104 protein-coding genes, 7 tRNA genes, 1 other RNA gene, 2 pseudogenes and 1 riboswitch (1 of these 115 running past the window's edge) are annotated in these 113,457 nt (G+C 65.2%); of the genes and pseudogenes, 33 read left to right on the top strand and 81 right to left on the bottom strand.

The annotated features are described in order from the left end of the window. Window positions 1-285: 285 nt before the first annotated feature. The 3 genes from M1D32_RS08930 to M1D32_RS08920 are packed head-to-tail and all read right to left on the bottom strand — an operon-like array spanning window position 286 to window position 3,799. Window positions 286-1,674 (bottom strand): class I SAM-dependent methyltransferase, encoded by a 1,389-nt coding sequence (locus M1D32_RS08930; RefSeq protein ID WP_458781862.1) that lies wholly within the window; start codon window positions 1,672-1,674, stop codon window positions 286-288. After that, a complete protein-coding gene (locus M1D32_RS08925; RefSeq protein ID WP_458781861.1) occupies window positions 1,671-2,402 on the bottom strand; it encodes a DUF1365 domain-containing protein in 732 nt (243 codons plus the stop codon). Before M1D32_RS08925 ends, M1D32_RS08930 begins: the two co-directional genes overlap by 4 nt. Next, complete coding sequence (locus M1D32_RS08920; RefSeq protein ID WP_458781860.1) at window positions 2,399-3,799, bottom strand: NAD(P)/FAD-dependent oxidoreductase; 1,401 nt, start codon at window positions 3,797-3,799, stop codon at window positions 2,399-2,401. The genes M1D32_RS08925 and M1D32_RS08920 overlap by 4 nt, the downstream gene beginning before the upstream one ends. Before the next feature lie 128 nt (window positions 3,800-3,927). Between M1D32_RS08920 and M1D32_RS08915 the strand changes: the two genes are divergently transcribed. Together M1D32_RS08915 and M1D32_RS08910 are read left to right on the top strand one after the other, a co-directional pair. Then, on the top strand, window positions 3,928-4,845 hold the full coding sequence (locus tag M1D32_RS08915) for a LysR family transcriptional regulator (protein WP_458781859.1): 918 nt from the start codon (window positions 3,928-3,930) through the stop codon (window positions 4,843-4,845). A 45-nt stretch (window positions 4,846-4,890) separates the two neighbouring features. Further along, window positions 4,891-5,394, top strand: coding sequence for a DUF2004 domain-containing protein (locus M1D32_RS08910; protein ID WP_458781858.1), 504 nt, complete (start codon window positions 4,891-4,893; stop codon window positions 5,392-5,394). 72 nt (window positions 5,395-5,466) lie between these two features. On the opposite strand, the gene metE is transcribed toward M1D32_RS08910, so the two are convergent. The 3 genes from metE to M1D32_RS08895 form a co-directional block, all read right to left on the bottom strand. Next, the gene (gene metE, locus M1D32_RS08905; RefSeq protein ID WP_458781857.1) at window positions 5,467-7,800 is read right to left on the bottom strand and encodes a 5-methyltetrahydropteroyltriglutamate--homocysteine S-methyltransferase; all 2,334 of its coding nucleotides are present in this window, start codon (window positions 7,798-7,800) and stop codon (window positions 5,467-5,469) included. An 83-nt stretch (window positions 7,801-7,883) separates the two neighbouring features. Further along, window positions 7,884-8,849: a methylenetetrahydrofolate reductase gene (locus M1D32_RS08900; RefSeq protein WP_458781856.1), complete on the bottom strand. Its 966-nt coding sequence runs from the start codon at window positions 8,847-8,849 to the stop codon at window positions 7,884-7,886. A gap of 371 nt (window positions 8,850-9,220) precedes the next feature. Next, complete coding sequence (locus tag M1D32_RS08895; RefSeq protein ID WP_458781855.1) at window positions 9,221-9,952, bottom strand: alpha/beta fold hydrolase; 732 nt, start codon at window positions 9,950-9,952, stop codon at window positions 9,221-9,223. A 106-nt stretch (window positions 9,953-10,058) separates the two neighbouring features. On the opposite strand from M1D32_RS08895, the gene M1D32_RS08890 reads away from it, so the two are divergent. Beyond that, window positions 10,059-10,721 (top strand): helix-turn-helix transcriptional regulator, encoded by a 663-nt coding sequence (locus tag M1D32_RS08890; protein ID WP_458781854.1) that lies wholly within the window; start codon window positions 10,059-10,061, stop codon window positions 10,719-10,721. Between the two features lie 176 nt (window positions 10,722-10,897). Next, entirely contained in the window at window positions 10,898-11,101 is a 204-nt protein-coding gene (locus M1D32_RS08885) for a hypothetical protein (RefSeq protein WP_163164062.1), read from the top strand. 33 nt (window positions 11,102-11,134) lie between these two features. On the opposite strand, the gene M1D32_RS08880 is transcribed toward M1D32_RS08885, so the two are convergent. The 6 genes and pseudogenes from M1D32_RS08880 to M1D32_RS08855 all read right to left on the bottom strand — a co-directional run bounded on the left by M1D32_RS08880 (window position 11,135) and on the right by M1D32_RS08855 (window position 18,066). Next, a complete protein-coding gene (locus M1D32_RS08880; protein WP_458781853.1) occupies window positions 11,135-12,016 on the bottom strand; it encodes a carbohydrate ABC transporter permease in 882 nt (293 codons plus the stop codon). Then, complete coding sequence (locus tag M1D32_RS08875) at window positions 12,013-12,894, bottom strand: carbohydrate ABC transporter permease (protein ID WP_458781852.1); 882 nt, start codon at window positions 12,892-12,894, stop codon at window positions 12,013-12,015. The genes M1D32_RS08880 and M1D32_RS08875 overlap by 4 nt, the downstream gene beginning before the upstream one ends. Before the next feature lie 3 nt (window positions 12,895-12,897). Continuing rightward, on the bottom strand, window positions 12,898-14,250 hold the full coding sequence (locus M1D32_RS08870; RefSeq protein ID WP_458781851.1) for an extracellular solute-binding protein: 1,353 nt from the start codon (window positions 14,248-14,250) through the stop codon (window positions 12,898-12,900). A gap of 110 nt (window positions 14,251-14,360) precedes the next feature. Further along, window positions 14,361-15,563, bottom strand: coding sequence for an ROK family transcriptional regulator (locus tag M1D32_RS08865; RefSeq protein WP_458782145.1), 1,203 nt, complete (start codon window positions 15,561-15,563; stop codon window positions 14,361-14,363). 194 nt (window positions 15,564-15,757) lie between these two features. Then, window positions 15,758-16,912 (bottom strand): class I SAM-dependent methyltransferase, encoded by a 1,155-nt coding sequence (locus M1D32_RS08860; protein ID WP_458781850.1) that lies wholly within the window; start codon window positions 16,910-16,912, stop codon window positions 15,758-15,760. Window positions 16,913-16,985: 73 nt separating this feature from the next. Next, window positions 16,986-18,066: pseudogene (locus M1D32_RS08855) on the bottom strand (FAD-dependent oxidoreductase). A gap of 65 nt (window positions 18,067-18,131) precedes the next feature. Here M1D32_RS08855 and M1D32_RS08850 point away from each other — a divergent pair. Further along, window positions 18,132-19,448 (top strand): class I SAM-dependent methyltransferase, encoded by a 1,317-nt coding sequence (locus M1D32_RS08850; RefSeq protein ID WP_458781849.1) that lies wholly within the window; start codon window positions 18,132-18,134, stop codon window positions 19,446-19,448. A 90-nt stretch (window positions 19,449-19,538) separates the two neighbouring features. Here M1D32_RS08850 and M1D32_RS08845 read toward each other — a convergent pair. The 13 genes from M1D32_RS08845 to M1D32_RS08785 all read right to left on the bottom strand — a co-directional run bounded on the left by M1D32_RS08845 (window position 19,539) and on the right by M1D32_RS08785 (window position 33,074). Beyond that, window positions 19,539-19,611 (bottom strand) — tRNA-Ala (locus M1D32_RS08845). Window positions 19,612-19,796: 185 nt separating this feature from the next. Next, window positions 19,797-19,869 (bottom strand) — tRNA-Ala (locus tag M1D32_RS08840). Window positions 19,870-19,984: 115 nt separating this feature from the next. Beyond that, the gene (gene rsfS / locus M1D32_RS08835) at window positions 19,985-20,386 is read right to left on the bottom strand and encodes a ribosome silencing factor (protein WP_458781848.1); all 402 of its coding nucleotides are present in this window, start codon (window positions 20,384-20,386) and stop codon (window positions 19,985-19,987) included. A 45-nt stretch (window positions 20,387-20,431) separates the two neighbouring features. Further along, on the bottom strand, window positions 20,432-21,691 hold the full coding sequence (locus M1D32_RS08830) for a hypothetical protein (RefSeq protein WP_458781847.1): 1,260 nt from the start codon (window positions 21,689-21,691) through the stop codon (window positions 20,432-20,434). A gap of 7 nt (window positions 21,692-21,698) precedes the next feature. Then, window positions 21,699-22,313, bottom strand: coding sequence for a nicotinate-nucleotide adenylyltransferase (gene nadD / locus M1D32_RS08825; RefSeq protein WP_458782144.1), 615 nt, complete (start codon window positions 22,311-22,313; stop codon window positions 21,699-21,701). Window positions 22,314-22,368: 55 nt separating this feature from the next. Next, entirely contained in the window at window positions 22,369-22,599 is a 231-nt protein-coding gene (locus tag M1D32_RS08820; RefSeq protein ID WP_163164071.1) for a hypothetical protein, read from the bottom strand. Window positions 22,600-22,677: 78 nt separating this feature from the next. Continuing rightward, window positions 22,678-24,057, bottom strand: coding sequence for a glutamate-5-semialdehyde dehydrogenase (locus M1D32_RS08815; protein WP_458781846.1), 1,380 nt, complete (start codon window positions 24,055-24,057; stop codon window positions 22,678-22,680). Window positions 24,058-24,083: 26 nt separating this feature from the next. Beyond that, a complete protein-coding gene (gene proB, locus M1D32_RS08810) occupies window positions 24,084-25,235 on the bottom strand; it encodes a glutamate 5-kinase (RefSeq protein ID WP_458781845.1) in 1,152 nt (383 codons plus the stop codon). Next, the gene (gene obgE, locus M1D32_RS08805) at window positions 25,225-26,814 is read right to left on the bottom strand and encodes a GTPase ObgE (protein ID WP_458781844.1); all 1,590 of its coding nucleotides are present in this window, start codon (window positions 26,812-26,814) and stop codon (window positions 25,225-25,227) included. Before obgE ends, proB begins: the two co-directional genes overlap by 11 nt. A gap of 116 nt (window positions 26,815-26,930) precedes the next feature. After that, window positions 26,931-27,194 (bottom strand): 50S ribosomal protein L27, encoded by a 264-nt coding sequence (gene rpmA / locus M1D32_RS08800; protein ID WP_009372867.1) that lies wholly within the window; start codon window positions 27,192-27,194, stop codon window positions 26,931-26,933. 59 nt (window positions 27,195-27,253) lie between these two features. Next, complete coding sequence (rplU, locus tag M1D32_RS08795; protein WP_142045052.1) at window positions 27,254-27,562, bottom strand: 50S ribosomal protein L21; 309 nt, start codon at window positions 27,560-27,562, stop codon at window positions 27,254-27,256. 263 nt (window positions 27,563-27,825) lie between these two features. Next, window positions 27,826-29,349 (bottom strand): bifunctional hydroxymethylpyrimidine kinase/phosphomethylpyrimidine kinase, encoded by a 1,524-nt coding sequence (gene thiD, locus M1D32_RS08790; protein ID WP_458781843.1) that lies wholly within the window; start codon window positions 29,347-29,349, stop codon window positions 27,826-27,828. A gap of 7 nt (window positions 29,350-29,356) precedes the next feature. Then, window positions 29,357-29,454: riboswitch (TPP riboswitch) on the bottom strand. Window positions 29,455-29,633: 179 nt separating this feature from the next. Beyond that, complete coding sequence (locus tag M1D32_RS08785; RefSeq protein WP_458781842.1) at window positions 29,634-33,074, bottom strand: Rne/Rng family ribonuclease; 3,441 nt, start codon at window positions 33,072-33,074, stop codon at window positions 29,634-29,636. A 453-nt stretch (window positions 33,075-33,527) separates the two neighbouring features. Here M1D32_RS08785 and M1D32_RS08780 point away from each other — a divergent pair, with 453 nt between their 5' ends. Continuing rightward, window positions 33,528-34,211: a vitamin K epoxide reductase family protein gene (locus tag M1D32_RS08780; protein ID WP_458781841.1), complete on the top strand. Its 684-nt coding sequence runs from the start codon at window positions 33,528-33,530 to the stop codon at window positions 34,209-34,211. Between the two features lie 81 nt (window positions 34,212-34,292). Here the strand turns inward: M1D32_RS08780 and ndk are convergent, their stop codons facing one another. From ndk to M1D32_RS08755, 5 genes are all read right to left on the bottom strand, one after another. Next, the gene (gene ndk, locus M1D32_RS08775; protein WP_104998214.1) at window positions 34,293-34,712 is read right to left on the bottom strand and encodes a nucleoside-diphosphate kinase; all 420 of its coding nucleotides are present in this window, start codon (window positions 34,710-34,712) and stop codon (window positions 34,293-34,295) included. A gap of 39 nt (window positions 34,713-34,751) precedes the next feature. Beyond that, window positions 34,752-35,219 carry a DUF4233 domain-containing protein gene (locus M1D32_RS08770; protein ID WP_458781840.1) on the bottom strand — a complete coding sequence of 156 codons (468 nt, stop codon included), beginning with the start codon at window positions 35,217-35,219 and terminating at the stop codon, window positions 34,752-34,754. A gap of 3 nt (window positions 35,220-35,222) precedes the next feature. Next, complete coding sequence (locus M1D32_RS08765; RefSeq protein WP_458781839.1) at window positions 35,223-36,581, bottom strand: bifunctional folylpolyglutamate synthase/dihydrofolate synthase; 1,359 nt, start codon at window positions 36,579-36,581, stop codon at window positions 35,223-35,225. A gap of 4 nt (window positions 36,582-36,585) precedes the next feature. Further along, window positions 36,586-39,909 (bottom strand): isoleucine--tRNA ligase, encoded by a 3,324-nt coding sequence (ileS, locus tag M1D32_RS08760; RefSeq protein WP_458781838.1) that lies wholly within the window; start codon window positions 39,907-39,909, stop codon window positions 36,586-36,588. Between the two features lie 365 nt (window positions 39,910-40,274). Then, window positions 40,275-41,033, bottom strand: coding sequence for an SDR family oxidoreductase (locus tag M1D32_RS08755; RefSeq protein WP_458781837.1), 759 nt, complete (start codon window positions 41,031-41,033; stop codon window positions 40,275-40,277). A 116-nt stretch (window positions 41,034-41,149) separates the two neighbouring features. Here M1D32_RS08755 and valS point away from each other — a divergent pair, with 116 nt between their 5' ends. Beyond that, complete coding sequence (gene valS / locus M1D32_RS08750) at window positions 41,150-43,771, top strand: valine--tRNA ligase (RefSeq protein ID WP_458781836.1); 2,622 nt, start codon at window positions 41,150-41,152, stop codon at window positions 43,769-43,771. Window positions 43,772-44,145: 374 nt separating this feature from the next. Here valS and M1D32_RS08745 read toward each other — a convergent pair whose 3' ends face one another. The 6 genes from M1D32_RS08745 to M1D32_RS08720 form a co-directional block, all read right to left on the bottom strand. Continuing rightward, window positions 44,146-44,775, bottom strand: coding sequence for a mycothiol-dependent nitroreductase Rv2466c family protein (locus M1D32_RS08745; RefSeq protein WP_458781835.1), 630 nt, complete (start codon window positions 44,773-44,775; stop codon window positions 44,146-44,148). Between the two features lie 104 nt (window positions 44,776-44,879). After that, the gene (gene clpX, locus M1D32_RS08740) at window positions 44,880-46,160 is read right to left on the bottom strand and encodes an ATP-dependent Clp protease ATP-binding subunit ClpX (protein WP_458781834.1); all 1,281 of its coding nucleotides are present in this window, start codon (window positions 46,158-46,160) and stop codon (window positions 44,880-44,882) included. A 175-nt stretch (window positions 46,161-46,335) separates the two neighbouring features. Continuing rightward, complete coding sequence (locus M1D32_RS08735) at window positions 46,336-46,995, bottom strand: ATP-dependent Clp protease proteolytic subunit (RefSeq protein WP_139029457.1); 660 nt, start codon at window positions 46,993-46,995, stop codon at window positions 46,336-46,338. Between the two features lie 36 nt (window positions 46,996-47,031). Beyond that, window positions 47,032-47,655, bottom strand: a complete 624-nt coding sequence (locus M1D32_RS08730) for an ATP-dependent Clp protease proteolytic subunit (protein ID WP_458782143.1) — start codon at window positions 47,653-47,655, stop codon at window positions 47,032-47,034. Between the two features lie 275 nt (window positions 47,656-47,930). Beyond that, window positions 47,931-49,319, bottom strand: coding sequence for a trigger factor (tig, locus tag M1D32_RS08725; RefSeq protein ID WP_458781833.1), 1,389 nt, complete (start codon window positions 49,317-49,319; stop codon window positions 47,931-47,933). Between the two features lie 81 nt (window positions 49,320-49,400). Then, a tRNA-Pro gene (locus tag M1D32_RS08720) sits at window positions 49,401-49,475 on the bottom strand. A 151-nt stretch (window positions 49,476-49,626) separates the two neighbouring features. Here M1D32_RS08720 and M1D32_RS08715 point away from each other — a divergent pair. Next, a tRNA-Gly gene (locus tag M1D32_RS08715) sits at window positions 49,627-49,700 on the top strand. Between the two features lie 75 nt (window positions 49,701-49,775). Here the strand turns inward: M1D32_RS08715 and M1D32_RS08710 are convergent. The 3 genes and pseudogenes from M1D32_RS08710 to M1D32_RS08700 all read right to left on the bottom strand — a co-directional run bounded on the left by M1D32_RS08710 (window position 49,776) and on the right by M1D32_RS08700 (window position 52,305). Further along, window positions 49,776-50,716, bottom strand: a pseudogene (locus M1D32_RS08710) (Fpg/Nei family DNA glycosylase). Next, the gene (locus M1D32_RS08705; protein WP_458781832.1) at window positions 50,716-51,210 is read right to left on the bottom strand and encodes a ribose-5-phosphate isomerase; all 495 of its coding nucleotides are present in this window, start codon (window positions 51,208-51,210) and stop codon (window positions 50,716-50,718) included. The pseudogene M1D32_RS08710 and the gene M1D32_RS08705 overlap by 1 nt, the downstream one beginning before the upstream one ends. A 78-nt stretch (window positions 51,211-51,288) precedes the next feature. Beyond that, window positions 51,289-52,305: a hypothetical protein gene (locus M1D32_RS08700; protein ID WP_458781831.1), complete on the bottom strand. Its 1,017-nt coding sequence runs from the start codon at window positions 52,303-52,305 to the stop codon at window positions 51,289-51,291. A gap of 169 nt (window positions 52,306-52,474) precedes the next feature. On the opposite strand from M1D32_RS08700, the gene pepN reads away from it, so the two are divergent. Next, window positions 52,475-55,054 (top strand): aminopeptidase N, encoded by a 2,580-nt coding sequence (gene pepN / locus M1D32_RS08695; RefSeq protein ID WP_458781830.1) that lies wholly within the window; start codon window positions 52,475-52,477, stop codon window positions 55,052-55,054. Beyond that, entirely contained in the window at window positions 55,051-55,524 is a 474-nt protein-coding gene (locus tag M1D32_RS08690; protein WP_458781829.1) for an OsmC family protein, read from the top strand. The genes pepN and M1D32_RS08690 overlap by 4 nt, the downstream gene beginning before the upstream one ends. A 39-nt stretch (window positions 55,525-55,563) precedes the next feature. On the opposite strand, the gene M1D32_RS08685 is transcribed toward M1D32_RS08690, so the two are convergent. Further along, a complete protein-coding gene (locus M1D32_RS08685; protein WP_458781828.1) occupies window positions 55,564-56,556 on the bottom strand; it encodes an NAD-dependent epimerase/dehydratase family protein in 993 nt (330 codons plus the stop codon). A gap of 118 nt (window positions 56,557-56,674) precedes the next feature. On the opposite strand from M1D32_RS08685, the gene M1D32_RS08680 reads away from it, so the two are divergent. Together M1D32_RS08680 and M1D32_RS08675 are read left to right on the top strand one after the other, a co-directional pair. Continuing rightward, on the top strand, window positions 56,675-57,358 hold the full coding sequence (locus M1D32_RS08680; RefSeq protein ID WP_458781827.1) for a mechanosensitive ion channel family protein: 684 nt from the start codon (window positions 56,675-56,677) through the stop codon (window positions 57,356-57,358). 3 nt (window positions 57,359-57,361) lie between these two features. Then, entirely contained in the window at window positions 57,362-57,814 is a 453-nt protein-coding gene (locus M1D32_RS08675) for a globin (RefSeq protein ID WP_458781826.1), read from the top strand. Between the two features lie 61 nt (window positions 57,815-57,875). Here M1D32_RS08675 and M1D32_RS08670 read toward each other — a convergent pair whose 3' ends face one another. After that, complete coding sequence (locus M1D32_RS08670) at window positions 57,876-58,535, bottom strand: hypothetical protein (RefSeq protein WP_458781825.1); 660 nt, start codon at window positions 58,533-58,535, stop codon at window positions 57,876-57,878. A gap of 63 nt (window positions 58,536-58,598) precedes the next feature. Here M1D32_RS08670 and M1D32_RS08665 point away from each other — a divergent pair, with 63 nt between their 5' ends. Continuing rightward, window positions 58,599-59,579, top strand: coding sequence for an acyl-CoA thioesterase (locus M1D32_RS08665; protein WP_458781824.1), 981 nt, complete (start codon window positions 58,599-58,601; stop codon window positions 59,577-59,579). Between the two features lie 120 nt (window positions 59,580-59,699). On the opposite strand, the gene ettA is transcribed toward M1D32_RS08665, so the two are convergent. From ettA to M1D32_RS08650, 3 genes are all read right to left on the bottom strand, one after another. Beyond that, window positions 59,700-61,382 carry an energy-dependent translational throttle protein EttA gene (ettA, locus tag M1D32_RS08660; protein WP_163164096.1) on the bottom strand — a complete coding sequence of 561 codons (1,683 nt, stop codon included), beginning with the start codon at window positions 61,380-61,382 and terminating at the stop codon, window positions 59,700-59,702. Between the two features lie 52 nt (window positions 61,383-61,434). Beyond that, window positions 61,435-62,019, bottom strand: coding sequence for a DUF6993 domain-containing protein (locus M1D32_RS08655; RefSeq protein WP_458781823.1), 585 nt, complete (start codon window positions 62,017-62,019; stop codon window positions 61,435-61,437). Window positions 62,020-62,140: 121 nt separating this feature from the next. Next, entirely contained in the window at window positions 62,141-62,704 is a 564-nt protein-coding gene (locus tag M1D32_RS08650; protein WP_458781822.1) for a single-stranded DNA-binding protein, read from the bottom strand. A gap of 216 nt (window positions 62,705-62,920) precedes the next feature. On the opposite strand from M1D32_RS08650, the gene M1D32_RS08645 reads away from it, so the two are divergent. After that, window positions 62,921-62,993, top strand: a tRNA-Arg gene (locus tag M1D32_RS08645). A gap of 85 nt (window positions 62,994-63,078) precedes the next feature. On the opposite strand, the gene M1D32_RS08640 is transcribed toward M1D32_RS08645, so the two are convergent. The 3 genes from M1D32_RS08640 to M1D32_RS08630 all read right to left on the bottom strand — a co-directional run bounded on the left by M1D32_RS08640 (window position 63,079) and on the right by M1D32_RS08630 (window position 66,200). After that, on the bottom strand, window positions 63,079-64,014 hold the full coding sequence (locus M1D32_RS08640; protein WP_458781821.1) for a lysostaphin resistance A-like protein: 936 nt from the start codon (window positions 64,012-64,014) through the stop codon (window positions 63,079-63,081). 60 nt (window positions 64,015-64,074) lie between these two features. Then, the gene (locus M1D32_RS08635; protein ID WP_458781820.1) at window positions 64,075-64,896 is read right to left on the bottom strand and encodes a CPBP family intramembrane glutamic endopeptidase; all 822 of its coding nucleotides are present in this window, start codon (window positions 64,894-64,896) and stop codon (window positions 64,075-64,077) included. A gap of 77 nt (window positions 64,897-64,973) precedes the next feature. After that, window positions 64,974-66,200, bottom strand: coding sequence for an ROK family protein (locus M1D32_RS08630; protein WP_458781819.1), 1,227 nt, complete (start codon window positions 66,198-66,200; stop codon window positions 64,974-64,976). 139 nt (window positions 66,201-66,339) lie between these two features. Here M1D32_RS08630 and xylA point away from each other — a divergent pair, with 139 nt between their 5' ends. Both xylA and xylB read left to right on the top strand, forming a co-directional pair. Next, window positions 66,340-67,527 carry a xylose isomerase gene (gene xylA, locus M1D32_RS08625; RefSeq protein WP_458781818.1) on the top strand — a complete coding sequence of 396 codons (1,188 nt, stop codon included), beginning with the start codon at window positions 66,340-66,342 and terminating at the stop codon, window positions 67,525-67,527. Window positions 67,528-67,529: 2 nt separating this feature from the next. Next, entirely contained in the window at window positions 67,530-68,948 is a 1,419-nt protein-coding gene (gene xylB / locus M1D32_RS08620) for a xylulokinase (RefSeq protein WP_458781817.1), read from the top strand. A gap of 122 nt (window positions 68,949-69,070) precedes the next feature. Here the strand turns inward: xylB and M1D32_RS08615 are convergent, their stop codons facing one another. The 3 genes from M1D32_RS08615 to M1D32_RS08605 are packed head-to-tail and all read right to left on the bottom strand — an operon-like array spanning window position 69,071 to window position 72,290. Then, a complete protein-coding gene (locus tag M1D32_RS08615; protein ID WP_458781816.1) occupies window positions 69,071-69,910 on the bottom strand; it encodes a sugar phosphate isomerase/epimerase family protein in 840 nt (279 codons plus the stop codon). Continuing rightward, window positions 69,907-71,121, bottom strand: coding sequence for a dihydrodipicolinate synthase family protein (locus tag M1D32_RS08610; protein WP_458781815.1), 1,215 nt, complete (start codon window positions 71,119-71,121; stop codon window positions 69,907-69,909). The genes M1D32_RS08615 and M1D32_RS08610 overlap by 4 nt, the downstream gene beginning before the upstream one ends. Further along, entirely contained in the window at window positions 71,121-72,290 is a 1,170-nt protein-coding gene (locus M1D32_RS08605) for a Gfo/Idh/MocA family protein (protein ID WP_458781814.1), read from the bottom strand. Before M1D32_RS08605 ends, M1D32_RS08610 begins: the two co-directional genes overlap by 1 nt. Window positions 72,291-72,461: 171 nt before the next feature. Between M1D32_RS08605 and M1D32_RS08600 the strand changes: the two genes are divergently transcribed. Genes M1D32_RS08600 through M1D32_RS08590 form a run of 3 tightly spaced genes read left to right on the top strand, consistent with a single transcriptional unit; the run spans window position 72,462 to window position 75,050 of the window. Continuing rightward, entirely contained in the window at window positions 72,462-73,607 is a 1,146-nt protein-coding gene (locus M1D32_RS08600; RefSeq protein ID WP_458781813.1) for a LacI family DNA-binding transcriptional regulator, read from the top strand. A gap of 2 nt (window positions 73,608-73,609) precedes the next feature. Next, complete coding sequence (locus tag M1D32_RS08595) at window positions 73,610-74,359, top strand: alpha/beta hydrolase (protein WP_458781812.1); 750 nt, start codon at window positions 73,610-73,612, stop codon at window positions 74,357-74,359. A 7-nt stretch (window positions 74,360-74,366) separates the two neighbouring features. Next, the gene (locus tag M1D32_RS08590; protein ID WP_458781811.1) at window positions 74,367-75,050 is read left to right on the top strand and encodes a DNA alkylation repair protein; all 684 of its coding nucleotides are present in this window, start codon (window positions 74,367-74,369) and stop codon (window positions 75,048-75,050) included. Here M1D32_RS08590 and mptB read toward each other — a convergent pair. Continuing rightward, complete coding sequence (gene mptB / locus M1D32_RS08585) at window positions 75,043-76,605, bottom strand: polyprenol phosphomannose-dependent alpha 1,6 mannosyltransferase MptB (RefSeq protein WP_458781810.1); 1,563 nt, start codon at window positions 76,603-76,605, stop codon at window positions 75,043-75,045. The two genes, M1D32_RS08590 and mptB, sit on opposite strands and share 8 nt — an antisense overlap. A 210-nt stretch (window positions 76,606-76,815) precedes the next feature. Between mptB and orn the strand changes: the two genes are divergently transcribed. The 3 genes from orn (at window position 76,816) to def (ending at window position 78,277) form a co-directional block, all read left to right on the top strand. Continuing rightward, on the top strand, window positions 76,816-77,403 hold the full coding sequence (gene orn, locus M1D32_RS08580) for an oligoribonuclease (RefSeq protein ID WP_458782142.1): 588 nt from the start codon (window positions 76,816-76,818) through the stop codon (window positions 77,401-77,403). Between the two features lie 129 nt (window positions 77,404-77,532). Then, window positions 77,533-77,605 (top strand) — tRNA-His (locus M1D32_RS08575). Between the two features lie 99 nt (window positions 77,606-77,704). After that, window positions 77,705-78,277, top strand: coding sequence for a peptide deformylase (gene def, locus M1D32_RS08570; RefSeq protein ID WP_458781809.1), 573 nt, complete (start codon window positions 77,705-77,707; stop codon window positions 78,275-78,277). A 71-nt stretch (window positions 78,278-78,348) separates the two neighbouring features. Here the strand turns inward: def and M1D32_RS08565 are convergent, their stop codons facing one another. The 5 genes from M1D32_RS08565 to rnpB all read right to left on the bottom strand — a co-directional run bounded on the left by M1D32_RS08565 (window position 78,349) and on the right by rnpB (window position 82,263). Continuing rightward, window positions 78,349-79,146 carry an HNH endonuclease family protein gene (locus M1D32_RS08565; RefSeq protein ID WP_458781808.1) on the bottom strand — a complete coding sequence of 266 codons (798 nt, stop codon included), beginning with the start codon at window positions 79,144-79,146 and terminating at the stop codon, window positions 78,349-78,351. A gap of 113 nt (window positions 79,147-79,259) precedes the next feature. Further along, window positions 79,260-79,469 (bottom strand): hypothetical protein, encoded by a 210-nt coding sequence (locus M1D32_RS08560; protein WP_458781807.1) that lies wholly within the window; start codon window positions 79,467-79,469, stop codon window positions 79,260-79,262. Window positions 79,470-79,544: 75 nt separating this feature from the next. After that, window positions 79,545-80,987, bottom strand: coding sequence for a glyceraldehyde-3-phosphate dehydrogenase (locus M1D32_RS08555; protein WP_458782141.1), 1,443 nt, complete (start codon window positions 80,985-80,987; stop codon window positions 79,545-79,547). 297 nt (window positions 80,988-81,284) lie between these two features. After that, the gene (locus M1D32_RS08550; protein WP_458781806.1) at window positions 81,285-81,827 is read right to left on the bottom strand and encodes a TspO/MBR family protein; all 543 of its coding nucleotides are present in this window, start codon (window positions 81,825-81,827) and stop codon (window positions 81,285-81,287) included. A 44-nt stretch (window positions 81,828-81,871) separates the two neighbouring features. Continuing rightward, an RNA gene (gene rnpB / locus M1D32_RS08545) (RNase P RNA component class A) lies at window positions 81,872-82,263 on the bottom strand. 56 nt (window positions 82,264-82,319) lie between these two features. Between rnpB and M1D32_RS08540 the strand changes: the two genes are divergently transcribed. Further along, complete coding sequence (locus tag M1D32_RS08540) at window positions 82,320-83,126, top strand: YaaA family protein (protein WP_458781805.1); 807 nt, start codon at window positions 82,320-82,322, stop codon at window positions 83,124-83,126. Window positions 83,127-83,164: 38 nt separating this feature from the next. Here the strand turns inward: M1D32_RS08540 and M1D32_RS08535 are convergent, their stop codons facing one another. Then, window positions 83,165-83,902, bottom strand: a complete 738-nt coding sequence (locus M1D32_RS08535; RefSeq protein WP_458781804.1) for a zinc ribbon domain-containing protein — start codon at window positions 83,900-83,902, stop codon at window positions 83,165-83,167. Between the two features lie 99 nt (window positions 83,903-84,001). Next, window positions 84,002-84,925, bottom strand: a complete 924-nt coding sequence (locus M1D32_RS08530; RefSeq protein ID WP_458781803.1) for a Nif3-like dinuclear metal center hexameric protein — start codon at window positions 84,923-84,925, stop codon at window positions 84,002-84,004. A 101-nt stretch (window positions 84,926-85,026) separates the two neighbouring features. Here M1D32_RS08530 and msrA point away from each other — a divergent pair, with 101 nt between their 5' ends. The 3 genes from msrA (at window position 85,027) to epsC (ending at window position 87,178) form a co-directional block, all read left to right on the top strand. Continuing rightward, entirely contained in the window at window positions 85,027-85,551 is a 525-nt protein-coding gene (gene msrA, locus M1D32_RS08525) for a peptide-methionine (S)-S-oxide reductase MsrA (protein ID WP_458781802.1), read from the top strand. 65 nt (window positions 85,552-85,616) lie between these two features. Continuing rightward, complete coding sequence (cysK, locus tag M1D32_RS08520) at window positions 85,617-86,552, top strand: cysteine synthase A (protein ID WP_458781801.1); 936 nt, start codon at window positions 85,617-85,619, stop codon at window positions 86,550-86,552. A 41-nt stretch (window positions 86,553-86,593) separates the two neighbouring features. Continuing rightward, window positions 86,594-87,178, top strand: coding sequence for a serine O-acetyltransferase EpsC (epsC, locus tag M1D32_RS08515; protein WP_458781800.1), 585 nt, complete (start codon window positions 86,594-86,596; stop codon window positions 87,176-87,178). A gap of 3 nt (window positions 87,179-87,181) precedes the next feature. Here the strand turns inward: epsC and M1D32_RS08510 are convergent, their stop codons facing one another. Continuing rightward, window positions 87,182-88,015: an oxidoreductase gene (locus tag M1D32_RS08510; protein WP_458781799.1), complete on the bottom strand. Its 834-nt coding sequence runs from the start codon at window positions 88,013-88,015 to the stop codon at window positions 87,182-87,184. Between the two features lie 107 nt (window positions 88,016-88,122). After that, a complete protein-coding gene (gndA, locus tag M1D32_RS08505; RefSeq protein ID WP_458781798.1) occupies window positions 88,123-89,559 on the bottom strand; it encodes an NADP-dependent phosphogluconate dehydrogenase in 1,437 nt (478 codons plus the stop codon). 204 nt (window positions 89,560-89,763) lie between these two features. On the opposite strand from gndA, the gene M1D32_RS08500 reads away from it, so the two are divergent. Continuing rightward, a complete protein-coding gene (locus M1D32_RS08500) occupies window positions 89,764-90,489 on the top strand; it encodes a FadR/GntR family transcriptional regulator (protein ID WP_458781797.1) in 726 nt (241 codons plus the stop codon). 165 nt (window positions 90,490-90,654) lie between these two features. On the opposite strand, the gene M1D32_RS08495 is transcribed toward M1D32_RS08500, so the two are convergent. From M1D32_RS08495 to M1D32_RS08475, 5 genes are all read right to left on the bottom strand, one after another. Beyond that, window positions 90,655-90,933, bottom strand: coding sequence for a hypothetical protein (locus M1D32_RS08495; protein ID WP_458781796.1), 279 nt, complete (start codon window positions 90,931-90,933; stop codon window positions 90,655-90,657). Window positions 90,934-91,037: 104 nt separating this feature from the next. Further along, window positions 91,038-91,110 (bottom strand) — tRNA-Val (locus tag M1D32_RS08490). Window positions 91,111-91,219: 109 nt separating this feature from the next. After that, complete coding sequence (locus M1D32_RS08485) at window positions 91,220-92,140, bottom strand: Sir2 family NAD-dependent protein deacetylase (protein ID WP_458781795.1); 921 nt, start codon at window positions 92,138-92,140, stop codon at window positions 91,220-91,222. A gap of 6 nt (window positions 92,141-92,146) precedes the next feature. Beyond that, window positions 92,147-92,641, bottom strand: coding sequence for a peroxiredoxin (locus M1D32_RS08480; protein ID WP_458781794.1), 495 nt, complete (start codon window positions 92,639-92,641; stop codon window positions 92,147-92,149). Then, on the bottom strand, window positions 92,638-93,057 hold the full coding sequence (locus M1D32_RS08475) for a DUF3052 domain-containing protein (protein WP_458781793.1): 420 nt from the start codon (window positions 93,055-93,057) through the stop codon (window positions 92,638-92,640). The genes M1D32_RS08480 and M1D32_RS08475 overlap by 4 nt, the downstream gene beginning before the upstream one ends. Before the next feature lie 425 nt (window positions 93,058-93,482). Between M1D32_RS08475 and aceE the strand changes: the two genes are divergently transcribed. From aceE to M1D32_RS08445, 6 genes are all read left to right on the top strand, one after another. Next, window positions 93,483-96,224, top strand: coding sequence for a pyruvate dehydrogenase (acetyl-transferring), homodimeric type (gene aceE, locus M1D32_RS08470; RefSeq protein WP_458781792.1), 2,742 nt, complete (start codon window positions 93,483-93,485; stop codon window positions 96,222-96,224). Between the two features lie 174 nt (window positions 96,225-96,398). Next, on the top strand, window positions 96,399-97,643 hold the full coding sequence (locus M1D32_RS08465) for a PucR family transcriptional regulator (protein WP_458781791.1): 1,245 nt from the start codon (window positions 96,399-96,401) through the stop codon (window positions 97,641-97,643). A gap of 88 nt (window positions 97,644-97,731) precedes the next feature. Continuing rightward, window positions 97,732-98,661 (top strand): ACP S-malonyltransferase, encoded by a 930-nt coding sequence (locus M1D32_RS08460; RefSeq protein ID WP_458781790.1) that lies wholly within the window; start codon window positions 97,732-97,734, stop codon window positions 98,659-98,661. Further along, window positions 98,658-99,719 carry a beta-ketoacyl-ACP synthase III gene (locus M1D32_RS08455; protein ID WP_458781789.1) on the top strand — a complete coding sequence of 354 codons (1,062 nt, stop codon included), beginning with the start codon at window positions 98,658-98,660 and terminating at the stop codon, window positions 99,717-99,719. The genes M1D32_RS08460 and M1D32_RS08455 overlap by 4 nt, the downstream gene beginning before the upstream one ends. 80 nt (window positions 99,720-99,799) lie before the next feature. Continuing rightward, on the top strand, window positions 99,800-100,045 hold the full coding sequence (locus tag M1D32_RS08450) for an acyl carrier protein (RefSeq protein WP_009359314.1): 246 nt from the start codon (window positions 99,800-99,802) through the stop codon (window positions 100,043-100,045). 172 nt (window positions 100,046-100,217) lie between these two features. Then, entirely contained in the window at window positions 100,218-101,453 is a 1,236-nt protein-coding gene (locus M1D32_RS08445) for a beta-ketoacyl-[acyl-carrier-protein] synthase family protein (protein ID WP_458781788.1), read from the top strand. Window positions 101,454-101,587: 134 nt separating this feature from the next. On the opposite strand, the gene M1D32_RS08440 is transcribed toward M1D32_RS08445, so the two are convergent. The 16 genes from M1D32_RS08440 to M1D32_RS08365 form a co-directional block, all read right to left on the bottom strand. Then, on the bottom strand, window positions 101,588-102,091 hold the full coding sequence (locus M1D32_RS08440; RefSeq protein ID WP_163162703.1) for a DUF3145 domain-containing protein: 504 nt from the start codon (window positions 102,089-102,091) through the stop codon (window positions 101,588-101,590). Window positions 102,092-102,353: 262 nt separating this feature from the next. Further along, window positions 102,354-103,280 carry a tyrosine recombinase XerC gene (locus M1D32_RS08435; RefSeq protein WP_458781787.1) on the bottom strand — a complete coding sequence of 309 codons (927 nt, stop codon included), beginning with the start codon at window positions 103,278-103,280 and terminating at the stop codon, window positions 102,354-102,356. Window positions 103,281-103,375: 95 nt separating this feature from the next. After that, entirely contained in the window at window positions 103,376-104,575 is a 1,200-nt protein-coding gene (gene dprA / locus M1D32_RS08430) for a DNA-processing protein DprA (RefSeq protein ID WP_458781786.1), read from the bottom strand. Further along, window positions 104,572-106,116: a YifB family Mg chelatase-like AAA ATPase gene (locus tag M1D32_RS08425; RefSeq protein ID WP_458781785.1), complete on the bottom strand. Its 1,545-nt coding sequence runs from the start codon at window positions 106,114-106,116 to the stop codon at window positions 104,572-104,574. The genes dprA and M1D32_RS08425 overlap by 4 nt, the downstream gene beginning before the upstream one ends. Then, a complete protein-coding gene (locus M1D32_RS08420) occupies window positions 106,117-106,470 on the bottom strand; it encodes a YraN family protein (protein ID WP_458781784.1) in 354 nt (117 codons plus the stop codon). It abuts the gene before it with no gap. Window positions 106,471-106,602: 132 nt separating this feature from the next. Further along, the gene (locus M1D32_RS08415) at window positions 106,603-106,929 is read right to left on the bottom strand and encodes a DUF2469 domain-containing protein (protein WP_256248678.1); all 327 of its coding nucleotides are present in this window, start codon (window positions 106,927-106,929) and stop codon (window positions 106,603-106,605) included. A gap of 52 nt (window positions 106,930-106,981) precedes the next feature. Further along, window positions 106,982-107,830 (bottom strand): ribonuclease HII, encoded by an 849-nt coding sequence (locus M1D32_RS08410; RefSeq protein WP_458781783.1) that lies wholly within the window; start codon window positions 107,828-107,830, stop codon window positions 106,982-106,984. A 2-nt stretch (window positions 107,831-107,832) separates the two neighbouring features. Next, window positions 107,833-108,660 (bottom strand): signal peptidase I, encoded by an 828-nt coding sequence (gene lepB, locus M1D32_RS08405; protein ID WP_458781782.1) that lies wholly within the window; start codon window positions 108,658-108,660, stop codon window positions 107,833-107,835. Then, a complete protein-coding gene (gene lepB, locus M1D32_RS08400) occupies window positions 108,661-109,338 on the bottom strand; it encodes a signal peptidase I (protein ID WP_458781781.1) in 678 nt (225 codons plus the stop codon). It lies immediately after the preceding gene. Between the two features lie 84 nt (window positions 109,339-109,422). Further along, the gene (rplS, locus tag M1D32_RS08395) at window positions 109,423-109,782 is read right to left on the bottom strand and encodes a 50S ribosomal protein L19 (RefSeq protein ID WP_458781780.1); all 360 of its coding nucleotides are present in this window, start codon (window positions 109,780-109,782) and stop codon (window positions 109,423-109,425) included. Window positions 109,783-110,043: 261 nt separating this feature from the next. Next, window positions 110,044-110,856 carry a tRNA (guanosine(37)-N1)-methyltransferase TrmD gene (gene trmD, locus M1D32_RS08390; RefSeq protein ID WP_458781779.1) on the bottom strand — a complete coding sequence of 271 codons (813 nt, stop codon included), beginning with the start codon at window positions 110,854-110,856 and terminating at the stop codon, window positions 110,044-110,046. Further along, window positions 110,857-111,402, bottom strand: a complete 546-nt coding sequence (rimM, locus tag M1D32_RS08385) for a ribosome maturation factor RimM (RefSeq protein WP_458781778.1) — start codon at window positions 111,400-111,402, stop codon at window positions 110,857-110,859. 104 nt (window positions 111,403-111,506) lie between these two features. Next, the gene (locus M1D32_RS08380) at window positions 111,507-111,749 is read right to left on the bottom strand and encodes an RNA-binding protein (protein WP_458781777.1); all 243 of its coding nucleotides are present in this window, start codon (window positions 111,747-111,749) and stop codon (window positions 111,507-111,509) included. 1 nt (window position 111,750) lies between these two features. Continuing rightward, window positions 111,751-112,167, bottom strand: coding sequence for a 30S ribosomal protein S16 (gene rpsP, locus M1D32_RS08375; protein WP_163162679.1), 417 nt, complete (start codon window positions 112,165-112,167; stop codon window positions 111,751-111,753). Between the two features lie 205 nt (window positions 112,168-112,372). Further along, the gene (locus tag M1D32_RS08370) at window positions 112,373-112,813 is read right to left on the bottom strand and encodes a hypothetical protein (protein ID WP_458781776.1); all 441 of its coding nucleotides are present in this window, start codon (window positions 112,811-112,813) and stop codon (window positions 112,373-112,375) included. Window positions 112,814-112,930: 117 nt separating this feature from the next. Then, window positions 112,931-113,457, bottom strand: partial view of a VOC family protein gene (locus M1D32_RS08365; RefSeq protein WP_458781775.1) — the 3' portion only. It continues 349 nt past the right edge of the window; the window shows 527 of its 876 coding nt (coding positions 350-876); its start codon lies off the right edge, out of view; the stop codon is at window positions 112,931-112,933.

The following is a 113,457-nucleotide window of genomic DNA, read 5'->3' as shown; positions in this document are numbered from 1 at the left end:
TTAATGCACCTTTAATCCACAGGGAGGGGCCTTCAAAATGTCCGTGATTCCGCTGTTTTCGCGGACGCAATCCACATCCTGTGGACTACTTAGCCACATTTAACGCCCAGCGTGTCGGGGAAAAGACGGCGTGTCGCCCGCAGTCCAAGCGCAGGTTCGGCGCCGCCCGGGACAGCCAAAAGGGGCCCCGAAGTGACCTTCGAAACCCCTTGTGGTGACCAATCCCACGGACCCGCACGACGGCGGCTGCCGGCCCCTCCGTCACGGCGCCGGCAGCTGCGGCTGCTAGAGCTGGACCTCCCGGCGGTCCAGCGCAATTTGCTGCACATCCAGGTAGCCGGACTGGAACCCCGCCCGGGAGTAGCAAAGGTAGAACAGCCACATCCGCTGGAACACCGCATCAAACCCCTGCTCGCCCACCTCGCGCGAGCACTCCAGGAACCGTTCCTCCCAGAGCCGCAGGGTGGCCGCGTAATGGTCGCCCATGCCCATCCGCTCCCGCACCCGCAACGTGGTGTGCTGCTGGGTCACGCCTTCGATGGCGCGGACGGACGGCAGGAACCCGCCCGGGAAGATGTACTTGTGGACCCAGGTATAGGCGTTCCGGGTGGCGAGCATGCGCCCGTGCGGCATGGTGATCGCCTGGATGGCCACTTTCCCGCCGGGCGCGAGCACCCGGTCGATGGTCTGGAAGTAGATGGGCCAGTACTCGTAGCCCACGGCTTCGATCATCTCGACGGAGACGATGGCGTCGTACTCGCCCTCCACGGCCCGGTAATCCTGCAGCGCCACGGTCACCTGGTCTGCATAGCCGGCGGCCGCAATACGCTCCTGCGCAAGTGCCTGCTGCTCGCTGGAGAGGGTGACGCTGTAGACGATGGCGCCGCGGGCCGCAGCCCGGAGTGCCAGCTCGCCCCAGCCCGTGCCGATTTCCAGGAGCCTGGTCCCGGCGCCAACGCCTGCCTTGTCCAGCAGCCTTTCAATCTTCGCCTGCTGCGCTTCCGCCAGAACCTCCCAGGCAACAGCAGAAAGCGGTCCGGTTTCAAGCGGAAACAGCGCCGACGAATAGCTCATCGTGGAGTCGAGGAAGGTGGAGAACAGCTCGTTGGACAGATCGTAGTGCCGCGAGATGTTGCTGCGCGTGTTCTGCTCGGCGTTGCGTTCCTGCCGCGGCGTGCGCGGCAGGTAGAGGGCCCGCAGCTTCTGGAGCGGGGCGGGAATCAGCGTCTCCACCGAGGCGGCAAAGACTTCCAGGACGCCCGCCAGGTCGCTGGCCTCCCAATCCCCGGCCATAAACGACTCGCCCAGCCCGATCAGCCCGTTGTCGCCGATCCTGGCTTCAAACGCTTCCGGCCGGACCATCACCATCACCGGGCCGCCGGCGCCGCCGGTACCCAGGACCGTGCCGTCCGGGTACTCAACACGCAGGGGCAGCCGCTTCACGGCCCCTTTGAAGAGAAGGCCTGCGGCCTTGCCTGCCACTGCCGCTTTGGCGCCCGACGGCGGCTGCGCAACTTCCGGCCATACCTCAGCGTCGATGATGGCAGGCGACGCAGGAACTCCGGTCCAGGCCGCGGCATAGTGCGTGGCGGCCACGTCCGAAAGTCCAGCGTTGTCCCTGGCTTTATCGAGGACAGGAGCTGCAGTTGTTTCGTTGTCGTCTATCAGTGTCACTGGACTGCCTCCTGTGAGGGATGGTGTGGCCGGGCAACGACAGGCAGGCGCCTGGCCCAGAGTTTGATGCCCTGTACCCGGATGAGCGCGGAGACCAGCAGCGGTGCGGCCGGAACCGCAAGGGCCGCCGCCAGGATGTTCGGAACCGTGGCCGGCCGGCGCGTGCCGTCCATGGCAGCCACGAACGGGCTGTGGCCTTCACGGTCCAGCACGATGGAAACCCCGAGCCGCTCCCCCGGCGCGGGCAGCTTCATGCGGTACTGCCCGTCCAGGCTGTTGAAGGGTGAAACATAAAAGGCCTTGGGGACAGCAGCCCGGCCGGCAGTATCGGTCCGGAGAAGGTAGCAGTGGCGCTCCCCGTACGTGTTGTGGACTTCGGCCACCACACACTCAAGCTCCCCGGTGGACCGGTAGCACCAGAACAGCGACAGCGGATTGAAGACGTAACCAAAAACCCTGGCGCTGGCCAGCATGTGGATGGGGCCGCCGTCGGGCTCTATCCCTTGCGTGCGCAGGTATCGTTCCACGTTGCTGCGGATGGTGCCGTCCGGATCGCCCAGGTGGTCCCCTGCAGAGAAGACGGCCAGCGGCCGCAGCAGGAACGGAAGCCGTGGAAGCCTGTCAACATCCACGAACCAGCTATAGCTGCGGTACGTAAACGCGTTCTTCAACGGGGTGCGCCGCACGTGCGAAATGGAGGTGCGGTAGATGGCTGCCCCGGTAGTCATGCGGGTTCCGCCACGGGAGCAAGCTCCCGTTCGCCGTCATCCGACGCCCCGGACTCGTCAGCCGGCAGGACCGGAGCCCAGGAGCGGCCCAGCGATTCCGCCGCCCGGACGCCGGCACTTGCACCGTCCTCATGGAAGCCCCAGCCCAAATACGCGCCGGCGTAGGCAATCCGGTGGTCGCTGAGGGCGGCTATTGCCTGCTGCGCCTGCAGCGATTCCGGGGTGTACTGCGGGTGTTCGTACACCATGCGCTCGAGCACCGCGTCCCCGGCGATCAGCTCCGATTCCCCCAGGCTCACCAGGTATGGCCTGCCGTCAACCGGGTCCAGCCGCTGCAGCCGGGTGAGGTCGTAGGTAACCAGGACCTTGTCCGGCCGGGCATCACAGGACGGCAGGCGGTAGTTCCAGGACGCCTTCGCATTGTCCGCGGCAGGCAGGACAGCAGGATCCCGGTGGAACACGGTGTGGTTCACGGAGTAGGGCATCCCGCCCAGCGCTTCCTTCTCCGCCGGGGTCGCATCAGCGAGGAACCCGAGCGCCTGGGCCGGGTGCGTGGCAACCACGACGGCGTCGAAGTCTTCCAGCCCGTGCTCCGTTGCGAGCTCCACACCATCCGGCAGGCGCCGGATGGCAGTAACAGGAGTGCTGAGCCGGACATCCGTCAGCGTGGCTGCGAGCCTCTCCACGTACCGGGCTGAACCGCCGGTGACGGTCCGCCACTGCGGCGAACCCTTCACGCCCAGCATCCCGTGATGGTCCAGGAAGGTGAAGAGGTAGCGGGCCGGGTAGGCGAGCGCGGTGGTGGGGTCGCAGGACCAGACCGCGCTGACCACCGGGGTCATGAAGTGGGAAATGAAGTACGGACTGAAGTCTTCCCGTTCCAGGAACTCCCCGAGGGTCAGCTCCGAATGCGCGGCATGCGGACTGGCCGCCGGGATGGGCTCTGTCTTCAGGAGTGCCCGCGCCTTCCGGTAAAAGCGCGTCACCTCCAGCAGCATCAGCAGGTACCGTCCCCGCAGCAGGCTGGAGGGCCTGGCAATGATTCCCCGGCCGCCGTCGCGGGCTCCGGCGTACTCCAGCCCGCAGCCGTCACAGCGGACGGACATGCTCATCTCGGAGTCCTGCGTCTCAACCCCCAGCTCAGCGAACAGCCGCAGCAGGGTAGGGTACGTCCGCTCGTTGTGGACGATGAAGCCAGTGTCGACGCCGACAACAGGCCCGTCCGGTTGCGGAAGATCATGTGTGTGGGCGTGCCCGCCCAGCCGCGGGTCCGCCTCAAAAAGGGTGACGTCGTCCTCCCGGTTGAGGACGTAGGCGGCGGTCAAACCGGCCACGCCGCTGCCGATGACGGCAACCCGGCGTCTGCCGCCTCCGGGTACTGCTGGGTCAGGTGACAACTTATGCTCCTCTGCTGAACATTTGCCAAGGGTGGGTATACAGAGGGCAATTCGACGCCGGTGCGGCCGCGGATGGGTGCCGCACCTGTCAGCTTCAACACCGTTGTGCGGCGGAGTATTGTGGGCAGGTGGTAAATCCGGTACACCTGAAGACCCTTTTGGAGGTCACGCGGCTCGGCTCGTTCGCGGCCGCCGCATCAACGCTGGGCTACACCGCCTCAGCTGTCTCCCAACAGATGTCCGCGCTGGAGCGGGACACCGGCGTCGTCCTCTTCCAGCGCTCCGCGCGCAGCGTGGTACCCACGGAAGCCGCCGTCGTGATAACCCGCCACGCCGCCAAGGTGCTCACGGACATGGAGGCACTGATGGCTGCAGCCTCCAGGACGCAGGACACAGCCAACCAGGAACTAAGGCTCGGCATCTTCCCCAGCCTGGCAACCTACGTCCTGCCCCGCATCCTGAAGAACCCCGCATGGAAGAACCTGGGCATCGACCTGAAAGTCTCCGTGGCGGAACCGGGCCAGACCATCCAGGGGCTGCGCACCGGCGGTGACCTGGACCTGGCCGTGGTCTTCCAGGTGGGCCAGACCGGGTTCGCGTGGCCGAACACTATTAACCGGCAGTGGATCGGCGACGACAACTTCCGTGTGGTGCTGCCCGCCGGCTGGGGTTTCCGGACTGACGCGAAGGTGGCAGCAGACCATCTCTCCGAAATGCCGTGGATCATGCACCACCCGGGCACCAGCGATGCGATGGTCATCGAACGCCTTTTCGCGGGCTGCAACCTGCACCCGCGCGTGGTGGCCCACAGTGACGACTTCCATGCAAGCCTCGAAATGGCTGCTGCAGGGCTGGGGGCGGCGCTGGTGCCAGAGCTCGCACTGCGCCACCGGCCTGAGGGCGTGGTGGTGCTCGACGTTCCCGAGATCCGGCTGGCGCGCAACGTATTCGCGCTGCTGATCAATGACAGGAAAACCGCCCGGGTGCAGCTGTTTGTTGACCTGCTGGCCGAGACCCTCGCCGGGATGCGCACCGCAGTGAATTAGGCCTGAACGCTGGAATGCACCGCAGTTCGGGTCTATGTTGAAACTATGAACAAGGTAGCGAGCCAGCACTTTGGAGAGATCGAGCTCAACCACGGCAGGGATCACTTCATCGCCGCCAAGCATGAACTGCGCGGCCATCCGCTGGAAATCGACCTGAACGTGACCGCCCATGACCACTTCGACGAGGCCGCCCTGCGCAAGGTCGATTACCGTTTGCGCTTCCTTCCCGAGCTTGTTGACGAGGTGCGGGACATGATCGCCGAGGAGCTGGACCAGGAAGGCACCAGCCCCCAGGAGTACCTCCATTTCCACTGCAACGCACTCAAGGATGAGCACTTGCAAAAGGTTTTCGGTGTGAGCGAGCGCAGCCAGCTCACCAACGAAGTGTTCCTCAAGGCACTGAAGCTTGGCCATGTCCGGATCTACCCCGGCCAGCCCGAGCGCTACTTTGTTCTGGACTTCACCCTTGGCGAGCACTTCACCGATGAGGTCCTGGTGGCGTCGGCCGATGAGGACGGTGTGGTGGACGACGAGATCGTCTGGTCCTGACGTAGATTAACGACGCGGGCCGGCCACCTTTCGAGGTGGCCGGCCGCTTCGTTTGCCTGCTTTACTTGGCCGCTACTGCTTAGCTGCTTCGAGCAGTTCGGCGCGGACGGTCCTGGTAGCCTCCACCAGGTTCCGCAGGGATTCTTCGGTCTCGGTGTAGCCGCGGGTCTTCAGGCCGCAGTCCGGGTTGACCCAGAGCTGGCGGGACGGCACGTGCTTGACGGCCGTGCTGAGCAGCTCGGTGACTTCCTCGGTGCCGGGAACGCGCGGCGAGTGGATGTCGTACACGCCCGGGCCAACGCCGCGGCCGAAGCCATGGGACTCAAGGTCGTGCACAACCTCCATGCGGGACCGGGCGGCCTCGATGGAGGTAACGTCCGCGTCCAGGCCGTCAATGGCGTCGATGATCACGCCGAACTCGGAGTAGCAGAGGTGGGTGTGGATCTGCGTGGCGTCGGCAGCACCGGCAGTCGCCAGGCGGAAGGAGTCCACGGACCACTTCAGGTAGTCAGCGTGGTCGGCCTTGCGCAGCGGAAGGAGCTCGCGCAGTGCCGGCTCGTCCACCTGGATCACCTTGATGCCGGCTGCTTCCAGATCCGCGATCTCATCGCGCAGCGCGAGGCCAACCTGGTTGGCCGTCTCCCCCAGCGGCTGGTCGTCGCGGACGAAGGACCACGCCAGGATCGTGACCGGACCGGTGAGCATCCCCTTCATCGGTTTGCTGGTGAGGGACTGTGCGTAACTGGCCCATTCCACCGTGATGGGGGCGCTGCGCGTGACGTCGCCCCACAGGATGGACGGACGCGTGCAACGTGACCCATAGGACTGGACCCAGCCGTGGACGGTGACGTCGAAGCCTTCGAGGTTCTCGGCGAAGTACTGCACCATGTCGTTCCGCTCCGGCTCGCCATGCACCAGCACGTCATAGCCGAGCTCTTCCTGCAGGTCCACGACGCGCTTGATCTCGTCCTTCATGAGCTTCCCGTACTGCTCGTCCGTGAGGTCGCCCTTGTTGTTGCGGGCGCGGGCCGAACGGATCTCCGAAGTCTGCGGGAATGAACCGATGGTGGTGGTGGGCAGCGGCGGCAGCTGCAGCGCTTCGTTTTGGGCAGCTTCACGGACTGAGTAATCGGAACGGGTGAAGTCAGCGGCAGTCAGGGCCTCGGTGCGGGCGCGGACATCAGCACGGCGGACCCCTTCGGCGGCGGCACGGGAAGCGATCACTGCGGTTGCTTCATCAATGGCTGCCTCGGCGGAGGCGGGGTCGGCGAGGTAGGACGCCAGGGTCTTGACCTCTACGGCCTTCTGGTCAGAGAACGCCAGCCAGCTGCGGAGCTGCTCGGAAAGCTGCGTTTCCTCGGCCACATCATGCGGGACGTGCTGCGTGGAGGTTGAGGTGGAGACGGCGAGCGTTCCGGCGGCGGCCTTCAGCTCCTCCAGCTTTGCGGCGGAAGCGGCGAGATCATTGCGCCAGATGTTGTGCCCGTCAACGACGCCGGCAACCAGGGTCTTGTTGCCCAGGCCCGCCAGGGCGGCAGCAGAGGGAACGGCGCCCTTGAAGACGTCGATGTGCAGTGCCTCGATGTTGGTGGCCGCGAGCGTGCCGAGCTGGCTGCCAAGCGAGCCGTACGGGGTGGACACGAGGATCTGCGGGCGGTTGGCAGCAGCGGTGAGGACCTCGTAGGCGCGGGCAACCGCTGCTTCGATGTCAGTGGCCGGCGTGTCCTGGTCAACCACCAGCGCAGGCTCGTCGAGCTGGACCCAGCCGGCGCCGGCGGCTGCGAGCTTCTCAAGCAGCTGCACGTAGACGGGCAGGATGTCCTCAAGGCGGGACAGCGGCGCGAAGCCGGCCGGGGCGTCGTCGGAAGCCTTGGAAAGCAGCAGGTAGGTGACCGGGCCGACGATGTAGGGCCGCGTCTCGATGCCGTTGGCCAGGGCGAAGGCGAACTCGTCAACCTTGGCGGTGGAGGCGAGGGTGAACTTCGTCTCCGGGCCGATCTCCGGCACCAGGTAGTGGTAGTTGGTGTCGAACCACTTGGTCATCTCCAGCGGCTGCTGTTCCTTGGTGCCGCGGGCCAGCGTGAAGTAGCCGTCGACGTCGAGCTGTCCCTCTGCATTGAGGAGCTCGCCGAAGCGGGCCGGGACCGCACCCAGGTGGGCCGTGGTGTCCAGGACCTGGTCGTAATAGGAGAAGGTGCCGGGCACCGCTGCTGCTTCGGTCAGGCCGAGTTCCTGCAGGCGCGTGGCGACGGTCAGCTGGATGTCCTTGGCGGCGGCGTCCAGGGCGGCGGCGTCGATCTTGCCGGCCCAGTAGGCCTCCACGGCCTTCTTCAGCTCACGGCGGCGGCCGATACGCGGGTAGCCGAGGAGTGAGGCGGACGGGAAAGGGGTGTTGTTTTTAGGCATGGCAAATCCTCAGGTAGGGACGGGGTCTGAAAGTTTGGGCTTTGTGGCCGGGGGCTATCGCCGTGCGGCCGGGGGCGGGATGCTCAGCTGGCCAGCTGCGGCCGGGCCATGGCGTCGCGCCGGCTGCCGGCACGGGAGCGCCGCGGAAGAGCCAGCTTGTCCAGTACGTCCAGGGCGCTTTGGTGCTCGTTGAAGGTGTACAGGTGGATGCCCGGTGCTCCTGCATCAAGGGCAGCGTTGGCCAGGTCCACCGTGGCGCTGACGCCGATCCGGAGCCGTTCGAGGTCGCTGTCCGCTGCGGCCATGCGGGCCAGCAGTTCGGGAGCGGGCTCCACTCCGGTCAGCTCCCCCAGCCGTTTGAGCCGGCGGAGGCTGGTGAGCGGCATAACACCCGGGATGATGGGGATGGTGACTCCGGCACGCCGTGCCCTGGTGAGGAGGTCCGCGTACTGCTCGGTATGGAAGAACACCTGCGTGATGGCGAAGTCGGCGCCGGAGCGCTGCTTGGCGAGCAGCACCTCGACGTCGTGGGCCTCACTGGGTGATTCCGGATGCCTGGTGGGATAGGCCGCCACACCCACCGCGATCTTTCCGGCGCACAGCAGTGCTGACCGCCGCTGCTCAACCCGGCGGATAAGTTCGATCAGGTCCTGGGCGTAGCGCAGGGAGCCCGCAGCGGGTTCCGCGCCGTCCTTGGGAAGGTCACCGCGCAGCGCAAGGATCCCCCGAACGCCGGTGTCCAGCAGTTCGCCGATGATCCCTGCAAGTTCCTGCGGCGTGTTACCCACGCAGGTCAGGTGGGCCAGCGGCCGGAGGTTGGTTTCGAGCAGGAGCCGGTTGATGAGTTCGACGGCGGTGTCCCGGTTGGAGCCGCTGGCACCATAGGTGACAGAGACGTAGTCCGGTTCTGTGGTTTCGAGTTCGCGGATGGTGGTCCACAGCGTCTCGGCGGCGGCCGCCGACCGCGGCGGGAACAACTCGTAGGAGAGCGCCACCGGGGCGGCGTCGGAGAGATTTGGATGTGTGTCAATAAGGCTTGGTGGTGACATTTGCGTCCTTGGCTTTGGGCCATTGAGGGTTCCCCGCCAGAAGTTGTGACGGGATACCGGCAATGAATTGAGTTTGGGGAACACGGAAGAACTCCACAAGGACGCAGCCGCGACTGTTACGCCTGGAAAGAAGTTGTCCGTGAGCAAATGTCAGGCCCACATGGGGGCACCCACACCCTCCGCAAGGGAGGATCGCTGACACGTTACCGCGGTAACTTGTATAGAACTCTAGGAGCGGCCGGAAGAGCATTCAAGTTGGGAGCCGAATTAAGACGCAGTCTTACGCCTTGTTTCGTCTTCCTGCTGAACATTCTTCGCCTGGACTGCCTCTCCGACGGGGTATGTCCTCAACGGAAAGCCAACCGTGCAGTTCAGTTGGTTCGGGAAGCCTCTGACTGAATGGCCTTGGCGAGGCCGCGGGGATTGCTCCACATAGGCCAATGGCCCGTCAGGAGGTCGATGACGTCGAGGTGTTCAAGGTTCGCGACCTCGGTGAACATGGGATGACCGGTTTGGGCCAGCTCCAGCAGCTGCGCGCTGGGGATTGAGCAACAGATCAGGGTCGTCCGGACCTTGCGGCGGGCGTCGTTAGTGAGCTCGATGGGCTGACGAAGCACGGGGCCTGGCTCAGGGACGGCTCGGGCCCGAAACTGCTGGAGGACCTCTGCGCTCAGGCCTTCGAGGCTCGCCTGCTGTGCGAGGATGTCGAAGGGCGGCAGCGGAAGCTCCTCCAACTCCTTCGGGAGGTCTGGGGCGAAGACACTTCCCGTCGCTACAGGGCCGGAGTCGACCCACACTACCCGGTGAACAAGCTCAGGGTATCGGTCCATGACGAGGCTGACGGGAGCGTTAGCCCCACTGTGGGCGACGAGAATTGCAGGCTGATGACCGTGTTGAGTCATAACGTCCAGGATTGCTTCAGCCTGGGCGTCGAGGGTTTTAGTCGCACGCTCAGGGTCGTGCGCGTCGAGACCCGGCAGTGTCATCGCAATGGCACGAGGGTGGTCGGTTTGCAGGTGTTCAAGAACTTCATCCCACGCCCAGGCGCCCAGCCAGTGGCCGGCGATGAGAATGATGGTCGGACTGCTCATAGCGGTTGTCATGTCACAACTCTCGCAGGCACTCTGGACAGTGGTATGTCACTATTTATGTCATGAATTGGCGGTGTGAGCAGTGAAGCGAGCAGAACGGCTCCATGCTCTATCAGAGATGTTGCGCCGCAGCGGCGCGCGGGGGGTCTCCGCCGAACGGTTGGCGAGAGAGTTCGAGGTGTCCGTGCGCACCATCAAGAGAGACCTCGATGCGCTGGAGAACAGCGGTGCGCCTCTCTGGTCGCGCCCGGGTCCGGGAGGTGGCTACGGATTGGCTGTCGGCGCGTCCCTGCCACCCGTCAGCCTGTCCCCAGCGCAGGCCGTGGCACTCATGGCAGCCGTGTCTGCTGCACCCGATGCCCCCTACGCCGATCTGGCAGCAGCAGGTATCCAGAAGATCCTGGACGTCCTCGATCCCAAAACCCGCGCACGAGCCGACGAGCTGGCTCACCGCGTCTGGGTCAACGCGCTTCCCTCGTCCTCGCGCGCCATCAAGTCGGCACTGGAGGAGGCGATGGCCGAGCAGCGGGTAATCCGTATGCGCTACACATCGAGGGACGCGACCACGACCACCCGCGACGTCGAGCCCGTGCTGTTCGCCTCCACGAACGGCCAGTGGTACCTGATTGGATGGTGCCGAATGCGCAACGCAATGCGATGGTTTACCGTGTCGCGCATCCAGCGGGCCACCGTAACTAAGGCGGCCTGCAGCGGCCACACCATCCACGAGGTCGGAGAACCCCCAGCGGACGCCAGACCGGTACGCGGTCGTGGCGAGTGAGCCACTCAGCCAACGTCTCAAGGCCCCGGCTGCGAACAGCTAGTAGAGCTGGTCCGGCCGGTGTTTTCTTTCATCCGTCCGCCGCCGGGCGTGCCCCAGCCCAGGACCGCTCCCCCGGCAACAAGCCCGTCGACGCCCCCTCCCCACCGTGCCTCCCCGGGTCTATCCTTTTGAACATGAGCGAGCTTCCAGCCAGTTACAAGGAGTATCTCGCCGATAAAAGCGAGATGTTCATCAGCACCGTCAAGCCTGTCCTGCAGCAATCAGCCGCGGACAAGCTGCACGGCGTCCGGGTTGTCTACAACCCCGGCTCTACCGGCCACCAGGCCCACCTCGACGACAGCCTCCCCTTCGGGGTGGTCCTCGAGGATATCGACTAGGAATGCCGATACCGCGCGCGCAGCTGCGCGGTCTCAGCCCCGCACCGCACCGGAGAGGGCGAACGAACTGCCGGCTCCCTTGGCCACAATGACGTACAGGGCCAGGACCGGCAGTGAGTACAGGATGGAGAACGCGGCCAGCTGGCCGTAGGCAACTGCCCCGTGCTGTCCAAAGAAGCTGAAGATGGACACGGCGGCGGGCTGGTTCGCCTCCGACAGCAGCAGCACGAAGGGGACGAAGAAGTTACCCCAGGCCTGGATGAACACAAAGATGAACACCACGCCCAGGCCCTGCCGCATGAGCGGCAGGACGATGGTGCGCAGTGCGGTCATCCTCGATGCCCCGTCCACCCACGCCGCTTCCTCCAGGGAAGCCGGCACCGCATCCATGAAGTTCCGGGTCATCCAGATGGCCATGGGCAGGGCCGTGGTGGCCATAAAAAGGATCGTGGCCGGCATCGAGTCGAGCAGTTCCAGCTGGACGAACAGTCCATAGACCGGCACCATGATGGCCGTAATGGGCAGGCAGGTGCCGAACAGGACGGCGTACATAAACGGAGTGTTGAACCTGGACCGGTAGCGGGACAGCGGATAGGCGGCCAGCACGGCTGCCACGAGCGTGACGGCGGCGGTGCCGGCGGAGAGCACCAGGCTGTTCCACAGCGGCTGGAGCAGCAGCGCGGGCGTCATGATGGCGGCAAAGTTCTCCAGGCCGGCCTGGGCTGGAAGCCTTGTTTCATGGCTGGCGTCGGCGTCCAGTGACGCCAGGACCAGCCACAGCAGCGGCAGCAGGAAGCAGGCTCCGAGCAGCAGCAGGGCCACATCCGCGGGGGTACTGCTGCGGTACGGCCCAGGGGCCCGGGCGGGTGCTTCGCCGGGAGGAACAGCCCTTGAGGCTTTGGCGGGCGCGGTCATCGCTTTGATTCCCGGAGCAGCCTGATGTAGACGGCGCCAAAGACCGCGCCAATGAGGATCAGCACCGTAGCCACGGCAGTACCGTAACCGATGTCACCAAACCGAAAGGCCTCCTGGTAGGCAAGGATGGGCAGGGTGCTGCTCGCATTGGCCGGGCCGCCTGCGGTCATCACCCAGATGAGGGTGAAGACCGCCAACGTCTGCAGCGTAATCAGCATCAGGTTGGTGGCGATGCTGCCCCGGATCATCGGCAGGGTGATGTAGGCAAGCCGTTGCCAGCCCCCGGCGCCGTCCATCTGCGCGGCTTCGGCCACTTCGGAAGGAATATCGTTCAGGGCCGCACGGTACACCAGCATGGAGAAGGCAGTGCCTCGCCAGGTGTTGGCCAGCACTACCGCCACCATGGGCCAGGAGTAGAGCCAGTCCGGCTGGCCCAGCCCCAGGCCGCCCAGCAACTGGTTAAGCGTCCCGTCCCGGCTGAAGTAGGCGTAGGCGGCGAAGGCAGCAACGATCTCGGGAAGCACCCACGCGGCCACCACCGCTGTTCCAACCAGGGAGGAGACAGCCCGGCGTGCGCGGCGCATCAGCACGGCAAGTGCCAGCCCCAGCAGGTTCTGTCCCAGGACCGCAGAACCAAGGACAAACAACACGGTCAGGCCCAGGGAAAGAGGAAACACTGGGTCCACCAGCAGCCGCTGGTAGTTCTCCAGCCCGATCCAGTCCGGATTGCGCGCATTCCGGCCCGTCAGGCCGGCATTGGTGAAGGAGGCATGGAAAGCCCACAGCACGGGACCGGCGAGAAAAACCGCCAGGAGTACGACGGCAGGCAGGACGGGCAGGTAGCGCAGCAGCCCGCGTCCCCCGGTTTGGGCCGCCACCGGTTACTTCCGGACGGTGTTGTCGCCACCCACGATGTCAGCCACCGCGGCGTCGTAGTCCGACGCCGCCTGCTCCGGGGTCCGGGCACCGGTGATCACGGCCTCCGTTGCCTCCTGGACTGCCGCAGAGATCCGAGGGTAGTCGGATGTTGCAGGGCGGTAGCGCGTGACGGAAACGAGTTCGGAGACGTCCTTCACGAACGGGTTTGCGGACTGGTAGCCGGTATCGCCAGCAACGTCGCTGCGGACGGCAATCTGCGAACTTTCGAGCGTAAAGGCCAGCGAATTATCGCGGTTCATTGCCGTGCTGAGGAAGCTGAACGCCAGGTCCGGTTCCTTCGTCCCGGCGCCGATCGCCAGCGTCCACCCGCCCGACATACTTACCGCTCCGGGAGCGCCGCCGTCCTGGGTGGGGAACGGGGCGACACCCATGTCCTGCTCGTAGCCGGGCCATTCGTAGCTGCCGCCGTCCTGCCAGAACGACGGCGCATAGGAGCCTTCCACGGTGGCGCCCAGCTTTGCGTTCGGGAACCATTCCCCGAACACCTTCTTCCAGACGTTCGCATCCAGCGCCTCTGCCGGGGTAACGGCGAGTCCCTCGTCATATAGGGTCTTGAGGAAAGCCAGGGAGTCGGTAAAGCCGGCGGAACCCACCACCCACTTCTTCGTTTCCTCGTCGTACAGCATGGACCCGGTTCCGTAGAGCAGTTCGTAGAATCCCTGCATGACGGTTCCTTCGCCGGTGCCCTTGCCGGCATACATGTTGAACGGGACCACGGAGGGATCGTTGGCCTTGATCTTCCGGGCTGTGTCCAGGATGTCCTGCCAGTTGCGCGGCTCCCAGGGCAGGGTGATCCCGGCGGCTTCGAAGACCTTCCGGTTGTACCAGATGGCCCGGGTGTCGGTTCCCAGCGGCACGGCGTACGTCCCGCCGTCGTCGGCCCGCCCTGCTGCCTTGGCGCCGTCGTCGAATGTATCCCAGTCCTCCCAGCCTTCAAGGTGGCTGTCGAGCTTGAGGAGGTAGCCGGCGTCGACGTCGGAGCGGACCTTGAAGGTGTCTTCGTAGAAGACGTCCGGCGCGGTGGAGGGTGATCTCAGGGCCAGGGCCAGCTTGGTGCCGTAGTCGTCGTCGTTCCCCTGGATGGGCTGCAGCTCAACCGTCACCCCCTGGTTTGCCGCCTCGAACTCCTTTTTCGCGGCCTGGAACATCGTCTCCAGGGCGGTAAAGGAGTCGGTCTTCTGATAGACCACCTTGAGCGTTTTCGACCCATCCTCGGGAGCAGCGGGCGTGCAGGCCGCCAGGACGATCAATGCGGCAGCGATCAGGGACATGGTCTTCAGGGCCGGGCCACGCATGGTGCTCCATTCGATCAATGGCTGGAGGGCCCTTGCCAGCGGGCCCCCCAGCCGCGCAATACGGAAATGCTAGATGCGTGCCCCGCCCCAGGCAAGGGCAACGCGCCCCCTTAGCTCTCCAGCAGGAGCCTCTGGGCGCGGGGAGCCAGGGTGTGTTCCAGAACCAGGGATGCGGCCCCGATTGCGCCCACGTCCTCGCCCACGCCGGTACCTACCACCTCGATGGGATGGATCAGCCGGGCGGCACTGTGTACATCGAGCAAGGCCGGGATCTTCTCGAGGTAGCGTTCAGCCATGCCGCTCCAGAACGGTCCGCCGAAGACCACCCGCTCCACGTCCAGGGCATTGGTCACCACCGACACTGCCCGGGCCACCAGCACCGCGGACTTATCGATGATGGCCAGCGCCTGTTCGTTGCCCTGGTCGGCCAGGTCGCACAACGCGGCGAAGCCCTGCTGGACTTCGGCCCCACTGCTCCGCGAGCGGGAGCCGTCCAGGATGCCGGCGGCCTCCGCCTCGGCCACGAGTACCTGGGGGATGCAGGAAGACTTGACGCAGCCGCGGAGGCCGCAGTCGCACATGGGCCCGTCCGGATCCACCATGATGTGGCCGATTTCACCCGCGTTGCCGGACGTGCCCCTGACCACCTCGTCGTTCAGCACGATTCCGCAACCAATTCCGGTACCCATGTACATAAAGATGAAGCTGCCGGCTCCGCTCGGGCCGCCGGCCCAGGTTTCCGCAACGGCGGCACTGGTAACGTCCTTGTCCATCAGCACGGAGTAGCCCGTCGCTTCCGAGAGCGCGTTGCGCAGTTCCACACGGTCCCAGCCCGGGAGGAGCGGCGGGTCAACCACGGTGCCGTTATCCACGTCGATGGGACCGGGAGCGGCTATGCCAAGGCCGGCGATCCGGTCCCTGTCCACTCCGGAATCCGCCACCAGCTGGGAGATCTCGGCCGTGATGGTGGCAATAACGGCGGACGGATCATTTCCGCCGGGGGTTTTGATCCGGGAGTGCTGTACCACCGCGCCCACGAGGTCCAGAACCACGAAAGTGGTCACCGCGGGGTCGAGGTGGACGCCGACGGCGAACATGCCGCCCGGGTTGAGGCGGAGGATGGTGCGGGGCTTGCCGGGGCCGCTGCCTTCCTTGCCTGCTTCAACAATGAGGTTCTGGTCCAGCAGGCGGCGGGAGATGTTGGAGATGGTCTGCGGCGACAGGCCCACGATTTGGGCGAGCTCCACCCTGCTCAGCCCGCCGGATGAGCGGCGGATGGCCTCGAGGATCACGGTCAGGTTGAAATCACCCATCCGGGGCAGGTTGGTGCCGCGCCTTGGTGAGGGTTGGCGGATCTCAGTCACGGCGTCCCCTTCGTTTCCGGCGCATAGTTACTGATGTCTGAATCGTACGTTACGCACAGTCGCAGACCCATAGGAACGGCTGACGGCGCGGCGCGGCTTTAGCCTGCTTTCCCTCCGGCCTGGACCTGCTTCCTCCAGCATGGTCATTGCGTGCTGCGGCGGGTGCTGAGGGTCACCGTGAATTTGGCGTTCCGGCCTTTCACCACCGTGGGGCCAACGTTACGCTCAAGCGCGGGGAGGTAGGCCAGGTGTCGGTTGAAGACCGTCCACAGCTCACCCCCGGGGGCCAGGACGCGGCCGGCTGCTGCGATCAGTTTCAGGCCTGCTCCCGCGTGGACGCCGGCGCCTACGTGGAACGGTGGATTCAGCAGTATCAGGTCCGAGCTCCCGTCCGGCAGGGTGGCCATGGCGTCGTCCTGGAGCGCCCGGACCTGCCCTGCCAGGCCGTTCGCCCGGGCAGTTGCGAGTGCAGATGCCACTGCGGCGGCGGACTGGTCCGTGGCGGTGACTGTCGAGCCTGGATGCTGCCGGGCGTACATCGCGGCCAGGATTCCTGTGCCGCATCCGAGGTCGACCGCGTGCTGCACGGGCCGCATGGACGGCAGGAACGTCAGCAGGAACCTGGTACCGATATCCAGGCGGGCCCCGGCAAACACCGCGCCGTGGGCGGCAACGTCAAGATCGATCTCGGCCAGGTGCTCAATGACGGGAAAGCGCTCCGGATCCCCGCTGCCCTGGGGACCGGCCGCCACGATCACCCTGGACTTCTGCCTGGCAAGCTGCGGGGTGACGGACCTAAAGTGGCATTCGAGGACAGCGTTCATGCCCAGGGACATGTGCTTCACGCGGCCGCCGGCCAGGAGCACCACGTCCGGCGGCGCGTACCGGACTACTGCCGCAGCAATTTCGTCCAACTCGGCGAGGGTCTTCGGCAGCTGCAGAAGGACACTTCCAGCATCCTTGAGGAGGTCGTGTCCGAGCGGAAGCTGGCTAAAGGACGGGCCGTCCCCTGCCCCGTTTCCAAGCACCGCGGCGGCATTGAGCCGCAGCGCCTGCTCGCTGGTAATGAGGTCCTGGTGCACCCGAACAGCCCCGGGATTGAGGACGGCAAGGGCGCCCAGGGTCAGTGCCCCGTAGCGGTCCCCGATGACGGCCACGGTGCTTCCGGCGGACACGTGCGCGGCGGCTGAATCAAGCAGCAGCCGGTCGGTGGCATCCCATGCCTGCAGGTTGGGCGCCTCCACATCCGGCCGCCGGCGAAGGACCGGAAGGACGTCCTCAAGACTCTCTAGTGCCACCTGGTTCCTGCCGCTTGTAGTTTTTTCTGGGACCCTTTGACCGGCCCTGCTTGCCCCTGCCCCGATCCCGCCGTCAGCCCCAATTTACCGTCCTGGCGGCCGGCCGGATCCCCGGGAGTTTCAGAATGGCAGTTACCGCAGCGCGGCCTGCGCGGTTGGCACCGATGGTTGACGACGACGGCCCGTAACCCACCAGGTGGACGCGGCTCGGCTGCCACCTCGGTGCCGTCCATCACGATCCCGCCTCCCGGTCCCCGAAGGTGCAGCGGCGCAAGGTGGTCAAGTTCCGCCCGGAACCCGGTGGCCCACAGGATGACATCTGCCGCCACGAAGCGCCCGTCGGCCAGCCGGACGCCGCCGGGTTCGATGGACGTGAACATAGGTTGCCGCTCGAGGGCACCGAGGGCTGCCGCCGCACGGAGTGCTGGTGTCCAGATGAGGCCGGTCACCGATACCACGCTTTGCGGCGGCAGGCCTTGGCGCACCCGCTCCTCCACCAGTGCCACGGCATCGTGGCCCGCCTTGGCGTCGAATTCGGCGTCCCGCCACACCGGCTCGCGCCGGGTGAACCAGCTGGTGGACGTGACACGGGAGATTTCGTCCAGGAGCCCGACGGCGGAAATCCCGCCGCCGACCACAATGACGTGCTGGCCCGCGAACTCCTCGGCAGAGACGTAGTCGGCAACGTGGAGCTGCCTGCCACGGAACGTTGACTGCCCCGGATAGATGGGCCAGAACGGGCGGGTCCAGGTGCCCGTGGCATTGATCACCGCTGCTGCGCTCCACACGCCGCGCGACGTGCTGACCAGCAGCCTCCCGGCAGGGTTTGTGTCTTCGCGGCTGACAGACCTTACTTTCACGGGCCGCTGGACGGTCAGGCCCAGTTCCTCCTCATAGTCACGGAAATAGCGCGACAGGAACTCCGAACTCGGCTCCTTGGGGTCCACGGCAGGCTTGGCGATACCGGGGAGATCGCTGATGCCGTTCACGGTTGCCATCCGAAGGCTCTTCCACCGGTGCCGCCACGCGCCGCCCGGACCTTCCTCGGCGTCGAGCACTGCAAAGTCAAGCCCCCGGCGCTGGAGGTGGTAGGCGGCGGAAAGCCCGGCCTGGCCCGCACCGATGACAACAACGTCGGCACGGGCAGGATTCACCCACCCATGATAGTCGGACGGAGCGTCCCGGCCTTAGTCTTGGCCCATGGAGACAGGAGGACCACATGACCACTAGAACCGGAAACGCAGCACGGCTCGCCAAGGCCCTGGCCATCGTGCTCGGTACTGAGGAAATACCACTGAGGTTGCGGGCCTGGGACGGCTCCGAAGCCGGGCCGGAGGGAGCGCCGGTCCTGGAGTTCCGTTCCCGACGTGCCCTGAGGCGGATGCTTTGGTCACCGGGACAGCTGGGCCTGAGCCGTGCCTACGTCTCCGGTGACATTGATGCGCCCGGGGACGTGTTTGCCGCCTTTACCGCTTTGAGCTCGGCCGGTAAGTTCGCCGAGCCCGGTCCGTTCCGGCCGCTCACCGCGGGGGAACTCTGGACCCTGCTCCGCACCGCCGTGCGGCTTGGGGCGTTGGGCCCCAACCCTGCTCCTCCCCCGGAGGAAGCGCGGATTGCCCGAAAAGGCAGGCTACACTCCCGCCGCAGGGATTCCGCCGCCATCGCCCACCATTACGACGTCGGCAATGACTTCTACGCCATGGTCCTGGGCCCGTCCATGGTCTATTCCTGTGCCGTGTGGCCAGAAGAAGAGGACGGCCGGACTCCAGCCGGCCGCCGGCTTGCCGAGGGTTTGGATGCCGCGCAGGAGGCAAAGCTGGACCTCGTCTGCCGCAAGCTGGGTCTGGAGCCGGGGATGCGCGTGCTGGATGTGGGCTGCGGTTGGGGAAGCTTCGCCCTGCACGCTGCTGAACAGTATGGCGTCACGGTGGTGGGCGTTACCCTGTCCCAGGAGCAGGCCATTTTCGCACGCAAACGGGCCGCAGATTCCGGCCTTACCGAAAGAATCGATATCCGGGTGCAGGACTACCGCGATATACAGGACGGGCCCTTCGATGCCATCAGCTCCATTGGCATGTCGGAGCATGTGGGACGGGCGGAGATGCCGCACTACACAGCCGGGCTGTACGGCCTGCTGCGGCCGGGCGGCAGGCTGTTGAACCACGCTATTTCCTGGAACGCCGGCCCTACCGCCCCGGACCCGGACTCCTTTATCCCCCGGTACGTCTTTCCCGATGGCGAGATGATCAGCCTGGGCGGGATGGCCTCTGCCCTGGAGTCTGCGGGCTTCGAGATCCTGGACGTGGAGGCTTTGCGCCGCCATTACGCGCTCACCCTGCGTGCCTGGGTCAGCCGGCTGGAGGAGCATTGGGACCAGGCGGTGAAGCTGACCAGCCCCGGACGGGCCCGGGTGTGGCGGCTCTATATGGCTTCCAGCGCCCTCGGCTTCGAGAACGGGCTGACGGGCGTCAACCAGGTCCTGGTCCAGCGGCCCGGCGGCGACCCCCCGCCGTTGCGCCGGAGGCAGTGGCTGTAAGGAAGGGCACCGCTCTGCCGGGGAAGCAAAAAAGGAACCATCCCGAAGGACGGTTCCCTTTTTGCTTCCCCCTGGCAGGAGGACGACCGGTGGAGCTGAGGGGACTCGAACCCCTGACCCCCTGCATGCCATGCAGGTGCGCTACCAGCTGCGCCACAGCCCCGGCCTTGCTTCAGTGGGAGAACGTCCCGCCGAAGCAACCTGATCAGCTTAATGCACTTTTGTCCCATGCGCCAATCGGCACCTTCCGGCCTGTCCGGGGGGGACAGCAGCGCCTATACCGGATCCCAGCGGATGGACAGTCAAACAAAAATCCGCCGGAATCTAATGATTCCGGCGGATCGTCGGTGGAGCTGAGGGGACTCGAACCCCTGACCCCCTGCATGCCATGCAGGTGCGCTACCAGCTGCGCCACAGCCCCGAATTATTGCCGCTCAAAGAGCTTTTCTTTCGGGTTTCCCCGAAGCAACTCAAATATCTTAGAACAGCAATTCCGAAAATTCCAAATCGGGCATATTCGGCTGGTTTCCGCCTCGTTACTCCGTCTCGGTGGTGGCCGCAGCTTTCGCCGACGTGTCATCGCCAAGCTGGAGGTCCACCACGGGGCAGTCCTTCCACAGGCGCTCCAGCGCGTAGAAGACGCGGTCTTCTTCATGCTGGACGTGGATGACGATGTCCGAGTAGTCAAGCAGTACCCAGCGTCCGCCGGACCGCCCCTCGCGGCGGACCGGGCGCAAATCCTGTTTGGCGAGTACTTCTTCGATTCCGTCAACGATGGCGTTGACCTGCCGCTCGCTGGGTGCCGAGGCAATGAGGAAAACGTCGGCCAGGGCGAGGCGCTCGCTCACGTCGAGGGCCACAATGTCCTGGGCAATCTTGTCCGCAGCTGCCTTGGCGGCAACGCGGGCTGTGATGATGGATGAATCTGATGCAGTCACGGGACTCCTTGTTGGTTAAAAAGCTGGTGGGGCCGGCAGTGCCGGTTAGCGGGACATTCCGCTGATGATCAGGAAGATGCCCGAGACGAGGGCCAAAAACCCGAAGGCCAGGACACAGAACTGGAGGAGGCGGTTGCGCGATGCGCGGGCCAGGCCTGCCGTTGCCGCGTCCAGTGGATCCAGTCCGTGGGCCGACCGGGCCGGGACGGGAGGCACGTCCTTGAACGCGTCCTCGCCGTGGCTCTCCGCCGCTACAGCCGGTGGCAGGACAGCGGTCCCGGGACGGGCAGCAGCCCTGGCGGCAGCCTCCGCGCGGGCAATGACCTGTGAACGGCCGGGTCCGGCGTCGGGCGCTGCCGGCCGGGCTCCCCCGGCCGGACGCCGCTTCCTGGTACCGGACGGCGGAACCTTTGTACCAGGCCGGGTAGTGACGGGAACGTGGCTCGTCGCAGGCGGCTTCATGACCGGCCGGTCAACGCCTGGCACCTGAACAAACTCCAATGGGGTGACCATGGCCAGGTTGCTGGCGGTCGAGGGTGCCGGCCGCTGCACCGGAACGGGTGGCGCCTTCGATCCCTGCTGCTGGGGGGCAGGTTCTGCGGACGACGAGTCATTGCCAGGGGCAGGGACCCCGGTCTGCTCGGCAAGCTTCTGCTTGGCCATGGCACGCCGGTTCAGCACTGCCGCGCGTTCCGCCAGGGCGATCTGTTCCGCCAGGATCCCGGGGTCCACGGCCTCGGGATCGAGGGAGGCGATGTGCCCCATCTTCGCGATCTGGTTTTTGGCCTGCTCGGCAATGAGCGCCCTTGCTGCCAGCGCCTGTTCGACGGTCATGCCGTGAGGGGCATCGGAAATCGGCGAGGGCGCGCTGCTTGCGCCGCGGGAATCCTGCTCCCCCGCGGCATTCTCCCCCGGGGCAGGGGATGCGGGGACCCTGGCACCGGCATCAACCGGGCCGGCGGGGGCAACGATGGGCGTGGCTGCGGTAAGCGCCTGTTCCTTGAGCTGCTGCAGGCGGAGTTGGCGCCGTGTGGGCGGACCTCCAGCTGCCAGCTGGCCCTCTTTTTCTTCCAGCTCCTTGATGGTGCGCAGCGCAGCACGGTCCCGCGCCCGGATCTGGGAGGAACGCTGGGTGTGTGTTTGCTCAGGAGCCGGTGCCGGCGTGCCCGGCGCAGGACGGCTTGCCCCGGGCTTTTTGGTGGCAGGCGAAAGCTGATCCGTGGCTGTGGACACGGATGGCTGTTGCGCATCCCTGGCCTTCCGGAGTTCCCGGCGGCTGCGGATGGGGGGCTGTTCCTGACTCATAGAGAACTCATTCAGTGCTGGCTGGTTCGCTTGCTTCGGAGGTTGGAGCATTGGCAGCCGCCGGGGCGTCCAGGTAAAGGCCGTACTTGGCGATGTACTGGACCACCCCGTCCGGCACGAGATACCACACCGGGTTGTTCGCAGCCACCCGGGAACGGCAGTCCGTCGATGAGATGGCCATCGCGGGCACCTCCAGGAGGCTGACGTCCTTCCGGCCCATCCCGTCCAGCACATGCCCCGGCCGGGTCACCCCTACGAAGTGGGCCAGTGACCACAACTCTTCGATGTCCTTCCACGACAGGATCTGCGCCAGCGCGTCTGCGCCGGTGATAAAGAAAAGATCCGCGTCCGGGCGCTGGGCCCGAAGGTCACGCAAGGTGTCGATGGTGTAGGTGGGCCCGGGACGGTCAACGTCTACCCTGCTGACCGTGAACCGCGGGTTGGAAGCCGTGGCGATGACGGTCATGAGGTAGCGGTGCTCGGGTTCGCTGACCTGTTTGTGGGACTTCTGCCAGGGCTGGCCGGTGGGGACAAAAACCACTTCGTCCAGGTCGAACTCGGCAGCCACTTCGCTGGCGGCCACCAGGTGGCCGTGGTGGATGGGGTCAAAAGTCCCGCCCATGACGCCCAGGCGCAGCCGGCCGTTGGCTCCGTTGTGGTGAAGAACGCGGGAAATGTTAGTGGCCCTGCCCGTGATCGTGCTTGTTGGGGTGCTGGCGGTGCGGATCAGCATGCTCCTCGGTGGCAGCGTGGCGCTTCCCAAGGTTGGAGTAGGACAGGGTGATGAACATCATCACCAGCAGGATGGCGAAGATGACCACTCCGAAGACCCACGGCTCGGCCCACAGCGGGGCGAGTTCGTGTTCTTCGCCTTCGGCGATGGTCGTGGCAATCTGCTGGAACAGCATTTTCTCCCCTTGGGTTCAAACGATTGTGGCAGCGGAAAGCTCCGCCGTTTCTGACTTCTGGTCTATGTTACCGCGTTGCTACCCGCGGACCTGGCCCTCGCCCTGCACGATCCACTTGGTGGTAGTGAGTTCGGTCAGGCCCATCGGACCGCGCGCATGCAGCTTCTGGGTGGAGATTCCCACCTCCGCGCCAAGGCCAAGTTCCCCGCCGTCGGTGAACCTGGTGGATGCGTTGACGATGACAGCCGCGGAATCCACTTCGGCGATGAACCGCTCGGCGTTGGCGAGATCGTTGGTGAGGATCGCCTCCGTGTGCCCGGTAGTCCAGGTGCGGATGTGCTTTACGGCCTCGTCCAGGCTGTCCACCATGGCAACGGCAAGGTCAAGATCCATGTACTCGCGGGCCCAGTCCTCGTCGGTGGCCGGTTCGGCGTCAATGGATGCGGGAAGGGAAGCCCGGATGCGCTCATCGGCGTGCAGCCGGACGCCCGCCTTGCTCAGGGCGGCGGCGACGGCGGGCAGCACCGTTGAGCCGGAGTGGACCAGCAGGGTTTCGACCGTATTGCAGACACTGGGCCGCTGCGTCTTGGCATTCAGGAGGATCTCCACGGCCATGTCCTCATTGGCGGATTCGTCGATGAAGATATGCACGTTCCCCTCCCCCGTCTCGATGACGGGAACGGCGGAGTTGGTGACCACAGTCTGGATCAGTTCACGGCCGCCGCGGGGAATCAGTACGTCCACTCTGCCGCGGGCGCGCATGAGGACGTTGGCTCCGGCACGGCCGTACTGGTCAACGGTCTGGACGGCGTCGGCGGGCAGGTCGACGGATTCGAGTGCCTCCCGCAAGAGGCGCACCAGGACTTGGTTGGTGGCCTCCGCAGCACTTCCTCCACGCAGGATCACGGCGTTGCCGCTCTTGAGGGCCAGCCCGGCGATGTCCACGGTGACATTCGGCCGAGCCTCGTAAATAGCAGCCACAACGCCCATGGGTACGTTGACCTGCCGAAGGCGCAGCCCGTTGGGGAGGGTCTGTCCGCGGACCACATTGCCCACCGGATCCGGCAGGCCGGCGAGGTTTTCAAGGGCCGCCACGAGCCCTGCAATCCGGGCTTCGGTCAGGGTGAGCCGGTCCAGCATGGCGGCGGACGTGCCGTTGGCCTTTCCAGCTGCCACGTCCTTCGCGTTCGCGGCCAGGATGGCAGCAGTGCTCTCCAGTAGGGCAGCACCGACGGCGCGGAGCGCCCGGTCCTTCCAGGCGCGGTTCGCCATGGCCATCCGGCGGGCCGCCTGGCGCGAACGGTCAGCGATGGCGTGGACTGCTGCTTCGACGTCACCGGCGGACAGCGGAACCTCAGCCGGGACCGGCGCTGCGGGCGACTCGACGGGAGGAACACTGGCAGGCGCAGCAGTGTCTCCGGAGTTTTCAGCGGTCTTGTGGATCAGGGCCTCAGTCATATTCCAAGTTTAGGCGAGCCCGGACCTCAAACCAGCACGAGGTCATCTACATGAACAACTTCACGGTCATAGCCGCTGCCCAACGCCTCGCCAAGGTCCCTGGTGGACCTGCCCAGCATCTGTGGCAGCTCGGCAGACGAGTAGTTCACCAGTCCTCGGGCCACCACGGTGCCGTCGGCACTGGCGATCTCGACGGCGTCGCCGGCTTCGAAGTCTCCGTGCACCGCGGAGATCCCCGCCGGCAGCAGCGAAGTGCGGTGGTGCCGCACCGCCTTCACGGCACCGTCGTCCAGCACAAGCCGCCCCTGGACGGAGGCGACGTGCGCCAGCCACAGCAGGCGGACAGGTTTGCGGGCCCCGTTGACGGTGAACCAGGTCCCCACGTCTTCGCCGTTCAGTGCAGCCGCGGCGTTGGGGGTAGACGTGACCAGGGCGTGGATGCCCGAGCCGGCAGCCATGGTTGCCGCCTCCACCTTGGTCAGCATGCCGCCGGTTCCGACGCCGGCTTTGCCGGCCTTGCCGATGGAGACGCCTTCCAGGTCGTGGGGGCCTTCAACGAGGGGAATCCTCTTGGCACCGAGCGACGGGGGGCCGTCGTACAGGGAGTCGACGTCGGACAGCAGCACCAGCGCATCGGCCCGAACCAGGTGTGCCACCAGGGCGGCGAGGCGGTCGTTGTCGCCGAACCGGATCTCGTGCGTGGCGACGGTATCGTTTTCATTGACCACGGGAACCACTCCGAGGTTGAGCAGCCGGTCCAGGGCACGGAATGCGTTGGTGTGCTGGCTGCGCCGCATCAGGTCCTCGGCGGTGAGCAGGACTTGGCTGACGGTGACGCCATGGGCCCCAAACGCCTGCGTGTAGCGGGCCATCAGCAGGCCCTGGCCTACGCTTGCCGCCGCCTGCTGGGTGGCCAGGTCACGCGGACGCTTGGCCAGCCCCAGCGGAGCCAGGCCCGCGGCGATGGCGCCCGAGGACACCAGGATGATCTCGGTTCCCGTATTCCGCTTGGCAGCCAGAGCATCCGCCAGGGCCGTCAAGGACTCCTCGGAAATACCGCCCTTGATGCTGGTCAGCGACGACGACCCCACCTTGACCACCACGCGCCCGGCGTTGGCGAGCACACTCCGGTCCACCGACCGGGCAAGCGGTTCCGCGGCTGCAGCCCTAGAACTCATCGCCTGCGTCCAGTCCACTCTCCTTGACGGGCCTGGCGGCCCTGCGGCTGCTGACTGACTCGGTCCAGATGCCGGCCTTACGTTCCGCTTCCAGTTCGGCGCGGGCGGCGGCCTTGGCGTCTTTGCGTTCCTGCTGCTCTTCACGCTTCTGGCCACGGGTGGGGCGGTCCCCGAGATCAGCGAACCGGACGTCGGTGCCGCGCGGTGATGCGAGGAGCTCCGCGCCTGCCATCATGGTGGGCTCCCAGTCGAAGACGACGCCGTCGTCCTCGCCGATGACCACGGTATCGCCGGGCTTGGCACCCTGCTTGAACAGTTCCGTCTCCACGCCAAGCTTTGCGAGGCGGTCAGCAAGGTAGCCGATGGCTTCCTCGTTGGTGAAGTCCGTTTGCTTGACCCAGCGCTCCGGCTTCTCGCCGATGACGCGGAACAGGGGCTCGAGGCCCTTTTCCTCACGGCGGATCTTGAAGCCGGACTCGTTGACAGCACGCGGGCGCAGTACGGCAGGCTGCACCTTGGGCGGCGCAGCGGCCACAGCATCACGGGCGGCCTTGACGATTCCGGCCATGGCGAACCCGAGCTGCCGCAGGCCCTCATGGCTGGTGGCGGACACTTCAAACACCTGGTAGCCGCGGGATTCCAGTTCCGGGCGCACAAAGTCTGCCATGTCCTTGCCGTCGGGCAGGTCCACCTTGTTCAGCGCCACCAGGCGGGGGCGGTGGTTCAGCGGAACAACTTCGCCATCCTGCCCGGCGTAGCTCATGTCAACGGCGTACTTTTCCAGTTCGGCCTCAATGACGGCGAGGTCGGAGAGGGGGTCGCGGTCCGATTCGAGGGTGCCGCAGTCCAGGACGTGGACCAGCGCCGCGCAACGCTCCACGTGGCGCAGGAAGTGGTGGCCCAGTCCCCTGCCCTCGCTGGCGCCTTCGATGAGGCCCGGGACGTCGGCGATGGTGAAGCGGACATCCCCGGCCTGGACGACGCCGAGGTTGGGAACAAGAGTGGTGAAGGGGTAGTCGGCGATCTTCGGCCGGGCCGCAGACATGGCGGCGATAAGGCTGGACTTGCCGGCGGACGGGAAACCCACCAGGGCGATGTCGGCGATCGACTTGAGTTCCAGGACAATATCGCTGGATTCGCCTTCGATGCCGAGCAGGGCGAAGCCAGGGGCGCGGCGTTTCTGCGACGAAAGCGCAGCGTTGCCCAGGCCGCCGATGCCGCCTGCCGCGGCTACGTACTCGGCGCCTTCTCCGACAAGGTCCGCGAGGACGGTGCCGTCCTTGGACTTGACCACGGTGCCGTCCGGGACGGGAAGAATGAGCGTCTCGCCATTCTTGCCGCCGCGCCAGTCGCCCATGCCGGGGCCGCCGTTGCTGGCGTGGCGGTGGGGTGCGTGGTGGTAGTCCAGGAGGGTGGTGGTCTGGTGGTCCACGCGAAGGATCACGTCCCCGCCGTTGCCGCCGTTGCCGCCGTCGGGACCGCCCAGCGGCTTGAACTTCTCGCGATGGACGGAGACGCACCCGTGGCCGCCGCTACCGCCGGATACGTGCAGTACTACCCGGTCTACAAAGCTGGCCACGTGGATCTCCTCAGTGCTGTTTCCTGGACGCCGCGAGACGCCAAGACGATTGTAATGCGGTTAAAAGAACAGTGGAGCGGACCATCTGGCCCGCTCCACCGCTTCAGAACTATTTGTTACTCTGCAGCTGCAGCAGCAACGATGTTGACGACGCGACGACCGCGGCGGGTGCCGAACTCAACGGCTCCCGGGGTCAGTGCGAACAGGGTGTCGTCGCCGCCACGGCCAACGCCGGCGCCCGGGTGGAAGTGGGTGCCACGCTGGCGGACGATGATCTCGCCGGCGGAAACAACCTGGCCGCCGAAGCGCTTTACGCCGAGGTACTGAGCGTTGGAATCACGACCGTTGCGAGTGGAGCTCGCGCCCTTTTTATGTGCCATTTGAAATGCCTGCCTCTAAATTCTGGGGATCTGCTGAAAAACCTGAACAGTAACGAAGGTTACTGGATACCAGTGATCTTGACCTTGGTCAGTTCCTGGCGGTGACCCTGGCGCTTCTTGTAACCGGTCTTGTTCTTGAACTTCTGGATCACAATCTTCGGACCACGGAGGTCGTTCAGGATCTCAGCCGTAACAGTTACCTTGGCCAGGTCAGCAGCGGCAGAGGTGACCTTGTCACCGTCAACCAGGAGCAGTGCGGGCAGCTGAATGGTGCTGCCAGCTCCACCGGCGACGCGGTTCAGGGTAACGAAGTCTCCAACGGAAACCTTCTCTTGGCGGCCGCCTGCGCGGACAATCGCGTACACCACTTGGGAACTCACTTCTCTCGACGTTTATTACTAAATTTGCGTGCGGAACCGACGTGTAAAAGTCTGGTTTCTCGCTGTGCCTCAACGCCGTGGGGTCATAACCCAAGTGTTGGCGTAAGCACCGAAGATCCAGAATACGCTAATTTTGCCTTCGGCCGCAAATGAGGCTGGTTCCGGCGGGTGGACTGTGATAGGTACCACAGCTCAACTCCGGCATCCGCACCGTGCCCCACCATAGTACCGGCAAGGCAACCGACAGTGCCTCAGGAGTACAGGCGCGGCGCGTCGAAGAAGTCTACTTCCAGGCGGCAGGACTGCTTGAACGCCGTGACCATGGCTGCCCGGTCCGCCGCCGAGGCGAGGCGCGCTGCTTCGTCCACGATCCCAATGGCCGTGCGGGTGGCAGCAGCGAAGTCTTCGTCGGCGTAGGTGCGCAGCCAGTCCGCGTACGGGTGGGCCGGCGGTTCGCCGGCGGCAACGAACCGGGAGTGAAGCGCTGCGCCCACCTCCGCGTAGAGCCAGAAGCAGGGCAGGACGGCAGCCGCCAGGACCGCGTAACTGCCCGACGCCGATGCTGCGGTCAGGTGGTCCACGTAGGACTTAGTCACCGGCCCGAGCCGGGGCTGGACGGTTCGGGTGCTCAGCCAGGAGCGGTGCAGCTCGGACTCAACGTCCAGGCACTGCCGGGCAGAGGCAGCCCAGAAGAGCTGTTCTGACTCGGTAGGTGCCAGCGCACTTGCCCTGGCCAGCACGCGCGAATAGCCGTTGAGGTAGATGGCGTCCTGGGCGAGGTAGTACGCGAACTCCTTCTCCCGCAGGCTGCCCGAGGCCAGGTGGCGGATGAAGTCCAGGGCATAAATGTCGTCCAGGTCCTGCTGCGCCTCATGCCACAGCTGCGCGGCGAAAATCCCTTCGGAAAGCAACGGCTGCTGGTGGTGGAAGTGGTGCACAGGCCCGTTGCCTGTTCCCACCTCCAGTGTTCCGGATGCCTCCAGCGCGCCGGCCAGCCAGGGCTTGACTTCCCGGAGGGACGCCTCCCAGTCCCCCAGCCGCGCGTGGGCGGTTGCCATGGCGGAGGACAGTGAACAGCCAGTGCCGTGGCTGTTCCGCGTCGGCACCCGCGGCCCCGGTACCACTACCACTTCGTCGGACAGAAGGCCGGTGGTGTTTACCAGCGCATCCGGGCACGCGTTGCCGTCCAGGTGGCCGCCCTTGACCAGCACTGTTGCACCGGTGGCAGCGGCGAGGGCACGGCCCTGTTCCAGCGCGCCGGTCCAGGTGTCCTGCAATTCCCCGCCCACGAGCATGGCCAGCTCCGCCAGGTTGGGGGTGACCAGGTGGGCCAGCGGCAGGAGCCCGCGCAGTGCCGCTTCGGCGGATTCCTGCAGGAGCCGGTCGCCGCTGGTGGCCACCATCACCGGGTCCAGGACCACGACGGCGGGGCGCACCTTCCGGAGCCATGCCTCCACCGCCTGGATCACCTCGGCACTGCCCAGCATTCCGATCTTCACCGCGTCGATGCCGATGTCATCGCTGATGGCGTCGAGCTGCTCCCCCAAAAACGATGCAGGCGGCACATGGACGGACCGTACTCCGCGGGTGTTCTGGGCGGTCAGGGCAGTGATGGCAGCCATGCCGTAGCCTCCGAGCGCGGCGATGCTCTTCAGGTCGGCCTGGATACCGGCGCCGCCGGAAGGATCGGAGCCGGCAATGGAAAGGACCCGGGGGACGGGCCTGCCCGCGGGTGTTGGTGCCGCAGTGAAGAGTGCCGGGGTGGCAGTGGGCATTACAAGAGTCGTAGACAAGAGACATCCCTTCGCCGGTGCTAGCCGGACAGGTTCAACGGGTGTGGATCTCAGCCGGCTTTTTGCGCGGCACCCCGTGTCGGTTCCCCAGCCTAGCTTTTTCCCCTGGCGCAGGCCGAAGGTGACACATTGCGACCCGGCGGCGTGTCCTGGAAGGCAGCCCTGGAAGGCCGCACTGCCCTTGCATCCTTGGCCTTAAACACGGAATGCCCGGCCGGCCACTGCTGTGGCTGGCCGGGCATTTACGTATTCAACGCCGCTGGCGCTTAGAGCTCCGAGGCCGGAACCCCGACGCCCAGGATGATGGGCGCCTCGGCCGTTTTTGTGGCCGGGGCGCCGGCATTGCCGTCACTGGAGGCGCCGGAACCGGCCGGTTCCGGGGCCTTGGCCTGGTGGATATGTCCCGTGCCGGCTGCCGCCACGTTCTCGTGATGCTGCACAGCGGTTTCGTTGGCAGCGCCCTGAGCGCGGCTGGCGCTGCGGTTGCGCCGCGGCCGGCGCTGCCGGGACTGCTCCAGGGCGTGGTCGCTGTAATCCTTGGCGAGGTCTGTGGCAGCGGGCGCCCGTGCAGGCTCCGCTGATTCGACGGCCGCCGCTGGCTTCTGCTCCCGTTTGCCCTGCTCCGGTTCCGCCTGCCCGGCTTCGTCCACCGCCGGCTGGCCCAGGTGGGCGAAAGCCTCAGCGAGCCGGTCCAGGGTCAGGGCCGGTTTCTGCTGCTGCTCTTCGGCGTGCTCCACGAACGGCAACACCACCTTCTCGCCGCCGAAGGTCAGCACGGCAGCCTGGCGGGCTTCGTCGTCGCGCTTTGCAACCTCAGCTGCAGTGGCAGGGGCAGGGGCCGGCTGGTCCGCGGCCGCCTGCTTGGCAGCCGCCACTTCGTCGTCGTGCAGGTGCGCTGCATGCGCGGCGGCCGCGATGTTCGCAAGGGCCAGCCTGGTGGCCTCCGCCTTCGCATGCCGTTCAGCGTCCGAGGGGTCCGGGTGGACCGTGTGGACGTGCACCGCCGCTGCCGGAGCAGCCTCCGGCTGCTGGCCACCACGGCCCCGCCGCCGTTTGCGGTCCGGGCGTGCGCCGGGCTGGTTGTTGTCAATGCGCTGGGCCTCGTTGCGGTAACCTTCGCTGCGGGCTTCCGGCCGGCTGTCAGTCCGCTGGACGTGGTGCTCTGCAGCCACAATGTTCGCACGCCGGTGCTCCACGGGATCATCGTGCGTGACCACGCCGCGGCCGGCACACGCTTCGCACTGTTCGCCGAAGACTTCGAGGAGCCCGGTGCCCATCCGCTTGCGGGTCATCTGCACCAGGCCGAGTGACGTAACTTCGGCCACCTGGTGCTTGGTGCGGTCGCGTCCCAGGCATTCCACCATGCGGCGGAGAACGAGGTCGCGGTTGGATTCGAGGACCATGTCGATGAAGTCGATGACGATGATGCCGCCGATATCGCGGAGGCGGAGCTGGCGGACAACCTCTTCGGCAGCCTCAAGGTTGTTTTTGGTCACCGTCTCTTCGAGGTTGCCGCCGCTGCCGGTGAACTTGCCGGTGTTGACGTCCACCACGGTCATCGCTTCGGTGCGGTCAATCACCAGCGAACCGCCGGAGGGCAGGAAGACCTTCCGCTCCAGCGCCTTGTGGATCTGCTCATCAATGCGCCAGGCAGCGAAGATGTCCTGGTCCTTGGTCCACTTCTCGAGGCGGCCCACCAGGTCCGGCGCTACGTAGGTAACATACGCCTCGATGGTGTCCCAGGCTTCCTCGCCGGAGACGATCAACTTGGAGAAGTCCTCGTTGAAGACGTCACGGACCACCTTGATAGTGAGGTCCGGTTCGCCATAGAGCAGCTCAGGGGCAAGGATCTTGGTGGACTTCGACTGGCTCTCGATGCCCTCCCACTGCGCGCGCAGCCGGTTGATGTCGTGCGTCAGCTCTTCCTCGGAAGCACCCTCGGCGGCGGTGCGGACGATGACGCCGGCCTGCTCCGGGAGGCGGTCCTTGAGAATGCGCTTGAGGCGGTTGCGTTCGACGTCGGGCAGCTTGCGGGAGATGCCGGTCATGGAACCGCCGGGTACGTACACCAGGTAGCGGCCGGGCAGCGAGATCTGGCTGGTCAGGCGGGCGCCCTTGTGTCCCACGGGGTCCTTGGTCACCTGGACCAGGACGGTATCGCCGGACTTGAGGGCGTTTTCGATGCGCCGCTGCTTACCCTCGAGGTTTACGGCTTCCCAGTTCACCTCACCGGCGTACAGGACTGCGTTGCGGCCACGTCCGATGTCCACGAAGGCAGCTTCCATGGAGGGCAGCACGTTCTGGACCTTGCCCAGGTACACGTTCCCGATCAGGGAATCCTGCTGGGTCTTTGACACGAAGTGTTCGGCCAGGACACCGTCTTCGAGGACTGCGATCTGGATTCTGTCATCGCGCTGGCGCACGATCATCTGCCGGTCAACGGACTCGCGGCGGGCCAGGAACTCGGCTTCAGTGATGACGGTGCGGCGGCGGCCGGTGTCGCGGGACTCGCGCCGGCGCTGCTTCTTTGCCTCCAGGCGGGTGGATCCCTTGACGCTGGTAACCCGGTTGCTGACGGCCGGCTCGGTGACGGCCCGGGGCGCGCGGACGCGGGTCACGGTGTTGGGCGGATCGTCATCCCCGCCACCGGTCAGCTCAAGGTCCTGGTCACCGCGGCGGCGGCGGCGGCGACGGCGGGACGTCACGCCTTCTTCGACCTGCCCGGCAGGGTCCTCGTCGGCGTCGTCGGAGGCATCGGCGTCGGCACCTTCGCCGCCCTCAAGGTCGGCGTCAGCTTCACGTTCGCCGAGGCGGCTGCGTCCACGCCGTCCGCGGCCCCGGCGCCTGCGGCGGCCGGCGTCCTCCGAATCCACCTCGTCGGTGTCGTCCTCCTCCGCTTCTTCCACAGCGGCGGGCACCGGGCGCACCACGGTGCTCAGGTCCGGTGCCTGGAACAGGACGGACGTGGGGGACGCAGGTTCCATGAAAAGGGTGCCGAAGGGGCTGGACGGAGCCGCGGGCGCCTGCCCGGCCGGCGCTGCTTCCTCGGAAGCCTCTTCTTCGGTGGTGTCCGCCGGTGCGGCCGCATCGGCGGTAGGTACCGCCGCGGTATCCGCTGCTGCCGGGACGGGAGCGGCCTCAACCGCTTCGGGCTTCCCGGCCGCAACCGTGCCGGCCTCTTCAGCAGGCGGGACTTCGGCTGCCTGCATCTCCGCCGGTTCCGCTGCGGCGGCAGGTGCGGACGTCTTCCGGGTGGCGACCCGACGGCGGCGAACGGGCTTCGTTTCGGCGGGTTCTCCGGCCTGTTCACCAGTCTGGACCTCAGGAGTGCCGGCGCCAGTGGCCTCGACGCCGGGTACTGCTTCCGGTCCTGCCGCTGCGGGTTCTGCCTCTGGGGATTCTGCCTCTGCGGCGAAAGCCGGGAGCGGTTCGGCAGTGTCCGCCTTCTTCCGGGCGCGGGTCCGCCGGACGGGAGCCTTGGCCTCCGCGGCGCCGGAATCCGCAGCACCGGCAGCGCCGACTTCTGAAGCATCGACGCCGGCAGGGGCGCCTTCCGGGGTGCCGGCTCCGGTGACGTCGGCTTCCGGGATCAGGGCCTCGGCCTTGGGTGCGGCCTTCCGGCGCGTCCTTGTGGCCTTTTTGGGCGCATCGTCTGCCTCCGTGGCCGCTGCTGCGTCGTTAACGGCTAAAACTTGTTCATTATCCATATGTGGCAACACTCCTGCCCCTGACGTACCGCCACATCCGGCACCCATTGGGGCACATATTGTCAAAACCCGCAGGCGTTGACAGAAGTCAAATGGATACCCCCAGGTTCGCACCGGCAGTGGGGTGCGGCAGCCCGTGGGGGCCGGCGGGATGTTCTGAAACCCGTTGTTCTACGTGCTACAACCAGGTGCCGCTCAATGGAGTCGCGGGAGACTGCGTCGGTGGAACCGATGCCTGCCCTGCTCGTCATTGGCGGTCTTGGGAACAAGCCACCGGACCGGAGTCCGAATGTGGATCGGCTTCCAGCCACGTTCATTCTCTCATACCCGGGCTAAATCCCGGCGGAGGCAGCACCAAACGCGCTGGGCCCCATTCCCCTCGTCTGGACGGCCCTTCCAGCCTTCGGCGTTACAATCAGGCAAGGAGCACCGGATGAAAAGGACGCCACACCAATGCCCAGCATCTCCCCCCTCAGCGGCACCCCTGCCCAGGAACGGAGCCTGAACCAGGACAGCGACCCGGCGGAGAGGACCGCAGGAAGTGTCCCGGCGATGACCCGCAACCGGCCTTTCGGCTGGCTGCTGGTGATCACGGGTGTCATCGGCTGGCTCGCCTCCGGAACCCTGGTGCTGGAAAAGCTCGCGGTGCTGCAGGATCCCAACCACACCACGGTGTGTGACGTGAATCCCTGGATTTCCTGTGGCGACGTAATGAAAACCTGGCAGAGTTCCCTGTTCGGCTTCCCGAACATGTTCATCGGCATCGTGGCCTTCGCCGTCATCATAACCGTGGGTATGTCGCTGCTCGCCGGCGCAACCTTTGCCCGCTGGTACTGGGTAGGCCTGCAGGCCGGGGTCACGCTTGGTTTCGCCTTCGTGGTGTGGCTGTGGTCCCAGGCGCTCTACGATATCCACATCCTCTGCCCGTTCTGCATGATCGTCTGGGCGGCGATGATTCCCCTGTTCGTCTGGGTGACCGTCCGGAACGTCACCGCCGGGGTAATTCCGATGCCGGAAAACGCCGCCCGCATCCTGGGCGACTCCGGGTGGATTATCACCGCGTTGCTGTATGTGGCGGTCATCGCCACGATCTTCTTCGCCTTCATCCAGGTTTTCGCCGGAACCTCGGGCTTCTAAAGCCGCCTCCCAACCGTTTGAAGTGACAGATAAGGCCGATGTTCCTGGAGAACATCGGCCTTATCTGTCATACCGGTGAGGCTACGCCTGGAACCAGATCTTGATCTCACGTTCGGCGGAATCGGTGGAGTCGGAGCCGTGGACCAGGTTCTGCTGGACCTTCAGGCCCCAGTCGCGGCCGAAGTCGCCGCGGATGGTGCCGGGGGCCGCCGTGGTGGGGTCGGTGGTGCCGGCCAGGGAGCGGAAGCCTTCGATGACGCGGTGGCCTTCGAAGATGGCTGCCACCACTGGGCCGGAGAGCATGAATTCCACCAGGGGCTCGTAGAAGGGCTTGCCTACGTGCTCCTCGTAGTGCTGCTCCAGCAGCTCGCGGGACGCGTCCACCTTCTTCAGCTCGGCCAGGGTGTAGCCCTTGGCTTCGATCCGGGCCAGAATGGCCCCGGTGAGGTTGCGGGCGACGCCGTCGGGCTTGATCAGGACGAGGGTGCGCTCAGTAGTCACAACTGCTCCAATGCGTTGGTAAGGGATTTCGGGTCAAGTCTACGGGGACTGCGGCTGCTGGCCGGGCCCCGCGGCCTCGTCCGGGTGGGCCGCTTCCCATTCGGCCTGCTCGCGGGCCCGCTCCCCGGCTTCCCGGTCCAGCCGGATTCCGGTGCGGATGCCGTACCACCAGGCCACTGCGAACAGCCCGCCCACCAGGAACATGGCGGGCTCGAAGATGCCGGTGAGGATCAGGACGAGCTGCAGGATCCACCCGAGGCCGATGCCCCAGGGCTTGGTGAGGAAGGCGCAGGCCACGATCATCAGCACGCTCAGAGCGATGCCCACACCGAGGATCAGGGCCGGCGGGAACTCCCCGCGGCGCAGCCCGAACACCGCGAGGGTGGCGAAAAACATCACAAAGGCTTCCAGCAGCAGCACCGTGGAAGCGAACATCACCTTGGTGGAACGGCGCTTTTTGGGCATGCCCGGCCGCCATTCGCGCTGGGCTTTGGTCAGCTTGGCCATTGCCTACGCCTCCGTCTTCCCGAGCAGGATCCGCGCCTCGGCCACCAGGGTGATGGAACCGGTCACCAGCACGCCGCCGGAAAGGTCGTCGTTTGCCTCGGCGCGTTCCACGGCCCATTCCAGGGCGTCGTCGAGTTTCTCCGCGACGTGCACGTTGTCCTCGCCGAAACCGAGGTCGATGGCGAGCTCGGCGAGTTCGGTCGCAGGGACGGCGCGCGGGGAGTTCGACTGGGTGAAGCAGTACTCCTCGGCCATATGGCCGAGGGACTCCTTGAGCTGGCGGAGGATCTCCTCGGCGTCCTTCTCCTTGAGGATTCCCACCACCGGTACCAGCCTGGTGAAGGTGAAGGCCTCCTGGAGGGCGGCTGCGGACACTCTGACGCCGTCTGGGTTGTGGGCAGCGTCAACCACAATGGTGGGTGCCGTGCGAACCACCTCAAGCCGGCCCGGGGAGGTGACCTCGGCGAAGCCTTCCTGCAGCACGTCGAAGCCGAGTTCCTTTTCGCCGCCGAAGAACGCTTCGAGCGCAGCCACAGCCACAGCCGCATTCTGCGCCTGGTGCGCGCCATGAAGCGGCACGAGCAGATCCGGGTAGCGACCCGCGATGCCCTGGAGGGTGACCATCTGGCCACCAACCGCCACGGTCCGTGACTCGACGCCGAATTCCACTCCCTCGAACTTGAAGGGCACGCCCACGTCCTTGGCCTTCTCCAAAAGTACCTGGGCTGCGTCGAGCGGCTGGGCGGCACTGATGAGGTAGCCGCCGGGCTTGATGATCCCGGCCTTTTCGTAGGCGATGTCCTCGGTGGTGTCGCCGAGGAGGTCAGTATGGTCCAGGGAGATGGGGGTGACCACCGAAACCAGCCCGTCCCCCACGTTGGTGGCGTCCGTGATGCCGCCCAGTCCCACTTCGATGACCGCCACGTTGACGGGCTGGTCCGCGAAGATGGCGAAGCCCAGGATGGTGAGGCACTCGAAGTAGGTGAGCCGGGGCTCACCCGCGGCCTCCAGCTCGGAGTCCACGATCTGCAGGTAGGGGCGGATTTCGTCCCAGATGCGGACAAAGGTTTCATCCGGGACCGGGTGCCCGTCGATGCTGATCCGTTCGGTGACCTTGGACAGGTGCGGGCTGGTGTACCGGCCGGTGCTCAGGCCGTGGGCCCGCAGGACGGATTCGATCATGCGGGCGGTGGACGTCTTGCCGTTGGTCCCGGTGACGTGGATGATCGGGAAGGCTTTGTTCGGCTCCCCCAGCACGTCCATCGCCCGGAACAGCGGGGCAAGCCGCGGTTCCATCTTGTTTTCCGGCGCCCGGCCCAGCAGTTCGGCGTAAACGCTCTCTACGGAAAATTCGTCAGTCATGGATTTATGCCTCTACTTTTTCAACGGCGATCTGCTGTTCCGTGCCATCGCCACCCGGGTGCAGGCCAAGCTCCACGGTCAGGGTTTCGCTGACAATGAGGCTTTCATGGGCTTTCAAGGCATCCACAATATTCTGGTCAGCCGTGATGCTGGTCCGGATCCGGTCGCTGACATTAAGTCCGGCATCCTTGCGGGCCTGCTGGATGGAGCGGACCATGTCACGGGCCAGGCCTTCGGCCTCCAGCTCCGGGGTGACCTCAGTGTTGAGGACGACGAACCCGCCGCCGGGCAGGACTGCAACCGAGGCGCTGCCGCTTTCAGACTCCGCCACCACTGTCTCCAGGGTGTATTCCTGCGGTTCCAGCTGGAGCCCGCCGGCAGTGACCACACCGTCGTCGACTGACCAGTCACCTGACTTTGAGCCCTTGATGGCGGCCTGGACGTTTTTGCCCAGGCGCGGCCCGGCCGCACGGGCGTTGACCACCAGCTTCTGCTGGATCCCGAACTCCTCCGGGGAAGCCGTTGCTGCGTCCAGCAGGCGGACCGAGCGGAGGTTGAGCTCATCGGCCACGACGCCGGCAAAACCGCCCAGGGCATCTGCACCGGGTGCCACTACCGTGAGTTCCTGCAGTGGCAGGCGGACGCGGAGGTTCGCCGCCTTGCGGAGCGAGGAACCGGTGGAGCAGATCTGCTGGACCTTGTCCATGGCCTGCACCAGGTCCGGGTTGGCCGGGAACAGGTCCGCATCCGGCCAGTCGGCCAGGTGCACGGAACGGCCGCCGGTGAGCCCGCGCCAGATCTCCTCGGAGACCAGCGGCAGGAGGGACGCTGCTACGCGGGAGACAGTTTCCAGCGCGGTGAACAGGGCATCGAAGGCGTCCTGGTCCTCGTCGAAGAACCGCTGGCGGCTCCGGCGAACATACCAGTTGGTGAGCATGTCCAGGTAGCTGCGCAGTTCATCGCAGGCGCCCGAAATGTCATAGGTGTCCAGCTGCACCGTCATGTTTCGGACCAGCTCGCCGGTGTTGGCCAGCAAGTACTGGTCCAGGGTGTCGGCGTAGCCGTCATAGCGGAACTTCGCGTCATAGCCTGCCCCGCCGTTGGAGGCGTTGGTGTAGAGCGTGAAGAAGCTGTACACGTTCCACAGCGGCAGGATGACCTGGCGGACGCCGTCGCGGATTCCCTGCTCGGTAACCACCAGGTTGCCGCCCCGGAGGATGGGGCTGGACATCAGGAACCAGCGCATGGCGTCCGAGCCGTCGCGGTCCAGCACCTCGGAGACGTCCGGGTAGTTGCGCAGGCTCTTGGACATCTTCTGCCCGTCCGAACCCAGCACGATGCCGTGGCTGATGACGTTGCGGAAGGCCGGGCGGTCGAACAGGGCCGTGGAGAGGATGTGCAGCATGTAGAACCAGCCGCGAGTCTGTCCGATGTACTCCACGATGAAGTCGGCAGGGTTGTGCGTATCGAACCAGGCTTCGTTCTGGAAGGGGTAGTGGACCTGGCCGTACGGCATGGAGCCGGAGTCGAACCAGACGTCCAGCACGTCCTCCACGCGGCGCATCACCGACTGGCCTTCTTCGGGCGTGCGGGGATCGTCCGGGTTGGGCCGGGTCAATTCGTCGATGAACGGGCGGTGCAGGTCCACCTGGCCGTCCTTGTTCAGCGGGAGCCGGCCGAAGTCCGCCTCGATCTCGGCGAGTGAGCCGTACACGTCCGTGCGGGGATATTCGGGGTCGCTGGACTGCCACACGGGGATGGGGCTGCCCCAGTAGCGGTTGCGGCTGATGGACCAGTCGCGGGCGTTTTCCAGCCACTTGCCGAACTGGCCGTCCTTGACGTTGCCGGGAATCCAGTTGATCTCCTGGTTCAGCTCGGACATCCGGTCCTTGAACTTGGTGACCTCCACGTACCAGGAGGATACCGCCCGGTAGATCAGCGGGTTCCGGCAGCGCCAGCAGTGCGGGTAGCTGTGCTCGTAGCTGGCCTGGCGGACCAGGCGGCCCTGGGCGCGCAGCACCTGGGTGATCGGTTTGTTGGCTTCGAAGACCTGCAGGCCCACGATGTCGTGCAGGTCGCCGTGCTTGAAGAGCGGGAGGAACTTGGCGCCCTCGTCGACGGAAAGGATCACCGGGATGCCGGCCTCTTCGCAGACCTTCTGGTCGTCCTCGCCGTAGGCGGGTGCCTGGTGGACGATGCCGGTGCCGTCCGTGGTGGTGACGTAATCTGCCACGAGGATGCGCCAGGCATTCTCCATGCCGTACTTTTCGTTGTCGGCGAAGTCCTGCCACAGCGGCTGGTACGCCAGGCCTTCCAGTTCCGCGCCCGTGTGGGTGGACACGACGGCGGCCCGTGCTGCTTCGAAATCGTCGTAGCCCAGGTCCTTGGCGTAGCTGGCCAGCAGGTCGGCGGCGAGCAGGAAGCTGCCGCTGACGGGCGCGTCGGCTGCGGCGGCCTTGATGCCGTTGGGGCCGGCGGGCAGCACGGCGTAGGTGATGGAAGGGCCGACGGCGAGCGCGGCGTTGGTGGGCAGGGTCCAGGGCGTGGTGGTCCAGGCGAGCGCCTGCACGCCAGCGAGCTGCCGTGACAGTTCGGACTCCCCTGCGCTGATGGGGAAGGTCACCGTGACGGTCTGGTCCTGGCGGTTCTTGTAGACGTCGTCGTCCATGCGCAGTTCATGGTTGGAAAGGGGGGTTTCGTCTTTCCAGCAGTACGGCAGGACGCGGTAGCCGTTGTAGGTCAGGCCTTTTTCGTGGAGCTGCTTGAACGCCCAGAGGACGGACTCCATGTACTCCACGTTGAGGGTCTTGTAGTCGTTGTCGAAGTCCACCCAGCGTGCCTGCCGGGTGACGTAGCTGCGCCATTCGTCGGCGTACTTCATTACGGAGGCGCGGCAGGCATCGTTGAACTTGTCGATGCCCATGGCTTCGATCTGGGTCTTGTCCGTCATGCCCAGCTGCTTCATCGCTTCCAGCTCTGCCGGCAACCCATGGGTGTCCCAGCCGAAGCGGCGCTCCACGCGCTTGCCGCGCTGGGTCTGGTAGCGGCCCACGAGGTCCTTCGCGTACCCCGTGAGCAGGTGGCCGTAGTGCGGCAGGCCGTTGGCAAACGGGGGGCCGTCGTAGAACACGAACTCATTGCTGCCGGGTTCACCGCCGGGGACGTCCGCGCTGCGCTGGTCGATGCTGGCCTGGAAGGTGCCGTCCTGGTCCCAGTATTTGAGGATGCGCTCTTCGACTTCCGGGAACTTCACGGAGGCGGATACACCCGCGTTGCGGCTGGAAGAGGTGCCACTGGTGGAGGCTGAGGCCTTGGGGTAATACGTCATTCTCGACATCCTGGGTTGAGCTTGGCGAACTGCCGGCTTGCGCCTGACAGTTCCGTTCAGGATGCGAGGACGGCTGCCGTGTTGTCCTCCAGACCCCACGCCCACCGCGGTACCACCTCACTTACCGGCGCTGCCCGTTCCTTGGGAACGTGCCAGCTCCGGCCTCTCATTACTGCTGTGACGGGCTTACCCGTCCGGTTCTACTGACGCTCCCCGCCTGGTCAGGTGGTTTGCGCGTTCTTCCGGAAGCTCACCGGTGATAGCCGGGTCATAGCCGCTTTCGAGTCTACTATTTCCCTGGCCGTGCCACCAATAAGGGAGCGTACGCTGAACGGGGACGCGGACCACCGGGAGTTCCTTAGGTGCTAGCCCTTACGGATCAGTTTGTGGTTTGCGGCCTGCGCGACCGGACGGATGACGATCTGGTCCAGGTTGACGTGGTGCGGGGCTGTCACGGCGTACCGGACCACTTCCGCCACATCTTCCGCCGTCAGCGGCTTCTCCACCCCCTGGTAGACCTTTTCCGCGGCCTGCCGGTCGCCCAGCCGGTTCAGCGCGAATTCCTCGGTGTACACCAGCCCGGGAGCGACTTCGATGACCCGAAGGTTGTTTTCCGCTTCCTCCAGCCGCAGCGCCCCGGTCATCGCATGCTGGGCGAACTTCGCGGCGTTGTAGCCGCCTCCGCCCTCGTACGCGGCCAGGCCGGCCGTGGACGTCAGGTTCAGCACGGTACCTTCGCCGCTGGCACGCAGCATCGGCAGGAATGCCCGGGTGAGCTTCATGGTGCCCAGCACGTTGACCCGGTACATCCACTCCCAGTCCTCGGTATTCGCGGCGCCGATGGCATCCGCCCCCCGGGCGCCGCCGGCGATGTTCACCAAGGTGTCGATTCCCCCAGCTTCCGATACCAGGGCAAGCAGCCGGGACACGTCGTCGTCCTCGGAAATATCAGCAGGAATTCCAACGGCGCCCGTCCGGGCTTCGAGGGCGGCGAGACGTTCCGCACGGCGGGCCACAGCGAACACTGTCCACCCCTGCGCCGCCAGGGCGCGGACCGTTGCCTCCCCGATTCCGCTGCTCGCGCCCGTCACCAAAGCTGCCTTTTTCTGGAAGTCCTGAGTCATGGCACCACCCTAGCGGCAGGCGCCCGGAGCACGCTGCCGCATGACGCACGGCAACAGAGGCTGCAGCGCCGCTGCAGCGGACCGGCGGAAGGGCCCGTCCATGAAACAATTGGCGAATGGCTGAAGACAATCAGGGTACAGACACGCCCAACACCGCCCCCATCAACGTTCCGGACAAGCCGGCCCTCGAGGGCCTGGAAGCTTCCCTCACGCAGCGCTGGCTTGCCGAGGGGACCTACAAGTTCAACAGGGACACCACCCGGGAGCAGGTCTACTCGATCGACACTCCCCCGCCCACGGCCTCAGGATCGCTGCACGTGGGGCACATGTTCTCCTACACGCAGACAGACGTGCTGGCGCGCTACCAGCGCATGACCGGCAAGAACGTCTTCTATCCGATGGGCTGGGACGACAACGGCCTGCCCACCGAACGACGTGTGCAGAACTACTACGGCGTCCGCTGCGACCCATCCATCCCGTACAACGCTGACTACCAGCCGCCGGCACAGCCCGCGAAGAACCAGCGGGATTTCGACGTCGTCTCCCGCCGCAACTTCATCGAGCTGTGCGAGGAGCTTGCGGTCGAGGATGAGAAGGTCTTCGAAAACCTCTTCCAGACCCTTGGCCTGTCCGTGGACTGGGAACTCACCTACCGCACCATCGATGACAACTCGCGTGCGGTTTCGCAGCGCGCCTTCCTGGCCAACCTCGCCGCGGGCGACGCTTACATGGCCGAAGCACCCACGCTCTGGGACGTGACGTTCCGGACGGCGGTGGCCCAGGCCGAACTGGAGGACCGCGAGGTGCCCGGGGCGTACTACCGCTACCCGTTCTTCACCGAGGACGGGGAGAGGATCTACATCGAGACCACCCGCCCCGAACTGCTCGCGGCGTGCGCCGCGCTGGTGGCGAATCCCGACGACGAACGGTACCAGCCGCTGTTCGGCAAGAAGGTTACGTCCCCTGTGTTCGGCGTTGAGGTTGAGGTCAAGGCGCACCCTCTTGCCAAAGCGGACAAGGGCTCCGGCATTGCGATGGTGTGTACCTTCGGTGACCTGACCGACGTCACCTGGTGGCGTGAACTGCAGCTTCCGACCCGCGCCATCGTGGGCCGGGACGGCCGGATCGTCAGCGAGGCCCCCGAATGGATCACCACCGACATCGGCCGTGAAGCCTTCGCCGCGATTGCGGGCAAGACGGTTTTCAGCGCCAAGGAAGAAGTGGTGAAGCTCCTCACCGCTGCCGACCTGCTCGAGGGCGAGCCCAAGAAGATCATGCACCCCGTGAACTTCTACGAAAAGGGCGACAAGCCCCTTGAAGTTGTCACCTCCCGCCAGTGGTACATCCGCAACGGCGGCCGGGACGAGGACCGCCGGGAGCGGCTCATTGCCCGCGGGCATGAGATCGACTTCCACCCCGCCTTTATGCGCTCACGGTACGAGAACTGGATCGCAGGGCTCAACGGCGACTGGCTGGTGTCGCGCCAGCGCTTCTTCGGTGTGCCCATCCCTGTCTGGTACCCCCTGGACTCCGACGGCAACCCGGACTACGACTCCCCCATCGTTCCGTCCGATGAGCAGCTGCCGGTGGACCCCGCAGCAGACGCTGCTCCCGGGTTCGACGAAGCCCAGCGCGATTTTCCCGGCGGCTTTACCGGCGACGCCGACATCCTGGACACCTGGGCCACGTCGTCGCTGACGCCCAAAATCGTGGGCGGCTGGAAGCGCGACGAGGACCTGTTCGCCAAGGTGTTCCCCTTTGACGTCCGGCCCCAGGGCCATGACATCATCCGGACCTGGCTGTTCTCGTCCGTGGTGCGTGCCGATGCCCTGGAGAACACCGCGCCGTGGAAGCACGCTGCCATCTCCGGCTGGATCCTGGACCCCGACCGCAAGAAGATGTCCAAGTCCAAGGGCAACGTGGTGGTTCCCACCGACGTGCTGGAGGAATACGGCTCCGACGCTGTCCGCTACTGGGCGGCCTCCGCCAAGCTCGGGGCCGACACCGCCTACGAGATTGCGCAGATGAAGATCGGCCGCCGCCTTGCAATCAAACTGTTGAATGCCTCGAAGTTTGTGCTGAACCTCGGCGCCACGGAGGCGTCAGTGCTGTCCGGTGACCTTTCGGTGCTGACCAACCCGCTGGACCGGGCAGTCCTTGCCCAGCTGGCGGAGGTCGTGGCACAGTCCACGAAGGCGTTCGAGAACTACGATTACGCCCGTGCACTGCAGATCACGGAAACCTTCTTCTGGCAGTTCACGGACGACTACGTGGAGCTCATCAAGGACCGGGCGTACGGTGCCGCGGGCGACGCCGAACAGGCTTCCGTCCTCGCGGCACTGGCCACCACCCTGGATACCCTGCTGCGCCTGTTCGCGCCCTTCCTGCCTTTTGCCACCGAAGAGGTCTGGGGATGGTGGCGTGCCGGTTCCGTCCACCGCGCCCACTGGCCCGCACCGTTGGACGTCCCGGGTGGCGACACCACCATGCTTGCCACCGTGGGCGTTGCCTTGAGTGGTGTCCGCAAGGCGAAGTCCGAAGCGAAGGTCAAGCAGCGCACTGAGGTCCTCTCGGCGATCATCACGGCGTCGGAGGCACTCACCACGCAGCTGAAGGCAGGGCTGGCCGACCTCAAGGCGGCGTCGAATGCCAGGGACATCACCCTGCTGGTCGGCGACGGCGAGCTGACGGTCAGCGACGTTGCCTTGGCGGCAACGGAGGAACCTGCCCAAGCCTGAATGTCGGCAGCCCGACCGTAGTGCCGCCCGTTTTAGGGCAAAGGGGAAGCCCCATCAGCGTTTTGCCGTTGGTGGGGCTTCGACTTTCGGCCATCCTGGTGACGTCTTTGATGGTCTGGCAGAATCCTGGGATCTTCAGGTCTTCCTACCTCGTCACTGGTAGCTTGCTTCTGACTTTGCCGATGGCTGCGTCGAAGACATATCACTGAATCTTTGGTTTCTGCGTCCCACTTCTTTCGAAGTGGGTAAAGACCATTATTGTCCTGCCCATCAGCAAGCGCAAGAGCCCCGGTAGAACTACAACCGAGTAGTTCTACCGGGGCTCTCTCTGTGCTGGTGCGGACCGCCCTTGTGACGGAGCGGCCGGCGCAATGTCAGTCGAACTCGGGCCGTTCGGTGCGGCTGCGCTTGAGTTCGAAGAAGTGCGGGAAGGAAGCAAGCGCCGTGGTGGCGTCCCACAACCTGCCGGCCTCTTCGCCGCGCGGGATGCGCGTGAGGACCGGGCCGAAGAAAGCAGTTCCATTAAAGGCCACCACAGGCGTGCCGACGTCCTGGCCAACCAACGAGATGCCTTCCTCGTGGCTTGCGCGCAGCTGGCCGTCGAAAGCGTCGGTGGTGGCGGCTGCTGCCAGTTCGGCGGGGAGACCGCATTCCGCCAGCGCCTTGGTGATGACAACGGAGCGGTCCTTCTCGCCGCGCTCGTGGATCAGGGAGCCCATGGCGTCATACAACGCCTTGACCACTTCCTGTCCGTGTTCCTGCTGGGCGGCGATGATGACGCGGACCGGACCCCAAGCGTTGTCCATGGATTCACGGTACGCGGGCTCCAGGTCGCGGCCCTCGTTCAGGACGGCGAGGCTCATGACATGCCAGACGGTTTCGATATCGCGGACGCCCTCCACTTCGCCGATCCAGCGCGAGGTGATCCAGGCGAAGGGGCAGAGCGGATCGAACCAGAAGTCCGCCTTGTTCTGAGCAGATCCGGTGGTGGCAGATTCAGTCATGGGAGATCCTTCCTGGGGCTGACTGCGCAGAACGCAGCCACTTACAGCGTGGTGGGTACAGCGCCTTGGTCAGGCAGATGCCTGGGCCGGCGTGGGTCCCGGAATCAGGCAGACTTCCGGCGCTTGGTGACGTGCGGGATCATGGCTGGTTCCGCGCCCTTCAGGACGACGTCCTCTGTGATGACGACACTGGCTACGTCTTCCCGGCTGGGCAAGTCGAACATCACGGGAAGCAGAACTTCCTCCATGATGGCGCGCAGGCCGCGGGCACCGGTGCCGCGTTCCAGCGCCTGCTCGGCAATGGCATCCAGGGCGGTGTCATCAAACACCAGTTCCACGCCATCAATCTGGAACATCTTCTGGTACTGCTTCACCAGGGCGTTCTTGGGCGTGGAAAGGATCTGGATCAAGGCGTCGCGGTCCAGGTTGGACACCGTGGTGATCACCGGGAGGCGGCCGATGAATTCGGGGATAAGGCCGAACTTCAGCAGGTCCTCCGGCATCACTTCACCATAGGAATCGATCTTCTTGCTGGCCTCATTGAGCGGTGCGCCGAAGCCGATCCCCTTCCGTCCGGACCGTGAACCGATGATCTCCTCAAGGCCGGCAAAGGCACCGGCCACGATGAACAGCACGTTGGTGGTGTCAATCTGGATGAACTCCTGGTGCGGGTGCTTCCGGCCGCCCTGCGGAGGAACGGAGGCAACAGTGCCTTCCAGGATCTTCAGCAGCGCCTGCTGAACGCCCTCGCCCGAGACGTCGCGGGTAATGGAGGGGTTCTCGCTCTTGCGGGAAATCTTGTCGATCTCGTCGATGTAGATAATGCCCTGTTCGGCCTTTTTGACGTCGTAATCCGCGGCCTGGATGAGCTTGAGGAGGATGTTCTCCACGTCTTCGCCGACGTAGCCGGCTTCGGTTAGGGCCGTGGCATCAGCTACCGCGAAAGGCACGTTCAGGCGCCGGGCAAGGGTCTGGGCCAGGTAGGTCTTGCCGCAGCCGGTGGGACCGATGAGGAGGATGTTCGACTTGGCGATTTCGACGTCGTCGTGGTGGCCGCCCTCAGCCAGGCTTCCGGACTTCGGCGCATGGCCGGCCTGGATGCGCTTGTAGTGGTTGTATACGGCGACAGCGAGGGAGCGCTTGGCAGGCTCCTGGCCGATGACGTATTCCTGCAGGAAGTCGAAGATTTCTCGGGGCTTGGGAAGCTCGAAGCTGCCAAGGTCGGCAACCTCCGCCAGTTCCTCTTCGATAATTTCGTTGCAAAGCTCAATGCATTCATCACAGATGTAGACACCGGGCCCGGCAATGAGCTTGCGCACCTGCTTCTGGCTCTTTCCACAGAAAGAGCACTTCAGCAGATCCGTGCTCTCGCCAATCCGAGCCATATGTGAACCCCTTAGTATCTTGCTGCCAGGCAGCCTTGCACCGTTGCTGGAATCTTCACCAGCCTGCATGGACCGGTTGTGACAACATCCACTCTAGGTCACATTCGCTCCCGAGGGTGGAAGGAAAAGGCCGGTGGAGCCAAATGATTGGCGCCACCGGCGCTTTACTTTACCGCTACCTGGTGATGGCCTGCGGTTTGATCTTGCGTGAATCCAGGACCTGGTCGATCAGACCGTACGCCTGGGCTTCTTCCGCGGTCAGGATCTTGTCGCGCTCGATATCGTTGTTGACCTGCTCGGACGTCCGGCCCGAGTGATGGGCCAGCGTGTCCTCGAGCCAGGAACGCATGCGCATGACCTCGGCGGCCTGGATCTCCAGGTCGGAAGCCTGGCCGCCCTGGCCGCCGGACAGTGCCGGCTGGTGGATCAGGACGCGCGCGTTGGGCAGGGCGAGCCGCTTGCCGGGCGTGCCGGCCGCCAGCAGGACGGCAGCGGCACTGGCTGCCTGGCCCAGGCACACGGTCTGGATCTCAGGGCGGATGTACTGCATGGTGTCGTAAATCGCCGTCATGGCGGTGAAGGATCCGCCCGGGGAGTTGATGTAGAGCGTGATGTCGCGGTCCGGGTCGGTGGATTCCAGGACCAGCAGCTGCGCCATGACGTCGTCCGCGGAGGCGTCGTCCACCTGTACGCCGAGGAAGATGATGCGGTCCTCGAAGAGCTTGGTGTACGGGTCCTGGCGCTTGAAGCCGTAGGGCGTGCGCTCCTCGAACTGGGGCAGGACGTAGCGGCTGGACGGAAGATTACCGGCGGACCACCCGAAGTTGTAGTTCATTTTCTTTGCTCCTGATCTGAGTGTTCTTGTGCCGGTTTAGTTCTCGGAGGCTGGTTCGCCAGAGGTACCGTTCGACGTGCCGCCACCGCCGGCAACAGAGCCCGCGTGGGCAGCAATCTTGTCGAAGAAGCCGTATTCGAGTGCTTCGGTGGCGGTGAACCACTTGTCGCGGTCGTTGTCCTTGAGGATGGTGTCAACGGTCTGGCCGGTCTGCTCTGCCGTCAGTTCCGCCATGACCTTCTTCATGTGAAGGATGAGTTCGGCCTGGATCTTGATGTCCGAAGCCGTGCCGCCGATGCCACCGGAGGGCTGGTGCATGAGGACGCGTGCGTTCGGGGTGGCGTACCGCTTGCCCTTCGTACCGGAGGAAAGCAGGAACTGCCCCATGGAAGCGGCAAGGCCGGTGGCTACCGTGACGACGTCGTTCGGGATGAACTGCATGGTGTCGTAGATGGCCATGCCGGCCGTGACGGATCCGCCCGGGGAGTTGATGTAAAGGTAGATGTCCTTGTCCGGGTTCTCAGCGGACAGAAGGAGCAGCTGCGAGCAGATGGCGTTGGCGTTCTCGTCACGCACCTCCGAGCCCAGCCAGATGATCCGTTCCTTGAGGAGGCGGTTGTAGATGTAGTTGTCCTGTGCTGCAGGATCGACAGTAGCCATCCGGGGGGACTCTGCGTGCTGTGACATGTGTACTTACCTCTCGCTGGTGACGGTGACATCACTGAAAATCACTACTTGGACACTAACCGGTTTCACCGACGTTTTGTTCGCGCACCGTGGGCTGTTCGCTGACGGCGCACGATCGGCGGGCCCTTGCCGGGACACGCCCTGGGCCAAGGCAAAAGGCCCCCGGATCACCTGATCCGGGGGCCTTTCACATTGCCTTACAGCAGAGCACTGCGCCTGCAGTGAGGTACTGCGCTTGCCGAGGGGTACTAGGCCTTGGCCTCTGCCTTGTCTTCGTCAGCAGCAGCCTCAGGCGCTTTGGTTACGGCAGCTTCTTCGGTCTCCACGGCAGGAGCTTCTTCTTCGCCGCCGGGACGGACGAAGTCGCTGAGGTCAACAGCCTTGCCTTCGGTGTCGGTCACCGTGGCCTGGCCGAGGACGACTGCCAGTGCCTTGCGGCGGCGGACCTCGGAAACCATCATGGGGACCTGGCCGCTCTGATCAATGATCTGCGCGAACTGGTTGGGGTCCATGCCGTACTGGCTGGCCGTAGTAACGATGTAGTCGATCAGCTCGTTCTGGCTGACGTTGACTTCTTCCTTTTCGGCGATGGCGTCCAGGATGATCTCGTTCTGGAAGGCGCGGGCGGTGTTGGCCCGGACCTCTTCGCGGTGCTCCTCGGTGTCGTGCTCGCCTTCACCGTGGCCGTTGCCCTCCTTGAAGTGGGCTTCGAGCTGCTCTTCCACCACTGAATCCGGAACGGGAACCTCTACCAGCTCAACGAGCTTGTCCAGGACCTTGTCGCGGGCTTCGACGCCCTGCTCTACGACCTTGGAGTCTGCGGCCTGCTTGGCCAGGTCTTCGCGGAGCTCGGCCAGGGTGTCGAATTCGGAAGCCAACTGGGCAAAGTCGTCATTGGCCTCGGGGAGTTCGCGCTCCTTGACGGCCTTCACAACCACCTTGACCTGCGCTTCTTCACCGGCGTGGTCGCCGCCCACCAGGGTGGTGTTGAAGATGGCGTCCTCGTCGATGCTGAGCCCGGTCACGGCTTCATCGAGGCCTTCGAGCATGGTGCCCGAGCCAACCTGGTAGGACAGTCCGGCAGCGGAGTCCACCTCTTCGCCATCAATGGTGGCGGTGATGTCGATGGTGAGGAAGTCGCCGTCGGCAGCCGGACGGTCCACGGACTTCAGCGTGCCGAAGCGGCCGCGCAGTTCATCAAGAGCCTTGTCAACGTCCTCGTCCGAGGACTGGGCTGCAGCAACCTCAACCTGGATGCCGGCGTAGTCGGGCAGCTCGATCTCGGGGCGGACATCAACCTCGGCAGCGAACTTCAGGCCGCCATCCGTGGCGGAGGGATCCGGAACCTCGGTGATCTCCACCTCGGGACGGCTCAGGGGCCGGATGCCGGATTCCTGGACAGCAGCCTGGTACCAGCCGTTGAGGCCTTCGTTGATGGCCGTCTCCAGGACGTAGCCGCGGCCGACGCGCTGGTCGATCAGCTTTGCGGGGACCTTGCCCTTACGGAAGCCAGGGACCTGGATCTGCGAAGCAACGGTCTTGTAGGCCGAGTCGATGCTGGGCTTCAATTCCTCAAAGGGGACCTCAACATTGAGCTTGACCCGCGTGGGGGTGAGGTTCTCGACAGCGCTCTTCACGGTCTAAGTACTCCTGGGATTGTGGGATGGGTTTCTGCAAACGCAATGTTGTGTCCAGGCCGAGAGGTCCGGGCCGCAGAGTCGGGGTGACAGGATTTGAACCTGCGACTTCCTGCTCCCAAAGCAGGCGCTCTAGCCAAGCTGAGCTACACCCCGTAAGTGCACAGGCAAGTCTACGGTCATACGCGCCAAGTTTGCACATTTGACACGTACCCCATGAATTAGGTTTAGTTATATCCGGCTTGAACAGCCAGCCCGAAGTTGCCAGACTGCGAGCGCCTCACGGCCTTACAGCTGGACCTTCTTTGGGGACGTAGCTTAATGGTAAAGCCTCAGTCTTCCAAACTGATTACGCGGGTTCGATTCCCGTCGTCCCCTCCAAGAACACCAAAAAGGCCCCTCAGTGAGGGGCCTTTTTGTATTTCAGTACTTTCCAGGAAGCCGCGCCTGGTGCGGCTAGGACTGCTGGCAGTAAGGGCACCAGTACAGCTTGCGTGCCACCAGTTCGGCCATCAGCACCGTGGTGCCGCACACCCGGCACGGCAGCCCGTTGCGTTTGTACACAAAATGGGCATTCTCCCTGGCCGGGAAGGTGTCGCTCTTGAGCGCAGCTACGGCGGCCGCAGCCTTGGCCGGCTTGCCGTTTCCGGACCAAAATCTCGGCGTGGTGGTGATAATCCTGCCGTCCACCACGCCGTCGCCCATCACGGAGACGACGTCGCGCCACAGCTTGCGTGCCTCCGCGTCCGGAACATCGGAGCCGGGCAGCCACGGATTGAGCCGACGCCGGAAAAGAACTTCAGCGCGGTACACGTTTCCCACTCCGGCAATGACCTTCTGGTCCATCAGCAGCGCGGCCACGGGGGTTTTACGGCTTTGAAGATTCGCGGCGAAACGGCCGGCGTCCCCCGGCGGTTGACCAGTGGATCCGGGCCAAGCCGTGCCAGCACGGCGTCGGCCTCTGCAACGCTGATGGTTTCGCAGGTTGTGGCCCCGCGCAGGTCCGCCCAGCCATTGCTGCCCACGATCCGGACACGCACTGCCCCTACCGGATCCGGCGGGCCGGCATACCCACCGGAGTCATCGTCGTCGCCACCAAAGGTTTCCTGCTCCCCCACCCGGCGCGGGGCACCAATGCTGGAGGACCCTGCAAAAGTGCTGTCTCCGCCAAAGGTCCACGCCCCATAGAGGCCCAGATGGACGTGCAGTACCAGCGAGTGGTCGAAGTGCAGGAACAGGTGTTTCCCGTGGGCCTCTGCGGCAACAAGGGTGTGCCCGTCCAGCAGCGCGGCTCCCCCGGTGAACCGGCCCTGCGGACTGGACACAGCGAGCCGCTGGCCGTTGAAAACGTCCCCGAACTGCCGCGCCAGGCGCCGGAGGGTATGCCCTTCCGGCACTACTCGATGACCTCGCCGGTAGTTTCATAGGCAGCGATTTTGCCGATCCTGCGCACGTGGCGCTCATCGTTGCTGAAGGGCTCCGCCAGGAATGCTTCGATCAGCTCCGTTGCTTCCTCCACACTGTGCTGGCGGCCGCCCACGGCCACCACATTCGCGTCGTTGTGCTCGCGGGCGAGGGTGGCGGTGGAGTGGTTCCATGCCAGGGCTGCCCTGACACCCTTTACTTTGTTGGCTGCAATCTGTTCCCCATTTCCTGATCCCCCCAGCACAATGCCCAAAGCGTGGACACCGGCCTGCTGGTCCGCGACCACGGCCAGGGCGGCGTTGATGCAGAACGAGGGGTAGTCGTCCTGGGCGTCGTAGACCTTCGGACCGTGGTCCACCACCTCGTAGCCCTTGGCCGTCAGGTGGGTGACCAGGTGGGCGCTGAGTTCCATGCCGGCGTGGTCGGTGGCGATGTGTACCCGCGGGAAGGCAGGGGAAGAAGTCACAAGCAGAATCCGTTCGGTGTGGGCGCTGGGGGCCGGCACGAAGGGTGCAGGCCGGGGTGAACAACACGGACAAGAATACTAGGACTCCGGCTGGCCGGCCGCGGAGGGACCGCTGCCGCCACGGGCCCGTGCCGCCACGCGCGTGAGGACTTCGGCCAGCCGTGCCGCCGAGGCCTGGCTTCCGCCGCTCACCGCAAGGCTTTGCCCATCGGTCTTTTTCACCACGACGGCGGGGCCGCTGCTGACCAGCATGGCGGCCGTTCCGCTGTGGTGCCGGTAGCCCCAGCCGCCGTAGTCTGCGGCGCGGACATCGGCTGCTTTCGCCACGGAAATGGCGCCTGCGGGGACATCCATAACAGGCACGACGCCGGCCAGCAGGACTTTTAGCCCGCGCCGGTCCGCCTTGATCCGGGCACAGAGGAAAGCCGCACCGACGACAGCCAGGACCACCAGCAACACTCCGAGCCAGGGCACGGCGATGGCAATCAGCGCGGCCGGGAACAGCGACGCTATGCCGATCATGACGAAGACAGAGCTGCGGGCGTGAACCCAAAGCCGGATGGTATCCCGGGACAGATCAGGGTCCAGCTCCCTGGCGATGGCAAGCTGGAGGGCCTTGTCGTCGTCCGCGGACCATTGCTGGTCCGCCTTGTAGACGAAGGCGATGATAACGCCGAGGGACACAGCGGCCCCGCTTCCGAGCGCAAGGACAGTGAGGTCCACCCTGGACTCGCGGGCGTCCGCCAGGCCAGCCTGGCCAACGAGGCCGGCAGCCAGGGCGGTGGCAACGAAGAGGCACAGGAACATTCCGGCGCCCATCATGATCCGGCGCATGGGCACCGGCCTGCTGACCGGCAGCGCCTGGGAGAGGACCAGCCAGCCGGCGGCCACAATCATCAGGGCGCCCCCAGTGACATAGGCGGCAAAGGGCGCGAAGGCGGCGCCGCCGTCGTCATTCCATCGAATGGCCAGCGGCTCAGGAAGGTCCGGCCGAAGCAGAAAAGCACAGACCACGAAAGCGGCTCCAACCACCACCGGGAACCCCGCCACGAAGCGCAGGGCCTTAGTGTCCACCGACTCCATGAACTTCCCCATGTTTTTAACGCTACTCCCGCCGCAGGCCAATGGCTTCCCACCAGTCTCCATACCCACTGTGAGCGGCGCTACTTGTTCGGGGGTGAAGGAATGCAAGAATGATCAGTGCCGCCGCTGGGCACCGCCAGCCGGCTGACGCACTTATTCTGGAGGCCCCACTTTGCCAGGTATGAATCTGACACGCGCTGAAGCCAGCGGGCGTGCCGAACTGATCACCGTCCAGTCCTACGAGGTCAGCCTGGACCTGACCCTCGGCGGGAAGGTCTTTGGCAGCACCACCACGGTGAAGTTCAGCGCGAAGCCGGGATCCTCCACGTTCATTGACGCCGTCACCGCCGCCGTTCACAGCGTGACGCTCAACGGCCGCAGCCTTGATCCGGGCGCCGTCTCGGACGGAATAAGGATCCAGCTGCCGGACCTCGCGGAGGCTAACGAGCTCACCATCGTGGCGGATGCTCCATACATGAATACCGGCGAAGGCCTCCACCGGTTCGTGGACCCCGTGGACAACGAGGTCTACCTCTACACTCAGTTCGAGGTTCCCGATTCGCGCAGGATGTTTGCGGTGTTCGAGCAGCCGGACCTGAAGGCTGCCTTCACCTTCACGGTCACCGCACCCTCGCACTGGGATGTCATCTCCAACTCCCCCACCCCGGTGCCTGTGGAGACCACCCCGGGGGACGACGGCGGTGCCCGCTCCGTGTGGTCCTTCTCCCCCACTCCGCGCCTGTCCTCCTATGTCACCGCCCTGATCGCCGGGCCGTACCAGTCCGTGCGCAGCGAGGTAACGAGCTCTGACGGCAGGATCATCCCGCTGGGAGTCTTCGCCCGGAAGTCGCTGATGCAGTACCTCGACGCGGAGAACATTTTCGAGCTGACCCGGCAGGGCTTTAAATTCTTCGAGGCGCAGTTCGGCTGCCCCTACCCCTTCGAGAAATACGACCAGCTCTTCGTTCCGGAGTTCAACGCCGGCGCCATGGAGAACGCCGGGGCCGTGACCATCCTTGAGGGCTACGTCTTCCGCAGCAAGGTCACGGAAGCCCAGATCGAACGCCGGGCCATCACCGTCCTCCACGAGCTCGCACATATGTGGTTCGGCGACCTGGTGACCATGCGCTGGTGGAACGATTTGTGGCTCAACGAGTCCTTCGCCGAGTACATGTCGCACCTCGCGGCCGTCGAAGCGACCTCATTCACGAGCGCGTGGACCACCTTCGCGTCGGTGGAAAAGTCATGGGCGTACCGCCAGGACCAGCTGCCCACCACCCATCCAATCTTCGCCGAGATCAACGACCTCCAGGACGTTGAGGTGAACTTCGACGGCATCACGTACGCGAAAGGCGCCTCTGTCCTGCGCCAGCTGGTGGCCTGGGTGGGGCCGGAGCAGTTTATGGCCGGCGTACGGGAGTATTTCGCCAAGTACGCCTGGCAGAACACGGAGCTGAGCGACCTCCTGGTAGAGCTGGAGAAAGCCAGCGGCCGCGACCTGGACGAATGGGGCCGGCAATGGCTGGAGACCTCAGGCGTGAACACCCTCAGGCCTGAGCTGGCCGTGGACAGCGACGGCCGGCTGACTTCCTTTGCGATTCTGCAGACCGCAGTTGAGGAGTGGCCTACCATCCGTCCTCACCGGCTGGCGGTGGGCTTCTACAACCTGGACGACGCCGGAAAGCTCGAGCGGGTGCACCGCGAAGAACTGGACGTTGACGGCAGGCGCACCGAGGTCCCGGAGCTGGTCGGTTTGGCGCAGCCGGACCTGATCCTGGTAAACGACGACGACCTCGCCTACGCCAAGGTCCGGCTCGATGAGAAGTCGCTGGCCACCGCTACCGCCCACCTGAAGGACTTCAGCCAAAGCCTGCCGCGGACCCTGGTGTGGAACTCCGCCTGGGATGCTGCCCGGGATGGCGAAACGCCCGCCCGGCGCTACGTTGAACTGATCCTTGCCAACGTGGCCGCGGAGTCCGATTCGTCGGTGATCCTGGTCCAGCTCCGCCAACTGGCCACCACCCTGAGCTTCTATGTGGCCGAGGAGCACCGCGAGGCCACGGCCGTGGCTGCAGCGGACCGGCTGTGGGAGCTGGCGTCCGAGGTGCCCGGCGGCTCGGACGCGCAGCTGCAGTTCGTGAAATCCTTTGCCCTGCTGGCGCGCAGTGGAAGCCAGCTGGACACAGTGGCCGGCCTTCTCGACGGCTCGCTGGTTTTGGACGGGCTGACTGTTGACCAGGACCTGCGCTGGGAGCTGGTGACTTCGCTGGTGGTGGGCGGCCGGCTGGCGCAGGATGGCATCGATGCCGAACTGGCGCGGGACAACACCTCCAGCGGGCAGAACGCGGCTGCCCAGGCAAAAGCGGCGATCCCCACTCCCGAAGCAAAGGCCGCAGCCTGGGATTCGATCGTGGTTCAAGGCGAACTCTCCAACGCCCTTCAAGGGTCGGCGGTGACCGGCTTCATGCGGGTCCTGGACAGATCCCTGCTGGAGCCGTATGCGGAGAAGTATTTCGAGGCAGTGCCGGGAATAGTGGAAACCAGGACCCACGCGCTTGCCCAGCAGATCGTCGTCGGGCTCTACCCCGCGTTGCTGACCACCCAGGCCACCATTGACCGTACCGACGGCTTCCTGGCCGCGCTCCCGCCACAGGGCGCCGCCCTTCGGCGGATGATGCTGGAAAACCGCGACGGCGTTGCACGGGCTTTGCGCGCACGCGCCGCTGACGTCCTTCCGGGCGAGGCAGGGCCGGCGTTGTGACGCTGAGCGAGCACCGCTATGCACTGACCGTCCAGTGGACCGGCAACCTGGGCGGGGGAACGTCGTCGTACCGGGGCTACTCCCGGGACCACGACATCCTGATTCCCGGGCTGCCTGCGCTCCACGGCTCAGCCGACCCCACATTTCACGGCGACAAGGAGCGCTATAACCCGGAGCAACTGCTCCTGGCTGCCCTTGCCCAGTGCCACATGCTGTCCTTCCTGCATGTTGCGGTGAAGCACGGCGTCGTGGTGACGGACTACCGCGACGAGGCAACCGGGCTGATGAAGCTCAACCGGGACGGCAGCGGCCAGTTCGAGAGTGTGACGCTGCGCCCGCAGGTGACGGTGGCGGACGAGCGTCACCTGGAGCTGGCCGGGCAGCTCCACCATGAGGCCAACCAGCTGTGCTTTATCGCCCGTAGCGTGAACTTCCCGGTGGAGCATGCCCCCGTCACGGTGGCCGGATAGCGCTCACCAGGGTTGTTCTTGGCTGCCGGGGCCCGCAGTTCACACCCCGGCCCGCAGGATGCCGACCAGCCGTGCTTCCGTTTCCGGCGCCAGGCCGGCTTTCCGGGGCCTGTCCAGCCTGCGCCGGCGTTCGTCGGCCAGCGTGTCTGCCAGTGTCTCCTGCCACGGCCGGATCCGCAGCCCGGCGCCCACCGCGGCTTTGTTGCTCCTGGCCATAAACCCCTCGTGCCCGGGCGGGAGCCACAGCGGCAGCGAATCGGGCCCGGCCCAGTAGCTGACGCCCTGGTCCGCCAGCCAGTCCTCAGGCGCGGGAACCACTTCGCCGTCATGGCCCGCTGCCGCCCGGGACGCGCTGATGTACTCGCCGAAGGGGACCTTGGCGCCTAGCGCGTTCAGCGCCCCGGTGATCCGCTGTTCTGCGGCGAGCAGGATCCAGGCGGCCAGGTCGCGTACGTCGATGACCTGGGTTGCGTGGCTGCCGATACCGGGAACGATGGCAGGGCTGCTGTCCCTGGCAAACCGGGCGGGCCAGTAACCGTAGCGGTCCGAGCCGTCGCCTGGCCCCCCAATCAGGCCTGCACGGCACAGGTGGGCCTTCCCGCCTGCCGCTGCGAGGGTTTCCGCCTCGATGGCGGCTTTTGACTCACCGTAATTTTCCGGCGTGGAAGGAATGCCCGGAGTCAGGGCCGGGAGCAGGGCGGCGTTTTCGGCGGCACCGGGAACTGAAGCATCGGCGTAGACGGAGCAGCTGGAGACGAAAGTCCAGTGGGCCGCCCGGCCTGCGAGGGCGTCCAGCGCCAGGGACGCGGGCACCGGATCGCGGGCGACGTCGATGACCTCATCCCACTCCCCGTCAACCCCGTTGTAGGCTTCTGCACCCAGCAAGCGGTCTGCTTTCAGCCAAGCCGCTCCCTCTGGCGGATCAGCAGCCGAGCCGCGGGCAAGGCAGGTTACGTCATGCCCCACAGCGACGGCCTGGCGGACGATTTCTGCGGACAGGAAGGCGGTTCCGCCGAGGACAAGAATGCGCATGCGGTTACGCTACGGCGCTAGGGTTGAAGGAGAACAGAGCCTTCCGCGCCGGGCGTAACCGGTGCTCCGGCCCCCGCATCCCGGCGCCGCCGGGGAACCCCAGGAGTATTTCCCCCCTATGGTCAGTATGTTGTCCATCATTCCTTCCGCCGCCACCGAACCGGACGGCATCAGCATCACGGGCATCGTGATCAGCGTCGGCGTGGGCGTTACCGTTTGGCTGGTTGCCACCTTTGTCATCTCCCGCATCACCAGCCGGGTGGCAGCGGGCAGCAATTTTTTCAAGAGGCCGACCTTCAAGTGGGCGGCACCGGCACTGCGGGCACTGGACCACGAACGGCGGGTGCAACGCGCTGAAACCATCGGGTCGCTGCTGAACAGCATCGTCGGTGTGCTGGTGGTGGTGATCACCAGCATGTACGTCCTGCAGAACCTGGACATCAATATCGCGCCCCTCCTCACCAGCGTGGGCATCCTGGGTGTGGCCATCGGTTTTGGTGCCCAGCAGCTGATCCGTGACTTCCTGGCCGGGATTTTTATTACCATTGAAGACCAGTACGGAATCGGCGATGTGATCGAAACCAGCGAGGTTGTTGGCGTTGTGGAGTCCATGGGCCTGCGCATTACGCGCGTTCGGTCCGACGACGGCGCCATCTGGTACCTCCGCAACGGCGAAATACTCCGCGTCGGCAACCGTTCGCAGGGCAATTACGTGCCGCTGCACGAGTCGCCGGACGGAACCACCGACCAGGGAACCGATCACGCCGAACCCAAAAAGACGGACCAGAAGGCCGGAGACTAGCAAATGACAATACCCATCGAACCGCAGCGGCCCCGTCAGCTGATGCAGAACGATCCGTTCAGCCAGCCCGGATACACCGACAACTTTTTTGACGCTGTGGGCGGCCACGAAACCTTCGTCAAGCTGATCGATGTCTTTTACGACGGCGTGGCGACGGATCCGCTGCTGCGGCCGATGTACCCCGAAGAGGACCTCGTGCCGGCCAAGCGCAGGTTCCTGATGTTCCTGGAGCAGTACTGGGGCGGGCCCACTACCTATGGGGAAGAGCGCGGCCATCCCCGGCTGCGCATGCGCCACATGCCCTTCCAAGTGACGCCCGAGGCCAAGGAACGCTGGCTCTTCCATATGCGGACAGCTGTGGACGCACTGGAACTTCCGCCCCTGTACGAGGGAACCCTCTGGGACTACATGGAGCGCGCAGCCTTGTCGATGGTGAACAGCCCGGCCGGGCAGTGACCCAATTGCCTGCGGCAGCAGCAGTGGCTGCCGCAGGCAACCAGGCCGCAGCGACCTGCCGTTAGAGCAGTGCGCTTCCCGTGCGGGCGAGGACGTGTCCGCGCGGCCCGGTGAGGCGGAACCAGCGGCCGGCGCGGTAAAGCTTCTGGTCGCCGTCGGCGAGGAAGCCCAGGACCAGGGCTGCGAACGCGGCCCCTGCCGGAAGTCCGGAGTCATCAAGTTCCCTGCCCCAGACGGCGGCCCGGGCGTTGTTGACGATCAGCGCGCCGGGCTTGTCCGGCACGATTCCGGCCACTTCAGTGATGCCCGCCTCCGCGGCGCGGCGCAGCTCTGCATCGCTGCGTGAGCCCAGCAGTTCCCATCCGCTCCTGGGGGCGCCAACGCCGGTCCATGACTCGGTGACGGTGGACGGCGGAACCGGCAGTTCGACGTCGTCCTCCCCCGCCCGCGCGAGCCGGTCCAGCACAGCCGCGAGGGGGACGGTGGCGTCCGTCGCGGACGGCTGAGCCAGTGCCATGGTGCGCAGTCCAAGGATGGTGGGAGTGGATTCACCCAGCACCCGTGGCCGCAGCACGCACACGTACGCGGCGAGGACGGAACCCGCGGCCTGAAGGCGGATGGCGCCGTCGTCAACGGATTTGGCGCGGGTGGCGAAGGTCTTCAGGTCTGCGAGATCCCGGGGATCGGCGAAACGGAAGGACGAGGTGAGTAGATCAGACACACCAAGAACACTACCGGCTGCACCTTTGTTGAGCAGTGCCGGGGCGCCGTCTAGAGTCGAACCATGACTGAAGCCGACGCCGAACTCCTGGCGCTCCCCAGCGGAGACCCCACCTCATCGCTCATCTCCCTTCTTGACCTTGGTGAGCTGGAAGGCGCCCGGACGGACGAGGACATCTTCCTGGGCCCGTCACAGCAGCAGCCCCATCACCGGGTCTTCGGCGGCCAAGTACTGGCACAGTCACTCATTGCCTCCATCAGGACTGTGGACCCGAACCGTTTTGTCCATTCCATGCACGGTTATTTCCTGCGCCCCGGCGATGCGAACAAGCCCATCACCTTCGGCGTGCAGCGCCTGCGTGATGGCAGGTCCTTTTCCGCCCGCCGCGTCCATGCGTACCAGGAAGGCGTGCCGATCCTGTCGATGATCGCTTCCTTCCAGGGCGAGGACGAAGGACTTGAGCACGAGTCGGTGATGCCCAGCGGGATTCCTGACCCCGAGTCGCTGCCCAGCACGGCGGACCTGCTGGGAAAGTTCGACCATCCGGTGGCCCGGCACTGGGCGTATGAGCGGCCCTTCGACATCCGGCACGTTGATCCCCCGCTGTACGTGTCAGCAAAGGGTGAGCGCGAAGCACGCAATGCCGTGTGGATGAAAACCTTCGGCCCCATGCCCGACAATCCCAACCTGCACCGCGCGGCCCTGGCCTACGCCAGCGACTACACGCTGTTGGAATCGATCCTTCGACGCCACGGGCTGAGCTGGATCACTCCCGGGATGAACGTTGCCAGCCTGGACCACGCCATGTGGTGGCACCGCCCGGCCCGGGTGGACGAGTGGCTGCTGTACGTCCAGGAGTCGCCGAGTGCCCAGGGCGCACGCGGACTGGCGACGGGCAAGATCTTCAACCAGGCAGGCCAGCACGTTGCCTCGGTGGCGCAGGAAGGGATGGTCCGCGTGCCCACCGACCTGAAGAACAAGGTGGTGGGCGCTTTCCAGTCCAAGGTCATGGAGCACCAGATCCGCAAGGCTGTCCGGGACTAGCCCCGCTGAATTATCCCCGTTAACGCGCAAACAGGCCGGCACCCTTGGGTGCCGGCCTGTTTGTCACTGCTGCGTCCGCGCCTGCTGCCAGGCGGGTTGGCTTGGCCGGGGTTGCCTCAGTCAGTCGCGGGTGAGGCGGCGGTGCGTGACCCGGTGCGGCTTTGCCGCGTCCGGACCCAGCCGCTCCACCTTGTTCTCCTCATAGGATTCGAAGTTGCCCTCGAACCAGTACCACTTGGACGGGTTTTCCTCGTCGCCTTCGTAGGCCAAGATGTGCGTGGCCACCCGGTCCAGGAACCAGCGGTCGTGCGAAACCACCACGGCGCAGCCCGGGAATTCCAGCAGTGCGTTTTCCAGGCTGCTGAGGGTTTCGACGTCGAGGTCGTTAGTGGGTTCGTCGAGGAGCAGCAGGTTTCCGCCCTGCTTGAGGGTCAAGGCAAGGTTCAGGCGGTTGCGCTCACCACCGGAGAGCACGCCGGCCTTCTTCTGCTGGTCCGGGCCCTTGAATCCGAAAGCGGCAACGTAGGCACGCGAAGGCATTTCCACGTGGCCGACCTGGATGAAGTCCAGGCCGTCCGAGACGACCTCCCACAGGGTCTTGTTGGGGTCGATGCCGCCGCGGCTCTGGTCCGCGTAGGAGATCTTGACGGAGTCACCGATCTTCAGGTCGCCGCCGTCGAGCGGCTCCAATCCGACGATGGTCTTGAAGAGCGTGGTCTTGCCGACGCCGTTGGGGCCGATGACACCAACAATGCCGTTGCGGGGCAGGCTGAAGGACAGGCCGTCGATCAGGGTCCGGTCCTCGAAGCCCTTCTGCAGGTTCTTGGCCTCCAGCACCAGGCCGCCCAGGCGGGGTCCTGGCGGGATCTGGATTTCTTCGAAGTCAAGCTTGCGGGTCCGGTCTGCCTCTGCCGCCATTTCCTCGTAGCGGGCGAGACGGGCCTTGGACTTGGTCTGGCGGCCCTTGGCGTTGGACCGCACCCATTCCAGTTCCTCGCTGAGGCGCTTGGCCTGCTTGGCATCCTTTTTACCCTGGATTTCCAGGCGTGCCCGCTTCTTCTCCAGGTAGGTGGAGTAGTTGCCTTCGTAGGGGTACAGGTGGCCGCGGTCCACTTCGGCGATCCATTCGGCCACGTGGTCCAGGAAGTAACGGTCGTGGGTGACGGCCAGGACTGCGCCTGCGTACGTGGACAGGTGCTGTTCGAGCCACAGCACGCTCTCTGCATCCAGGTGGTTGGTGGGCTCGTCCAGGAGCAGCAGGTCCGGCTTCTGCAGGAGCAGCTTGCACAGGGCCACGCGGCGCCGCTCACCACCGGAAAGGTTTGTGACGTCGGCGTCCGCCGGTGGGCAGCGGAGCGCGTCCATGGCCTGCTCCAGCTGGGAGTCCAGGTCCCAGGCGTCTGCGGCGTCGATGGCTTCCTGCAGGTGGCCCATCTCTTCGAGGAGGGTGTCGTAGTCAGCATCGGGGCTGGCCATTTCCTCGGAGATTTCATTGAAGCGCTGGATCTTGCCGTAGATCTCCCCCACGCCTTCCTGGACGTTGCCCAGGACGGTTTTTTCTTCGTTCAGGGGTGGCTCCTGAAGGAGGATGCCCACGCTGTAGCCGGGGCTGAGCCGGGCCTCACCGTTGGAGGGGGTGTCCAGCCCGGCCATGATTTTGAGGATGGTGGACTTACCGGCACCGTTCGGGCCCACAACACCGATCTTGGCGCCGGGAAAGAAGGACATACTTACGTCGTCAAGAATGAGTTTTTCGCCAACGGCTTTGCGGGCCTTGGTCATTGTGTAGATAAATTCCGCCATGGTTCCAAATCTAGTGGGTTGGCGGGCATATCTCACATTCGGTGAACCAGGATCAGGAGCCTACGAAGCACTTGCCGCTGGCGAGTACCGGCAGGACAGTCACTGTGACGGCACCGTCACGGACCTGGCCGATGACACAGTCCCTGCCTTGAAGCACGGAGGCTTCGATGGCGTCGGCTTCCAGGCCGGTGGGGGTCCGGCTCTGGGAAACCTGCAAGGCAGCCGGGTTCAGTCCCGCTCCAGTCAGGGCTTCGGTCACCTGCGCGGTAGCGGGCTTGGGAGATCCCGCCGCCAGCCTGCCCAGGGCGTCCGTGACGGTCTTTCTGACCGTTTCGGTAGCGGCCTCCGGGCTACCAGCCAGTTGACCTCCGGATGTATCCGCCAGCGGCCCGGCAGAGGTCTCGGAGGACCCGGGTCCATTGGACGAGGCGGCAGTGGGTGACGCCGCAGTTGCCGGTTCAGCCACGCCAGGCTGGGCATCCGGCGCCCCGCCCACGCACCCTGACAAGGCAACTACCAGGGCGGCGCCAGTCGTGGCTGCCAGCAGGCGGTGTGCGGCAGCATGCCGTGAAGCGGAAGGAGCGGCCGACGATGCGCCGGCCGTACTGTTCTGCCGGTGGTCGGGGCTGGTCCGCATGGTGTCATTCTGCCACGTGGTCGGGAGGACGTTTCACAGCCTGGGCGGGCAGGGCGCGGCCGGGGGGTGCCGCGGTCCTGCCCGCCAAGGGATCCAAGGGGGACGTTGATACAGGGAATTCCTAAACTCCGGATTCGGCGAGTTCCCCCGTTTCCAGGTCCAGGGCGAGAAGGTCGCCGTTGCTGTCTTCGATGAAAGCTGCAGCAGGATCATCGCCGCCGTCCAGGTCTTCCTCACTGTCCTCCGGCTCGTCGAACGGTCCGTCCGCGCCGGGAAGGGGTTCGCCGTCGGTGGAAGGCTCCTGCTCCACGAGCGACAGAAGTGGTTTGGTGGAGGACCTGGTGAAGTTGGCGGTACCCCACGTGAGGTCATGGCCCACGGAGTCAGCATCTATGACGTGCGAGTAGTAGACCCGGCCGTCCTTTTCCCAACTGCGGATCTTCAACTTGCCAACCACGATGACCGGCTGTCCTTTCCTGATGCTGCAACCCATGCTGCCCGCAAGGTGGCGGTAGCCCTGAACCGTGAACCAGTTCGTGTGTCCATCGCCCCAGGTGCCCGATTGCTTGTCGAAGCGGCGGGAATTGGACCCGATGCGGAAAGAAGCCGTGGCCACTCCCCCCGTAGTTGTGGAGCTTTTGATCTCGGTGGCAACGAAGCCCCGGATCGTTATGGTGTCGCTCATCTTTACGTCCTTGTCTTCATGTGGTGATGCCCTAGCAGGCAGGACCAGCATCCCGCCCGTGCGGGTTCACCGGGGAGGCTTCGGCTTGCGTATGTGAACAACCAGCCCTCTGCAGCCGCCTGTGGAGGAACAGTCGCCATGGCCCACCAGCGGCAGCACCGGCACTTCCGGCAATGTAAACTTTTTGAGGCGCCGGATTTCAGCTCCGAAGCCATTGCCTCAGTAGCTCAGGGGATAGAGCAGCGGCCTTCTAATCCGCCGGTCGGGGGTTCGATTCCCTCCTGGGGCACTTGTGGAATTGGTTCGGGCCTGCGGCAACGCGGGCCCGAGCCGTTTCTGGCTTTTTATATGCCTCAGATGCTTCCATGCCAGGCTCAGGTTTGGCCGAAGGACTCCGCTTCAGTCCCGCGCAGGCTCCTCGGGGAGACGCCCAGCCGTCCGTGGGTCATAACGGCTACGACCGCCATCAGCACACCGAACGTTATCGCGGAGATCAGGTAGTACGTGGTGGGTGTCGGGGCGTCGGCGGAACCGCCGAAAAGTTGAAGGATCAGTCCGCCCGTGGCGTTCTGTGCCCCATGCAGAAGCATCACGATGAGGACGCTGCCGCTGGTGGAGTTGTAGGCCCAGGCCAGGACGAAGCCGTTGACCACGGTGGCCAGCACATGGGCGGCGGTCTCGGTCGGATTTTGCACGAACAGGGCATTCGGAAGATGCCAGAGTGCCCAGATCACCGATACGGCCAGCGTCGCAAGCAAGGGCTGGTAACGCCGGTTGGCGGCCGGCTGGGCGTACCCGCGCCATCCGGGTTCCTCGGCCAGCCCGGTGAAGAGGGCTATGCTCAGGATGCCCAACGGCAACTGGGTATAAAGCATCGACCAGTTCTGGCCCGGTACTGCGGCCAACGCGCCGGGATAAAAAGCCCAGGTCGCAGCCACGCCGAGCAGCGGAATGGCGGCAAAGACGAATGCGTACCACAGGGGATGGACCCGCCAGCGGACGATGCTCTGCGCCAGTCCGGACACGCCACGCCGGCCCTGGGTCAGAGCAAGGACAACCACGGCTGCGATGAGTGGCCCGCCGGCAGCGACCTGGTTCATCATGCCCGCCAGGCCTCCATCGGGGTCCAGGACACCCGCTTCAGTCCCAAAGTAGGCGGCGATCAACAATGGCCAGGTGACCCCGTAGGCCAGCACCGTGTAGGCGAGCAACCCATGCCTGGTCATCCAGCGCCGGAGCTTGCCGCTGCCGGGTTCAGCCGCTGTGCTCCCGTCTCGGAGCCTGCGGGATGGATGAAATTCGTGGGTCATGGTGTGTTCTCCTTCCAGTCCGGGCAGGCACCAGTTCGAAAGCCCTGCGGCCCGCCGTCGTTACCTGGGGCGCCCCCTGAGAGAGAAAGCGCCGGCGGCGGTCGCTTGGCGGGGTGCCTCGCGCCAGGCCGCACGGTCCAGCACCACAGTTGCCAGAACCGCGAGAACGACGACGACGAAGTAGATCAATTCCACGCGGGCAGCTCCGCCTCCGGTGAAGCCGAAGGAACCCATGGTGAACGTGCCTTGGCCGTTGTGGAACAGGATCGTCAGCAGGACGCTGCCGCCCGTGCGGTTGAAGAGCCACACGTAGAGGAAGGTAATGGCAAACGTCGTCGGCAGCCCGATAAGGCTTAGCCCGCTAAAGAGGACCAGCGGCAGGTGCCACAGGGCCACGAGGACGCCCAAAATGGCTGCGGACACCAGCGGAGGGCGGGACACCTGGAGCAGCGGCAGGGCGTAGCCACGGAAACCGGGTTCTTCACCCAATGGCCCGTCCAGCGGATTGACCAGCCGGACGGCGAAAACGGTCAGCAGTCCGCTCCACGTCAGCTGTGCCAGGCCCGGGGCGGAGTCCCCGAGCGCCATGGTGGTCAGCCCCGCGGCCAGGACAAGCACGGCGGGGAGGAGAAGCGCCACGGCGTACCACACCCACCCGACGCGCCAATATATAAGCCGAAGCCCCCAGGCGCGGAAGCCGGCACGGCCGTCGGCCAGGGCAATGACGATCATTGCCGCGGCAAGCGGACCCACCGGCAGGAATTCCATACGGGGAATCAGCCCTGACGCATAAGCGGGCCATGACGCCCAGGAAATCGCGTAAGTCAGGACAAAGAAAGCCAAAAGCCTGTGGTGTTTTAGCCAGCCCGTGGAACGGCGCATGACGGCTCCGAACAGTCACTGCAAGGTGCTTCCATTCTCCGCCCCGGCTCCCAAGCGCGCCAGCACCGCGGCAGACGCTAGGAGTGGAGCCGGTGCGGCGCCTCCAGGAGGGAACGGACCACGCTGCCCGCGGCACCCAGCAGGGCTCCGCCCTCCCCCACAGCGGCAGTGGTGATGTTTTCCGGGAGAACTTTTCCGGGGGCGTACTTACTGAGGCTTTCGATCAACGGCGGGCGCAGCCAATGCTCCAGGACGGCGAAGTGCCCGCCGAGCACAACGGCTCTGATGTTGGTAACCCGTGACGTGGAGGCAATGGCGACGCCCAAGGACCGCCCGGCACGCTGCACGGCCAGCACTGCATCCGGCATCTCCGCAGCAAGCGCCTCCACCAGGGCGGTCATGCTTTCCGACCTCGCCTGCCGCTTTCCTTCAATCCCGGCGGCGGCAAAAATCGCATCCTGCCCGGCTATCGTTTCCAGGCAGCCCGTTCCACCACATGAACAGGGACCGCCTTCAGGGTCGACCACGATATGGCCCACCTCCCCGGCATGCCCTTCCGGGCCGGTAAAAAGCTCCGACCTGATGACCAGCCCGCCGCCAACACCCACTTCGCCGGAGATGAAGAGGAAGTCCTGCTTGCGGTAGGGACCGTGGGCCAGTTCGGCGAGGGCAGCAGCATTGGCCTCATTGAACAGCGTGACACCCAGCGGCAGGCCGGGAAGCAGCCGGGCAACGTCCAGCTTTACGTCCACCCAGCCCAGATTGGGGGCAGTGATGACAGTTGCACTGCCGGCATCCACGAGTCCAGGAACAGCCAGTCCTCCGCCCAGAACCTCCATGCCTTTGGCTGCGGCCGCCGCCCGTACCTCGGCGGCCAACGAAGCGAGGGCAGCCATCACAGGCGCACTTGCAGCGTCGCGGTTGTCCCGTTCACGAATCTCCTGCACCACCACGGCTCCGGAAAGACTGGTGGCGCCGGCGGCGATGTAGTCAACGTTGATTTCCATACCCATGACACCGCGTGCAGGATTCAATTCCAGTCCGACCCCCGGCCTGCCGCGCTCGCCCTGGGGGTTCAGGCCGATTTCGTGCAGAATGCCCGCTTCGAGAAGGTCGAGGACAATGCTGGACACGGACGCCTTGGTCAGTCCCGTGGCTGCTGCAATCTGCGCCCGGGTCAGGTGGAACCCGGCCGGAGACTGTGCCACTGTGCCCAGCACGAGAGCAAGATTGCTCCGGCGCACGTCGCCCATGCTCCCCGGAGTGGCGGCATCCGACGCTGTCGCCGTTGCTGTGTTCGCCATGGCCGGCCTCCTCGTACTCGATGCGGGACCGTGGGTTGCGTTCCCTTTGCTATTGACCTTAGCGTAATCACGCTTATATAGTTCAAGCGATAAACTAACCGCCAGACCGACGGCGGTACCACTAGTGCAAGGACGCATCATGACTCTTTCCCCGACGCCCGCTGATAAGTTCACTTTTGGTCTTTGGACTGTTGGTTGGACCGGTGCTGACCCGTTTGGTGTTGCTACCCGTGCGGCGCTGGATCCGGTGGAGGCGGTGCACCGGCTCGCGGAGCTGGGCGCGTACGGCATCACCTTCCATGACAATGACCTGGTTCCGTTTGAGGCCACGGCCTCGGAGCGGGAGCTGATCCTGAAGAACTTCAAGGCGGCCCTGGCCGAGACCGGGTTGAAGGTCCCGATGGTGACCACCAACCTGTTCAGCCACCCGGTGTTCAAGGACGGCGGGTTCACCTCCAATGACCGTTCGATCCGCCGTTTTGCCCTGTCCAAGGTCCTGCGGAACATTGATTCCGCTGCCGAGTTCGGCGCCGAGACGTTTGTGATGTGGGGCGGGCGTGAGGGCAGCGAATACGACGGGTCCAAGGACCTTTCCGCGGCCCTGGACCGGATGCGCGAGGGCGTGGACACCGCCGCGGCGTACATCAAGGACAAGGGCTATAACCTGCGGATCGCGCTGGAGCCCAAGCCCAACGAACCCCGCGGCGATATCTTCCTGCCCACCGTCGGGCACGGCCTGGCGTTCATCGCCCAGCTCGAACACGGCGACATCGTGGGCTTGAACCCCGAAACCGGGCACGAGCAGATGGCCGGGCTGAACTTCACCCACGGCATCGCCCAGGCCCTGTGGGCCGGCAAGCTGTTCCACATCGACCTCAACGGCCAGCGCGGGATCAAGTACGACCAGGACCTCGTCTTCGGCCACGGCGACCTCACCAGCTCGTTCTTCACCGTGGACCTGCTCGAAAACGGCTTCCCCAACGGCGGCCCCCGCTACGAAGGCCCGCGGCACTTCGACTACAAGCCCTCCCGCACCGAGGGCTACGACGGCGTCTGGGAATCGGCCAAAGCCAACATGGCCATGTACCTGCTCCTGAAAGAACGCGCACTGGCCTTCCGCGCCGACCCCCAGGTCCAGGAAGCCCTCGCCGCCTCCGGCGTCTTCGAACTCGGCGAAAGCACCCTCGCCGCCGGCGAAACCGCCACCGACCTGCTCAACGACACCACCGCGTTCGATGACTTCGACGCCGACAAAGCAGCCGAACGCTCCTTCGCCTTCGTCCGCCTCAACCAGCTCGCCATCGAACACCTCCTCAACGCACGCTGACCATGGTACTGGTAGCAGGCATCGACAGCTCCACGCAGTCCTGCAAAGTGGTGATCCGTGATGCGGACACTGGAGCACTGGTCCGCGAAGGCAGGGCCAGCCACCCGGAGGGCACCGAAGTCCACCCGGACCACTGGTGGGCAGCCCTGCAGGAGGCGATAACGAAGGCCGGCGGAATGGACGACGTAGCGGCGGTTTCGGTCGGGGGCCAGCAGCACGGCATGGTGTGCCTGGACAGCGACGGGCGGGTGATCCGGCCTGCACTCCTGTGGAATGACACGCGCAGTGCGGGTGCGGCGCTGGAGCTGATCCGGACCGCGGGTGACGGCGACCCTGCCGCCGGCGCCAGCTACTGGGCCGGTGCCACGGGTACCGTCCCGGTAGCGTCGCTGACGCTCACGAAGCTGCACTGGCTGGCCGAGAATGAGCCGGAGAACGCGGCGAAGGTTGCTGCGGTGTGCCTGCCGCACGACTGGCTGACCTGGCGGCTTCTGGGCTACGGCGAGGGCAGCGGGCCGGGAAGCCTCATGGCCTTGACCACGGACCGGTCGGACGCCTCCGGCACGGGCTATTACTCGACGGCGGCCGGCCGGTACATTCCGGAGGTCCTGGAGTCATCACTGGGGCACGTCCCGCACCTGCCCGAAGTGCTGGGCCCGCTGGACGTCGCAGGCAAAACTCCCGCCGGCGCCCTCGTGGCCGCCGGCGCCGGGGACAACGCAGCAGCCGCGCTGGGTGTTGGTGCCGGCGTAGGCGACGTGGTGATGTCGCTGGGCACGTCCGGAACGGTCTTCGCCGTGTCCGGTACCGCCGCCGCCGATGCGTCTGGGCTGGTGGCAGGGTTCGCCGATGCCGCCGGCAATTATCTGCCGCTGGTGTGCACGCTCAACGCCACCCGGATTTTTGACGCCACCGCAGGCCTGCTGGACGTCAGCCTGCCGGAGTTCACCGAGCTGGCGCTGTCCGCCAAAAGCGGCGCCGGGGGCTTGACCCTCGTGCCGTATTTCGACGGCGAGCGCACGCCGAACCTGCCGGACGCCACAGGTTCCCTGCATGGGATTACCCGCCACAACTACACCCCTGCGAATCTGGCACGCGCAGCGGTCGAAGGCGTGGTGTGTTCGCTGGCTGACGGGCTGGCGGCCCTCCAGCAGCAGGGAGTCGAGGCCAGGCGGATCATCCTGGTGGGCGGCGGAGCACAGTCCGCGGCCGTGCAGGAGGCCGTAGCGCAGCTGCTGGGAATCGAAGTCACCGTGCCGCGTCCCGGGGAATACGTGGCTGACGGCGCCGCGCGCCAGGCCGCCTCGGCACTCACGGGGCAGTTTCCGCAGTGGGCGCTCGACGCCGTCGACCTCCCCGCGGGGCAGGACGACGGCGGGGTGCTTGCCCGCTACCGCAGGTGCGCCTCGCTGTACGCCTAGGTATCCTCACCAACAAAAGGACCCGGACCGCCGATGGCGGGCCGGGTCTTTTTGGGGTGGGGCGCAGGCTCCTGCCGTGACGTAGCAGGAGCCCGCGGTCTGGAGAGGACATCCAGAGCGTGTCAGGCGTACGGGAGGACGAGCTCCGCGTAGCGCTCCTTCACTGTGGCCAGGACGGTGTTGCCGTCCGTGTCCCAGATGTCCTGATTGAAGATTTCCACTTCGATGTCACCGGTGTAGCCGGCGTCCCGCACCCAGGTGCCGATGGTGGCAAAGTCCACTACGCCGTCGCCCATGTATCCACGGGACAGCAGCGGATCGGCGGCGATGGGCATGTTGAAATCGCACACCTGGTAGGAGGCAATGCGGTTCTCCCGGCCAGCGCGGTCGATCTGGGCTTTGAGCTCGGGATCCCACCAGACATGGAAGGTATCAACCGCGACGCCCACAGTGGAGGCGTCGAAGGGCGCCGCAAGGTCGAGGGCCTGCCCCAGCGTGGAGATCAGGGCACGGTCCGCCGCGTACATCGGGTGCAGCGGCTCAAGGACCAGGCGGACGCCGTTTTCCTCCGCAAAGGGAGCGAGGTCGGCGAGGCGGTCCGCGACGCGCTGGCGTGCGGCCACCACATCCTTCTCGCCCGGCGCCAGTCCGCCGACAACAAGGAACAGTTCCTTGGTGCCCAGGGCCACAGCTTCCAGGATGGCGGCGCGGTTGTCGGCCAGTGCGGCGGCCTGGCCCTCAGGGTCCGCAGCGGTCAGGAATCCGCCGCGGCACAGGGAGGAGACGCGCAGGCCGGCGTCCTTGATCAGGCGCGCTGCCTTGTCCAGGCCAGCTTCCTCCACCCGGTCCCGCCAAGGGCCGATGGACGGGATCCCGGCGTTGACGCAGCCCTCCACGACCTGGGCGAGGGTCCACTTCTTGGTAGTGGCGCTGTTGATGGCGAGGCGCGAGAAGTCGCTCATACTCCTACTCCGTTGATCCGCAGGTAATCAGACATCCGGAAAGCGGCGAGCGCCGGATCCCGGAGCAGTCCGGCCTGGTCTGCCAGTTCGAACGTCTTGGCGAGGTGGCATACGGACCGGCCGGAGTGCAGTCCGCCCACCATCTGGAAGCCCTGCTGCTTGCCGTTGAGCCAGGACATAAACGCGATCCCGGTCTTGTAGTAGAACGTGGGGGCGCTAAAGATGTGCTTGCCCAATTCGCGGGTGGAATCCAGAATCTCCCGGGCCTTGGCACCGTTGCCGGCATCGTAGTTCTGCAGGGCCACTGAAGCTGCCGGGTAGATGGCGGCGAAGATGCCCAGGAGGGCGTCGGAGTGGTGGCTGCCGTCGCCATCGATCAGTTCCGGGTAGTTGAAGTCGTCGCCGGTGTAGAGGCGAACGCCTTCGGGGAGCGCAGCGCGGAGGGCTACCTCGTGGCTGGCGTCGAGCAGGGAGACCTTGACGCCGTCCACCTTCGCCGCGTTGTCCTTGATGAGCCCCAGGAACGTGTCCGTGGCCGTCGCAACATCGTCCGAGCCCCAGTAGCCGGCGAGGGCGGGATCGAACATAGTGCCGAGCCAGTGCAGGATGACCGGCTGGTCCACTTCCTGCAGCAGGGTGGAGTACACCTTGAGGTAGTCCTCGGGGCCGGCGGCAACCTTGGCCAGGGCACGCGAGGCCATAATGATGACCTTGGGTCCGGCCTCACTGATCACGGCAATCTGCTCGCGGTACGCCTCGAGGACTGCCTTGAGTCCGGCTTCGCCGACGGGAAGGGAATCGATGTCCAGCTGGTCCGTGCCGGCTCCGCAGGACACCAGGTCCCGGACCGATTTGCCGGCCGTGGCCGCGTTGCCGGACGAGACCACCGAGGCGGCCTCGACTCCGGTGCGCTTGATGAGCTGCTGGGTGGCTGCCCAGTCCAGGCCCATGCCGCGCTGGGCGGTATCCATGGCATCGGCAACGCCAAGGCCGTATGACCACAGCTCGTGGCGGTAGGCCATGGTGGCTTCCCAGTCGAGCCGCGCCGGGGCGCCGGGGGTGTTGTCCGCCAGGACCTCGGGGATGACGTGTGCTGCGGCGTAGGCCCGGCGGGCTGTCAGCGGGGCGGTGGGACGGGCCCAGGACGTAGCGCCCTGGAGCCGGTATTGCCTGGTGCCGCCGTCGTGGGAGGGAAGGATGAGTGAGGTCATTAGAGCGTGATCTCCGGGATGTCGAGGGTACGGCGTTCGTCATTGGACTGCAGGCCGAGCTCAGCGAGCTGGACACCGCGGGCGGCAGACAGCAGTCCGAAGCGGTGTTCGCGGCCGGCAACGACGTCGCGGAGGAATTCTTCCCACTGCAGCTTGAAGCCGTTGTCCAGCTCAGCGTTGGCAGGCACTTCCTGCCACTGGTCCCGGAAGGATTCCGTGACGGGCAGGTCCGGGTTCCAGACCGGCTTCGGGGTGTGTGCGCGCTGCTGGGCAACGCACTTGTTCAGGCCTGCCACGGCGGAACCATGGGTGCCGTCGATCTGGAATTCCACGAGCTCGTCCCGGTAGACGCGGACTGCCCAGGAGGAGTTGATCTGGCCGATGACCGGATCACCGGCCGGGGTCTCGAGCTCAAAGATGCCGTAGGAGGCGTCGTCGGCGGTGGCCTTGTACTCCTTGCCCGCTTCGTCCCAGCGGGTGGGGATGTGGGTGGCGGTCTTGGCGTTGACGCTCTTGACCTTGCCGATGATGCCTTCAAGGACGTAGTTCCAGTGGCAGAACATGTCTGTGGTCATTCCGCCGCCGTCTTCCTTGCGGTAGTTCCAGGACGGGCGCTGTGCAGCCTGGACGTCGCCTTCGAAGACCCAGTAGCCGAATTCACCGCGGATGGAAAGGATGCGGCCGAAGAAGCCTTCGTCCACCAGGCGGCGGAGCTTGACCAGGCCGGGCAGGTACAGCTTGTCGTGGACAACGCCCGCGGTCACGCCGGCTTCCTTGCCGATGCGGGCCAGCTCGATGGCTTCTTCAAGGGTCTCGGCGGTGGGCTTCTCCGTGAAGATGTGCTTTCCGGCGAGCATGGCCTTCTTCAGTGTGGCAGCGCGAAGGCTGGTCATGGAGGCGTCAAAAACAATGTCGACGGTGGGGTCGTTGATCACGGCGTCGAGGTCGGTGCTCCACTCGGAGACCTTGTGCTTTTCCGCGAGTTCACGGATCTTGGCCTCGTTGCGTCCCACCAGGATGGGCTCAACCTGGATGCGCGTGCCGTCCTCCAAAGTGAAGCCCCCGGCGTCGCGGATGGGGAGGATGGAGCGCAGCAGGTGCTGGCGGTAGCCCATCCGGCCGGTGATGCCGTTCATGGCAATGCGGATCGTCTTAGTTTCGAAGCCCATGTGTCCTCCACGGTGAGTGAGCAGTAGTACTCAAGCTGATTGGGAAAGCGCATTCCCACTACATCCATGATGCACCGGCGCGCACGTATTGGCAAGCGCTTTCCGGAAAGCGTTTGTAACTGCCATAATGTGAGCACGCTTACTGTCCCTTTAAAGCCTTCAGGAGTTGCTGTGGCTGCAAGTACCCTTACCGAGGTGGCGCGGCTCGCCGGCGTGTCGCCGGCCACCGCCTCGCGTGTCCTCAACGGTTCCGCGCGCAAACCGGGCCCGGACATCGCGGACAGGGTCCGGCAGGCCGCTGACTCCCTGGGCTACATTCCCAATGCGCAGGCACAGGGCCTGGCCAAATCCAGCTCCGGTCTGATCGGCCTGATTGTCCACGACATCGCCGACCCCTACTTCGCCGCCATTGCCCGGGGCGTCCAGGAAGCGGCACGTGAGCAACGCAAAATGGTCCTGCTGGCCACCACCGGCGGAGCTCCGGCAGAAGAGAAGGAAGCCGTGGCAGCCTTTGCCGCCCGCCGCGCCGACTCCATCGTGATTGCAGGTTCCCGCTCGTCCCAGCCGGAGAACCAGGAGGGCAATGCGGAACTGGCTGCCGAACTGGACAGGTATTGCCGCAACGGCGGCCGGGTAGCGGTTGTGGGCCACCCGGTTGTTGGTGCGACGGCGGAGGAGGGCTACCACGTGGTGTCCGTGCCGAACCAGGAACTCGCCGCAGCGCTCGCGGGCAGACTTGCCTCCGGCTGGGACGGCGACTTTGTGATCATCGGCGGCCCGGAGGGACTCTTCACCTCGGACGACCGGGTGCGCGGCTTCCAGGAGGGCCTGGCAGCGGCAGGGCGCGAGCCGGCGGACATCCTGCGCACCGCCTTCAACAGGGCGGGCGGCTACGAGGCGGGCCTCAAGCTTGCCGGGCTGATTAAGGATCGCCAGGCGGGATCCGGGGATGCGGCGGGCGGCAGGAGGTTGTGCATCTTCGCGGTCAACGACGTGATGGCCATCGGCGCCACCGCTGCCCTTCGATCACAGGGGCTCCGCATTCCGCGCGACGCCATCATCGCCGGCTTCGACGACATAGAGACGCTCCGCGATTTCCGCCCCGCACTCTCCACGGTCCGGCTGCCGCTCGAAGAGATCGGGCGCCTTGCCACCCGTGCCACAGCCCCGGGAGCCCTTGCGGCCGGGGAAATGCCGGAAGGGGAATCCGGGGACACAGGCACCGGCGGTACAGACAAGGGAGGCGCCGACGTCGTGCGGCCGCGTCCGATCACCGGCGAAGTGACGCTCCGGCGCAGCACCGAGACGGCGGCCTGACCGTGGCGCCCCGCCTGACAGCTGTTCCCTCCCGTACCGGCGCCACTGGCGACCGGCCCGCGGTCCTGGTCCTCCCAGGCGGCGGCTACGCCCGGCAGGCCGACCATGAAGCGGAGCCTGTTGCTGAGTGGCTCGCCGGGCTGGGCATTCACGCTTTTGTCCTGCGGTACCGGGTTGCCCCCGACCGGCACCCTGCGCCGCTCGAGGATGCAAAGCAGGCCATGCTCCACATTCGCGATGGTGCCCACGGCCTCGCTGTTGACAGCGAACGCGTCGGAGTACTCGGCTTTTCCGCCGGCGGACACCTTGCGGCGACGCTTTCCACAGCAGTGGCCACCGGCAGCTCTGACCTCGATGTTCCCGGGGCCGTTCCGGACCTCACCGTCCTGTGCTACCCGGTGGTCTCCTACACCCGGGAAGTGCACCAGGGTTCGGTGGACAACCTCCTTGGTGAGGCGCCGCCGTCGGACGTCCTGGCCGAGCTGTCAGCAGAACAGCAGGTTAACAGTGAAACGCCGCCGGCGTTCCTTTGGCACACGGCCGACGACGCCGCCGTACCGGTAAGCCACAGCCTCGGCTACGCAGGCGCCCTGCTCAGTGCGGGAGTGCCCGCTGAGCTGCATGTTTTTCCCCATGGACGCCACGGGTTGGGCCTTGCCGACGGCGTGCCCGGGCCCGATCAGTGGAGCTCGCTGTGTGCGGGCTGGCTGGGCCGGGCGGGCTGGACCCACCCCTCCCCCAGCGCCTTCTGATTCCCCCATGGTGAACCGGGACGTGCTCGATACCATCCGCGCCCGGCTCCGTGAAGTGGCGGATCCTGTGCGTGCTGCCGGCGCGCAGGCGTACATGAAATCCGCCATGCCGTTCCTGGGTGTCCGGGTACCGGAGGTGCGCCGGCTGACCATGGCTGCTGTTGCCCGGTATCCGTTCGGCTCAGCCGGCGAGCAGCGGGCCACCGTGCTGGAACTGTGGCGCGGTGCGCAATTCCGCGAGGAGCGGTATGCGGCCATCGACCTGACCCTCGGCACGTTGGTGGCCGCGGACCTGCAAATGCTTCCGGTTTACGAGGAGATCATCCGCCAGGGTGCCTGGTGGGACTTCGCCGATGGTGTGGCCGGCCGGATCTGCTCGCTGCTGGAGGCACACCATGCCGAGATGTCCGAGGTGATTCTGGGCTGGAGCACAGACCCGGACGTCTGGATCAGGCGGGCCTCGATCACGGCCCAGCTCAAAGCCAAAGCGGGCACTGATCCCGAACTCCTGCGCCGCGTCATCGATGCGAACCTTGCCGACCCGGAGTTCTTCATCAGGAAGGCGATCGGCTGGGCCCTGCGTGAGTACGCAAAGACGGAGCCGGGCTGGGTGTCGGATTTCGTGGCTGCACGCGGACACAGGATGAGCCCGCTGTCACGCCAGGAGGCGTTGAAGCACCTGCCTAAATGACGGGGCGCTCAACCACGGGATTGGAACTCTTCCGGAACAGGCTTCGGGTGCGGGGATCCCAGAAGACAAGGTAGAGGCCGAACAGCAGTCCGGTCACGGCAGCGGCTACGCGCGCCAGGGCCAGCGCCAACCCAAGGTCCGCGGTCTGAAGGTAAGGGAAAACCTCCAGCTGGTCCGAAATGGCGTAAATCATAAAGAACGAGACCACAAAGTAGAGGGCCTTGACCTGCCAGTCGTTGCGGATGCCGGTCACGGCAAACAACGGGATCAGCCACACCACGTACCAGGACTGGATCATCGGCGCCAGCACTACAATCGCCGCAAACGCAAGAGTCAGCCGGCGGATCAGGCGGTCGTGCTCACCCCTGAAGATCAGCCAGCCGACGATTCCCACGGCCAGCAGCTTCCCGGCGTCGAACACCCAATCGGCGAGGAGCCATCCGTCCAGCCCGAACGAGTTAGCCAGTGAGGCGACCACCAATCCGATCAGCCCGACCGGCGCGTACCAGATGAAGATGCTCCCCGGTGCCGAGAGCCCGTTGATCCAGCCGAAGCCGAAACCGTTCACCAGGCTCATCAAGGCCAGGATCCCGAGGCTCAATCCCGCTGTGAGTCCCCAAAAAGCGAACCTGCGAAGCCAGCCCGCGTTCTTCCCGGCCCACAGCAGTCCAATGAAGGGCAGGAAAACAATGGTGATGGGTTTGACGGCGATCGAGAGTGTCACCAGGACGATGCCCCGGACCACCCGGCGTGTGGCCGAGTAGTAAAGCCCCGCCAACGCAAGGCCAATCATCAGGGCGTCATTATGGACGCTGGCGATGAAGTTGGTGAGGAAGAGGGGGTTGGCCGCCGTAAGCCACAGGGCACGGTGGGGATTGACCCCGTGCAGTTCGGCAAGCTTCGGGACATAGATCACGCAGAGGACCACGCCGGCTACGGCCACGAGCCGGAACAGCATCACGCTGGTCTCAGGCTGGACGTTGGTGGCCCACACAACGAACTGTTCGATCCATAGGAACAGCTGCCCGTAGGGAACCGGCGCTTCGGTCCACATCTTGTCGGCGCCCAACTGGAAGTAGTTCGATAACGCCGAGATGCCGTTCTCGTACGGGTTGAAGCCCTCCACCATCAGGCGGCCCTGGCCGATGTAGGCGTACACGTCACGGCTGAACAGCGGCACGCTGAACATCATGGGCAGTCCCCAGGCGACTACTGCCATCAGTGTCGCTTTGCGCGCTTCTTCTCCCCAGACACGCACGCGCTGGCCCAGCCGGAGCCAGGCACGGACCAGGAGCATCCCGCCAATCGCGAGCAGGACGATGGACAGGGCCACTCCTGCTGCTTCTGCACGCATCCAGATGAACAGCGGCATCCGGCGGAGTTCCGAGACCGGAGCGAGCCAGCCCACCCCCAGGGACCCGACCAGCATGAACATTGACCCCGCGAATCCGGCCAGGAGCGGCGAGCGGGGATTGTCGACTTCGGCCCCGACTACTGCTGCGGCGGCAGTGTCCGCGGCCGCCAGCTCCCCCGCTGCAGGCACAGGCGCCGTCATGTCAGGATCGTCCAATCTCTTGGGTTTGCGCTCTTTGCTTGGCGCGGTTCTGCCCGGCGGGCTGCACGGGCCGGCCGAGGCGGTTACAACGACAGCAACTGGTCCCGCCGCGTACCCGAAATCCTAGCACCGGCAGGTAGCCGGGAGGTGTAACGGTAGGCTGGTCGGGTGCCTATATCTAACGAACGAATCGTCTGGATCGACTGCGAAATGACCGGTCTGGACATCAAGAACGACGCCTTGATCGAGGTGGCGGCCCTGGTCACGGACTCCGAACTGAACATCCTCGGTGACGGGGTGGACGTAGTGATCAAACCCGATGATGCTGCCCTGGCCCAGATGAACGACTTCGTCCGGGACATGCACACCAAGTCCGGGTTGCTCAAGGAGCTCCCTCACGGAACCACCATGGCCGCGGCGGAGGCAGCAGTCATGGAATACATCGAAAAGTGGGTGCCTGATCCGCGCAAGGCACCCCTGGGAGGCAACTCGGTGGGCACTGACCGAGTGTTCCTCTCCCGCGACATGCCATCCGTAGTGGAGCACCTGCACTACCGCGTTATCGACGTGAGCACCATCAAGGAACTCTCCCGGCGCTGGTTCGCCAGGGCCTACTTCCAGTCGCCCGCCAAGAAGGGCGGCCACCGCGCTCTCGGGGACATCAAGGATTCCATTGATGAACTGCGCTACTACCGGGAAGCCGTGTTCGTTCCGCCGCCCGGACCGGACAGCGCCACGGCGCAGCAGATTGCGAAGCGCATCACCACCGCCGGCGATCCCCAGCAGCCCGAAGCGTAATTTGCGCCACGTTTGCGGGAATTTTCAGTGAAATCGGCAAAAGTGGACAAAGCACCCTTGAAGAGCAGGTAAGCTATTTGAGTTGCCTTTCCAGAGAGCCGGTTCACCGGTAAATCTGCAGGGCGCATGGTGGGCTTAGCTCAGTTGGCAGAGCGCCTGGTTGTGGTCCAGGAGGTCGCGGGTTCAACCCCCGTAGCTCACCCTCACAGGATGGTATTTCAGCCGTCCGCAAAGGAGGCTGCACCGGATATCCGGTGTGGCCTCCTTTCTTTTGCACAGGATACTGCTGAAGGACCTTGGGATGACTGTTCTGCCAATCACCATCTGGGGGGAGCCCGTGCTGCACCGCAGGGCAGCCGAGGTGGAAGTTTTCGACGACGAACTGCGTACCCTGATCGCGGATATGTTCGAAACGAACGACGCAGCCAACGGTGTTGGCCTCGCGGCGCCGCAGGTTGGTGTGGGCAAAAGGATTTTCGTCTACAAATTCGCCAATGACGACGGCGCTCCCCCCACCGGCGTGCTGGTTAACCCGGTCCTCACCCTGTCCAAAATTTCCGGGGCTGTCCCGGACCCCGACGAGGAAGAGGAAGGCTGTCTGTCCTTCCCCAGTGGGCAGTATCCGCTGAAGCGTGCCGAGTGGGCGCGGGTGGAGGGCTTTGACGGCTTTGGGCAGCCGGTGAAGTTCGAGGCGACCGGGTGGTTCGCCCGCGTGATGCAGCACGAGTACGACCACCTTGACGGCAAGCTCTACGTCAACCGCCTCATGGACCGCTACGCCCGCAAGGCCATGAAGCAGGCTAAGAAAAACGGCTGGGGAGTTCCCGGACTGACCTGGATGCCGGGCGTGGACCCGGACCCCTTCGGCCACTAGGTCCGATGGCGGGGCGAGGGGTGGCCTCCCCGTGCGTCGGCATCCGAGGATCAGCGGACAGCGCGCACCCCTTAGCGGGCCGAAATCGTCTGCTGGTCCGGGCAGGACCCGAGCACGCGCTTCATGGCGTCCTTCTCCGCCTCGGTGACCCACAAGCCGTAAGCAGCCTTGACGGAGATCTGGCGGGCCACGTAGTGGCAGCGGATGGACTTGTTCTTGGGGAGCCACGTGGCTGCATCGCCGGCACTCTTCTGCTGGTTGGCGGGTCCGTCCGCAGCGATGAGGTTCAGCGGATCGTTGGCGAGGCTTTGGCGCTCCCCTGCCGTGAGCCCCTGGGCGCCCTTCTGCCACGCGTCCCCCAAGGCGACGACATGGTCAATCTGGACTGCCCGGCTGCTTTCCGAGCCCCGGCGGAAGTCCATGAACTGCCCAATATACGGTTCGTGGAAGGAGCCGGCTGCCACACGGCACTTGGACCCTTCCATAAACACAACAGCCGCAAGGTCACGCCGCAAGATGTCGTTGCGGGTATCACAGCCGTTGCGGTCAACGTCCTGCCAGGCCTGCCCGAAAGCCTCCCGGCTATAGTCGTCCTTGGCCGCGCGTCCTTTCACGGCAAGCCCGTCGAGCGCTGAGAGGGCAGTTCCTGGGGGCACCGGATAGACGGACACAACGGGCTTCATCCAGGCAGGGTCAAAGACGGGGGCTGCTGTGGGCCCGGACGCGGAGGGCTCCGCTACGGCAAACTGGCCGGCGGTGAAGAACCAGAACAGGGCCCCCAACACCGAGACAGCAGCAACAGCGAGTACTACCCATGCCTGCCGGGAACGGCGCCGGGCACGCCGATAGGCGGACCAGGTCACGGTCACGGGATGCCTGCCCTTCCGGTATGTTTACGCACCAGAAGAGCCTAGGACAGCCGGCTGCCATCCCCGCCGATATCCACACTGTGGAGGCCGGGTGGAAGGTCACACCGGCGGAGCTACTGCTCCCGCATCACCCGTCGGAGGTCCTCCTCGGCGATGGCCAGGAGTCCCTCAAGCTGCCGCACCCGGTCTTCGCCGACGTCGCCCGATGCGTGGGCGACGCGGGCCCCTTCAAGCAGGCGGACAGCCTCCTTGTGGTTCGCCTTTGCCACATCCAGTGCGTGTTCCAGGGTGGTTTCGTGCTGGAGCGTCGAATCTTTATCCATGGCACAAGTGTGGTCCCGATTCCCGGCTGATTCCAGAGAGTCAGCCGGGAAATCGAGATTGGCCGAAGGGGTGGATCAGACGGAAATTGCAGCCAGGGCTGCGGCTGATTCCTTGGCGGGGAAGGACGGGGGGTTTACACCGGCCATCTCCTCCATAACGCGGACCACCTGGCAGCTGTAACCGAACTCGTTGTCGTACCAGACGTAGAGCACCAGGTTCTTTTCGTTCGAGATCGTGGCGAGGCCGTCAACGATGCCCGCACGGCGGGAACCAACGAAGTCGGTGGAAACCACCTCAGGCGAGTCGATGTAGTCGATCTGCTTGCGCAGGTCCGAGTGCAGGGACATCTCCCGCAGGTATTCGTTGACTTCATCCTTGGTGGTCCCGTTTTCCAGGCTCAGGTTCAGGATGGCCAGGGAAACGTCCGGGGTGGGGACGCGGATGGAGCTGCCGGTGAGCTTGCCCAGAAGTTCGGGCAGGGCCTTGGCCACAGCCTTGGCGGCACCGGTCTCGGTGATCACCATGTTCAGGGCTGCCGAACGGCCGCGGCGGTCGCCCTTATGGAAGTTGTCAATCAGGTTCTGGTCGTTCGTGAAGGAGTGGACCGTCTCCACGTGCCCGTGGACAACACCGAACTTGTCGTTGATGGCCTTCAGCACCGGCGTGATGGCGTTGGTGGTGCAGGAAGCCGCGGACACGATCTGGTCCGTGTCCTCGATGGTGCGGTGGTTGATGCCGTGGACGATGTTCTTCAGCTCGCCCTTGCCCGGAGCGGTCAGCAGCACCCGTGCAACACCCTTGCTCTTCAGGTGCTGGGACAGGCCTTCGGCGTCACGCCAGCGGCCGGTGTTGTCCACCACCAGTGCGTTGTTGATGCCGTAGGCGGTGTAGTCGATGGTGGCCGGGTTGTCCGAGTAGATCACCTGCACCTGGACACCGTTGGCGGTGATGGTGTTGGCCGCCTCGTCAACGCGGATGGTGCCTTCGAAGGAACCGTGCACCGAGTCGCGGCGCAGCAGGCTCGCACGCTTGGACAGGTCATTGTCGGAGCCCCGGCGCACAACGATCGCACGCAGCCGCAGGCCGTGGCCGCCGCCTGCCTTTTCAATCAGGAGGCGGGCCAGGAGCCGGCCGATGCGGCCAAAACCGTACAGCACGACGTCGGTGCTGGTGCGGTCGTCGCCGCCGCGCTTGCCCACGATCTCGGCGAGTTCCTCGCGGAGGAACTCCTCCAAAGTGGCGTCGCCGCCCTCTTCCTTGAACTTCTGGTTCAGCCGGGCGATGTCGATCGCTGCCGCGCCGAGCTCCAGCCCCGCCAGGGTGTTCAGGAGCGGAGCAGTTTCCTCCAGCAGCAGCTCATCTTTGCTCATGCGGCGCGCAAAGCGGTGTGCCTTGAGGATGTTCATGGTGGACTTGTTGATCAGGCTCCGGCCGTGGATGCTGGTCACCACGTTGTTTTCGCGGTACAGCCGGCCGATCACCGGAATCATGGCCTCGGCGAGGGCCTCCCGGCCCATCCACGTATCAAGACAAGAATCTGACGTCTGGCTCACAGAAATACCTTCCTCGGTTCAGCCGCGTACGTCCTCGTACACGGATGTCGGCCACCTGATGGTGTCCAGGGGCACCGGCACCTGCGGGGATTGTCCCCCAGGTGCCTGGATCGTGTGCAAAAGAAAACCGCCGGTTGCGAACGCAACTCCGGCGGAAGAACTCCTGCGTCCGGTATCTATTCTAATTTGGCAGACTGCCCGGGAGCGGCCCGAGCCGCGTGAAATCACTCACACCAGGTTTCCGCGCCCCCTGGTGCCGCCTCAGTTATGGACGGCGGAATAAAGGTTGAGGCTGGCGGAGAAAATCACCCACGAGAAGTAGGGCAGCACCAGCAGCCCGGCGGCCGGGCTGACGGGGCCGAACCGCAGGATGAGGAGGACCAGGACAAAGGCCAATGCTCCGATCACCGCCAGGGCGATCCACAAGGCGGCTGTGCCGATCATGGGGTACAGGCCAAAGAAGGTGATGGGCCAGGCCAGGTTGAACACGAGCTGGAGGACATACATGCGTGCCACCGGCCGGACCATGGCTCCCCTCCGCCAGACCAGCCACGCGGCCACGGCGATCCCCGCGTACAGCGAAAGCCAGGCGGTGCGGAACATCCATCCCGCGGGCATCCACGGGGCCTTGATCGAACCGGCAAACCACCCGTTGGAGTTAAGGATGATCGGGATGGAGGCGAGCATGCAGACGGCATACGAGAGGGCGAGGAAACCAAGCAGGGCAACAACTTGCCTGCCCGGAGCAGGGACTGGCCGCGGGGCGGTCCCCGGCCCGGATTGTCCATCAGTAGTAGAGGGCACGGTTCAGCATCCCCAACGCAGCTTCCAAGGTCAAACCGGTTAAGTGGATGGGTTGACCGATACGCCGGGTTCTGTGCTCCTGCCCCGTTACCGGTGCGGGAGTAGCGGCCATCCATCTACGAACGCCGTTGCCGGCGCCCTCCAGCGGCCTACCCGGACACTTGGGCGAGCAGCCCTCAAACGCGCCCTGTCTGGCCTTGCTCCGGGTGGGGTTTACCTAGCCTTCCCGGTCACCCGGGAAGCTGGTGGTCTCTTACACCACCGTTTCACCCTTACCTGTTTCGTGCCGCTTTCAAACCGGCGCGACCCAGGCGGTCTGTTTTCTGTGGCACTGGCCTGCGGGTTACCCCGAGTGGGCGTTACCCACCACCCTGCTCTGTGGAGCCCGGACGTTCCTCGAGCCACTTGCGTGACGCGCGGCCGCCTGGTCAACCCATCCGGATCCAGTCTACCGGCGCCGTGCCGCTTTCCCTCCGCCGGTAGGATCGGACGGTGCTGATTCTGCTTCCCCCTTCTGAAGGCAAGACACCCGCGGTCCGCGGATCCGCCGTCGACTGGCCCTCGTTGAGCTTCCCGCAGCTGAACTCCTGCCGGGCAAAGGTGCTTGACGCGCTGGGCACGGTGAGCGCGCACGAGGACGCCCTCGCTTTGCTGGGGGTCGGGGCGTCGCTGAAGGACGATGTCGACCGCAACACCAGGCTCCATGCTGAACCGGCGGCTCCGGCGCACCAGATCTATTCAGGGGTGCTTTACGACGCCCTGGGCTACAAGACACTTACCGCCGGACAGCGCCGAAAGGCGGATGAGTCGGTCCTCGTCATTTCGGCGCTTTGGGGCGCCATCCGCTTCGGCGACAGTGTGCCCGCGTACCGGCTGTCCATGGGAACGGCGCTGCCCGACGTCGGACGCCTCGCCTCATTCTGGAAACCGCAACTCGCCGACGCCCTGGCCGGTGCCGTTTCCGGGCACCTGCTGGTGGATTGCCGGTCCAGCACCTATGCGGCAGCGTGGGCTCCGCCGGCCGCGCAAACAGTCGCCGTCAACGTCTTCACCGAGGTCAACGGGGTGCGGAAGGTAGTCAGCCACTTTGCCAAGCACACCCGCGGCGAGCTGGCACGGCATCTCCTGGCCCGGCGGGGCAAGGCACCGGAGTCACCCGCGCAGTTGCTGAAGGCCAGCCGCGAAAAGTGGGAGGCCGAACTTGTGGAGGGCTCAGCGCGGAAGCCGCACGCGCTGGACATCATCCTGCCGGGCTGGTTCGCGCGTCCCTCCCAACTGAGGTCGCAAGCAACGCTGTGAAAACGCCGCTTGACGGCGTTCCATGCCAGCCAGGTGGGTCAGGCCCACTCGTCGGAACGCACCAGAATGGCGCCGGAGTCCGGGCAGAACACAATGTCGTCAGCTGCCGCTGCCTTGATCTCCGCGAGGTCGCCGGGGCTCAACTTCATTCCCGAAGCCTCGGACGTTCCGTGGAACAGCCTCGCGGCGCCCACTCCGCGCTTCGCCAGGGTCTTTTCGTACACAGCCAGCATTCCGGCGTCGAGGGTGGCGGCAAAGGCTGAACGCTGGTTGCGGAGCCCACTGGCTTCCGCCTCAACTTCGGCCAGGGCTGCATCCAACTCGGCCCGGATGCTGCCGAAGGATCCCTGGATGTCGTCCACGATCCCCTGTTGCTTGGCCTGCCTGGCCCGGAGCGAATCGAGCCGTTCCATGACCTCGAGCTCCACGTCCTCCAGGTCCGAACGCCGCTTGTTCAGGGAGGCGATGTCCTTCTGCAAGGCGACCAGGTCCTTGGACAGTCCGGTTCCGCTGTTGAGCCTTGCTTCATCCCGTTCGATCCGGGAGGCAACCTGCTCCACGTCCGCCTCGGCGCGCTTCAATTCTGCCTCGGCATCGTGAACCGCCACCTTCGCGGCACCCAGCTCTCCGTTGGCGACGGAAAGGGCGGCTTCAAGATCCTTGATCCTGGGATCGTTCTCCAGCGAGCGGCGGCGGTTGGCGAGCGACTTCAGCCTGGCATCCAGCCCCTGCAGCTCAAGCAACTTCAACTGTTCTGCCGGTGCTGCCTTCGCCACTGTTACCTCCGTTTATCACTTCCGGCCGGAGCCGGGCACCTGAACGGCGCTTCCTAGACTCTAGCGCCTGGCCTGCTCTCCCGCCTCGCGGCGCCAAGCTTAGCCCGGAGTGAGGATGAAGTCCCAGGGATCGCTGTTGGTGGTGCTGACCTGGATTTCGACGTCGTGTCCCTGGTCTGCGAGGACGTTCCCCAGCGCTGCGGCGGCTGCCGGCAGCCACAGCCACTCGCTGGCGAAGTGCGAGACGTCCACCAGGTAGGGCCGGCCGTTCAATGCCGCTTCCCGCGCCTCGGAGGCCGGGTGGTGGCGAAGATCAGCGGTGACATAGACGTCAGCGTTGCTGGCACGCACCTCATTAAACAGCGAATCCCCGGCGCCGCCACAGACTGCAACCCGCTGCACCAGGCCGTCCTTGTCTCCCGAGACGCGCACTCCCCCCGCCACGGAAGGCAGTATGCCAAAGACACGTGCTGCGAAATCGCCCAGGGTCATGGCGTCCGCCAGGTCACCGACGCGTCCGATTCCCTCTTCCGGAAGGCCATTCGCTGCCACGGTGAGCGGCGCAACGTCCTGCAGGCCCAGCGCATCGGCAAGCACGTCGGACACGCCCCCGACGGCGGAATCACCGTTGGTGTGCACGGTCAGGAGGGCGGTGCCCGATTCGATGAGCCGGTGGACGGCCCGGCCCTTGGGGGTGGTGGCAGCGACTGTGGTGACACCCTTGAGCAGCAGCGGATGGTGGGTGATCAGGAGTTCCGCACCCCATTCCACTGCCTCCTCAATGACCTCGAGCGTGGGGTCCACGGCAAACATCACCCGGGTCACGGCAGCGGAGGGGTGCCCCGCCACCAGCCCAACCTCGTCCCAGTGCTCCGCCAGGGACTCAGGCCACAGTTCCTCCACCGCCAGGAGCAGCTCACCCAGGGTGGGAGCCTGGGGCTGGCGGGCCGCTGCCTCCGCGCCGGAGGGTACGTCGGCGTCGTGATTCTCCTGGCCGGTAACGTCAGTGTCCACAGGTTCCATAGTCTTAGTTTTACCCCATCACCCCGTCCGGACCGCATGTTTGAAGGGGCGCTGCACAACGGCCGGGGAATCATCCGGTGCCGCGAACCATTGAAGAGGTCATGAAAACTTTTGTTTTGGGCGGAGGCTGCTTCTGGTGCCTCGACGCCGTCTACCAGAAGACCAAGGGCGTCACCTCAGTGGTGTCCGGCTACACGGGGGGCCACGATCCCCATCCGGACTACTACTCGGTCTGCAACGGCACCACCGGCCATGCCGAAGTGGTGGCCGTGACGTTTGACGAGGACGTGATTCCGGCCGAGGTCATCCTGGACATGTTCTTTGCCCTGCACGATCCCACAACGCTCAACCGGCAGGGCTACGACGTCGGCACCCAGTACCGCTCGTCCATGTTCTACGAGACCACCGAAGAGAAGATCCTCTTCGAGGAAGCCATCGAACGGAACCAGGCCCTGTGGGCGAACCCCATAGTCACCGAGGTCAGCAGGCTCCCCCGGTTCTACATTGCCGAGGAATTCCACCAGAATTACTACGCCAAGCATCCGGAGCAGGGGTACTGCCAGGTGATCATCAACCCCAAGCTCGCCAAGGCCAGGAAATATTACTCTGCATGGCTTAACGCTTAGCGGGTGTTACGCAGCCTCGTTAGGCTGACCTCAGTATTCACCCCTCACAAGATAGGCGTATCTACATGGCACGGATCTATGACGATGTAACACAGCTGGTCGGCGGCACACCGCTGGTCAAGCTCAACCGGCTCAGCGAGGGGCTGGAAGCCACGGTCGCCGTCAAGCTCGAGTTCTACAACCCTGCCAACAGCGTCAAGGACCGCATCGGAGTGGCCATCGTCGACGCCGCCGAGAAGTCCGGCGCCCTGAAGCCCGGCGGCACCATCGTTGAGGGCACCTCCGGCAACACGGGCATCGCCCTGGCGATGGTGGGTGCCGCCCGGGGCTACAAGGTCATCCTCACCATGCCCGAGACCATGTCCACCGAGCGCCGGGTCATGCTGCGCGCCTTCGGTGCCGAGATCGTCCTGACGCCGGGTTCCGAGGGCATGCGCGGTGCCGTGGAAAAGGCCCAGGAAATTGTCGCCAGCACCGAGAACTCCATCTGGGCCCAGCAGTTCGCCAACGAGGCCAACCCCGAGATCCACCGCAACACCACGGCCGAGGAAATCTGGACTGACACCGACGGCAAGGTGGACATCTTCGTCGCCGGCGTCGGCACCGGCGGCACCGTCACCGGCGTCGGGCAGGTCCTCAAGGAGCGCAAGCCCGGCGTCCAGATCGTCGCCATCGAGCCCAAGGATTCCGCAATCCTCAACGGCGGCGCCCCCGGCCCGCACAAGATCCAGGGCATCGGTGCCAACTTCGTGCCCGAGATCCTGGACACCAACGTTTACGACGAAGTCCTGGATGCCACACTCGAGGACTCGGTCCGCGTAGCCCGCGAGCTCGGCGTTAAGGAAGGCATCCTGGGCGGCATCTCCTCCGGCGCCATCGTGTGGGGGGCCCTGGAACTGGCGAAGCGCCCGGAGAACGCAGGCAAGCTGATCGTGGCTGTGGTCTGCGACTTCGGCGAGCGTTACATCTCCACGGTGCTCTATGACGACATCCGCGGCTGATTCAGAACCGCCATCCGCCCGTTTCCTGTAGAAAGAACTTTGTGGGCTTTTTCGCAAGACTAAAGGAAGACCTCGACGCCGCCCGGTCCCACGACCCGGCGGCTCGAGGTTCTTTCGAGAACTTTTTCGCCTATTCCGGTTTGCATGCCATCTGGATCCACCGGCTGACGCACCGTCTCTGGCAGAACCCGGCCCTGCGTTTCCCCGCGCGGCTGATCTCCCAGCTGGGCAGGTTCGTCACCGGTATCGAGATCCATCCCGGCGCCACGATCGGCCGCCGGTTCTTTATTGACCACGGCATGGGCGTGGTGATCGGTGAAACAGCAGAAATCGGCGAGGACGTGATGATATATCACGGCGTCACGCTAGGCGGCCGCTCGCTGGCGAGGATCAAACGGCACCCCACCATCGGCGACCGCGTAACCATTGGCGCCGGCGCCAAGATCCTGGGACCGATCACTATCGGCGAGGACAGTGCCGTGGGCGCCAACGCCGTGGTGGTGAAGGATGCGCCGCCGGAATCGATCGTCACCGGCGTTCCCGCCAAGTGGCGCCACCGGGATGCCCAGCGGGAGACCAAGCCCGCCGTGGACCCGGCTGAATACGAGATCGAATACCATCTCTGAGGCTCATCCCGCCACCCGCTTCAGCACTGCCATCACCACCGCGTCATAGAGGCGGTCAGGGAGTAAGCGCCGGAGCGCCAGAATGGCCCTGGCACCGTTTCCCACCGGGTACCGGGTCCGGGGCCGCGCGGACGTGGCCGCATGCAGCACGGCCCGGCCGATGACTTCGGGGTGGGTGGACGTCCGTTCCCGGTCCGCCGAGGCCAGCGCGCCAGCCATCTGCTGTGCCTGCGCCGCGTAGGGTCCGCCGCCGCTGGTGGTGAGCAGGCTCCCGGCAGATATGCCGCCCCATTCGGTCCGGGTCCCGGACGGTTCAATGATGGAAACGCTGATGCCGTGGGGTTTCAGCTCCAGCCGCAGCGCGTCGCTCATCCCCTCCACTGCAAACTTGGTGGCGTGGTACCAGGTGCCGAGCGGCTCATAGAACTTCCCGCCAATGGATGAAATGTTGATGATCCTTCCGCGGCCCGCCGTCCGCATGGCAGGCAGCACCAGCTGGGTCATCCTCGCCAGCCCAAAAACGTTGACATCGAATTGACGCCGCCCTTCGGCCGGCTCCACCTCTTCCAGTGCGCCGAACGAGCCGTACCCGGCGTTGTTCACCAGGACGTCGATGTGCCCTTGCTCCGCCATTACGCGGCCGACGGCGGCACGCATCGATTCGTCGTCCGTTACGTCCAGTGCCAGGACGTTGACCCCCAGGGCCTTCAGCGGTTCCATCCGGTCCACCCTGCGGGCGCCGGCGTAGACCACGAACCCATCGCTGCGAAGCTTCGTGGCTGCTTCGAAGCCGATCCCGGCGGATGCGCCGGTGACTATCGCTACTGGCTGGGGCATGGTGGACTCCCTCGCTGGTCGCGTTCCGCCCGCGCAGGGACAGCAACGGCCGGCAGCTCCCAGAGTAGCTGGGAACTGCCGGCCGCAGGTGGGCTGTCAGTTCTTGGCTAGTGGGTGTCCACTGCCTCAATTTCGGACTTGTCCTCGCCCCAGAGGGTGTGGAAGGTGCCTTCTGCATCCACGCGGCCGTAGGTGTGGGCGCCGAAGAGGTCACGCTGGCCCTGGATCAGGGCTGCAGCAACGCGCTTGCGGCGCAGGCCGTCGTAGTAGGCCAGCGAGGAAGAGAACACCGGCACCGGGATGCCCAGCTGGACAGCCGTGGCAACAACGCGGCGCCAGGCCGGAACAGCGTCCGCGATGGCCTTGGTGAAGGCCGGAGCGAACAGCAGGTTGGCGGGCTTCTCGTCAGCTGCGTAAGCCTTGGTGATGTCCTTCAGCAGCTCGGCGCGGATGATGCAGCCGGCGCGCCACAGCGAGGCAATCTCATCCAGCTTCAGGTCCCAGCCGTATTCCTTGGCTGCGGACGTCAGCATGTCCAGGCCCTGGGCGTAGGAAACCAGCTTGGAGGCGTACAGGGCCTGGCGGACATCCTCGACGAAGGTCTCGGGGATTTCCACCGATGCCTCGTTGCCGGCCAGGAGCTCCTGGCCCAGCTTGCGCTGGCCCGCCTGCGAAGACAGGGCACGGGCGAACACGGATTCGGCGATGCCGGAGACCGGGGAGCCCAGTTCCAATGCCGAGATGACCGTCCAGCGGCCAGTGCCCTTCTGGCCGGCGGCGTCCACCACGACGTCGACGAACGGCTTGCCGGTCTTGGCGTCAACATGGCCCAGGACCTCTGCCGAGATTTCGATCAGAAAGGAGGAGAGCTCTCCCTTGTTCCACTCGGAGAAGATCTTGGACTGCTCGGCAGGCTCGATGCCGGCACCGGAGCGCAGCAGGTCGAACGCTTCGCCGATGACCTGCATGTCGGCGTATTCGATGCCGTTGTGGACCATCTTGACGAAGTGGCCGGCACCGTCGGTTCCCACCCAGGCGCAGCACGGTTCGCCGTCGACCTTGGCGGAGATCTTTTCCAGCAGCGGACCGAGGGCCTTGTAGGACTCCTTGGAACCGCCGGGCATGATGGAGGGGCCGTTAAGGGCACCTTCTTCACCGCCGGACACGCCGACGCCCACGAAGTGCAGGTCCTTCTTGGCCAGCGCGGCTTCACGCCGGCGCGTGTCCTCGTAGTGTGAGTTTCCGGCGTCGATGATGATGTCGCCGGCCTCCAGCAGCGGTTCGAGCTGCTCGATGACGGAGTCAACGGGCTTGCCGGCCTTCACCATGATCAGGACGCGGCGGGGCTTCTCCAGGGAGTCCACCAGCTCCTGCAGGGTTTCGGTGCGGATAAAGTCACCGTCCGAGCCGTGCTTCTCCAGCAGGGCGTCAGTCTTCTCCACCGAGCGGTTGTGCAGTGCGACCGTGAAGCCGTTCCGCGCGAGGTTGCGGGCCAGGTTGGCACCCATCACCGCAAGGCCGGTGACACCGATGTGTGCAGACATCAAAAACTCCAATTCATGCTGTGCGTTGGATGTGCAGTGCGGCTTCCTCTTGCCGGAAGCACGGTTGCAGACCAAGGGTCTGAATAAAGCATATATATTCGTTGGGTCTCAGGAAAGGGACGCCCACCTACTGGAACCTTTTGTGTCGTTGTCCGTCAACGGCGGAAGGCAGGCGGAGCACTGGCTCCCACTAGGCTTAGCACCATGACCACCAGCCTCCATCACCGGGCCATCGAGAATCTGGGCACCCGGATCGTCTCGGGCAACCTGCCCGCTGGCCACGTAATGCTGGCGGAGCAGCTGGAGGATGAGTTGAAGGTGTCCCGCTCGGTCATTCGGGAGGCAGTCCGCGTGCTGCAGTCCCTGGGCTTGGTGGAAACCACCAAGCGGGTGGGCATCCGGGTCCTGCCGCCCAGCCGCTGGAACCCCTTTGACCCACAGGTTATCCGCTGGCGCCTGGCCAGCGACGCGCGGGGCGCTCAGCTGCGCTCACTCGCCGAGCTGCGCGCCGCCGTCGAACCGGCAGCGGCGGAACTCGCTGCCGAGAACGCCCCTGCGCCGCTTCGCCTGGAACTCGTGGACGTCGCCTACGCAATGCGCGACGCCGGACACAACGGTGAGGTGCCCCGCTTCCTGGAGCTGGACATCCAGTTCCATTCGTTATTGCTCTCCGGCTCGGGCAACGAGATGTTTGCAAACCTGATGGGGCAGGTGGCTGAGACCCTGACAGGACGGACCGTCCATGGCCTGATGCCCGACCACCCGCACGAGGCAGCCCTGCAGTGGCACGTCGACGTCGCCGAAGCCATCGCCCGGGGCGATGCCCCGGCGGCACGCGCCGCCTCGGACCGGATCATGCGCCGGACCATGTCCCAGATGTCGGATACCTGGACCGAACAGCCCCGCGTCTTCATTCCCGTGCGCCGCTAGGCCCAACCGCCCCGGCGGGAAATCCGACACAGCCGACACACGAGGTGGATGACTTCTTGTTTCCGGAAGTTCACGGTATATTCATCTCAGGCCCTCCACCGCGGCATCCCCCAATAGTCGCGGTGGAGGGTTTTCCAATGCCCTGATACACCCGTAACGCCCCCATCAGGCGGCGTCCGCGACTGCTTCACGCAGGCGCCATCCCCCACCCATGCTGTCCCGTTCCAGCAGCATCGTGGTCAGCGCGGAGCCGGTGTTGCCTCCAAGCCTCACTTGTAGCTGCAGGACCTCGACGTCCACCCGGCTGAGGCCTTTGGGCATCCTGCGGTTGACTTCCCACCAGTTGACCCGCTCAAACCAACGGACCGGTTCGGCAGCCACAGTCCATTCCCTGCCGCCGCTTACTACCGCCGCCGGCATTCCATCGATTCCCGATCGCACCATTACGTGTTCCATGCCTGCAAACTACGCCGGGGCACCGACATCGGGGCCACAACGAAAAACCCCGTTGTTTCCGCCGCTATGGCGGAAACAACGGGGTTTCCTTGTGGGTCCTACCGGGATCGAACCGATGACATCCACGGTGTAAACGTGGCGCTCTACCAGCTGAGCTAAAGACCCGAAAGCGCTGAATCCGGCGCTTCAACGCCGCAACCAACGAACATAGACTCTACCCGACACAGGGCGCGAAACGCGAATCGGCGCCACCGGCGTCCCTGATGCGAACCCTTTACAGGGGCGGGAGTTCCGCCGCGAGCCAGGCCAGCGATTCACTGACGCCCGCGTGGAGCTTTATCGTGGCTTTGTCATCGCCGCGGGTCTCCCCCCGGTTGATGATGATCACCGGCTTCCCGTCCTTGGCGGTGTGCCTGACGAAGCGCAGTCCACTCATGACTGTCAGTGATGATCCGGCCACTACCAGCGCACCGCCCTCGTCTACCATCCGGTAAGAGCGTTCAACACGCTCTTTGGGCACATTTTCGCCGAAGTACACGAAGTCCGGCTTAAGCGTTCCGCCGCATGCAGGGCAGGCAGCGACGACAAAGCTGCTGATCAGCGCCTGGTCCTCCACGGTGGCGTCTGCATCCGGCGCTATCTCCACAAGGCCCGATTCCGCTGCCCTCGACAGGAAGTCCGGGTTCAACTCCTCAAGCACTCCCGCCAACAGGCGCCGTGAGTACGTACGCCGGCACTGGAGGCAAACCACCTGGTCATACCTGCCATGCAGGTCAACCACGTTGATGCTGCCGGCGTCCTCGTGGAGCCGGTCAACGTTCTGGGTAATCAAGCCGGTGAGGTAGCCGCGCCGCTCAAGTTCGGCAGCCGCGTGGTGGCCCTGGTTGGGATCAGCGTGCCGCAGGTGCGACCAGCCGATATGGTTTCGTGCCCAGTAGCGCTGGCGGTTGGCCTCGTCCTTGACGAACTCCTGGTACGTCATGGGAGAACGCGGGGGCGAGCCGGGTCCGCGGTAGTCCGGGATGCCCGAATCGGTACTGAGGCCGGCGCCGGTGAGCAGGGCAAAGGGTTTGCCGGCGAGGAGCCTGCGGATCCGCAGCAGGACCTCAAGTTCGTCGGCGGAAGGACGCGTTGCCGCCACGGGCGGCATGCTGGCTAAGCCCGTCAGGCCCACACCCGCCCGCCGCTGCTCCATGGCCGGTCAGGCCTTCCCCAGCCCGGCCAATGCGGTGCGGTATTCCTGAAGGTCCCGGGCTTGGCCGCGCGGGTTCACCACCGAGTAGCGGACGTGGCCGCCGGCGTCGATGATGAACGTGCCGCGCTTCGCCATGCCGCTGTCCGCATCGAAGACGCCGTAAGCGGTGGCCACGCCACCGTGGGGCCAGAAGTCGGCCAGCAGGTCGAAGCTGTAGCCTTCCTGGGCGGCGTAGGCCCGCAGGCTGAACTTGCTGTCGACGGAGATGGCCAGCACGGTGGCATTCGCATCCTCGAACATCGCCAGGTTGTCCCGTATCTCGCACAGCTCCCCGGTGCAAATGCCCGAAAAAGCGAACGGATAGAACACCAGGACCACGTTCTGGCCGCGAAAGGATGACAGCCTGACGGGTTCGCCGAACTGGTTGGCGAGTTCAAAGTCGGGCGCCGGCCCGCCGACCGCGGGCACAGCTGGAATGGCAGCGTCAAGCGCTGCCGTCACTTGTTCTTCCTCATCACCAGGCGGGCTGCGCTCCAGTCCTTCGAGACGCCTGCCGAGGTCGTGACGTGCAGCCCGGCCGTCGGGGCAGCTTCCTGGATGTCAGCCGGTGACACATACCCGGACCTGCCTGACTTCGGAGTGAGGACCCAGACAACCCCGTTTTCGCTGAGGGTGGTCAGCGAATCCATGAGGCTGTCCACCAGGTCACCGTCGCCGTCCCGCCACCAGAAGATGACGGCATCCGCCACTTCATGGTCGTCCTCATCCAGCAGCTCTGAGCCCGTGAGGTCTTCAATGTCGTCACGTAAGTCGAAATCGACGTCGTCGTCGTAACCGAACTCCTGAATCAGATCCCCGTTCTTGAAACCCAATTTTTCCGCCACATTTACCGAAGTGGCGGCGTCGGCCTCGCTCACGTGTTCCTCCAATGCCTCATATATGCAGTGCGCATAGTGATTTCCATTACTCCCAAGCCAACACCCTTTGTGCCTGCGCTTCAAGCTGGCACCCCCGGGATGCCGCATATTCTGCGTCACACCTGGTGCGGCCAGCCCACCCGCAGCGGCTTTTCGTCACACAACCAGTATGACGGCGAAATACAACAGAGCCGCCCAAGCCGCGGCTACGCATCGTGTTGCGGACAGAGTTAGAGTGGCAGTGACAACTATGCCTGCGGGGCAACAACCCTGTAACTCCAATGCAGACGTAGGAATGCTAGGACCCTGCCCGGCACACATGCCCGGGCTGTTGTAACCGATACGTCGCACACGGCGTATATACGCCGGGCGGTCACCCTGCCCGGCCTGAGTGCGCCATCAATGCGCGCAAAGAGAGGTTGGACGTGGCTGCAGGAGAAGATACCTCCCATATCCTCAGCGGGTTGACTAACCAGCTGCCTGATCGTGATCCGGAAGAGACCGCCGAGTGGGTTGAGTCCCTGGATTCCTTGATCAGGGAACAGGGTACCGAGCGTGCCCAATACATCATGCGCAGCCTGCTGCAGCGTGCCGGTGCGCAGAGCGTCGGGGTGCCGATGGTGACCACCACCGATTACGTGAACACCATCCCGGTGGACCAGGAAGCCCAGTTCCCGGGCAACGAGGAGTTCGAGCGCCGGTACCGGGCGTACATGCGGTGGAACGCTGCGGTGATGGTGCACCGGTCCCAGCGGCCGAACATCGGCGTGGGCGGGCATATCTCCACCTATGCCGGGGCCGCGACCCTGTACGAGGTGGGCTTTAACCACTTCTTCCGCGGCAAGGACCACCCCGGCGGCGGGGACCAGGTCTTCTTCCAGGGCCACGCCTCCCCCGGCATGTACGCCCGCGCGTTCATGGAAGGCCGGCTCTCGGAGGAGGACCTGGACGGGTTCCGGCAGGAAAAGTCCCGCGAGGGCCACGCCCTGTCCTCCTACCCGCACCCGCGCCTGATGCCGCACTTCTGGGAATTCCCCACGGTCTCGATGGGCATCGGGCCGATGAACGCGATCTACCAGGCCCAGTCCAACCGGTACCTGCACAACCGGGGCCTGAAAGACACCTCTGACCAGCAGGTCTGGGCGTTCCTGGGCGACGGGGAAATGGACGAGCCCGAATCCCGCGGCCTGCTCCAGCTCGCCGCGAACGAGAACCTGGACAACCTGAACTTCGTGATCAACTGCAACCTCCAGCGCCTGGACGGCCCGGTCCGCGGCAACGGCAAGATCATGCAGGAACTCGAAGCGTTCTTCCGCGGCGCGGGCTGGAACGTGATCAAGGTCGTCTGGGGCCGGGAATGGGATGACCTGCTCTCCCGCGACACCGACGGGTCCCTGGTGAAGATCATGAACGAAACCCCAGACGGGGACTACCAGACCTACAAGGCCGAATCCGGCGGCTTCGTCCGCGAACACTTCTTCGGCAAGGACCCGGCCACCAAGGACCTCGTCGCGGACCTGACCGATGACCAGATCTGGAACCTCAAACGCGGCGGCCACGACTACCGCAAGGTCTACGCCGCGTACAAGGCAGCCACCGAATTCAAGGGCAAACCCACCGTCATCCTCGCCAAAACCGTCAAGGGCTACGGACTCGGACCCCACTTCGAGGGCCGCAACGCGACCCACCAAATGAAGAAACTCACCCTCGACGACCTGAAGAAGTTCCGCGACCACCTGCGGATCCCCATCACGGACGAACAGCTCGAAAAAGACCCGTACCAGCCGCCGTACTACCACCCCGGCACGGACGCCCCGGAAATCCAGTACATGATGGAGCGCCGCGCTGCCTTGGGCGGTTCGGTCCCGGAACGCCGGTCCAAGCACGCCGAGATCACCCTGCCGGACGCAAAGTCCTACGAGGTGGCCAAGCGCGGTTCAGGCAAGCAGCAGGCAGCCACCACCATGGCCTTCGTGCGTTTGCTCAAGGACCTCATGCGGGACAAGGAATTCGGTAAGCACATCGCCCCGATCATCCCGGACGAGGCGCGCACGTTCGGTATGGATGCGTTCTTCCCGACCGCGAAAATCTACAACCCCAAGGGCCAGAACTACCTGTCCGTGGACCGGGACCTGGTCCTGGCCTACAAGGAGTCCCCTGCAGGGCAGCTGATCCACCCCGGGATCAACGAAGCCGGCGCCGTGGCAGCGTTCACCGCCGCCGGAACCGCGTACGCCACCCACGGCGTGCCCCTGGTCCCGGTCTACGTGTTCTACTCCATGTTCGGCTTCCAGCGCACCGGCGACGCCTTCTGGGCAGCCGCGGACCAGATGACCCGTGGCTTCATCATCGGCGCCACGGCAGGACGGACCACCCTCACCGGTGAAGGCCTCCAGCACGCCGACGGCCATTCCCCCCTGCTGGCCTCCACCAACCCTGCCGTGGTCACCTACGACCCCGCCTACGGCTACGAAATGGGCCACATCATCCGCGACGGCCTCGAACGCATGTACGGGCCCGACTCGGACGACCGGAACCTCATGTACTACCTCACGGTGTACAACGAGCCCATCACCCAGCCCGCCGAGCCGGAGGAACTGGACGTCGAAGGCGTGCTTAAGGGCATCTACCTGCTCGCCCCGGCAAAGATCGACGGTCCCCGGACCCAGATCCTCGCCTCCGGCGTCTCGGTGCCATGGGCGCTCGAGGCCCAGCAGCTCCTGGCCGATGACTGGGGCGTCTCCGCCGACGTCTGGTCCGTCACGTCCTGGAACGAACTGCGCCGCGACGGCCTCGCCGCCGAAGAGGAAGCCTTCCTCAACCCCGGCGAACCCGCCCGCGTCCCCTTCGTCACCCGGCAGCTCGAAGGAGCCACCGGCCCCGTCGTCGCAGTGTCCGACTACATGAAGGCAGTCCCGGACCAGATCCGCCAGTTCGTCCCCAACGAATTCGCCACCCTCGGCGCCGACGGCTTCGGCTTCTCCGACACCCGCGCCGCAGCCCGCCGCTTCTTCAAGATCGACGTCCACTCCATCGTGGTCCGGTCACTGGAGATGCTGGCCCGCCGCGGCGAGGTTGATCAGCAGGCACCTGCCAAGGCAATCGACAAGTACCGGCTGCACAACGTGAATGCAGGCTCCACCGGCAACGCCGGAGGCGAGTCCTAGGACACGCAGGTAAGCTGCGGCGAAACCGCGATGTGCTGACGACGGCGGCTCCCACCGAAAGGCGGGGGCCGCCGTCGTCTGTTCCGCGGCAGGACCGCGTGTGACGCACAACCAACGGGATTGTAGCCTTTGTACAAAATGGAGCTTGCCGGGCAGGGGCCGTATGCTCAAAGAATGCCAGCACCAGCCGCCCCGTCCGCGAAGCGCAATCCGTCCACGCCGAGGGTTACGCCGGAGAAGTCCGAAACCCTCAAAAAGCTGCGGGCAAATGTTGGCCAGCTGTCCACCACCACGATGCGGGAGCTGGAAAAATCCCTGCCCTGGTACAGCCGGCTCAGCTCGGATGAACGGTCTGCCCTTGGCATGGTGGCCCAAAACGGCATCGCAGCCTTTGTGACCTGGTATGAGCGCCCGAGTTCCCCCTCATGGATCCTCACTGACGTTTTTGGAACGGCCCCAACGGAACTGACACGGTCCATCAGCCTGCAGAAGGCCCTCCAGCTGATCCGGATCGTTGTGGAGGTGGTGGAGGACCAGGTACCGGTCATCGCCCCGGAGGCGGACCAGCCGTCCCTTCGTGAGGCCGTTCTCCGCTACTCCCGTGAGGTGGCGTTCGCCGCGGCCGACGTTTATGCGCGAGCCGCCGAATCCCGCGGCTCCTGGGACACACGCCTGGAAGCGCTGATCGTCGATGCCATCCTTCGGGGCGAAAACACTGACGCCCTGCGCTCCAGGATCGCGGCCCTGGGCTGGAAGGCGCAGGAACGGTTCACCGTGATGGTGGGCAACTCCCCCTCCGAACCCAGTGCCAGCTACGTCAGCGAACTCCGGCGAATGGCAGGCCGCTTCGCGGAGGACGCCCTCGTGGGCATCCAGGGCGACCGCCTGATCCTGATCCTGGGCGGCGTTTCGGACCGGGAAACCGCCTACGTGAAGCTCAGCGACATGTTTGCCCCGGGCCCGGTGGTGTACGGGCCCGAAGCAGGGTCGCTGCTGGAGGCCAGCAGCTCCGCGCAATCCGCCTTCGCCGGCCTGACCGCAGCCAGGGCATGGCCGTCCGCTCCCCGGCCCGTTGCCGCTGACGACCTGCTGCCCGAGCGGGTCATCTCAGGGGACGACGCCGCCCGCCGTTCCCTGGTCAAGAATATCTACCGCCCGCTCCTGGCGGCGTCCAACGGGCTGGTGGAAACCCTCGGGACGTACTTGGAACTTGGCCATTCCCTGGAGGCAACGGCCCGCGAACTCTTTGTCCATGCCAACACCGTCAGGTATAGGCTGAAGCGGGTTTGCGACGTCACAGGCTGGGATCCGCTCCTCCCGAGGGAGGCTTTTGTCCTCCAGGCGGCCCTTGTGGTGGGCCGTCTTTCTGCCCCGCCCAAAGCGGCTGTAGAGCGTCAGCCGTCGCGGAACCAGCCCTGAGGCGTTGTAGACTTCCTACAACCTGACCCCGTGAGCTTGGTGCGGACAAACACCGCTGGATCACACAGTAATTTGGAAAGCTGGTTACGTGCTTGCAATAGTCTGCCCTGGACAGGGCTCACAAACCCCGGGTTTTCTGGCCCCCTGGCTCGAACTGCCCCCGGTGGCAGGCCAACTGGCCTCCCTGAGCGATATCGCAGGCATCGACCTGATCGCCCATGGAACCACCTCCGACGAAGAAACCATCAAGGACACTGCCGTGGCGCAGCCCCTGATTGTTGCCGCCGGTCTCGTAGCCTCGGCTTCCCTCTTTGACGTCGAACTCAGCTCCCTGCCGGTGATTCTCGCCGGCCACTCCGTTGGCGAGATCACCGCTTCCGCCCTGGCCGGCGTCCTGACGGAACAGGAAGCCATGACCTTCGTCCGCGAGCGTGCCAACAGCATGGCTGCCGCCGCGTCCGTTACGCCCACCGGCATGAGCGCCGTCGTTGGCGGAGACCCGGCGGAGGTGCTGGCTGCCATTGAAGCAGCCGGCGCCACCCCTGCAAATGTCAACGGCGCGGGCCAGACCGTGGCTGCAGGAACGTTCGAACAGCTGAAGGCACTCGCCGACAACCCGCCTGCGAAGGCGCGCGTCATCCCCCTGAAGGTGGCCGGCGCGTTCCACACCAGCCACATGTCACCCGCGGTCAGCGCCCTTAAGGCGCTGGAGCCGGCGCTGAAGCCGCAGGCACCGAAGGTGCCCCTGCTGTCGAATTACGACGGCGGGGAAGTCACCGCTGGCGGTGCCGCCGTCGACAGCCTGATCGCCCAGGTGTCCCGTCCGGTCCGCTGGGACCTGTGCATGGAAAACCTGGTGCGGCTCGGTGTCACCGGCGTCATTGAGCTTGCTCCTGCCGGAACCCTTGCCGGCCTCGCCAAGCGCGGCATGCCCGGCGTCAAGACCGTTGCGGTCAAGACCCCCGACGACCTTTCCGCCGCCCTGGCGCTCTTCGCAGAACTGGAGGGCAACGCATGAGCGTTCCCACGCTGAAACAGGCTCCCCTTCAGGAACACACCCGGATCCTCGGGCTCGGCGCCTACCGGCCGGACGTCATTGTTACCAATGAGGACGTCTGCCAATGGATCGATTCCTCCGATGAGTGGATTCGCCAGCGGACCGGCATCGTCACCCGCCACCGCGCCGCTGCCGACGTCAGCGTGATCGATATGGCCGAGGGCGCTGCCCGGGAAGCCATGGAAAAGGCAGGGATCGAAGCATCAGACCTTGGCGCCGTCATCGTCTCCACGGTCACCCACCCCTACGCAACGCCGTCTGCGGCCGCCAGCCTGGCTGACCGCCTTGGCGCCACGCCGGCTCCTGCCTTTGACATCTCCGCTGCCTGCGCCGGTTACTGCTACGGCATAGCCCAGGGCGACGCGCTCGTACGCTCCGGTACCGCGAAGTACGTCCTGGTGGTTGGCGCGGAGAAGCTGTCCGACGTCATCGACAACCGGGAACGCACCATCTCCTTCCTCCTCGGAGACGGGGCCGGCGCCGTCGTCATCGGACCGTCCGAGACGCCAGGAATCGCACCCTCGGTCTGGGGATCCGACGGCAGCAAGTGGGACGCCATCGGAATGACCCGCTCCATGCTCGATGTGCGCGACCTTGGCATGGCTGCGCGGCAGTCAGACTCCACCGGCGACCTTGCCCTGCTCGAAGAAGCCCAGGAGCTCTACCCCACCCTGCGGCAGGACGGCCAGACCGTCTTCCGCTGGGCCGTTTGGGAAATGGCGAAGGTGGCCCAGCAGGCCCTGGAAGCGGCCGGTGTACAGGCCGAGGACCTCGTGGCTTTTATCCCCCATCAGGCCAACATGCGCATCATCGATGAGATGGTGAAGAAGCTGAAGCTGCCCGAGACGGTTACAGTGGCACGGGACATCGCCGATGCAGGGAACACCTCTGCAGCGTCCATCCCGTTGGCCACCCACCGCCTGCTGGCCGAGAAGCCGGAGCTGAGCGGCGGGTTGGCCCTCCAGATCGGCTTCGGCGCCGGGCTGGTCTTCGGCGCCCAGGTAGTTGTCCTTCCCTAGATACGCCCCCAACAGGCCGCAACCGCGTCCTGAACCATTTCCGGCAGCCCCTGCCGGCAATACAAGAAAAGGAGCCATCAATGGCTAGCAACGAAGAGATCCTGGCCGGTTTGGCTGAAATCGTGAACGAAGAAACCGGCCTGGCCCCCGAGGCAGTGGAGCTGGACAAGTCCTTCACCGAGGACCTGGACATCGACTCCATCTCCATGATGACCATCGTGGTTAACGCCGAAGAGAAGTTCGGCGTCCGCATCCCGGACGAAGAGGTCAAGAACCTCAAGACCGTCGGCGACGCCGTCAGCTTCATCGCAGGAGCACAGGCCTAGTCAAGGCTTTCGCCGTTTATCGGCTTGGCGGGGCTGCCGGTCCGGATGACCGGACCGGCAGCCCGCCGCATTTTTTCGGCACCCTGCTTCATCCGCAACGGGGCCGACCACCATTACGCGGGACCCTCCGGAAAGCCGGAGCCGGAATCCCCACCGAGGAAAGAGTGATCCCATGACACGCAAAGTAGTCATTACCGGTCTGGGTGCCACCACGCCCATCGGCGGCGACGTACCCACGATGTGGAACAACGCGCTCAAGGGGGTCTCCGGTGCCCGCACCCTGGAGGACGACTGGGTAGCCATATACGAGCTTCCTGTCCACTTCGCCGCCCGCTGCAGCACGCCCGCCCTCGAGGTACTCAGCAGGGTCGAAGCCAAACGGATGGACCCCTCCACACAGTTCGGCGTCATCGCGGCGCGCGAAGCGTGGGCCGACTCCGGCATCACCGAGTTCGACAAGGACCGGCTGGCTGTTGCCTTCGCCACCGGCATCGGCGGCGTCTGGACCCTGCTTGACGCCTGGGACACGCTGAAGGAAAAAGGCCCCCGCCGCGTTCTCCCCATGACCGTTCCCATGCTGATGCCCAACGGCGTTGCAGCGGCCGTGAGCCTGGACCTCGGCGCCCGCGCCGGCGCCCACACCCCGGTTTCCGCCTGCGCCTCCGGCACCGAAGCCATGCACCTGGGCCTGGACCTGATCCGCTCGGGCAAGGCAGACGTGGTGATGTGCGGCGGTGCCGAAGCAGCCATCCACCCGATGCCGCTGGCTGCCTTCGCTTCCATGCAGGCCCTGTCACGCCGCAACGACGACCCCCAGGGCGCTTCCCGTCCGTACGACCTTGGCCGTGACGGCTTTGTCATGGGCGAAGGCGCCGGCGCGCTGGTCCTCGAAGCCGAGGAACACGCGCTGGCCCGCGGTGCCCGGATCTACGGTGAACTCGCCGGTACCTCCGTGACGGCTGATGCCTACCACATCACGGCTCCGGACCCGGAAGGCCTCGGTGCAACCCGTGCACTCAAGGCTGCGATGTTCGACGGCCGCATCCAGGCCGAGGACGTCGTCCATGTCAACGCCCACGCAACCTCCACTCCCGTTGGGGACAAGCCGGAGTACACGGCTCTCCGTGCAGCACTTGGCAACCACATCGACAGTGTTGCGGTTTCCGCCACCAAGTCGCAGATGGGGCACCTCCTGGGCGCCTCCGGTGCCGTTGAGGCTGTACTCACGGTGCTTGCTGTCTACGACCGGAAGGCGCCGGTCACGATCAACCTCGAGAACCAGGATCCGGAGATCCCGCTCGACGTGGTCACGTCCGCCCGGGACCTGCCGGCCGGAAACATCGTTGCCCTGAGCAACTCCTTCGGCTTCGGCGGACACAACGCCGTGGTTGCTGTGCGCAGCGTGTAGTTTCTGCTCCGGGCTTGCAGCCCGCAGCAAAGAGGAGGCCCCGCCAGCTGGCGGGGCCTCCTCTTTTGCTATGGAGATTGCTTCCTGTGTCGCTCCCCTTACGGGAATGACGACGGCGGCTATGGGCTGAGCGGTCAGCCCACCTGGTGGAGCCAGCGGACTGGAGCGCCCTCGGCAGCATGCCGGAAAGGCTCGAGCTCCTCGTCCCAGGCTTCACCCAAGGCGAGCGACAACTCGTGGTAGACGGCGGCGGGATCGCCTGCTCCGGACTCGTAGGCGTAGCGGATTCTGTCTTCAGAGACCATGATGTTGCCGTGGACATCAGTGACGGCATGGAAGATGCCCAGTTCGGGCGTATGGGACCAGCGGCCGCCGTCAACACCCTGGCTGGGTTCTTCGGTTACCTCATAGCGGAGGTGGGCCCAGCCGCGCAGCGCAGACGCCAACTGGGCGCCCGTTCCGGGGGCACCTGTCCACGAAAGCTCAGCCCGGAACATTCCAGGCGCAGCAGGCTGAGGGGTCCACTCGAGATCCGTCCGCTTGTCCACGACGGAGCCAATGGCCCACTCAACGTGAGGGCACAAAGCGGTAGGGGCTGAGTGAACAAACAGCACACCGCGGGTCATTGCAACAGACATTCCATCCTCCATAGCTCTAGGTACGTCTTCCCCAACGACCTCTGCCTGGATGGAACTGCTGTGCGCTGGTGTGCGGTGCAACTCCTTGCCACATATTCAGTTGTTCAGATTAAGCGGCGTCCGGACTTGCTGGCCCGCAGGAAGCAAAGGAGCTTCAAGCGGGACTTGAAAGTTGCCGGACGTGACTCTTATTGTGCCGTACCCCGCGTAATTACGCCAGTGCGATTCGCGATTGCGGTTCATGCCCGGCGACTGTTCCGTGCTAGGCCCTGGGATGTGCCTGCTGGTAGCTTTTCCGCAGCCGGTCCACCGAGACATGCGTGTAGATCTGCGTGGTTGCGAGGCTGCTGTGGCCCAGGATTTCCTGGACGGCACGCAGATCGGCGCCGCCATCCAACAGGTGTGTCGCAGCGGAGTGGCGAAGGGCGTGCGGGCCCGACGCGGAGGTGTCCCCAAGAGCCTCGAGGAGCCCGTGGACTACCTCCCGGACCTGCCGTTGGTCCACGCGTCCGCCCCGGGAGCCCAGGAAGAGGGCGGGGCCGCTGTTCGCCCTGGCCAGCAGCGGCCGGCCGCGCCGCAGCCAGTCGTCCAGAGCCAGGGCTGCCGGAACGCCGTAGGGGACAGTGCGTTCCTTGTTGCCTTTTCCGATGACCCTGAGCGTGCGCCGGTCGGGGTCCAGGTCATCGACGTCAAGCCCCGCCAGCTCGCCGACCCGGATTCCGGTGGCATAGAGCAGTTCAACGATTGCGCGGTTCCGCACAGGCAGCGGCGCGCCGCCGGCGGCGGCTTCTTCCAGGCCGGTCAGCAGGCGCGTCAGTTGCTGCGACTGCAGGACCCCCGGCAGGTGGCGTTCCTTTTTGGGCGCCTTGAGCTTCAACGCCGGGTCCGAGCTGATGCGCTCTTCCCTCAGGGCCCACCCGGTGAAGGCACGGACGGTGGCGGCCCTGCGGGCAAGGGTGGAGCGGGCCACGCCTGCCTGGCTTTGCGTCCCCAGCCAGCGTCGGAGGGTTCCCAGCTCAACGTCCTCCAACCGGACTGCACCTTCGGAGGCAGCGTGTGCCAGGAAGCTGCGCAAATCCCCCAGGTACGCGCGCAGCGTATGCGCCGACACGGCCCGCTCCCCCGACAGGTAGCTCGAGAAGGCATTTAATGCCTGGCTCAGCTCCTGCGGCAATTCCTCGTTCTCCACTCTCCTACTGTCTCAGGTGGGGCCGCTGTTCAGAGGACTGACACGGCCCGCCAGAACTGCCAGTGTGAGTCCTGCTTCCGCTGCGCATCCCCTCATCAAGCAGATGCCTTGCCCCGCTTCCAGCCGCCTCTTTCGGACACCGCCAGCCCGAGCAACCCAAGCCGGCCCAGTCCCGCCCGGACGGATTCCTGGCTCAAGCCGGCGACGGAACACAGTTTTTCGACCGAGGTGGTGGAGCGCAGCGGCAGTGCGTCCAGGAGGATCAGGTCTTCGAGGGTCAGCCCGTCCTGGACTTCGGCTCCAGCCTGCCGGGGCTGCGGGAGCCCTGCTCCACTGGGCGCTGCCAGCTCCACAATCTCCGCTGCATCCGTGACGCAGACAGCACCGCCGTCCCGAAGCAACCGGTGGCATCCAGCCGAATTGGCACTATGCACTGAACCGGGAACAGCCCCGACAGCGCGGCCGAGCGATTCGGCGTGGTGGGCAGTGTTCAGCGCTCCGGACCGCCATCTGGCCTCCACTACAACAGTCACAGAGCACAGGGCTGCGATAAGGCGGTTCCGTTGCAGGAAGCGGTAACGGGTGGGTGCCGACCCGGGTGGGACCTCCGCGATCACCGCGCCCTGGTTGCAGACGGCACGGAGGAGATCCTCATTGCCTGATGGGTAAAAGCGGTCTACGCCTCCAGCCATCACAGCAATGGTTGGCACGGCGCTGGATCCGCCTGCCAGCGCGGCACGGTGGGCATGCGCGTCGATGCCGTAGGCACCACCAGAGACCACGGTCAGGCCGCGCTGCGCCAGGGAGTATGCAATATCCCCAGCCACCGACGCGCCATAGCTCGTGCTGTCCCGGGACCCGACCAGCGCGATGCATTTGTCCGCGCCGGGAAGAGGCTGCTCCTGTCCCCGCCACCACAGGCAGATCGGTTCCTGGATACCGAGGTCGGCCAGCTGCGCAGGCCACAACTCGTCCGACGGGATGATGAGCCTGCCGCCGAGCCGCGCCATGGTAGCGAGGTCCCGCTCGGGAGCGAGGTCTGGAATACGGGGCTGCCAGCGTTTCAAGGATGCGGTCATCCCGGCCCAGCCGCCAGCGGAACCATTGTCCGCAAGCAGGGAGGCGATCTCCTGCTCCAGCTCAGGCCCGGAACTTACCTTGCCGGTAGCTATCCGAAGAGCATCCACAGCGCCGCATACCTGCACGAGGGCCAAGCCTGCCGCATCCTGGGGCTCCATGAGCCGGGCAAGCGCGGCACGGGAAAGCCGTTCTGCCTCTACTGCCGTCCCATTCATGCCGCCACCGCCGCTGCCTGCCGCAGGCCCAGGGCCTGCCCAATATCGTCCCTGTCAGGTCTTTCCCGGTGCCCAAGATCGGCCAATGTCCAGGCCAAACGCAGGACGCGGTCGTAACCGCGGGCCGTGAGGACACCCCGCTCCAGCGAATGGTCGAGGATGCGGGTGGCGACAGGAGGCAGGCGAAGTTCTCCCCGCAGCACACGGCCCGGTATCTGCGAATTCGTTTCCAGGCCGAAGGGGGCCAACCGTTCAAGCTGCCGCCCGCGTGCGTTCCGGACACGGGCAGCGACCGAAGCGGTATCCTCCTCGGCACCGCCCTGACCGAACTCCGCCAGGGAAACCCTGTCCACCTGAAGCTGGATATCCACCCGGTCCAGGAGCGGCCCGGACATCCTCGCCAGATAACGTCTGCGCATCACCGGCGTGCACGTGCAGTCCAGCCCTTTACCTGATGCCTTGCCGCAGGGACAGGGGTTGGCTGCCAGGACGAGCTGGAACCGGGCAGGATAGGCAGCGGTGCCGGCGGAGCGGTGGATCACCAGCTCACCGCTCTCCAGCGGCTGACGCAGGGCATCGAGCACCCGGCGCTCGTATTCCGGCGCCTCGTCAAGGAACAGGACGCCCCGGTGGGCACGGGAGGCGGCGCCGGGCCTGGGGAGGCCGGAGCCGCCGCCGATGATAGCGGCCGCCGTAGCGGAGTGGTGCGGGCTTTCAAAGGGCGGCCGCCGCAGCAGTTGGACCGCAGATGATGGCAGGCCGCAGAGCGAGTGGATGGCGGTGACTTCCATTGCCTCGTGGTCCGCGAGGTCCGGCAGCAGCCCGGGAAGGCGCTCTGCGAGCATTGTTTTGCCTGCCCCCGGCGGGCCCGTGAGAAGCAGGTGGTGGGCTCCCGCCGCTGCCACTTCAAGGGCACGCCGGGCATCGCCCTGGCCGGAAACATCCGCCATGTCGGGGTAGGTCCCTGCGTCCTCGGCGCCATCGCCGCTGTGTTCAGGGTCCTCCGGTTCGAAGTCCAGTGCCAGTTCCTGCGGATCCGCCCCCGAATCCAAAGCGAGCCGGGCAAGCGTGCGGTATCCCCTGACGTTGGCGCCAGGCACCAGCGCAGCTTCCGCCAGGTTCGCCTGAGCCACCACGATGTCCGGATAGCCCGCCCGTACGGACGCTATAACGGCCGGCAGTATGCCCCGGACCGGGCGCAGCCGGCCGTCCAGCCCCAGTTCGGCAATGAAGACCGTATTGCCGGTGGGTTTGATGTCATTCGCGGCGCGGAGCACGGCCATGGTCACTGCCAGGTCGAAGCCCGAGCCGCGCTTGGGAAGTGAGGCCGGAATGAGGTTTGCGGTGATCTTACGGCGGCTCAGCGGAATCCCGGAATTTTTTGCGGCGGACCGGATGCGTTCCTTGGCCTCATTCAAGGAAGCATCCGGCAGTCCGAGAAGCACAAATGCCGGCAAGGTCTGGCCGATGTCAGCCTCAACCTCCACGATGTACCCGTTCAGGCCCACCAGGGCGATGGAGTAGGTTCTGCCGAGGGCCACTCATCCCACCCCCTTGAGATGCTCCACGAGGGGTTCGCCGCCGCCGTCCACGACGGCAATCACGTCCACCCGCCGCAGCGGCATCCGCAACTCCCGGTCGCGGCACCACGCGGAGCCGAGCCGGTGCAGGCGTGCGAGTTTCTCAGGGCCCACTGCTTCGAAGGGGTGGCCGTAATCCAGGGAACGGCGGGTTTTTACTTCGGCAATAACCAGGGCGTCGCCGTCGAGGGCCACAATATCGATTTCGCCTTCGCTGCAGCGCCAGTTGCGCTCAACAACGAGCATGCCCAGGGACTCAAGGAAGCCGACGGCAACGTCCTCGCCATGCCGGCCCAACAGGTCTTTTGATTTCATTTTTACCTCCACAACCAGCCTGTGGCAGCTTGGTTGCGGAGGTAAGGGAGGTCAGCCCCTATGTGGATTAAGGCCGGTCATCGTCCGTTGTGCAGGAAAAGTCGCACGGGAAATCCCACGTCCCACCGGGAGCTACTGGCCCAGGTCAACGTCCTTGGGCATTGCCAGTTCCTCGTTGCGCGGAAGCTCTTCCACATTGACGTCCTTGAACGTCAGGACACGGACGCTTTTGACGAACCGCGCGGAACGGTACACATCCCAGACCCAAGCGTCCTGCAGCGTCAGGTCAAAGTAGACCTCGCCGTCCGCGCTGCGGGCCTGCAGGTCTACGTGGTTGGCCAGGTAGAAGCGCCGTTCGGTCTCGACAACGTAGCTGAACAGTCCGACGACGTCGCGGTATTCACGATAGAGCTGCAGCTCCATGTCGGTCTCATAGTTTTCAAGGTCCTCAGCACTCATGATTCCATCTTGCACCATGTGCGGCGCCGCTGGCGCCCGAGCACGGCCAGAGTCAGTCTTCGATGCCCGCTTCGTCCTCTGCGGCTTCGTCCCCGCCGGCCGGCCCGCCGTCCAGCAGTTCCCCGCCGAGGAGGCGCCAGCTGACGCGGTGGTAGGGCGTTGGCCCTGCCGCGCGGAGGACATCACGGTGCAGCACGGTGGCGTAGCCCTTGTTGATGTCCCACCCGAAGTCCGGGTACTCGGCATGCAGCTCCCGCATCATTTTGTCCCGCTCCACCTTGGCGATGACGCTGGCGGCGGCAACGCTCAGGCATTGCATGTCAGCTTTGATCTTGGTGTGAACCGGGGCGTCGCAGGCCGCTTCCAGCACAGGTTCGTCGAACAGCGATAGCTGGTCTGCGGGCGAAAGCCAGTTGTGGCTGCCGTCCAGGAGCACGAGCTCCGGAGTGACTCCCGCGGCGATGATCTCCTGCCAGGCACGTGTCCCGGCAAGGCGCAGGGCAGCGATGATGCCAAGCGAATCAATTTCCTGCGCCGATGCATGGCCCACTGCAGACGCTACACTCCACCTGCGCACCAGGGGATCAAGCCGTTCCCGTTCCGCGGGGCTCAGCAACTTGCTGTCCTTCACGCCGGCCAACGGCTTCTGGCGCTCCAGGTCCACCACAGCGATGCCGACGCTCACGGGACCGGCAAGGGCGCCGCGTCCCACCTCGTCAACACCTGCCACCAGCCGCACCCCTTGGGCCTTGAAGGTGCGTTCGTGTCTCAAGGTGGGCGCCTTAGCCGGGCCCTTGGCCGCCTTCGTGGAACCGGCGCGTCCCTTTGCGCGGCTCGCCTTCACGGGGCTCGCCTTCGCCGGGCCGGCCGTTGCGGAACTGGCTTGGACTGCTGAGGACATGGTCAGGGAGCCGCCGGTACGCTCCGGAACACGTCCGGGTAGTTGCCCAGGGTTGTGATCCGGTTCAGGGGCCAGGCGATCACGGCAGCCTTGCCTTCGAGGTCTGCGATGTCGATGAACCCGCCGTCGGAATCCATGTGCGCCCTGGAATCAGCCGAATGGTTCCGGTTATCGCCCATCACCCACACCTTGCCCTCGGGGACAGTCACATCGAAGTTGCGGACCTGCGGGACCTCAGCCGAATTGACGTAGTTTTCGTCAATGGCGGTCCCGTTGATGGTCAGTTTACCGCCGTCGTCGCAGCAGACCACGTGGTCACCCGGCAGCCCGATGACCCTCTTGACCAGGTGCTGCTCGGAATTGTCCGGCAGGAGGCCAACAAAGGTCAGGCCGTCCTGGACCCACGTGAATGGTCCTTCGGTTTCTTCCTCTGCCGGCGGAAGCCAGCCCTTGGTGTCGCGGAAGACCACAACGTCACCCCGGCTCAGTGAGAAGGGTTCCGGCACCAGGAGATTAACAAAGATCCGGTCATCGATGTCCAGGGTGTTGACCATGGACTCGGAGGGTATAAAGAACGCCCGGAACAGGAAGGTTTTGATGAGGAAGGAGAGCACGACGGCGATCACCACCACTGTGGCAATCTCCTTCAGCCAGGCAAGCACCTGGCTCCCGCCCGAGTTCTCGCTTGCCTTGGCGGCGGCCCTGCTTCCGGCCGGCGCGGGAGCGGGCGCGTCCGGACCAGCCTCGGCTGCCCCGTTCGCGGCGTCGGCCCGGGAATCCGGAGCGCCGTCGGGACGCGGTTCGGGTGTCCGCGCGTGGTTCTCGGGCATTTACTGTCCGTTCTCTGTTAAGGGTCCTGCCGCTGCCGGCCGAGGTACTTCAGCAAATCTATCAAGCGGCCAGAGGATCTGGACCGGCCTGCCAATAACACGGTCCACCGGCACCATCCCCCCTCCGGGAGCACCCAGCAGGCTCCGTGAGTCGGCAGACAACGACCGGTGGTCACCCAGCAGCCACAACCGCCCCTCCGTCACTTCCGCGGCGAACTTCTGGGTACTGGGGGCATCACCGGGAAAGATGTATGGTTCGTCCAGTGGCTGGCCGTTAACGGTGATGCTGCCGTCGGCGTCGCAGCAGGCCACGGTGTCCCCCGGTAAGCCGATGACCCGTTTTACATAGGTCGTGTCGCTGCCGGTGAGGCCAAGCCACTGGGTGATGGCGGATGCGGCGTCCACCAACGGGCCCTTGCCGCTGTTGAGCGGTGCGAAGGTTCCCCTGCCGTCGAAGACCACGATGTCGCCCCGGCGGATGGGTTCGGCCCGGAAACCGGTCCGGGACACGAGGATGCGGTCCCCGCCCTCCAGGACCGGCTCCATGGACTCGGACGGTATGAAGTAGACATCCAGCCAGAGCGAGCGGACCAGGCCGCTGACTGCAACGGCGAGGAAAAGGGCAAGGAACACAAAACGCCAGCCCATTTTTCGGGGCTGGCGTTTTGTGTGGTCCATAAGTCCGTATCCTGGGCGCTGGTGCATGGCTCCGGCGCTGGCCGAATACGGCTGCGGCCCTGCCTTTGTAGGTCTGTAAAGGACTTACTTGGCGGTGCTGAAGTCGCGCTTTTCCTTGATCTTCGCAGCCTTACCGCGCAGTGCACGCATGTAGTAAAGCTTGGCGCGGCGCACATCACCCTTGGTGACGAGCTCGATCTTTTCGATGATCGGGGAGTGCACCGGGAAGGTACGCTCCACGCCGACACCGAAGGAGACCTTGCGGACCGTGAAGGTCTCACGAACGCCCTCACCCTGGCGGCCCAGGACGAAGCCCTGGAAAACCTGGACACGGGTGTTCTTGCCTTCGATGATGTTCACGTGGACCTTGAGGGTGTCACCGGCGCGGAACTCGGGAACATCGGTGCGCAGCGAGGCTGCATCTACGGAATCGAGAATATGCATGATTGCACTCCTGGTGAACGCCACAGGTCATTCACTTTGGGTCACGGCAGCCAAGCCCGGACGCTTACAGCGCTACCGGAAATTCCTGCCGAAAGGTAAGTGGTCCGTCCTCTGTCACTGATTGAAGAGGCCGGTTGTCTTAGCTGTTGGTTGCGCTCCCCCTGTGGCAGGCGCGGACCCAGCAGACACAAGGACTAATTTTGCCACAGTCCGCCACGTACAGCCAATTACCCATGCTCACAAGGTTGGAACGGGGCCGGGTCAGTGCGGCTGTTCCCCCGGCGCGTCGGGGCGGCGCCGCAGCCGTCCGTCGACGACGTCGTAGCCCAGGTCCTGCAGGGCGGTGCGGTCGGCACGGGGCAGCTTGCCGGCGTCGAACGTTTCGAGCAGGTCCGGGCGGCGCTCGGCCGTCCGGCGGAACTGTTCGCTGCGGCGCCACTGCGCAATTTTTCCGTGGTTGCCGCTGAGCAGCACGGCCGGCACTTCCCGCTCTCGCCAGACGGAAGGCTTGGTGTAGACGGGGTACTCCAGCAGCCCGTCCGAATGGGACTCCTCCACCAGCGAGTCGGGATTGCCCACGACGCCGGGCAGGAGCCTGCCGATGGCCTCGACCATGGCCAAGACAGCCACTTCCCCGCCGTTCAGGACGTAGTCCCCCAGGCTCACGGGGCGGACGGTGAAGTGCTCCCGGGACCACTCGATCACCCGCTCATCGATGCCCTCGTAGCGTCCGCAGGCAAACGCGAGGTGCTCCTGTTCCGCCAACTCGTAGGCGAGGGCCTGGGTGAAGCGCTCCCCCGCCGGCGATGGAACGATCAGGACCGGCTTGCCCGCATCCTCCGGACGGTCGGCAGCGATGGACGAGAGCGCCTGCGCCCATGGTTCAGGCTTCATCACCATTCCGGCGCCGCCACCATAGGGCGTGTCATCCACCGTGCGGTGCTTATCGGTGGTGAACGCGCGGAGGTCGTGGACGCGAAGGTCCAGCAGTCCGTCCTGGCGGGCCTTGCCGATCAGTGACAGTTCCAGCGGCGCCAGGTACTCGGGAAAGATACTGACGACGTCGATCCGCATTTACGCTTTGCCTTCAGTTTCCATGGTGGCGTCCTGGTCTGAGTTGAGCTCGAACAGGCCGTCCGGCGGGGTGAGGAGGATGAAGCCTTCCTCGATGTTGACCTCCGGCACGATCTGCTCGACGAAGGGAATGAGGATTTCCTCCCCCTTCGGGGTTTTGACCAGCAGCAGGTCCTGCACGGGCATGGTGTTGAGCGCGGCAACCTTTCCGACAACACGGGATCCGACGCGGGCTTCCAAGCCGACCAGCTCGTGCTCGTACCAGCCTTCATCGTCGTCCTCGTCGAGCTCTTCGGTTTCAATGAAAAGCTTGGCGCCGCGCAGGGTTTCCGCTTCATTGCGGGTTTCAATCCCGTCAAAACCCAGCAGGAGGATGTCCTTGTTCCAGCGGGCGCTGTTTACCGTCAGTGGGCCCGCAGATTCCGGCTCAACCACAAATTCCGTGCCCGGCACAAACCGGTCCTCAGGGGCGTCGGTCAGGACCTGGACGGTAACTTCCCCGCGGATGCCGTGGGGTTTGCCGATTCGTGCCACCTGGAGCTGCATGTATTCCTCTGTCTTGGATGTGGTTGGCTGTGTTCTGCGGAAAGCACTCCGGCCCCTCCACCGTTGGTGGAGGGGCCGGAGCAAAGACTGGTATTGCTGAGCGCTTAGCGGCGGCGGTCGGTGTCGACGACGTCGACCCTTACCGGTTCGCCGCCGGCCAGGGCTGCCACAACGGTGCGCAGTGCGCGTGCCGTGCGGCCCTGGCGGCCGATCACCCGTCCGAGGTCGTCCTGGTGGACCCGCACTTCGAGGGTGTCCCCGCGGCGGTTGCTCTTCGAGCTGACCTTGACGTCATCCGGGGTATCGACGATTCCCCGGACCAGGTGTTCCAGCGCTTCTGCCAGCAATTTACTCAGCCTCGGTGGTCTCTGCTTCGGCCGGTGCCTCGGCTGCGTCAGACTTGGATGCCTTCTTGGTGATGGCTTCCGGGATGATCACGGAACCCTTTTCCGGGGCAACGAAGGCTTCCTTCTGGGTTTTGGTCCTCAGGGTGCCTTCCTGGCCCGGGAGGCCCTTGAACTTCTGCCAGTCACCGGTGATCTTCAGGATCGCGGCAACCTGCTCGGACGGCTGGGCGCCGACGGACAGCCAGTACTGGGCACGCTCGGAGTTGACCTCGATGTATGAGGGCTCCTCGGTGGGGTGGTACTTGCCGATCTCCTCGATGGCGCGGCCGTCACGCTTGGTGCGTGAGTCTGCAACAACGATGCGGTAGTACGGTGCGCGCATTTTGCCAAAGCGCTTAAGGCGAATCTTTACGGCCACTTTTGTGGTCACTCCTGTTTCAGAAAGGGGGTGAACCCGGCGTTCTGCACCCGTGGGGCGGGCCGTACTTGCGGGCTCGAAGGACAGGATCCGGACGCGGAGAGAGGGGCCACGCAGATCGAGTACCTGTTTATTGTGCCAGATGAGCGCCCTAATTTCGACTTGACACCCGGCCCGCCGTCACCGGCGAGGGCGGGGCGCTCCGTCAGGAGGACCAGACGTACAGGCCGCTGCGCTCGGAGTCGTCGATTCTGCTGGCCAGTTCCGCCAACTGCTCCACGTAGGCGCGCGCCTGGCCAGCATCGAAAGGCATGTCGTCCTGGGCCGCCCACTGTTCGGCGACGTCATCGAGGACGTTGCCCTCGCCTTCCACCTCGTACGTCAGGAGGTCGGCCAGGGCACGGACCATGGCCGAGGGCACCGCCAGGAGCGAATCGCTGGCCACGTCCACCATGGTCAGCTCATAGTCTGCCCCGCCGGCGTGGACGGCAGTACCTGCCAGCTCACCGAGCTGTTCAACTTCAAAGTCACTGATTTCCGGGATCCTTACGGCCTGCTCGGCCTGCCCGCTGCCACCTTGGTCCAGCACGCCGGCACGCTTCAGCGCGCCGTCGTGGGTAGCGACAAAGATCTCGGTGAAGCCCATGGGAATGCCCTCATTCCGTCGACGGTGCGGCCCCGCAGGCGGCACCTGCCGCCCGGCCGTTCGATTTCAGCCTAGTACAAGGCGGCCTACGGTTGCCCCGTAGCAGGTGCGGCAGCGTCAGCGGACCGCTACGCGGATCCGGTTGCGCCACGGATCCTCAAACCGCAGCTCCGCGCCCGTGTGGTGCGCCGGCAGTCCGGCGACCTTCAACCGATCCGCGAGCGCCCCGACGTCGTCTCCGGCCGGCACCTCGATGAGCACCTCACCGAGGCCGAGCGTATCCTTGCGGGGACCGGCGCCGCGGCTGTTCCAGACATTCATGGCCATGTGGTGGTGGTAGCCGCCGGCGGAGACAAACAACGCCTGCCCGTGCCAGCCTGCGGTTTTTTCAAACCCGAGGATTCCCACGTAGAAGTCGCGGGCCAACTGGACGTCGCCTACCTGGAGGTGGACGTGGCCCACTCCGGCCACGCTCCCGCGCTGGCGCTGAAGGGACTCTTCGGTGAGGTGCCGCTCGAGATACCGCTGCGGCGGCAGGGCGAGGCTGTCCATCACCACGTCAGTGCCGTTCCAGGACCAGTTGCTGCGCGGCCGGTCCCAGTAGAGCTCAATGCCGTTACCTTCGGGATCATTGAAGTAGAAGG

It is taken from the genome of Arthrobacter sp. D3-16, from assembly GCF_054408515.1.
The sequence above is the reverse complement of the archived record's forward strand: the minus strand, read 5'-3'. Positions and strand labels throughout refer to the sequence as shown.

Excerpts from the sequence above, each read along its gene's own strand:
- M1D32_RS08925 (WP_458781861.1), bottom strand. The coding sequence starts at position 2,402 with ATGACTACCGGGGCAGCCATCTACCGCACCTCCATTTCGCACGTGCGG.
- M1D32_RS08910 (WP_458781858.1), top strand. The coding sequence starts at position 4,891 with ATGAACAAGGTAGCGAGCCAGCACTTTGGAGAGATCGAGCTCAACCAC.
- metE (WP_458781857.1), bottom strand. The coding sequence starts at position 7,800 with ATGCCTAAAAACAACACCCCTTTCCCGTCCGCCTCACTCCTCGGCTAC.
- M1D32_RS08900 (WP_458781856.1), bottom strand. The coding sequence starts at position 8,849 with ATGTCACCACCAAGCCTTATTGACACACATCCAAATCTCTCCGACGCC.
- M1D32_RS08895 (WP_458781855.1), bottom strand. The coding sequence starts at position 9,952 with ATGACAACCGCTATGAGCAGTCCGACCATCATTCTCATCGCCGGCCAC.
- M1D32_RS08890 (WP_458781854.1), top strand. The coding sequence starts at position 10,059 with ATGTTGCGCCGCAGCGGCGCGCGGGGGGTCTCCGCCGAACGGTTGGCG.
- M1D32_RS08885 (WP_163164062.1), top strand. The coding sequence starts at position 10,898 with ATGAGCGAGCTTCCAGCCAGTTACAAGGAGTATCTCGCCGATAAAAGC.
- M1D32_RS08880 (WP_458781853.1), bottom strand. The coding sequence starts at position 12,016 with ATGACCGCGCCCGCCAAAGCCTCAAGGGCTGTTCCTCCCGGCGAAGCA.
- M1D32_RS08870 (WP_458781851.1), bottom strand. The coding sequence starts at position 14,250 with ATGCGTGGCCCGGCCCTGAAGACCATGTCCCTGATCGCTGCCGCATTG.
- M1D32_RS08865 (WP_458782145.1), bottom strand. The coding sequence starts at position 15,563 with ATGGGTGATTTCAACCTGACCGTGATCCTCGAGGCCATCCGCCGCTCA.
- M1D32_RS08850 (WP_458781849.1), top strand. The coding sequence starts at position 18,132 with ATGACCACTAGAACCGGAAACGCAGCACGGCTCGCCAAGGCCCTGGCC.
- M1D32_RS08830 (WP_458781847.1), bottom strand. The coding sequence starts at position 21,691 with ATGAGTCAGGAACAGCCCCCCATCCGCAGCCGCCGGGAACTCCGGAAG.
- nadD (WP_458782144.1), bottom strand. The coding sequence starts at position 22,313 with ATGGGCGGGACTTTTGACCCCATCCACCACGGCCACCTGGTGGCCGCC.
- M1D32_RS08820 (WP_163164071.1), bottom strand. The coding sequence starts at position 22,599 with ATGCTGTTCCAGCAGATTGCCACGACCATCGCCGAAGGCGAAGAACAC.
- M1D32_RS08815 (WP_458781846.1), bottom strand. The coding sequence starts at position 24,057 with ATGACTGAGGCCCTGATCCACAAGACCGCTGAAAACTCCGGAGACACT.
- proB (WP_458781845.1), bottom strand. The coding sequence starts at position 25,235 with ATGAGTTCTAGGGCTGCAGCCGCGGAACCGCTTGCCCGGTCGGTGGAC.
- rpmA (WP_009372867.1), bottom strand. The coding sequence starts at position 27,194 with ATGGCACATAAAAAGGGCGCGAGCTCCACTCGCAACGGTCGTGATTCC.
- thiD (WP_458781843.1), bottom strand. The coding sequence starts at position 29,349 with ATGCCCACTGCCACCCCGGCACTCTTCACTGCGGCACCAACACCCGCG.
- M1D32_RS08785 (WP_458781842.1), bottom strand. The coding sequence starts at position 33,074 with ATGGATAATGAACAAGTTTTAGCCGTTAACGACGCAGCAGCGGCCACG.
- M1D32_RS08780 (WP_458781841.1), top strand. The coding sequence starts at position 33,528 with ATGCCCAGCATCTCCCCCCTCAGCGGCACCCCTGCCCAGGAACGGAGC.
- M1D32_RS08770 (WP_458781840.1), bottom strand. The coding sequence starts at position 35,219 with ATGGCCAAGCTGACCAAAGCCCAGCGCGAATGGCGGCCGGGCATGCCC.
- M1D32_RS08765 (WP_458781839.1), bottom strand. The coding sequence starts at position 36,581 with ATGACTGACGAATTTTCCGTAGAGAGCGTTTACGCCGAACTGCTGGGC.
- ileS (WP_458781838.1), bottom strand. The coding sequence starts at position 39,909 with ATGACGTATTACCCCAAGGCCTCAGCCTCCACCAGTGGCACCTCTTCC.
- M1D32_RS08755 (WP_458781837.1), bottom strand. The coding sequence starts at position 41,033 with ATGACTCAGGACTTCCAGAAAAAGGCAGCTTTGGTGACGGGCGCGAGC.
- valS (WP_458781836.1), top strand. The coding sequence starts at position 41,150 with ATGGCTGAAGACAATCAGGGTACAGACACGCCCAACACCGCCCCCATC.
- M1D32_RS08745 (WP_458781835.1), bottom strand. The coding sequence starts at position 44,775 with ATGACTGAATCTGCCACCACCGGATCTGCTCAGAACAAGGCGGACTTC.
- clpX (WP_458781834.1), bottom strand. The coding sequence starts at position 46,160 with ATGGCTCGGATTGGCGAGAGCACGGATCTGCTGAAGTGCTCTTTCTGT.
- M1D32_RS08735 (WP_139029457.1), bottom strand. The coding sequence starts at position 46,995 with ATGAACTACAACTTCGGGTGGTCCGCCGGTAATCTTCCGTCCAGCCGC.
- M1D32_RS08730 (WP_458782143.1), bottom strand. The coding sequence starts at position 47,655 with ATGGCTACTGTCGATCCTGCAGCACAGGACAACTACATCTACAACCGC.
- M1D32_RS08700 (WP_458781831.1), bottom strand. The coding sequence starts at position 52,305 with ATGGGGAAGTTCATGGAGTCGGTGGACACTAAGGCCCTGCGCTTCGTG.
- pepN (WP_458781830.1), top strand. The coding sequence starts at position 52,475 with ATGAATCTGACACGCGCTGAAGCCAGCGGGCGTGCCGAACTGATCACC.
- M1D32_RS08685 (WP_458781828.1), bottom strand. The coding sequence starts at position 56,556 with ATGCGCATTCTTGTCCTCGGCGGAACCGCCTTCCTGTCCGCAGAAATC.
- M1D32_RS08680 (WP_458781827.1), top strand. The coding sequence starts at position 56,675 with ATGGTCAGTATGTTGTCCATCATTCCTTCCGCCGCCACCGAACCGGAC.
- M1D32_RS08675 (WP_458781826.1), top strand. The coding sequence starts at position 57,362 with ATGACAATACCCATCGAACCGCAGCGGCCCCGTCAGCTGATGCAGAAC.
- M1D32_RS08665 (WP_458781824.1), top strand. The coding sequence starts at position 58,599 with ATGACTGAAGCCGACGCCGAACTCCTGGCGCTCCCCAGCGGAGACCCC.
- ettA (WP_163164096.1), bottom strand. The coding sequence starts at position 61,382 with ATGGCGGAATTTATCTACACAATGACCAAGGCCCGCAAAGCCGTTGGC.
- M1D32_RS08655 (WP_458781823.1), bottom strand. The coding sequence starts at position 62,019 with ATGCGGACCAGCCCCGACCACCGGCAGAACAGTACGGCCGGCGCATCG.
- M1D32_RS08650 (WP_458781822.1), bottom strand. The coding sequence starts at position 62,704 with ATGAGCGACACCATAACGATCCGGGGCTTCGTTGCCACCGAGATCAAA.
- M1D32_RS08640 (WP_458781821.1), bottom strand. The coding sequence starts at position 64,014 with ATGACCCACGAATTTCATCCATCCCGCAGGCTCCGAGACGGGAGCACA.
- M1D32_RS08635 (WP_458781820.1), bottom strand. The coding sequence starts at position 64,896 with ATGCGCCGTTCCACGGGCTGGCTAAAACACCACAGGCTTTTGGCTTTC.
- M1D32_RS08630 (WP_458781819.1), bottom strand. The coding sequence starts at position 66,200 with ATGGCGAACACAGCAACGGCGACAGCGTCGGATGCCGCCACTCCGGGG.
- xylA (WP_458781818.1), top strand. The coding sequence starts at position 66,340 with ATGACTCTTTCCCCGACGCCCGCTGATAAGTTCACTTTTGGTCTTTGG.
- xylB (WP_458781817.1), top strand. The coding sequence starts at position 67,530 with ATGGTACTGGTAGCAGGCATCGACAGCTCCACGCAGTCCTGCAAAGTG.
- M1D32_RS08615 (WP_458781816.1), bottom strand. The coding sequence starts at position 69,910 with ATGAGCGACTTCTCGCGCCTCGCCATCAACAGCGCCACTACCAAGAAG.
- M1D32_RS08610 (WP_458781815.1), bottom strand. The coding sequence starts at position 71,121 with ATGACCTCACTCATCCTTCCCTCCCACGACGGCGGCACCAGGCAATAC.
- M1D32_RS08605 (WP_458781814.1), bottom strand. The coding sequence starts at position 72,290 with ATGGGCTTCGAAACTAAGACGATCCGCATTGCCATGAACGGCATCACC.
- M1D32_RS08590 (WP_458781811.1), top strand. The coding sequence starts at position 74,367 with ATGGTGAACCGGGACGTGCTCGATACCATCCGCGCCCGGCTCCGTGAA.
- mptB (WP_458781810.1), bottom strand. The coding sequence starts at position 76,605 with ATGACGGCGCCTGTGCCTGCAGCGGGGGAGCTGGCGGCCGCGGACACT.
- orn (WP_458782142.1), top strand. The coding sequence starts at position 76,816 with ATGACCGGTCTGGACATCAAGAACGACGCCTTGATCGAGGTGGCGGCC.
- def (WP_458781809.1), top strand. The coding sequence starts at position 77,705 with ATGACTGTTCTGCCAATCACCATCTGGGGGGAGCCCGTGCTGCACCGC.
- M1D32_RS08560 (WP_458781807.1), bottom strand. The coding sequence starts at position 79,469 with ATGGATAAAGATTCGACGCTCCAGCACGAAACCACCCTGGAACACGCA.
- M1D32_RS08555 (WP_458782141.1), bottom strand. The coding sequence starts at position 80,987 with ATGGGCCGGGAGGCCCTCGCCGAGGCCATGATTCCGGTGATCGGCCGG.
- M1D32_RS08530 (WP_458781803.1), bottom strand. The coding sequence starts at position 84,925 with ATGGAACCTGTGGACACTGACGTTACCGGCCAGGAGAATCACGACGCC.
- msrA (WP_458781802.1), top strand. The coding sequence starts at position 85,027 with ATGAAAACTTTTGTTTTGGGCGGAGGCTGCTTCTGGTGCCTCGACGCC.
- cysK (WP_458781801.1), top strand. The coding sequence starts at position 85,617 with ATGGCACGGATCTATGACGATGTAACACAGCTGGTCGGCGGCACACCG.
- M1D32_RS08510 (WP_458781799.1), bottom strand. The coding sequence starts at position 88,015 with ATGCCCCAGCCAGTAGCGATAGTCACCGGCGCATCCGCCGGGATCGGC.
- gndA (WP_458781798.1), bottom strand. The coding sequence starts at position 89,559 with ATGTCTGCACACATCGGTGTCACCGGCCTTGCGGTGATGGGTGCCAAC.
- M1D32_RS08500 (WP_458781797.1), top strand. The coding sequence starts at position 89,764 with ATGACCACCAGCCTCCATCACCGGGCCATCGAGAATCTGGGCACCCGG.
- M1D32_RS08495 (WP_458781796.1), bottom strand. The coding sequence starts at position 90,933 with ATGGTGCGATCGGGAATCGATGGAATGCCGGCGGCGGTAGTAAGCGGC.
- M1D32_RS08485 (WP_458781795.1), bottom strand. The coding sequence starts at position 92,140 with ATGGAGCAGCGGCGGGCGGGTGTGGGCCTGACGGGCTTAGCCAGCATG.
- M1D32_RS08465 (WP_458781791.1), top strand. The coding sequence starts at position 96,399 with ATGCCAGCACCAGCCGCCCCGTCCGCGAAGCGCAATCCGTCCACGCCG.
- M1D32_RS08455 (WP_458781789.1), top strand. The coding sequence starts at position 98,658 with ATGAGCGTTCCCACGCTGAAACAGGCTCCCCTTCAGGAACACACCCGG.
- M1D32_RS08450 (WP_009359314.1), top strand. The coding sequence starts at position 99,800 with ATGGCTAGCAACGAAGAGATCCTGGCCGGTTTGGCTGAAATCGTGAAC.
- M1D32_RS08445 (WP_458781788.1), top strand. The coding sequence starts at position 100,218 with ATGACACGCAAAGTAGTCATTACCGGTCTGGGTGCCACCACGCCCATC.
- M1D32_RS08440 (WP_163162703.1), bottom strand. The coding sequence starts at position 102,091 with ATGTCTGTTGCAATGACCCGCGGTGTGCTGTTTGTTCACTCAGCCCCT.
- dprA (WP_458781786.1), bottom strand. The coding sequence starts at position 104,575 with ATGAATGGGACGGCAGTAGAGGCAGAACGGCTTTCCCGTGCCGCGCTT.
- M1D32_RS08420 (WP_458781784.1), bottom strand. The coding sequence starts at position 106,470 with ATGAAATCAAAAGACCTGTTGGGCCGGCATGGCGAGGACGTTGCCGTC.
- M1D32_RS08415 (WP_256248678.1), bottom strand. The coding sequence starts at position 106,929 with ATGAGTGCTGAGGACCTTGAAAACTATGAGACCGACATGGAGCTGCAG.
- M1D32_RS08410 (WP_458781783.1), bottom strand. The coding sequence starts at position 107,830 with ATGTCCTCAGCAGTCCAAGCCAGTTCCGCAACGGCCGGCCCGGCGAAG.
- lepB (WP_458781782.1), bottom strand. The coding sequence starts at position 108,660 with ATGCCCGAGAACCACGCGCGGACACCCGAACCGCGTCCCGACGGCGCT.
- lepB (WP_458781781.1), bottom strand. The coding sequence starts at position 109,338 with ATGGACCACACAAAACGCCAGCCCCGAAAAATGGGCTGGCGTTTTGTG.
- rplS (WP_458781780.1), bottom strand. The coding sequence starts at position 109,782 with ATGCATATTCTCGATTCCGTAGATGCAGCCTCGCTGCGCACCGATGTT.
- trmD (WP_458781779.1), bottom strand. The coding sequence starts at position 110,856 with ATGCGGATCGACGTCGTCAGTATCTTTCCCGAGTACCTGGCGCCGCTG.
- rimM (WP_458781778.1), bottom strand. The coding sequence starts at position 111,402 with ATGCAGCTCCAGGTGGCACGAATCGGCAAACCCCACGGCATCCGCGGG.
- M1D32_RS08370 (WP_458781776.1), bottom strand. The coding sequence starts at position 112,813 with ATGGGCTTCACCGAGATCTTTGTCGCTACCCACGACGGCGCGCTGAAG.